General features: G+C 42.3%; 105 protein-coding genes and 2 tRNA genes (2 of these 107 only partly in view). 62 read left to right on the forward strand and 45 right to left on the reverse strand.

Annotation, left to right across the window (positions count from 1 at the left end):
* Positions 1-597 carry the 5' portion of an aldo/keto reductase gene (locus J0X13_RS09385; protein ID WP_207071183.1) on the reverse strand. It extends 276 nt beyond the left edge of the window, so 597 of the gene's 873 nt are visible here — the first part of the coding sequence; the start codon lies at positions 595-597; the stop codon falls past the left edge of the window.
* A 159-nt stretch (positions 598-756) separates the two neighbouring features.
* On the opposite strand from J0X13_RS09385, the gene J0X13_RS09390 reads away from it, so the two are divergent.
* From J0X13_RS09390 to J0X13_RS09495, 22 genes are all read left to right on the forward strand, one after another.
* The gene (locus tag J0X13_RS09390) at positions 757-1,758 is read left to right on the forward strand and encodes an AAA family ATPase (RefSeq protein ID WP_207028380.1); all 1,002 of its coding nucleotides are present in this window, start codon (positions 757-759) and stop codon (positions 1,756-1,758) included.
* 69 nt (positions 1,759-1,827) lie between these two features.
* Complete coding sequence (locus J0X13_RS09395; RefSeq protein WP_207071184.1) at positions 1,828-2,694, forward strand: DUF58 domain-containing protein; 867 nt, start codon at positions 1,828-1,830, stop codon at positions 2,692-2,694.
* 5 nt (positions 2,695-2,699) lie between these two features.
* A complete protein-coding gene (locus J0X13_RS09400) occupies positions 2,700-4,355 on the forward strand; it encodes a hypothetical protein (RefSeq protein WP_390822160.1) in 1,656 nt (551 codons plus the stop codon).
* Complete coding sequence (locus J0X13_RS09405) at positions 4,356-5,354, forward strand: vWA domain-containing protein (protein WP_207071186.1); 999 nt, start codon at positions 4,356-4,358, stop codon at positions 5,352-5,354.
* A gap of 3 nt (positions 5,355-5,357) precedes the next feature.
* On the forward strand, positions 5,358-6,404 hold the full coding sequence (locus J0X13_RS09410; protein ID WP_207071187.1) for a VWA domain-containing protein: 1,047 nt from the start codon (positions 5,358-5,360) through the stop codon (positions 6,402-6,404).
* Positions 6,397-7,290 carry a tetratricopeptide repeat protein gene (locus J0X13_RS09415; RefSeq protein ID WP_207071450.1) on the forward strand — a complete coding sequence of 298 codons (894 nt, stop codon included), beginning with the start codon at positions 6,397-6,399 and terminating at the stop codon, positions 7,288-7,290. The genes J0X13_RS09410 and J0X13_RS09415 overlap by 8 nt, the downstream gene beginning before the upstream one ends.
* The gene (locus J0X13_RS09420) at positions 7,290-9,074 is read left to right on the forward strand and encodes a BatD family protein (protein ID WP_207071188.1); all 1,785 of its coding nucleotides are present in this window, start codon (positions 7,290-7,292) and stop codon (positions 9,072-9,074) included. The genes J0X13_RS09415 and J0X13_RS09420 overlap by 1 nt, the downstream gene beginning before the upstream one ends.
* Positions 9,071-9,835 carry a tetratricopeptide repeat protein gene (locus J0X13_RS09425; RefSeq protein WP_207071189.1) on the forward strand — a complete coding sequence of 255 codons (765 nt, stop codon included), beginning with the start codon at positions 9,071-9,073 and terminating at the stop codon, positions 9,833-9,835. The genes J0X13_RS09420 and J0X13_RS09425 overlap by 4 nt, the downstream gene beginning before the upstream one ends.
* Positions 9,836-9,893: 58 nt before the next feature.
* On the forward strand, positions 9,894-10,202 hold the full coding sequence (locus J0X13_RS09430) for a hypothetical protein (RefSeq protein WP_207071190.1): 309 nt from the start codon (positions 9,894-9,896) through the stop codon (positions 10,200-10,202).
* A gap of 82 nt (positions 10,203-10,284) precedes the next feature.
* Entirely contained in the window at positions 10,285-11,868 is a 1,584-nt protein-coding gene (locus tag J0X13_RS09435) for a SulP family inorganic anion transporter (RefSeq protein WP_207071191.1), read from the forward strand.
* A gap of 9 nt (positions 11,869-11,877) precedes the next feature.
* Positions 11,878-12,504 (forward strand): carbonic anhydrase family protein, encoded by a 627-nt coding sequence (locus J0X13_RS09440; RefSeq protein WP_207071192.1) that lies wholly within the window; start codon positions 11,878-11,880, stop codon positions 12,502-12,504.
* A 122-nt stretch (positions 12,505-12,626) separates the two neighbouring features.
* A complete protein-coding gene (locus J0X13_RS09445; protein ID WP_207071193.1) occupies positions 12,627-13,319 on the forward strand; it encodes a hypothetical protein in 693 nt (230 codons plus the stop codon).
* A complete protein-coding gene (pheS, locus tag J0X13_RS09450) occupies positions 13,312-14,331 on the forward strand; it encodes a phenylalanine--tRNA ligase subunit alpha (RefSeq protein WP_207071194.1) in 1,020 nt (339 codons plus the stop codon). Before J0X13_RS09445 ends, pheS begins: the two co-directional genes overlap by 8 nt.
* Before the next feature lie 8 nt (positions 14,332-14,339).
* Positions 14,340-14,738, forward strand: coding sequence for a hypothetical protein (locus J0X13_RS09455; RefSeq protein ID WP_207071195.1), 399 nt, complete (start codon positions 14,340-14,342; stop codon positions 14,736-14,738).
* Positions 14,739-14,842: 104 nt separating this feature from the next.
* A complete protein-coding gene (locus J0X13_RS09460; RefSeq protein WP_207071196.1) occupies positions 14,843-15,322 on the forward strand; it encodes a GbsR/MarR family transcriptional regulator in 480 nt (159 codons plus the stop codon).
* Positions 15,323-15,362: 40 nt separating this feature from the next.
* The gene (locus J0X13_RS09465) at positions 15,363-16,442 is read left to right on the forward strand and encodes an efflux RND transporter periplasmic adaptor subunit (protein WP_207071197.1); all 1,080 of its coding nucleotides are present in this window, start codon (positions 15,363-15,365) and stop codon (positions 16,440-16,442) included.
* A 32-nt stretch (positions 16,443-16,474) separates the two neighbouring features.
* Positions 16,475-19,621: an efflux RND transporter permease subunit gene (locus J0X13_RS09470; protein WP_207071198.1), complete on the forward strand. Its 3,147-nt coding sequence runs from the start codon at positions 16,475-16,477 to the stop codon at positions 19,619-19,621.
* Between the two features lie 31 nt (positions 19,622-19,652).
* Positions 19,653-21,053, forward strand: coding sequence for an efflux transporter outer membrane subunit (locus tag J0X13_RS09475; RefSeq protein ID WP_207071451.1), 1,401 nt, complete (start codon positions 19,653-19,655; stop codon positions 21,051-21,053).
* 3 nt (positions 21,054-21,056) lie between these two features.
* On the forward strand, positions 21,057-21,662 hold the full coding sequence (locus tag J0X13_RS09480; protein WP_207071199.1) for a TetR/AcrR family transcriptional regulator: 606 nt from the start codon (positions 21,057-21,059) through the stop codon (positions 21,660-21,662).
* A gap of 140 nt (positions 21,663-21,802) precedes the next feature.
* A complete protein-coding gene (locus J0X13_RS09485; protein ID WP_207028414.1) occupies positions 21,803-23,002 on the forward strand; it encodes a pyridoxal phosphate-dependent aminotransferase in 1,200 nt (399 codons plus the stop codon).
* The gene (locus tag J0X13_RS09490) at positions 23,002-24,141 is read left to right on the forward strand and encodes an AEC family transporter (protein ID WP_207071200.1); all 1,140 of its coding nucleotides are present in this window, start codon (positions 23,002-23,004) and stop codon (positions 24,139-24,141) included. The genes J0X13_RS09485 and J0X13_RS09490 overlap by 1 nt, the downstream gene beginning before the upstream one ends.
* Positions 24,142-24,195: 54 nt before the next feature.
* Complete coding sequence (locus tag J0X13_RS09495; protein ID WP_207071201.1) at positions 24,196-25,491, forward strand: Zn-dependent hydrolase; 1,296 nt, start codon at positions 24,196-24,198, stop codon at positions 25,489-25,491.
* A gap of 5 nt (positions 25,492-25,496) precedes the next feature.
* Here J0X13_RS09495 and J0X13_RS09500 read toward each other — a convergent pair whose 3' ends face one another.
* Positions 25,497-26,171 carry a lysoplasmalogenase gene (locus tag J0X13_RS09500; RefSeq protein ID WP_207071202.1) on the reverse strand — a complete coding sequence of 225 codons (675 nt, stop codon included), beginning with the start codon at positions 26,169-26,171 and terminating at the stop codon, positions 25,497-25,499.
* A complete protein-coding gene (locus J0X13_RS09505) occupies positions 26,165-26,638 on the reverse strand; it encodes a CYTH domain-containing protein (protein WP_207071203.1) in 474 nt (157 codons plus the stop codon). The genes J0X13_RS09500 and J0X13_RS09505 overlap by 7 nt, the downstream gene beginning before the upstream one ends.
* A gap of 27 nt (positions 26,639-26,665) precedes the next feature.
* Here J0X13_RS09505 and dinB point away from each other — a divergent pair, with 27 nt between their 5' ends.
* Positions 26,666-27,766 (forward strand): DNA polymerase IV, encoded by a 1,101-nt coding sequence (gene dinB / locus J0X13_RS09510; protein ID WP_207071204.1) that lies wholly within the window; start codon positions 26,666-26,668, stop codon positions 27,764-27,766.
* A 36-nt stretch (positions 27,767-27,802) separates the two neighbouring features.
* Here the strand turns inward: dinB and J0X13_RS09515 are convergent, their stop codons facing one another.
* Positions 27,803-30,583, reverse strand: a complete 2,781-nt coding sequence (locus tag J0X13_RS09515; RefSeq protein WP_207071205.1) for a M16 family metallopeptidase — start codon at positions 30,581-30,583, stop codon at positions 27,803-27,805.
* A gap of 243 nt (positions 30,584-30,826) precedes the next feature.
* On the opposite strand from J0X13_RS09515, the gene J0X13_RS09520 reads away from it, so the two are divergent.
* A complete protein-coding gene (locus J0X13_RS09520; RefSeq protein ID WP_207071206.1) occupies positions 30,827-31,405 on the forward strand; it encodes a TetR/AcrR family transcriptional regulator in 579 nt (192 codons plus the stop codon).
* A 57-nt stretch (positions 31,406-31,462) separates the two neighbouring features.
* Here J0X13_RS09520 and pyk read toward each other — a convergent pair whose 3' ends face one another.
* From pyk to J0X13_RS09545, 5 genes are all read right to left on the reverse strand, one after another.
* On the reverse strand, positions 31,463-32,905 hold the full coding sequence (pyk, locus tag J0X13_RS09525; protein ID WP_207071207.1) for a pyruvate kinase: 1,443 nt from the start codon (positions 32,903-32,905) through the stop codon (positions 31,463-31,465).
* Positions 32,906-32,907: 2 nt separating this feature from the next.
* Positions 32,908-33,378, reverse strand: a complete 471-nt coding sequence (locus tag J0X13_RS09530) for an IPExxxVDY family protein (protein WP_207071208.1) — start codon at positions 33,376-33,378, stop codon at positions 32,908-32,910.
* A 105-nt stretch (positions 33,379-33,483) separates the two neighbouring features.
* On the reverse strand, positions 33,484-34,221 hold the full coding sequence (gene rnc, locus J0X13_RS09535) for a ribonuclease III (protein ID WP_207071209.1): 738 nt from the start codon (positions 34,219-34,221) through the stop codon (positions 33,484-33,486).
* Between the two features lie 9 nt (positions 34,222-34,230).
* Positions 34,231-35,481 (reverse strand): beta-ketoacyl-ACP synthase II, encoded by a 1,251-nt coding sequence (fabF, locus tag J0X13_RS09540; RefSeq protein ID WP_207071210.1) that lies wholly within the window; start codon positions 35,479-35,481, stop codon positions 34,231-34,233.
* Between the two features lie 102 nt (positions 35,482-35,583).
* On the reverse strand, positions 35,584-35,817 hold the full coding sequence (locus J0X13_RS09545; RefSeq protein ID WP_009778413.1) for an acyl carrier protein: 234 nt from the start codon (positions 35,815-35,817) through the stop codon (positions 35,584-35,586).
* A 162-nt stretch (positions 35,818-35,979) separates the two neighbouring features.
* Between J0X13_RS09545 and purN the strand changes: the two genes are divergently transcribed.
* The 4 genes from purN to J0X13_RS09565 all read left to right on the forward strand — a co-directional run bounded on the left by purN (position 35,980) and on the right by J0X13_RS09565 (position 40,225).
* Positions 35,980-36,543 carry a phosphoribosylglycinamide formyltransferase gene (purN, locus tag J0X13_RS09550; protein WP_207071211.1) on the forward strand — a complete coding sequence of 188 codons (564 nt, stop codon included), beginning with the start codon at positions 35,980-35,982 and terminating at the stop codon, positions 36,541-36,543.
* Positions 36,543-37,178 carry a ribonuclease H1 domain-containing protein gene (locus J0X13_RS09555; RefSeq protein ID WP_207071212.1) on the forward strand — a complete coding sequence of 212 codons (636 nt, stop codon included), beginning with the start codon at positions 36,543-36,545 and terminating at the stop codon, positions 37,176-37,178. The genes purN and J0X13_RS09555 overlap by 1 nt, the downstream gene beginning before the upstream one ends.
* A 178-nt stretch (positions 37,179-37,356) precedes the next feature.
* On the forward strand, positions 37,357-38,283 hold the full coding sequence (locus J0X13_RS09560) for a PfkB family carbohydrate kinase (RefSeq protein ID WP_207071213.1): 927 nt from the start codon (positions 37,357-37,359) through the stop codon (positions 38,281-38,283).
* A gap of 43 nt (positions 38,284-38,326) precedes the next feature.
* Positions 38,327-40,225 (forward strand): amidophosphoribosyltransferase, encoded by a 1,899-nt coding sequence (locus tag J0X13_RS09565; protein WP_207071214.1) that lies wholly within the window; start codon positions 38,327-38,329, stop codon positions 40,223-40,225.
* Positions 40,226-40,886: 661 nt separating this feature from the next.
* Here J0X13_RS09565 and J0X13_RS09570 read toward each other — a convergent pair.
* Entirely contained in the window at positions 40,887-41,495 is a 609-nt protein-coding gene (locus J0X13_RS09570; RefSeq protein ID WP_242535692.1) for a superoxide dismutase, read from the reverse strand.
* 119 nt (positions 41,496-41,614) lie between these two features.
* Here J0X13_RS09570 and J0X13_RS09575 point away from each other — a divergent pair, with 119 nt between their 5' ends.
* From J0X13_RS09575 to J0X13_RS09590, 4 genes are all read left to right on the forward strand, one after another.
* Positions 41,615-44,737, forward strand: coding sequence for a UvrD-helicase domain-containing protein (locus tag J0X13_RS09575; RefSeq protein ID WP_207071215.1), 3,123 nt, complete (start codon positions 41,615-41,617; stop codon positions 44,735-44,737).
* Between the two features lie 14 nt (positions 44,738-44,751).
* Entirely contained in the window at positions 44,752-45,945 is a 1,194-nt protein-coding gene (gene kbl, locus J0X13_RS09580; RefSeq protein ID WP_207071216.1) for a glycine C-acetyltransferase, read from the forward strand.
* Between the two features lie 123 nt (positions 45,946-46,068).
* Positions 46,069-47,427: an OmpA family protein gene (locus tag J0X13_RS09585; protein WP_207071217.1), complete on the forward strand. Its 1,359-nt coding sequence runs from the start codon at positions 46,069-46,071 to the stop codon at positions 47,425-47,427.
* A gap of 64 nt (positions 47,428-47,491) precedes the next feature.
* On the forward strand, positions 47,492-50,224 hold the full coding sequence (locus tag J0X13_RS09590) for a PD-(D/E)XK nuclease family protein (RefSeq protein WP_207071218.1): 2,733 nt from the start codon (positions 47,492-47,494) through the stop codon (positions 50,222-50,224).
* Here J0X13_RS09590 and J0X13_RS09595 read toward each other — a convergent pair whose 3' ends face one another.
* A complete protein-coding gene (locus J0X13_RS09595) occupies positions 50,225-50,935 on the reverse strand; it encodes an SDR family oxidoreductase (protein WP_207071219.1) in 711 nt (236 codons plus the stop codon).
* 214 nt (positions 50,936-51,149) lie between these two features.
* On the opposite strand from J0X13_RS09595, the gene J0X13_RS09600 reads away from it, so the two are divergent.
* From J0X13_RS09600 to J0X13_RS09615, 4 genes are all read left to right on the forward strand, one after another.
* Positions 51,150-51,569, forward strand: coding sequence for a hypothetical protein (locus J0X13_RS09600; RefSeq protein ID WP_207071220.1), 420 nt, complete (start codon positions 51,150-51,152; stop codon positions 51,567-51,569).
* A gap of 137 nt (positions 51,570-51,706) precedes the next feature.
* Positions 51,707-52,504, forward strand: a complete 798-nt coding sequence (locus J0X13_RS09605) for an RluA family pseudouridine synthase (protein WP_313786692.1) — start codon at positions 51,707-51,709, stop codon at positions 52,502-52,504.
* 39 nt (positions 52,505-52,543) lie between these two features.
* Complete coding sequence (locus J0X13_RS09610) at positions 52,544-53,413, forward strand: HEPN domain-containing protein (protein ID WP_207071221.1); 870 nt, start codon at positions 52,544-52,546, stop codon at positions 53,411-53,413.
* Positions 53,414-53,509: 96 nt separating this feature from the next.
* Positions 53,510-54,130 (forward strand): hypothetical protein, encoded by a 621-nt coding sequence (locus J0X13_RS09615; protein WP_207071222.1) that lies wholly within the window; start codon positions 53,510-53,512, stop codon positions 54,128-54,130.
* Between the two features lie 113 nt (positions 54,131-54,243).
* Here the strand turns inward: J0X13_RS09615 and J0X13_RS09620 are convergent, their stop codons facing one another.
* From J0X13_RS09620 to J0X13_RS09630, 3 genes are all read right to left on the reverse strand, one after another.
* Positions 54,244-54,600, reverse strand: coding sequence for a GIY-YIG nuclease family protein (locus J0X13_RS09620; protein WP_242535693.1), 357 nt, complete (start codon positions 54,598-54,600; stop codon positions 54,244-54,246).
* A gap of 93 nt (positions 54,601-54,693) precedes the next feature.
* Positions 54,694-54,767: transfer RNA gene (locus J0X13_RS09625), tRNA-Ala, on the reverse strand.
* Positions 54,768-54,824: 57 nt separating this feature from the next.
* Positions 54,825-55,622: a universal stress protein gene (locus J0X13_RS09630; protein ID WP_207071223.1), complete on the reverse strand. Its 798-nt coding sequence runs from the start codon at positions 55,620-55,622 to the stop codon at positions 54,825-54,827.
* A gap of 53 nt (positions 55,623-55,675) precedes the next feature.
* On the opposite strand from J0X13_RS09630, the gene J0X13_RS09635 reads away from it, so the two are divergent.
* The 6 genes from J0X13_RS09635 (at position 55,676) to J0X13_RS09660 (ending at position 59,780) form a co-directional block, all read left to right on the forward strand.
* Complete coding sequence (locus J0X13_RS09635; RefSeq protein ID WP_207071224.1) at positions 55,676-56,176, forward strand: GNAT family N-acetyltransferase; 501 nt, start codon at positions 55,676-55,678, stop codon at positions 56,174-56,176.
* A gap of 12 nt (positions 56,177-56,188) precedes the next feature.
* Positions 56,189-57,523, forward strand: a complete 1,335-nt coding sequence (locus J0X13_RS09640) for an MATE family efflux transporter (RefSeq protein WP_207071225.1) — start codon at positions 56,189-56,191, stop codon at positions 57,521-57,523.
* 34 nt (positions 57,524-57,557) lie between these two features.
* Positions 57,558-58,325 (forward strand): enoyl-CoA hydratase/isomerase family protein, encoded by a 768-nt coding sequence (locus J0X13_RS09645; protein WP_207071226.1) that lies wholly within the window; start codon positions 57,558-57,560, stop codon positions 58,323-58,325.
* 158 nt (positions 58,326-58,483) lie between these two features.
* Complete coding sequence (locus J0X13_RS09650) at positions 58,484-58,744, forward strand: hypothetical protein (protein ID WP_207071227.1); 261 nt, start codon at positions 58,484-58,486, stop codon at positions 58,742-58,744.
* Positions 58,741-59,007 (forward strand): type II toxin-antitoxin system RelE family toxin, encoded by a 267-nt coding sequence (locus J0X13_RS09655; RefSeq protein ID WP_207028500.1) that lies wholly within the window; start codon positions 58,741-58,743, stop codon positions 59,005-59,007. Before J0X13_RS09650 ends, J0X13_RS09655 begins: the two co-directional genes overlap by 4 nt.
* A gap of 14 nt (positions 59,008-59,021) precedes the next feature.
* Entirely contained in the window at positions 59,022-59,780 is a 759-nt protein-coding gene (locus J0X13_RS09660) for a UDP-2,3-diacylglucosamine diphosphatase (RefSeq protein WP_207071455.1), read from the forward strand.
* Here the strand turns inward: J0X13_RS09660 and J0X13_RS09665 are convergent.
* From J0X13_RS09665 to J0X13_RS09680, 4 genes are all read right to left on the reverse strand, one after another.
* A complete protein-coding gene (locus J0X13_RS09665; protein WP_207071228.1) occupies positions 59,777-61,036 on the reverse strand; it encodes an MFS transporter in 1,260 nt (419 codons plus the stop codon). The genes J0X13_RS09660 and J0X13_RS09665 overlap by 4 nt on opposite strands.
* A 6-nt stretch (positions 61,037-61,042) precedes the next feature.
* Positions 61,043-62,731, reverse strand: coding sequence for a single-stranded-DNA-specific exonuclease RecJ (gene recJ, locus J0X13_RS09670; protein WP_207071229.1), 1,689 nt, complete (start codon positions 62,729-62,731; stop codon positions 61,043-61,045).
* A gap of 8 nt (positions 62,732-62,739) precedes the next feature.
* Positions 62,740-63,411, reverse strand: a complete 672-nt coding sequence (locus J0X13_RS09675) for a lysoplasmalogenase (RefSeq protein ID WP_207071230.1) — start codon at positions 63,409-63,411, stop codon at positions 62,740-62,742.
* A 98-nt stretch (positions 63,412-63,509) separates the two neighbouring features.
* A complete protein-coding gene (locus J0X13_RS09680) occupies positions 63,510-63,932 on the reverse strand; it encodes an OsmC family protein (protein WP_207071231.1) in 423 nt (140 codons plus the stop codon).
* Between the two features lie 57 nt (positions 63,933-63,989).
* Between J0X13_RS09680 and J0X13_RS09685 the strand changes: the two genes are divergently transcribed.
* Entirely contained in the window at positions 63,990-64,592 is a 603-nt protein-coding gene (locus tag J0X13_RS09685; RefSeq protein ID WP_207071232.1) for a carboxymuconolactone decarboxylase family protein, read from the forward strand.
* A gap of 8 nt (positions 64,593-64,600) precedes the next feature.
* Here J0X13_RS09685 and rsmI read toward each other — a convergent pair whose 3' ends face one another.
* Together rsmI and J0X13_RS09695 are read right to left on the reverse strand one after the other, a co-directional pair.
* Positions 64,601-65,272, reverse strand: coding sequence for a 16S rRNA (cytidine(1402)-2'-O)-methyltransferase (gene rsmI / locus J0X13_RS09690; protein ID WP_207071233.1), 672 nt, complete (start codon positions 65,270-65,272; stop codon positions 64,601-64,603).
* A gap of 48 nt (positions 65,273-65,320) precedes the next feature.
* A complete protein-coding gene (locus J0X13_RS09695; RefSeq protein ID WP_207071234.1) occupies positions 65,321-66,010 on the reverse strand; it encodes a DUF8457 domain-containing protein in 690 nt (229 codons plus the stop codon).
* A gap of 156 nt (positions 66,011-66,166) precedes the next feature.
* Here J0X13_RS09695 and J0X13_RS09700 point away from each other — a divergent pair, with 156 nt between their 5' ends.
* The 4 genes from J0X13_RS09700 (at position 66,167) to J0X13_RS09715 (ending at position 69,600) form a co-directional block, all read left to right on the forward strand.
* Positions 66,167-66,811, forward strand: a complete 645-nt coding sequence (locus J0X13_RS09700) for a thymidine kinase (RefSeq protein WP_207028516.1) — start codon at positions 66,167-66,169, stop codon at positions 66,809-66,811.
* Positions 66,804-67,913 carry an alanine racemase gene (gene alr, locus J0X13_RS09705; RefSeq protein ID WP_207071235.1) on the forward strand — a complete coding sequence of 370 codons (1,110 nt, stop codon included), beginning with the start codon at positions 66,804-66,806 and terminating at the stop codon, positions 67,911-67,913. The genes J0X13_RS09700 and alr overlap by 8 nt, the downstream gene beginning before the upstream one ends.
* A 77-nt stretch (positions 67,914-67,990) precedes the next feature.
* Positions 67,991-68,398 (forward strand): large-conductance mechanosensitive channel protein MscL, encoded by a 408-nt coding sequence (gene mscL / locus J0X13_RS09710; protein WP_207071236.1) that lies wholly within the window; start codon positions 67,991-67,993, stop codon positions 68,396-68,398.
* 188 nt (positions 68,399-68,586) lie between these two features.
* A complete protein-coding gene (locus J0X13_RS09715; RefSeq protein WP_207071237.1) occupies positions 68,587-69,600 on the forward strand; it encodes an aspartate-semialdehyde dehydrogenase in 1,014 nt (337 codons plus the stop codon).
* A 26-nt stretch (positions 69,601-69,626) separates the two neighbouring features.
* Here the strand turns inward: J0X13_RS09715 and J0X13_RS09720 are convergent, their stop codons facing one another.
* The 6 genes from J0X13_RS09720 to J0X13_RS09745 all read right to left on the reverse strand — a co-directional run bounded on the left by J0X13_RS09720 (position 69,627) and on the right by J0X13_RS09745 (position 73,363).
* Complete coding sequence (locus tag J0X13_RS09720) at positions 69,627-70,346, reverse strand: GLPGLI family protein (protein WP_207071238.1); 720 nt, start codon at positions 70,344-70,346, stop codon at positions 69,627-69,629.
* A 23-nt stretch (positions 70,347-70,369) separates the two neighbouring features.
* A complete protein-coding gene (locus J0X13_RS09725; RefSeq protein ID WP_207071239.1) occupies positions 70,370-70,561 on the reverse strand; it encodes a hypothetical protein in 192 nt (63 codons plus the stop codon).
* A gap of 206 nt (positions 70,562-70,767) precedes the next feature.
* Complete coding sequence (locus J0X13_RS09730; RefSeq protein WP_207071240.1) at positions 70,768-72,018, reverse strand: S8 family serine peptidase; 1,251 nt, start codon at positions 72,016-72,018, stop codon at positions 70,768-70,770.
* A 179-nt stretch (positions 72,019-72,197) separates the two neighbouring features.
* A complete protein-coding gene (locus J0X13_RS09735; RefSeq protein ID WP_242535695.1) occupies positions 72,198-72,599 on the reverse strand; it encodes a hypothetical protein in 402 nt (133 codons plus the stop codon).
* A gap of 22 nt (positions 72,600-72,621) precedes the next feature.
* Positions 72,622-73,050, reverse strand: coding sequence for a hypothetical protein (locus J0X13_RS09740; protein ID WP_242535696.1), 429 nt, complete (start codon positions 73,048-73,050; stop codon positions 72,622-72,624).
* 10 nt (positions 73,051-73,060) lie between these two features.
* Positions 73,061-73,363, reverse strand: coding sequence for a hypothetical protein (locus J0X13_RS09745; protein ID WP_207071474.1), 303 nt, complete (start codon positions 73,361-73,363; stop codon positions 73,061-73,063).
* A 388-nt stretch (positions 73,364-73,751) separates the two neighbouring features.
* Between J0X13_RS09745 and J0X13_RS09750 the strand changes: the two genes are divergently transcribed.
* From J0X13_RS09750 to J0X13_RS09765, 4 genes are all read left to right on the forward strand, one after another.
* On the forward strand, positions 73,752-75,908 hold the full coding sequence (locus J0X13_RS09750) for a prolyl oligopeptidase family serine peptidase (RefSeq protein WP_207071241.1): 2,157 nt from the start codon (positions 73,752-73,754) through the stop codon (positions 75,906-75,908).
* Positions 75,909-75,949: 41 nt separating this feature from the next.
* Positions 75,950-76,945, forward strand: coding sequence for a sulfate/molybdate ABC transporter ATP-binding protein (locus tag J0X13_RS09755; RefSeq protein WP_207071242.1), 996 nt, complete (start codon positions 75,950-75,952; stop codon positions 76,943-76,945).
* Positions 76,923-77,330 carry an alternative ribosome rescue aminoacyl-tRNA hydrolase ArfB gene (gene arfB / locus J0X13_RS09760; protein WP_207071243.1) on the forward strand — a complete coding sequence of 136 codons (408 nt, stop codon included), beginning with the start codon at positions 76,923-76,925 and terminating at the stop codon, positions 77,328-77,330. Before J0X13_RS09755 ends, arfB begins: the two co-directional genes overlap by 23 nt.
* 135 nt (positions 77,331-77,465) lie before the next feature.
* The gene (locus J0X13_RS09765; RefSeq protein ID WP_207071244.1) at positions 77,466-80,081 is read left to right on the forward strand and encodes a M14 family metallopeptidase; all 2,616 of its coding nucleotides are present in this window, start codon (positions 77,466-77,468) and stop codon (positions 80,079-80,081) included.
* 77 nt (positions 80,082-80,158) lie between these two features.
* Here the strand turns inward: J0X13_RS09765 and J0X13_RS09770 are convergent, their stop codons facing one another.
* Positions 80,159-80,914, reverse strand: coding sequence for a sulfite exporter TauE/SafE family protein (locus J0X13_RS09770; protein ID WP_207071245.1), 756 nt, complete (start codon positions 80,912-80,914; stop codon positions 80,159-80,161).
* 69 nt (positions 80,915-80,983) lie between these two features.
* On the opposite strand from J0X13_RS09770, the gene J0X13_RS09775 reads away from it, so the two are divergent.
* Positions 80,984-82,786 carry a sodium:solute symporter family protein gene (locus J0X13_RS09775; protein ID WP_207071246.1) on the forward strand — a complete coding sequence of 601 codons (1,803 nt, stop codon included), beginning with the start codon at positions 80,984-80,986 and terminating at the stop codon, positions 82,784-82,786.
* On the opposite strand, the gene J0X13_RS09780 is transcribed toward J0X13_RS09775, so the two are convergent.
* Positions 82,783-83,373 (reverse strand): riboflavin synthase, encoded by a 591-nt coding sequence (locus J0X13_RS09780; RefSeq protein ID WP_207071247.1) that lies wholly within the window; start codon positions 83,371-83,373, stop codon positions 82,783-82,785. The two genes, J0X13_RS09775 and J0X13_RS09780, sit on opposite strands and share 4 nt — an antisense overlap.
* Before the next feature lie 58 nt (positions 83,374-83,431).
* On the opposite strand from J0X13_RS09780, the gene pdxA reads away from it, so the two are divergent.
* From pdxA to J0X13_RS09815, 7 genes are all read left to right on the forward strand, one after another.
* Positions 83,432-84,484, forward strand: coding sequence for a 4-hydroxythreonine-4-phosphate dehydrogenase PdxA (pdxA, locus tag J0X13_RS09785; RefSeq protein ID WP_207071248.1), 1,053 nt, complete (start codon positions 83,432-83,434; stop codon positions 84,482-84,484).
* A gap of 110 nt (positions 84,485-84,594) precedes the next feature.
* Entirely contained in the window at positions 84,595-85,128 is a 534-nt protein-coding gene (locus tag J0X13_RS09790) for a YceD family protein (protein WP_207071249.1), read from the forward strand.
* Positions 85,129-85,135: 7 nt separating this feature from the next.
* Complete coding sequence (gene rpmF, locus J0X13_RS09795; RefSeq protein ID WP_207028556.1) at positions 85,136-85,336, forward strand: 50S ribosomal protein L32; 201 nt, start codon at positions 85,136-85,138, stop codon at positions 85,334-85,336.
* Between the two features lie 175 nt (positions 85,337-85,511).
* The gene (locus J0X13_RS09800) at positions 85,512-86,507 is read left to right on the forward strand and encodes a beta-ketoacyl-ACP synthase III (protein ID WP_207071250.1); all 996 of its coding nucleotides are present in this window, start codon (positions 85,512-85,514) and stop codon (positions 86,505-86,507) included.
* Between the two features lie 27 nt (positions 86,508-86,534).
* Positions 86,535-87,038, forward strand: a complete 504-nt coding sequence (gene accB / locus J0X13_RS09805) for an acetyl-CoA carboxylase biotin carboxyl carrier protein (RefSeq protein WP_207071251.1) — start codon at positions 86,535-86,537, stop codon at positions 87,036-87,038.
* 85 nt (positions 87,039-87,123) lie between these two features.
* On the forward strand, positions 87,124-88,482 hold the full coding sequence (gene accC, locus J0X13_RS09810) for an acetyl-CoA carboxylase biotin carboxylase subunit (RefSeq protein WP_207028561.1): 1,359 nt from the start codon (positions 87,124-87,126) through the stop codon (positions 88,480-88,482).
* Positions 88,483-88,515: 33 nt separating this feature from the next.
* On the forward strand, positions 88,516-89,634 hold the full coding sequence (locus tag J0X13_RS09815) for an NAD(P)/FAD-dependent oxidoreductase (protein ID WP_207071252.1): 1,119 nt from the start codon (positions 88,516-88,518) through the stop codon (positions 89,632-89,634).
* Here J0X13_RS09815 and J0X13_RS09820 read toward each other — a convergent pair.
* From J0X13_RS09820 to J0X13_RS09865, 10 genes are all read right to left on the reverse strand, one after another.
* Positions 89,631-90,293, reverse strand: coding sequence for an ABC transporter ATP-binding protein (locus tag J0X13_RS09820; RefSeq protein ID WP_207071253.1), 663 nt, complete (start codon positions 90,291-90,293; stop codon positions 89,631-89,633). The genes J0X13_RS09815 and J0X13_RS09820 overlap by 4 nt on opposite strands.
* A gap of 1 nt (position 90,294) precedes the next feature.
* On the reverse strand, positions 90,295-91,791 hold the full coding sequence (locus tag J0X13_RS09825; RefSeq protein WP_207071254.1) for a serine hydrolase domain-containing protein: 1,497 nt from the start codon (positions 91,789-91,791) through the stop codon (positions 90,295-90,297).
* 16 nt (positions 91,792-91,807) lie between these two features.
* The gene (locus J0X13_RS09830) at positions 91,808-94,222 is read right to left on the reverse strand and encodes an ABC transporter permease (RefSeq protein ID WP_207071255.1); all 2,415 of its coding nucleotides are present in this window, start codon (positions 94,220-94,222) and stop codon (positions 91,808-91,810) included.
* A gap of 47 nt (positions 94,223-94,269) precedes the next feature.
* A complete protein-coding gene (locus J0X13_RS09835; protein WP_207071256.1) occupies positions 94,270-96,702 on the reverse strand; it encodes an ABC transporter permease in 2,433 nt (810 codons plus the stop codon).
* Positions 96,703-96,729: 27 nt separating this feature from the next.
* A complete protein-coding gene (locus tag J0X13_RS09840; protein ID WP_207071257.1) occupies positions 96,730-99,108 on the reverse strand; it encodes an ABC transporter permease in 2,379 nt (792 codons plus the stop codon).
* Between the two features lie 10 nt (positions 99,109-99,118).
* Positions 99,119-101,518, reverse strand: a complete 2,400-nt coding sequence (locus J0X13_RS09845) for an ABC transporter permease (RefSeq protein ID WP_207071258.1) — start codon at positions 101,516-101,518, stop codon at positions 99,119-99,121.
* A gap of 22 nt (positions 101,519-101,540) precedes the next feature.
* The gene (locus J0X13_RS09850; RefSeq protein WP_207071259.1) at positions 101,541-103,958 is read right to left on the reverse strand and encodes an ABC transporter permease; all 2,418 of its coding nucleotides are present in this window, start codon (positions 103,956-103,958) and stop codon (positions 101,541-101,543) included.
* Positions 103,959-103,998: 40 nt separating this feature from the next.
* Positions 103,999-104,694 carry an ABC transporter ATP-binding protein gene (locus tag J0X13_RS09855; protein WP_127136420.1) on the reverse strand — a complete coding sequence of 232 codons (696 nt, stop codon included), beginning with the start codon at positions 104,692-104,694 and terminating at the stop codon, positions 103,999-104,001.
* Between the two features lie 63 nt (positions 104,695-104,757).
* Positions 104,758-106,008 (reverse strand): efflux RND transporter periplasmic adaptor subunit, encoded by a 1,251-nt coding sequence (locus J0X13_RS09860; RefSeq protein ID WP_207071260.1) that lies wholly within the window; start codon positions 106,006-106,008, stop codon positions 104,758-104,760.
* Positions 106,009-106,016: 8 nt separating this feature from the next.
* Positions 106,017-107,351, reverse strand: coding sequence for a TolC family protein (locus J0X13_RS09865; RefSeq protein WP_207071261.1), 1,335 nt, complete (start codon positions 107,349-107,351; stop codon positions 106,017-106,019).
* Between the two features lie 204 nt (positions 107,352-107,555).
* Between J0X13_RS09865 and J0X13_RS09870 the strand changes: the two genes are divergently transcribed.
* Genes J0X13_RS09870 through J0X13_RS09880 form a run of 3 tightly spaced genes read left to right on the forward strand, consistent with a single transcriptional unit; the run spans position 107,556 to position 110,724 of the window.
* Entirely contained in the window at positions 107,556-108,920 is a 1,365-nt protein-coding gene (locus J0X13_RS09870; RefSeq protein WP_207071262.1) for a sigma-54-dependent transcriptional regulator, read from the forward strand.
* On the forward strand, positions 108,920-110,272 hold the full coding sequence (locus J0X13_RS09875) for a sensor histidine kinase (RefSeq protein WP_207071263.1): 1,353 nt from the start codon (positions 108,920-108,922) through the stop codon (positions 110,270-110,272). Before J0X13_RS09870 ends, J0X13_RS09875 begins: the two co-directional genes overlap by 1 nt.
* Positions 110,273-110,280: 8 nt before the next feature.
* The gene (locus tag J0X13_RS09880) at positions 110,281-110,724 is read left to right on the forward strand and encodes a 3-oxoacyl-ACP synthase (protein WP_207071264.1); all 444 of its coding nucleotides are present in this window, start codon (positions 110,281-110,283) and stop codon (positions 110,722-110,724) included.
* On the opposite strand, the gene J0X13_RS09885 is transcribed toward J0X13_RS09880, so the two are convergent.
* The 7 genes from J0X13_RS09885 to mce form a co-directional block, all read right to left on the reverse strand.
* Entirely contained in the window at positions 110,721-111,341 is a 621-nt protein-coding gene (locus tag J0X13_RS09885) for a hypothetical protein (RefSeq protein ID WP_207071265.1), read from the reverse strand. The genes J0X13_RS09880 and J0X13_RS09885 overlap by 4 nt on opposite strands.
* Before the next feature lie 149 nt (positions 111,342-111,490).
* On the reverse strand, positions 111,491-111,850 hold the full coding sequence (locus J0X13_RS09890) for a hypothetical protein (protein ID WP_207028587.1): 360 nt from the start codon (positions 111,848-111,850) through the stop codon (positions 111,491-111,493).
* 44 nt (positions 111,851-111,894) lie between these two features.
* On the reverse strand, positions 111,895-112,311 hold the full coding sequence (locus tag J0X13_RS09895; RefSeq protein ID WP_207071266.1) for a GreA/GreB family elongation factor: 417 nt from the start codon (positions 112,309-112,311) through the stop codon (positions 111,895-111,897).
* A gap of 207 nt (positions 112,312-112,518) precedes the next feature.
* On the reverse strand, positions 112,519-113,844 hold the full coding sequence (locus J0X13_RS09900) for a sigma-54-dependent transcriptional regulator (protein WP_207071267.1): 1,326 nt from the start codon (positions 113,842-113,844) through the stop codon (positions 112,519-112,521).
* Positions 113,845-113,849: 5 nt separating this feature from the next.
* Positions 113,850-114,941: a sensor histidine kinase gene (locus J0X13_RS09905; protein ID WP_207071268.1), complete on the reverse strand. Its 1,092-nt coding sequence runs from the start codon at positions 114,939-114,941 to the stop codon at positions 113,850-113,852.
* A gap of 129 nt (positions 114,942-115,070) precedes the next feature.
* Positions 115,071-115,144, reverse strand: a tRNA-Ile gene (locus tag J0X13_RS09910).
* 59 nt (positions 115,145-115,203) lie between these two features.
* Positions 115,204-115,343 carry the final stretch of a methylmalonyl-CoA epimerase gene (mce, locus tag J0X13_RS09915; RefSeq protein WP_207071269.1) on the reverse strand. Its footprint extends 268 nt past the window's final position, so 140 of the gene's 408 nt are visible here — the last part of the coding sequence; its start codon lies beyond the right edge, outside the window — the gene reads right to left on this strand; the stop codon is at positions 115,204-115,206.

Consider the following 115,343-nt stretch of genomic DNA (forward strand, 5'->3'; position numbering starts at 1 on the left):
TGCCATTCTTTTGTTGGCTATGCAATCATCAAAAGTCCCATCGTACATAGGGTTGCGGTGCGTTAAGGAAAACTCGACTTGGTTTCCCTCAACAGGTATCGCTTTTTCCAACATAGCAATTTGAGATGGCGTAAAATTGGACACCCCGAATTGGTTGATCTTTCCGCTTTGCAATAAATGTTGGGCAGCTTCCGCCATCTCTTCGGGTTGCATTAATGGACTTGGCCTGTGCATCAAAAAAAAGTCCAGGTAATCCGTATTCAATTTTTTAAGCGACTCTTCCGCCGACCAAATAATATAATCTTTATCGTATTGGTAATGGTTGATTTTGTTGTCCCTACCACGGGTCAATTGAATACCACATTTGGTGATCAACTGGATGTCCTCTCTTTTGATTCCGCTATCCACGAAGGCAGCACCAAAATCACCTTCTGTGGAATAGCTGCCATAAATGTCGGCGTGGTCAAAAGTAGTAAGTCCACAACCAATACTATGGTGCATCAATCCGATCATTTCTTTTTTGGAAAGTTTTTTACCCCAACTTCCCCATGTCATTGCTCCCGATATAATGCGGGAAAATTTGGTTGTCTGTTCCATATGCGCTTAAAGTATAAAATTAAACCCTTAAATCCTTCATAAAACTAGGGGTTTAGCGTTTTTTTTAACCATTAATTAACAGGCAGGTTTTAAATAAATTTTCATTTTGCACACCTTAGTAAAAACCCCGACATTAATACCAAACAATAAAAGTTTAAAATGGAAGAAAACACTACTATTGATATTAGTGCTGTGAATGAGAAAATTGCCCAGGAAAGCGCTTTTATTGACCTTTTAACGGTGGAAATGAACAAAGCAATTGTAGGACAGACCCATATGGTTGAACGTTTGCTTATCGGTCTGCTCGGAAAAGGTCACATTCTACTTGAAGGTGTTCCGGGACTTGCAAAGACCTTGGCCATCAACACATTGGCAAAAGCGGTTAAAGGAAGTTTTAGCAGAATACAGTTTACACCCGATCTATTGCCCGCTGACGTTATCGGTACACTGATCTACAATATCAAAGAGAATGATTTCTCCATTAAAAAGGGACCTATCTTCGCCAACTTTGTCTTGGCGGATGAGATAAACAGGGCTCCCGCAAAAGTGCAATCGGCACTTCTGGAGGCCATGCAGGAAAAGCAGGTAACCATTGGTGATGAAACCTTTATTTTGGACAAACCTTTTTTGGTAATGGCCACACAAAACCCAGTGGAGCAAGAAGGTACTTACCCGCTTCCAGAAGCTCAGGTGGACCGATTTATGCTTAAAACGGTAATCGATTATCCAAAACTCAACGAGGAGCAGCTGATAATCCGTCAGAACTTAAAAGGTGACACGGAACCCATTAAGCCCGTGGTTTCCCTGGAGCAAATTCTGAGAGCCCAAGAAACGGTTCGTGAGGTTTACATGGACGAAAAAATCGAAAAATACATACTCGACCTCATCTTCGCTACGCGATACCCAGAAAAATACAACTTGGAAAGCTTGAAGCCACTCATCAGTTTTGGTGCTTCTCCAAGGGGTAGTATCAACTTGGCCAATGCATCCAAGTGCTATGCGTTCATCAAACGAAGAGGTTATGTGGTTCCCGAAGACGTAAGGGCCGTGGTGCACGATGTGCTGCGTCACAGAATTGGGATCACTTACGAGGCCGAGGCAGAAAATATTACTTCCGAAGAAATCATCAACAAGATTGTAAACGAGGTAGAAGTGCCTTAGCGGTTCAATGTTTATCGGAATAAGTAGCAATACTTTAACCAACCCGAAAACCAATTTTTTTTGAACCAAATGGATACAAAGGAACTACTAAAAAAAGTACGTAAAATTGAAATCAAGACCCGACGGCTCTCCGACCATATTTTTGGTGGGGAATACCACTCTACGTTCAAGGGTCGAGGAATGACGTTCAGTGAGGTACGTCAATATCAGTTTGGTGATGACGTACGAAGTATTGACTGGAACGTGACCGCACGCTACAACGAACCCTATGTAAAGGTCTTTGAAGAAGAGCGCGAACTAACGATGATGTTGATGGTGGATGTGAGTGGGTCTGAACTTTTTGGTACTTCCAACCAATTCAAAAAAGAAATTATCACTGAAATTTCCGCAACACTTGCTTTTTCTGCGCTTCAAAACAACGATAAGGTCGGGGTGATTTTGTTTTCCGATGAGGTGGAGCTTTTTATCCCACCTAAAAAAGGAAAAAGCCACGTACTCAGGATTATTAGGGAATTGTTGGAGTTTCACCCAAAAAGTAGCGAAACCAACCTTGCAGAAGCCTTAAAGTTCCTGACCAACGTGATGAAGAAAAAAGCCATTGTTTTTGTGCTTTCCGATTTTATCGCGGATGACTACGACAATACCCTTCGCATTGTGGGCAATAAACATGATGTGACTGGGATACGGGTTTATGATGAGCGTGAGGAAACCATACCGAACTTGGGAATGGTGCAAATGCAGGATGCCGAAACAGGCGAGATCCAATTGGTGAACACCCAATCCAAACAGGTGCGGTTGGCCTATGGCGAATACTACCAAGAGAAGGTGGCATATTTCACCAATTCATTTAATAAGTCAGGATGCGGTGTAATCAATTGCAGGGCAGACGAAAGTTATGTTAAAAAGCTACTGGGGTATTTTAAACGAAGAGGATAATGCGAATGTACGGTCGATATAAAACAATAAACACAAAAAAGGTCCGAAACATTTTGGGCGTTTTATTGTTGTTGATGCTTTTGCCTATGGTCGGTTATTCTCAGACCGAACCCAAGGTCGATGCTAAAGTGGATACCCTGGCCATTAAAATAGGGGAACAGATCAAGTACAAGATCACGGTTGAGGCAGATTCGACCGATGTTGTTTTCTTTCCCGAAGGACAAACCTTTTCCCCACTGGAAACCGTAGAGGCCATTATGGCCGATACCCTGAAAAATGATGATAAGGTCATTCTTCAAAAGATATATTCACTAACACAGTTTGATAGTGGCTCATATACCATTCCACCACAGCGAATAGCCATTAACGAGCAACCCTTTTTCACAGATTCATTCCAAGTAAAGGTTGCCGATGTGGTCGTTGATACCACCAAACAGAAAATGTACGACATCAAACCTCTTATCGAGGTAGAGCGGGGCACTGCCGATATGTGGCTTACTGCACTTTGGATTCTTTTAGGGCTGATTGTTGTGGGCGGATTGGTCTATTGGTTCTTTTTGCGCAAAAAACCATTGACCGAGGAAGAAAAGGTGGCATTGCTCCCACCCTACGACCGAGCTTTGATGGAACTGAAAAAACTGGAAAATTCCAAATACCTCATCCAGGACGAGTATAAACAGTATTATTCAGAGCTAACGAACATTGTCCGCTCATATTTAGAAGAAGATGTACATGTTTCGGCAATGGAGAGCACTACTTCCGAACTCATCACCAAACTTGAAATGTTACGGGATGCTGGGGAACTTAAATTGGAGGAAGACACCATTCAGCAATTTCAAAAAATATTACAAACGGCCGATTTAGTGAAGTTTGCCAAAAATAAACCCGCTACCACCATCGCAGAACAAGATAGAAAGCTGGTCGAGGAAATCGTGACCAAAACCCACGAGGGACTCCCAGAACCCACTGAGGAGGATTTGTTGTTGGATGAGGAATATCTGGAAGAACTGGCGAGAAAAAAACAACGTAAAAGAATCTACTGGGCCGCGGCCATTTTCGCAGGAATCATTGTTTTGGGCGGTATTGGCTCCACCGTTTATTTTGGAACCAAAAAAGTTCGCGATACGATTTTTGGTTATCCCACCAAGGACTTGCTGGAAAGTGAGTGGGTGGCCAGTTCTTACGGTTTTCCACCTATACAAATAGAAACACCGGAAGTTTTGGTGCGCCAAGAACTGGAACTGCCCAAAGAAACCGAAGAGCTGATCAAAGAACTTCAGGCATTTTCCTATGGCAGTTATGTCGGCATTTTTTCCGTCAGCACCAGTTCCATCACCTTTAAAGAACAGAAAGAGGACCCCCAATTTGATGCTGTAATCGGTTCTACATTAGCCAATTTTGAACAATTGGGGCTCACCAATATAATTACCAAACAAGAGGAGTTTGTTACCCAATCCGGTGTTAAGGGGTTAAAGACCTATGGCACGGGTACTTTGGAAAGACCCAATGGAGACTCCAAAAGGGCCAAGTACAACATTCTCACTTTTGGCGGTAAAGGTTTTATCCAACAGGTGGTAATCACTTGGGAAGAGGACGATGAATATGCAGAACGGATCGTGGACCGAATTTTGAACAGTTTAGACGTAAAAACACAAGCATAAATGTTTGAGAATATAGAATTTGCAAATCCTGAATTTTTCTGGCTGCTCTTGTTGCTTCCATTGGCTTTGCTATGGTATTTTTTCAAACGAAAAAATGAAATGGCCTCCCTGCGCATCTCGAGCATCAAGGGATTTACCGTTAAAAGTTGGGCATCAAAATTAAAACCTGTCCTATTCGGAATACGGTTATTGGCCTTGGCTGCGATCATTACTGCATTGGCCAGACCTCAAACGGAAGACATTTCCACCAGGACCAAAACTACGAAGGGTATCGACATCGTAATGGCCATCGATGTATCATCCAGTATGTTGGCCCGCGACCTAAAGCCAAATCGATTATCGGCTTTAAAAGAAGTGGCCGCTAATTTTATAGAAGGTCGCCCAAACGACCGTATTGGCTTAGTCGGATATGCCGGTGAAAGTTACACCAAGACCCCGATTACCAGTGATAAGGCTATTGTTTTAAATGCGTTGGAAGAAATCACTTATGGCGAATTGGAAGATGGTACGGCCATTGGAATGGGATTGGCCACATCGGTAAACCGCCTTAAAGAAAGCAAGGCGATCAGTAAAGTTATCATTCTTTTAACGGACGGTGTCAATAATTCTGGCTTTATTGAACCTAGAACCGCTGCGGACCTAGCAGTGGAATTTGGAATAAAGACATACACAATCGGTCTGGGCACCAACGGAAACGCCTTGTCTCCCATCGCTTACAATAGAGATGGTTCCTTTAGATACGGAATGCGGCAAGTGGAGATTGATGAAGAATTGCTGGAAGAGATTGCTGAAGTAACAGGAGGAAAATATTTCCGTGCCACAGATAATGAATCTTTGGAAGAGATTTATGACGAGATCAACAAGTTGGAAAAAACAGAAATAGAAGAATTCAAATATTACAAGTACGAGGAAAAATTCAGGCCGTTGATTTTCTTGGCGGGAATTTTATTGCTGTTGGAATGGGGATTGCGAAATTCCATCTTTAAAAGTTTTATTTAGAAGATGATTCAGTTTGACGAAAAAATATATTTCTACCTCTTGGCCATAATTCCAATTATGGTCCTAGTGTTCTTTTTTCTTCAAATCTGGAAGAAAAAAGCACAAAAACGTTTTGCCGATTCCAGTCTCTTAAAGCGTTTGGCACCCAATAGATCGAGCTTTAAATCCACCGTAAAATTGGTCTTTTTATTGGGAGGGCTTGTGTTTTTGGTATTGGGATTGGTAAATCCAAAAATCGGGACAAAGCTGGAAACCGTGAAACGCGAAGGTGTGGATATCGTATTCGCTATCGACGTTTCCAAGAGTATGTTGGCCGAGGACATAGCGCCCAACCGCCTGGAAAAATCCAAACGTATTGTTTCGGAAATCATCAACCAACTGGCCAGTGACCGAATCGGGATAATCGCCTATGCGGGACAGGCTTATCCACAATTGCCCATCACCACGGACTACGGGGCGGCAAAAATGTTCTTGCAGAGCATGAACACCGATATGCTCTCGTCACAAGGAACGGCAATTAACGCAGCCATAGATCTGGCAAGCACCTATTATGATGATTCCCAGCAGACAAACAGGGTGCTTTTTATTGTTTCCGATGGGGAAGACCACTCCGAGAGCTCAACCGTCAACGCGGTTGAAAAAGCCACGCAAAACGGTATCCGTATTTACACCATAGGGGTTGGTAAAGCCAAAGGAGCACCCATTCCCCTCAAACGAAATGGGGTTGTGGAAAGCTTAAAAAAGGACAATCAAGGAGAAGTGGTCATTACCAAACTCAACGAAAACGTATTAACGGAGATTGCCGACAGGGGCAATGGGGATTATATTGATGGCTCCAACACGGAAAATGCAGTGGAATACATCAAAGAGGAGCTGAACCGAATGGACAAAACGGAATTTGAGGCCAAGCAATTTGCCGAGTACAAGGACCAGTTTCAATGGTTCCTCGCCGCTGGCTTTTTATTTCTATTTTTGGACATCTTCGTTTTGGATAGAAAAACACAATGGTTGAAAAAACTGAATCTTTTTAATGAGCACGATGATGGATAAGATAAAGTTGATGTTTGGACTATTGCTATGTTTTGGAGCAGTCCAAGCGCAGGATGACATTGCCGAAAAGGCGAACAAAGAAGCAGAAAAAGCCTTGCAGGCCTCAACAGACCTCACGTATGAGGCCAATGAACAACTGACCTCCAACGATTTTATTACGGCAGAGGCCGATTACAGAAAAGCCATATCCAAAAGCAATAAAAATGCAGTTGCAAGATTTAATCTAGGCAACGCCTATTACAATAGGGAAAGTTTCGGTGAAGCTTTTGGTCGATATAAAGAAGCTGGCGATACCGCAGAAAACAAAGGAGAAAAACACAAAGCCTTTCATAATATGGGCAATGTGTTCATGAAAAACAAAGAGTACAAAAAAGCTGTGGAAGCATACAAACAAGCGTTGCGCAGCAATCCCAACGACGACGAGACACGTTACAATCTTGCCTTGGCCAAAAAAATGCTCGAAAAACAGCAGGACGAGCAAAAGAATGACCAAAACAAAGACAACGAAGACAAAAAGGACCAAGAAAACGAGGATAAGGATAAAAACCAAGACCAGAACAACGAAGGCGGGGATAACGAAAAGAAAGACGAAGGCGAACAAAAGGAAGACGAAAACAAAGATAAGGGCGACCAGGGTGATAATGGTGAGAACAAGCCAAAGGAAAACCAAAAAGGAGATGGCGACAAGAAGAACGAACAGGAAAAAAAGCCCAATGAAGGTGACCAACCTGAAGATAAAAAACAGCAACCAAGACCCAACCAACTTTCCGAACAGCAGATTCAGAATTTGCTAGAGGCCATGCAGAACGAGGAGAAAAAAGTGCAAGAAAAAATGGAGGCCCGAAAAGTTCGCGGAAAGAAAGTTAAAAACGAGAAGGACTGGTAATGAAACTGTTGAAAGGCAACATACTGCTTTTTTTGGGAATGTTCCTTCTATCGGGGCTGTATTCCCATGCCCAAGACGAAACCGAGGGGGTCGAGTTTGTAATGAACTTGAGCAAAGAGGAGTTGGGGATCAACGAACGTCTTCGGGTAGATTTTACCATGAACAAGGATGGCGACAATTTTAAACCACCACAATTCGAAGGGTTCAATGTGGTCATGGGGCCGTCACAATCCATTAGTTCATCTTGGGTAAACGGCAAACGCAGTTTTTCCAAAACCTATTCCTATGTTCTAAAGCCTACTGCAAGGGGTAGTTTCACCATTAATCAAGCTACGATCGAAATTGATGGACAGACCTACAAGACAACACCTCAAAAAGTAGAGGTCACAGCTGCGGTTGACAAACCCAATGCACAGAAAACAGTAGATGATGTAGCAGATGAAAGCCTTCATTTGGTAGCAGAGGTTTCCAAAGGAAATCCATACCTCAATGAAGCCGTAACGGTTATTTATAAACTTTACGTTAGTCCAAACATAAGTGTGACGAATTATCGTCCGTTGGACAATCCTACCTACAATAATTTTTGGAGCCAGGATATTCCTGTGACAAAGCATACGGCGCAAAATGGTACATTCGAAGGAAAACCATATCGCTATGTAGTGTTGAAACGGGTGGTACTCTATCCTCAAAAACCTGGTCAGTTGGATATTGAGCCGCTTTCCTTGGAAATATTTGTGGATGTTCCCACCAATCGTCGGGACTTTTTCGGTGGTCGAATCTATACCCAGACCAGTAAAACTGTTTCTGCTGGCAAAAGAACCATCAACGTAAAACCATTGCCCGAAGCAGGAAAACCTGCAAATTTTAGTGGCGCCGTGGGGGATTTTGATTTTGCCGTGACCACTAGTAAAACTCAGTTGAATGCTTCTGAATCACTTCAGGCAAAAGTGGAGGTTTCGGGAAAGGGAAATCTAAAGCTTTTCCAACTCCCAGAACCAGAGCTGCCCAGTTCTTTAGAGGTATACGATCCAGAATATGAGGAAGACATTAATACCTATAGCTCGGGCATGGAAGGAAAAGTGGCCAACAATTACACTATAGTACCTTCTTTTAGAGGAAAATATCCGATTCCGAGCATCTCCTTTAGCTATTTCAACCCTAGTAAGGGCAGTTATGAGACCATCAACTCCGAAGAAATCAATATTGAGGTGATTGAAGGGCCTTCGGGCAATGATACCAATATGGCTCCTTCTGCAAACAAACAGACCGTGGTGCCTACTGGGGAACAATTCCTTTTCATCAACATAAACCCAAACTTGAGCCCTATAAAAGTAGAATCTTTCTTTGGTTCAAGACTGTTTTTCATTCTGTTGTTCGCTCCACTATTATTGATTCCAATCGCCATTTTCACCTTCAAGAAAAGAGAAGCTATTGCAAGTGACGTGGTCGCCAACAAAATTAAAAAAGCGAACAAACTGGCCAGAAAGTATCTGTCCACCTCCAAAAAAGAATTGGGCAATAAGGAAGCATTCTATGTTGCCCTGGAAAAAGGATTGCACAATTATCTGAAGGCAAAATTGCACATAGAAACCGCAGAGTTTAGCAAGGATAAAATTACCAGCATCCTATCCGAAAAAAATGTTGAAAAAGAGGATATCGTAGGTTTTATCGGACTTTTGACAAGCTGTGAAATGGCCCGTTATAGTCCATTTTCCAATGTACAGATGCAACAGGATTATGAAAAGGCCAGTGAAGTAATTTCTAATTTGGACAAACAGTTATGAGCATAAAAAAGATAACCTTTTTGGTTTGTTTTCTTGGCTTTACTTTTGGGTTTGCCCAAAACGAGACGCTGTTCAATGAGGCTACGGAGCTTTATAACAATGGTGAATACTCCGCTGCGATTGAAAATTATAAGGAAATCCTTGAAAACGGGGAACATTCGGCCTCACTATACTTTAACTTGGGCAATTGCTATTACAAGCTCAATGCTATCGGACCCAGTATATATTATTACGAAAAAGCTTTGCTTTTAAGTCCGAACAACGAGGAAATCAAAAACAATCTAAGGTTTGCCCAGAACATGAGGTTAGACGCCATTGAGGAAATGCCCAAAACTGAATTGTCCCGCATTTATAGTTCGATTGTTGGTATGTTCGGTTATAATAAATGGGCTTACTTTGCCGTAGTTTTTGTCTTTTTGTTTGTGCTGGCGTATATGGCCTATTACTTTCTCAGACCCGCCAACCAAAAAAGGGCTGCATTTATTTCCAGTATGTTTTCGCTTGCCCTTTGCGTGGCTTGCGTTTTGTTGGCCTATCTCAATCATCAACAGAATAAGAACAATGACCCCGCTATCGTATTTTCCAAAGAAGTGAATGTTAACTCCGAACCGAACAGCAACAGTAATACCATATTTACCATTCATGAAGGCACCAAAGTGAACATTTTGGACGAGCTCGATGACTGGAGGAGAATTCGTATTGCTGATGGTCAAACAGGATGGCTACAGGCGGAAAATGTCAAGAAAATCAAGGACTTTTAGGCAAAAAACCGCTTTCCTTACCCAGAATTCATTATTTTAGTTCAAATTGACGTTGTTTGTGAAGACATTCCTATTTCCATTTATGTCGTTATTGCTGATACTTGCCATATCGGCCTCTCCCATTATTCCACTATTGGATAAGGAGTTGGGCGAAACCATGGTGGTTGGAGCAGCGGAAGAGGAAAAAAGCAGCAAGGTATTTACCGTCAAAAAGTTTGATGAGGCCGACGTCTACAACAAATATCTTTTAGAATGGGGCAATCATCCATTTCTACAAGAACATTCGTTGGTTTCTCTTAGGTACATTTTCCCAATCTCGGATTATACCGTCGAAATTTTGGACCCTCCCCCCAGAAAATTGGTTTAACACTCAAATTTTATTCAAATCAATTTTTAACCTTCTTCTATGAATCACCTAACCAAATAGAAGAACAAACTTACATATCATTATGTTCAAGCATATCAAAAAAGATTTACCTGCCAGTATTGTGGTCTTTTTCGTGGCTCTCCCCCTATGTTTGGGAATTGCTCTAGCTAGTGGCGCACCTTTATTTTCAGGACTTATAGCAGGTATCATAGGCGGTATTGTTGTTGGAGCGCTAAGTGGCTCCCAAATTGGTGTTAGCGGACCGGCCGCTGGACTTGCCGCCATAGTTCTCACTGCTATTGGTACTTTGGGCGGCTATCAAAACTTTCTGGTGGCCGTAGTACTGGGAGGAATCATACAGCTCGTTTTCGGATTTCTTAAAGCCGGTATCATAGCTTATTATTTTCCTTCCTCCGTAATCAAGGGAATGCTTACGGGTATTGGTATCATTATCATTTTAAAACAAATTCCCCACTTTTTTGGGTACGATGCCGATCCCGAAGGAGACTGGGCATTCTTTCAGGTGGATGGAGAAAACACCTTTAGTGAGATCATCAACTCTATTAATTATATCAGTCCAGGAGCAACCTTAATCGCGGTAATCGGATTGGCCATCCTTATTTTATGGAGCACGGTATTGACCAAAAAATCAAAAATATTCGAACTTGTTCAAGGACCTCTGGTGGCCGTGGTCATTGGCATAGTATACTACTCCATTACACAAGGGAATCAAACCTGGGGTATTGCGGCCGAGCATTTGGTCAAGGTACCTGTACCGGATAGTCTTGAGTCCTTCTTAGGCTTTTTTAGTTTTCCAAACTTTGGTGCCATAACCAATACCGAAGTATGGATTACTGCCTTTACCATAGCATTGGTTGCCAGTTTGGAAACGTTGCTCTGTGTTGAGGCCACGGATAAATTAGACCCTGAAAAGCGAACCACGCCCACAAATCGAGAGCTTATCGCACAAGGTATCGGAAACACCATGTCCGGTCTTATCGGAGGACTTCCGGTCACACAGGTAATTGTCCGTAGTTCCGCCAACATACAATCTGGGGGTAAAACCAAAGCTTCGGCGATCATTCACGGTTTTTTCCTTTTGGGATCGGTAATTTTAATACCCACCCTACTTAATATGATTCCGTTGTCCGTTTTGGCAGCTATCCTATTTATTGTAGGCTATAAACTTGCCAAACCAAGCTTGTTCAAAAGCATGTACCACGCAGGTTGGAAACAATTTGTCCCTTTTGTGGTAACAGTGGTGGGAATTGTGTTCACTGACCTTTTGGTTGGAATCAGTTTAGGTCTTTTAGTAGGAATTGTGGTAGTATTGATCAAAAGCTATCAAAACTCCCACTTTCTTCACATTGAAGAAAAGGATGGAGAATTACATAAGATAAAAATGACCTTGGCCGAAGAGGTCACATTCTTTAACAAAGGGGCCATATTAAAGGAATTGGACAACATTCCAGAAAATTCATACCTCACATTGGATGTGAGAAAAACTCGCTATCTTGACAATGACATCGTCGAAATTCTCGACGATTTTAGAAGTAAGGCGAAGAACAGGAACATCGACATTAAAATTATTTCGGAAAGAGGAGAAGTCGAGAACCCTGAAAGTTATATCGAATTTTTTAATCTAAGACCCAAAAAAACAGCATAACCGATAAATATGAAGGCACATACAAAAGAAACACAATCAACTATGACTCCCGCAAAAGCTATTGAGTTTTTAAAGGAGGGCAATGAGCGTTTCCAACAAAATTTAAAGGCAAACCGAAACCTACTGGAACAAGTCAACGATACCAAAGATGGCCAGTTCCCATTTGCGACCATTTTAAGTTGTATCGATTCCAGAGTGTCCGCAGAGTTGGTTTTTGATCAAGGTCTAGGAGATATTTTTAGCATTAGGATTGCCGGTAATTTTATCAATCAGGATATTCTGGGAAGTATGGAGTTTGCTTGCAAGCTTGCGGGCACAAAAGCTATTGTGGTTCTCGGCCATACCAGTTGTGGTGCCGTAAAAGGAGCCTGCGACCATGCACGCCTAGGAAATTTGACCAGCTTGATAAATAAAATCGAACCAGCGGTATATGCAGTCAAGGAGCCAAAAGACGACTCCAAAAGAAATTCTCGGAACCTGGATTTTGTGGACGCCGTTGCAGTTAAAAATGTTGAAATGGCCCTTGAAAATATTAGAAACCAAAGTGTAATCCTGAAAGAAATGGAGGAACATGGTGAAATTGCAATTGTGGGTGCCATGTATGATATTTCCGATGGTCACGTTACTTTTTTATGATTTTTAATGATCGAACACGATCGAAAGGGGCCGATTTTAAGATCGGCCCCTTTTTGATTTATAAATTTACACTCAAGATATTGTCAATAACACTTATTTTGGCATTGATATTTTAAAAGCCCATGTTAGTCACAAAATTCCCTAATGATTCGGGTCCCATTTATTTGGAAACCATGGAGGGTAGGTTTCCTGTAGAGCCCTTTAACACATTCAGCAACCTTATATTTCTGGCATTGATCATTCACTGGAGCATCAAGGTGTATCGAAATCCAGGACAACACCGTTTTCTAGCTTGGGTTCTTCCCATTATTGGGATTAGCTATGTAGGGGGTACTGTTTTCCATGCCACGCGCAGCCACGAGTTTTGGCTTCGTTTGGATTGGATGCCAATTATGTTGCTTTGTGCAGCATTGGTCATCTATTTTATTTTTAAACTCGTCAACTCTTGGTGGCAACGGATTACTTGCATCATAGTTCTGCTCGGAACTTCCTTTTTACTACGTATACTTCCTATTCCCGCTGGAATGAGAATCTCTCTCGGCTATGTGATTACCGCAGCCACCATACTTATACCTATTACGTGGTACTTATTAAAGACCAAGGGCAAAAATATGGGCTTGGTCGTTACAGCCTTCTTAATTTTTTCGATTGCCGTTTTCTTTAGAAGCATCGATCTCCATCAAAATTTCTTCCCAATGGGCACCCATTGGTTATGGCATTTATTGGGCGGAATCGCAGTACATTTTTTAATTGCCTATATATTCAAGGACAATTTGCTAAATTTGTCCGCCAATAGCGTAAGCAGTCATGATTGATACCATAAAGGAACACATCGCCGAAGTAGAAAGGTTCACTTCGAACTCAATGGAAGAAATTGAAGCTTTCCGAATCAAGTATTTGGGGAAAAAAGGGCTTTTGAACAGTTTCTTTGCCGAATTCAAAAATGTGCCCAACGAGCAAAAGAAAGATTTTGGCAAGGTTGTCAATCAGCTAAAAAGTGCCGCTACCGATAAAGTCAACGAACTTAAGGAAGCCTTGGAAAACCAAACAGAGGCTGCTGGCAAGTATGGCGATCTTACCCGCCCGGGTGAACCGGTCGAAATCGGTGCCCGGCACCCCATTTCCATTGTAAAGAATCAAATTATAGATATTTTCTCTAGAATTGGTTTCAATGTATCCGAAGGTCCGGAAGTGGAAGACGACTGGCACAACTTTACAGCGTTGAATCTTCCAGAGTACCACCCTGCAAGGGATATGCAGGATACGTTTTTCATTCAAACAGACCCGGATATCCTATTGCGCACACATACCTCATCGGTACAGGTACGGTATATGGAAGCCAATAAACCACCCATCAGGACCATTTCTCCCGGAAGGGTATATCGAAACGAGGCCATTTCTGCACGCTCGCATTGCTTTTTCCATCAAGTGGAAGGTTTGTATGTGGACAAGAACGTTTCCTTCGCGGATTTGAAGCAGACCTTGCAATATTTCACTTCCGAAATGTTCGGCAAGTCAAAAATTAGATTGCGCCCGTCCTACTTTCCTTTTACGGAGCCAAGCGCTGAAGTTGATGTATACTGGGGCCTTGAAACCGAAACCGATTACCGTATGACCAAAGGTACTGGTTGGTTGGAGATAATGGGATGTGGTATGGTAGACCCCAACGTTCTGAAGAATTGCGGTATAGACCCCGAAGTATATTCCGGATTTGCGTTTGGTATGGGAATAGATCGTATTGCACTTCTTCTTCATCAAATTTCTGATATTCGCCTGCTTAGCGAAAACGATGTTCGTTTCTTGGAGCAGTTCAAAAGCGCATTGTAAACCATCTCATGAAAAAGGATATTGAAATTCCCGTTGCCAAGGATGTACACATTGCGATAATTCGCGAATGGAACGATGAATTTCTATCCAAAGATTGGAATGCCTATCTCATCAACAACCGAGCGGATGCCATTGAAATGACCATTGTAGTTTCCAAAGGTTTTGATGATGACAAAAAAACCTCGACCATGCGACATGGCATTGGCGTTGTCGAACCAAAGTCCTTTAAAAAAATTGAATTTATTCAAGAGGAGGTATTGGCGCTCAACAATGAATTCTTTGTTACCTTTTTTGCCGAAAACAAGCTCTTTGAAAAAAGGTTTCTATTTCCTAAACACTCCATTACGGAAAATCGCCTTACCACCATCCCCATTATAGAAAAAGAAGGGGTTCTTTCCGAGGGTTGATGGATATTTATCCGAACGAAACATTCTTTTAACAAAATTTTAGTCCTTGTTGGTTCGGTTTGTTCCGAACCAATTATAAATTTGTTGCTTCAAAAATCCATTGCATGGAATATACGAAGGAAGAAATTGTTGAAACATTAGGGGTACATTTGGAACAGGAGCACAACCTGCCACCATTGGCGGCCCGTATTTATGCCATTTTAATCTTAACGGACCAGGACGGACTCACCTTTGAGGATTGCTTGGAAAAAAGAGGGGCAAGCAAAAGCTCTACCTCTACCTCTTTGAATCTATTGTTGAATATGGGTGTAATTACCTATTTCACCAAGCCCGGCGATAGGAGAAGATATTTTAAAACGGCAAAGAAGAAAACCTTCTTCCTTTCCAAGCTCCAAGAGAACCTGAACCGTCTTGAAAGCGAAAAGCACATTATCACCTTGGTCATGGGGTATCATAAAAATTACAGTCCAAAAAAGTATGAGGAAGGACAGGAAAGAACCCAAGTTTACTTGGACTACGTCAACGAGAACGAGAAGATGTTAAAAAAATCAATCAAAAAACTAGAGTCAATTTTAAAAGAGTAATCACTCCAACAACCATAAACGTAACAAAGTAAGTTCGTACATGAAAACAATCAAATCAATATTAATATCAACAAGCGCACTTTTGGTCATGTCCTGTGGGGGCAAAAATCAGCAGCAAGCGGCAACAGGTTCCCAAACCCCTTCGCTCAAAGTAACTACTTTGGAAAAGCAGGACATCACTATATACAACTCCTATTCCACTAATATTCAAGGCAAACAGAATGTGGAAATATGGCCCAAAGTTTCGGGCTTTGTTCAAAACATTTATGTGGAAGAAGGACAACAAGTAACGAAAGGACAGTTATTGTTCAAACTGGAAACACAGACGCTTTCTCAAGATGCGGAAGCAGCCAAGGCCGCAGTTAATGTTGCCCAAGTAGAAGTGAACAAACTGGTTCCGCTTGTCGAAAAAAACATTATCAGCGAAGTACAATTGGAAACTGCCAAAGCGCAATTGGAACAGGCCAAAAGCAACTATAGCAGTATTACGGCGAACATTGGGTACTCCAACATTGTTAGCCCGGTAAATGGATATATCGGTGAGATTCCATATAAAGTTGGGGCTTTGGTCAGCAGTACCATGGGTGAACCATTGACCATGGTTTCAGATATAAGTGGTATCCGCGCCTATTTTTCAATGACCGAAAAGGAACTCTTGGAAATGAAAAGTGAGATGACCGAAGATGGCTCAACAGTTTCGGCAAAGAATACACCCGAAGTGGAATTGGTGATGATCAATGGCGAAACCTATCCGCAAAAAGGAAAAATCGCGATGGTGAACAACATCATCAACCCAACAACGGGAAGCGTAACCCTCAGGGCGGATTTTGACAATCCTAATTTATTATTGAGTTCGGGAAGTACGGGAACCATTAAGGTTCCATCCACCTATAAAGATGTTTTTGTCATCCCGCAATTTGTAACCGTGGATCTGCAAGGTACCAAAATGGTGTATCTGCTGAATAATGACAATACGGTAAAAACACTTCCCTTGAGCATCGTGGCCCAAACTGATAAGGAATTCATCGTAGAGGAAGGTTTGCAGGAAGGGCGCACCATTGTTACCGAAGGTGTATCCAAACTGAAAGATGGACAGACCATCAATCCAGTAAAACAATAATTGCCATCAATCATTTATAGAACAAATTATATATGTTCCAAAAATTTATAGATCGTCCTGTGCTCTCCACAGTAGTATCCGTGATCATTGTGATCTTGGGTATTCTTGGGCTTAGTACATTACCCGTAGAACAATATCCAGAAATTGCACCACCAACGGTACAGGTAAACGCCAATTATACCGGCGCCAATGCAGAAACAGTACTAAAAAGTGTGGTTATTCCGCTGGAAGAACAAATTAATGGTGTGGAGGGCATGACCTACATGACCTCATCGGCCAGTAACGATGGTACGGCCAACATCAGTGTGTTTTTTGAACTTGGTGTTGATCCCGATATTGCAGCGGTAAACGTTCAGAACCGGGTGGCAAGGGCCAATAGCTTGTTGCCACAAGAAGTTATAAACACCGGGGTTACCACCCAGAAAGCACAGAACAGTGCTCTTTTGTACTTCTCCATTTTCTCCGAAAATGAGGATTATGATGCCACCTTTGTGGAAAACTATGCTAAAATCAACCTGGTTCCCCAATTACAACGAATCAAAGGGGTTGGTAACGTAAATGTATTCGGCTCCAAGGATTATTCCATGCGTATCTGGATCTCTCCCGATAAAATGGCGGCCTATGACTTAGTCCCTGCGGATATTCAGGCAGCTCTACGGGAACAGAACAGGGAAGCTGCCACAGGCAAAATAGGGGAGAACGCTGATGGCATTTTTGAATATGTCATGAAATACAAAGGACGTTTGTCCGAAGTAAAGGAATACGAGAACATTATTCTTAAAACTACGGATGATGGTGGTTTTCTTCGCCTAAAAGATGTAGCTGAAATCGAACTCGGCGCACTGAGCTACGTTAGGAAGAACTCTGGTATGGGAAACCCCGGTGTTGCTGTGGGGGTTTTCCAAACCTCTGGTTCCAATGCAAGGGATATCATCGACGAGATTGAAACCATTTTAGAGGAATCAAAAGCAGATTTCCCAACGGGATTGGATTATGTAATTCCGTTCAACTCCAAAGATTTCTTGGATGCTTCCATAGATCATGTGGTGCAAACCTTGATTGAGGCATTTATCCTGGTATTTATTGTGGTATTCCTGTTCCTTCAGGATTTCAGGTCCACTCTAATTCCAGCTATTGCGGTACCCGTGGCCATTGTAGGTACTTTTTTCTTCCTGCAATTGTTCGGCTACTCCATCAACATGTTAACACTTTTCGCCATGATCTTGGCCATTGGTATTGTGGTAGATGATGCCATCGTGGTGGTCGAAGCTGTCCATGCCAAACTGGAAGATGGAGCCGATTCGGCAAAAACCGCCACTAAGAATGCGATGAGCGAAATTTCGGGAGCCATTATCTCCATTACCTTGGTTATGTCAGCAGTATTTATTCCTGTTTCCTTTATTCAAGGTTCCTCTGGAGTGTTCTACCAACAGTTTGGTATTACCTTGGCGGTGGCCATTTTGATTTCTGCCGTGAACGCTTTAACGTTAAGTCCCGCTTTGGCGGCATTGTTCTTAAAACCTCATGACCATGAAAAAGGCAAAAAGTCAAATGTATTAGCGCGTTTCTTCAGGGCATTTAATACTGGTTTTACGGCAATCACCAATAAATACACGAATTCCATTGGCACTTTGGTGAAGCGTAAATGGATTACGCTTGCCCTGCTATTGGGCTTTAGTGCATTGGCCATTTTCTTGTTCCGTTCCACGCCTTCCGGTTTTGTGCCAGATGAGGATCGCGGGATGATCTTTGTAAACGTGAGCATGCCCCCGGGCACTACCATTGAAAAAACCGAGGAAACCATTATGAAATTGGATTCCATCTATGAGTCCATGGATATTATCGATGCAAGAATGAGCGTAGCCGGGTTTAGTTTATTGAGCCGTGTAAGTGCAGGGTCCTACGCATTCTCAATTATGAAATTGAAGGACTGGAGTGAGAGGGATGCGGATTCCTTATCGGTGGACGCCACCATGCAACGATTGTACGGAATAACATCGGGTTTCAATGATGCGGAGATCATCTACTTTACCCCTCCGAGTATACAAGGGTTTGGTACCAGTTCCGGTTTTGAAGTACAGCTTCAGAGCAAGACTGGTGAAGACTGGAACTCCATCAATGATGTGAAGAATCAGTTTTTGGGAGCTTTGAATGCTAGGCCCGAAGTCCAATACGCCATTTCCCAGTTCGATCCAGGTTTCCCTCAGTACAACTTGGACATCGATATGGAAAAAGTGAAAATGGCCGGGCTGACAGCGACCGATATTTTTAATGCGCTCCAAGGTTATTATGGAGGTATTTATGCGACCGACTTCAATAAGTTTGGTAAGCAATACCGTGTAATGATTCAGGCTAAACCTGAAGACCGTGCCAATGAAAACTCTTTGAACCACATTTTTGTTAGAAACACCAATGGGGAATCTGTTGCGGTGAGTCAGTTTGTGGACCTTAAGAAAATCTACGGACCAGAACTGGTACAACGATTCAACCTGTTGAGTTCCGTAAAAATAACAGGGGTGCCAAATCCAGGCTATAGTACTGGAGATGCGATTATGGCCATTGAGGAAGTGGCAGCACAAGTACTGCCAAACTCCTATACCTACGATTATTCTGGATTGACAAGGGAAGAAAGCAATGCAGGTTCGCAGACCATACTCATTTTTATTTTGAGCTTGGTATTCGTTTACTTTCTCTTGAGCGCACAATATGAAAGCTATATTTTACCTCTTTCCATATTGTTCTCTTTACCTTTTGGTATCGCAGGAGCCATTCTTTTTATCAATGTAGCTGGCTTGCAGAACAATATTTACTTCCAGATTGCCTTGATCATGTTGATTGGTCTGTTGGCCAAAAATGCCATTTTGATCGTGGAGTTTGCATTACAACGTAGACGGGCAGGCTTATCGTTGTTTGATGCAGCTGCAGATGGTGCGCGCGCAAGGCTCCGTCCCATTTTAATGACATCCTTCGCATTCATATTCGGTCTGTTGCCATTGGCGCTTTCTTCTGGGATAGGCGCCATCGGAAACCGTTCCATCGGCGTGAGTGCGGTGGGCGGAATGCTAGTGGGAACCATCTTGGGTGTATTTATTATTCCCGTGCTATTTGTAGTGTTCCAGGCATTGCAGGAACGTATTTCCGGCAAGCCCGAAAAACTTCAACATATTGACAATGCCTAATTATCCTTTGATCGAACAACGTACATCATCCATGAAAATAAAATCCACATATAAACTGCTCTTGGTACTTACAGCGCCACTGTTGTTGCAATCTTGTTTTGTGGCCAAAAACTACTCAAGACCAGAAGTAGAGACAGAAAATCTATACCGGACCGACAATTTGCCACAAGACAGCGTTTCAATCGCCGATATCTCTTGGCGGGACCTGTTCAACGACGAGCAACTAAAGTCCTACATTGAGCAAGGCCTGGAGAACAACATAGACATCCGGATTGCGCTACAAAATGTTGTGGCAGCCGAAGCTTATGTAAAACAAGGTAAGGCTGGTTACTTCCCAACTCTTTCAGGCACGGCCAGTTTTACAAGGACCAAAAACTCCCGAAACAGTCAGTTTGGTAGCTTTTTTACCAGTGCCCTGGAACAATATGAATTGTCCGGAAGCCTATCGTGGGAAGCAGATGTTTGGGGCAAGATCAGAAGTAATAAGCGCGCCTTTAGTGCTTCATATTTGCAGAGTGTTTCGGCACATCAAGCGGTAAAAACCAACTTGATCGCCAACATTGCCTCTACCTACTATCAATTGTTGGCTTTGGACAAACAGTTAGAAGTATCCAAACAAACCTTGGAAGCCAGAAAAAACAGTTTGGAGACCACCATAGCACTAAAAGATGCTGGCCAGGTTACCGAAGTCGCCGTAAAACAAACGGAAGCCCAAGTACATAGCACGGAAATTATAGTGATCGACCTTGAGAACAACATCAAGCTGTTGGAAAATGCCTTTAGTATTCTATTGGGTGAAGCACCACAGAAAATTCAACGTGGTAGTTTGGACAATCAGGCCATTGACACTGAATTGCGCACGGGTGTTCCTTATTTGTTGTTGGCGAACCGTCCAGATGTGATGCAAGCAGAATATGGTCTTATCAATGCTTTTGAATTAACCAACGTCGCCAAAAGCAGTTTGTACCCTTCATTGAGGTTGTCGGCAGCAGGAGGCTTTCAAAGTTTGGAACTGGACAATTGGTTGGATGCCAGTTCACTATTTTCCAGTTTAGTGGGATCCTTGACCCAACCCATTTTTAACGGTAGACAACTTCGTACGCAAATGGAAGTCGCCAAAGCCCAGCAGCAGCAAGCCTTACTGAACTATAAACAAGCCTTGCTCACCGCCGGCAGGGAAGTAAGTGATGCGCTTTACACCTATGACGCCGAAACCCAGAAGTTGGAGGCCCGTTCCAAAGAACTACAAGCATATGCCACAGCGGAAGAATATTCAGAAGAATTACTGAACAATGGCTTGGCGAACTATTTGGAAGTGCTGACCGCTCGACAGAATGCATTGAATTCCGAACTGAACCATGTAGATTCCCAATACAGGCAACTGAGAGCCATCATAGAATTGTATAGAGCATTGGGCGGAGGCTGGAAGTAAAAAATGGCAGAGAGTAAAAACGATATATTGGCCTATGCTCTAGAGAACTTCACTAAATTTGGAAGCAAACGGTTCTCCATGGACGAATTGGCCAAGAACCTCGGTATCTCCAAAAAAACACTCTACAAGCATTTTAGCAGCAAAGAAGAATTGGTCAAGGAAAGTTTGACCCATTATTTTGGTAAGATCAAAGGCAATATTGACGATTACATGCTCATCAATCCCAATGAGGAGCAGCCTCTTACCACAATAATATACATTTACAAACAGGGGTTGATCACTTTTCAGGAGATCAACCCCTCCTTTCTTCATGGACTCAACAAGTATTACCCCACCGCTTATAAAATTTATTCCCAGCTAAAGAATGACATTGTTTGGGATGTTGTATGTCCACTATTAAAAAAAGCACAAGGCTTGGGACAAGTAAGAAAAAATGTAAAAGTGGAACTGGTTTGTTCACTTTTTTTGGCCAGAATGGAAGAAACCGTGTATTCAAAGGCCGATTTATTCCTTGAATACAGTATCCACGAATTGCTAGACCATATCATTATCAACAACCTAAGGGGCATTCTCACATTGGAATATCTTAAAAAAAGCCCCCTTCAATAGTAGTCCCAACTAACAATTTTTTAAAGAAACCCCTTCAATTTTAATAAATTCGTTTATAAAAGCCTGATTTTTACGTTTTTAGTGTTGTTTTTAGCAAAATGATCGCGTAGTTTTAATTTCTTCTAAAAACTAATAAACCAATGGGAACTAAAACTAACATCAACAGACGTGATTGGATCAGAAAAAGTATGCTCACCGCAGGTGGTGCAATGGCATTGCCTTATATCGGATTAGCCGAAAAACCAAAGGCTCCATTAACCTTGGATTCCCAAGGAAATGCAGTTTACAGTCCGTTCTTTAAGGAATACTTGCCAAAACCTGAAGACGCACTTCCAGAATTGGCGGCAAAATTGAATGCCAACGAAAACCCATACGGTCCTTCACCTATGGCCTTAGAGGCTTTCAAAAATTCAGCTGCTGGAGGAAACAGATATGCATGGAAAGAGTTGTTTCAACTGGTAGATAAAATTGCAGATTTTGAAGGCGTTGAGAGTAAAAACGTAATGATGGGACCCGGTTCTTCCGATTTATTGGAAAAAACGGCCATGGTTTTCTTTATGAACGGAGGTAATGTGGTTTCTGCAGACCCAGCTTATATGTCACTTATACAAGTGGCTGAATCTGTTGGTGCAACTTGGAAGCCTGTTCCATTGAAAGATGATTGGTCGCACGACCTTAAAGCTATGGAAGAGGCCATTGATGATGAAACCAAATTGGTTTATATATGTAACCCCAACAACCCAACGGGCTCTATGACCGATCATGAAGAATTGGTCGACTTCTGCTCTAGAGTGTCAGAAAAAGTTCCCGTATTTGTGGACGAAGCCTATTTATGGTTCTTGGACGAAGGAGCCAAAAAAAGTATGGTTTCTTTGGTAAATGAAGGCAAAGATGTAATCATCGCGAGAACCTTCTCCAAAATTCACGGTATGGCCGGACTTCGTGTCGGATATATTGTTGCCCTTGAAGAGACTTTGGGAAGGCTACAAAAAATTACACGTGGCGGTATGGGAATTACCTTGCCATCGGTTTACGCTGCTATAGCTGCCATGGATGATGATGCGTTCATTGAAAAATCCCGTAACCTAAATGCCGAGTGCCGAGAATACGTGTACAACAGCCTAGAGAAAATGGGTATAACTTCTTATGTGCCCTCTTCAACAAGTTTTATCATATTCCCTATCGAAATGGAGGGTAGAGCATTTTTAGAGCAAATGACTGAGTTAAAGGTGGGGGTTCGTGCTTTCCAATTTATGGACCAAAACTGGTGCCGTGTCAGTATGGGAACCATGGACGAAATGAAAACATTTACCGCCGCACTCAATAAAGTGTTGGTATAGTGGATGTAGGTATTCAAAAAACCATTGTATTTCTTTTTTTCATCTTCATTGGAATTTTACTCAAAGTAAAGTTTAAGTCCAAGGAGGAGATCACTGGAATAAAAAAGGTGATTCTTAACCTAGCATTGCCAGCAACCATATTTATTGCGCTGCTCGGCATAAAGGTGGAATTACATCTGTTGATATTGCCCTTTTTGGCCCTTGGGCTTAACCTATTATTGTTTTTTGCCATGCCCTTTATATTGCCCCTCATGGGTGTTGGCAAAGGAACCTCGGAGTATAGAACGGCCAAATTACTAGTACCTTCATTAGCTCCCGGACTGTCTTCCTTTCCATTTATATTGGAATTTTTAGGGGAAGACTTTCTGGCCAAAGCTGCCATGTCGGATTTAGGAAACAAGGTTTTTGTGCTCTTCTTTTTATACTTAGTGGCCATGAACTGGCATTATAGCCTACAATCCAGCGAAAAGAAAAATGGTGGAACCAAATTAAAGCCCTTGATCAAGGCCATGATTTCTGAGCCTGTAAATGTATTTATTGGAGCAGCTTTGGTGTTGTTGGCCTTTGGTCTCAGCATGGATTCGCTTCCATTTTTTATGAGCGAGACCCTGGAGAAACTTAGCTTGATCATGACACCTTTAGTACTGTTGTTCATAGGATTGGCCGTAAAAATCAAAAGGAAACAGTTCTTCCAGATTTTTTCTTTGCTGTGTACCCGTGCTGCCTTGGTTTTACTGATTTCGGGCATTTTTGTAACCGTTGCAGGTGTTGAGGCCCGAAATGAAATATTGCTCACAATGGCCTTTGGTTTAAGTGCATGTAGTTTTTGGCCGTACGCTCATATAGCAGCTGTCGATAGTATGGAAATGGACAAAAAATCCAAGAAGAGAACATTCAGCAGTGATTTTGGCGTGGCTATACTGGCTCTTTCGTTCCCATTGTCCACTATGTTGATCTTAGCAACACTCAATAGCGGTTCTTTCTTTGTAAATCCCTTACATATTTTCTTGGTAGCAATTGTGCTCTTGGCAGTTGGGTTTGCTATTCCTTTGATCAGCGGGGTCAGCAAAAAAAAGTGGTCGGAGCAAAAATTGACCCCTCATGAAATAAATTCTGCTGCTGCGGAAAAAGCTGCCTAGCATTCGTAAGAAAAGTTAGTTCAAAATCCCTATTTTTAAAGAAACTAGGTAATCATGAAACAATCCCTCAACATCGTTCTTTTCCTATTTTTTATTGGAAGTCTATCGGCCCAACAAGCTGACATTCAAGTAAATCAAGCCCGCCTTGAAGACAGGATATTTGACCTTGCCGAATTCGGCCTTCAGGAGAACGGTGAAACAGAGCGGGTCGCTTTTAGCGATGCAGATATCGAAGCCCGAAACTGGGTCATTAAAACCTTAAAGGATTTTGGCATGGAAGTAAAGGTCGATGCCGCAGGAAACATTATCGGAACCAGAAAGGGAACCGATGTATCCAAAAACCCTATTGCTTTTGGCTCCCATATTGACCGCGTTCCCAATGGCGGAAATTATGATGGCTGCGTAGGTTCCATGGCTGCTTTGGAAGTTATTGAAACACTGAACGAGAACAACATCAAAACAAATCACCCCTTGGAAGTTATTATTTTCCCGAACGAAGAAGGCGGTGTTATGGGAAGCAGGGCCATGGCAGGAAATCTGGGCAGATCGGCACTTGGTGTGATCAATTCCACTGGTTACTCCATGGGTGAAGGAATCATGAGGATTGGTGGAGATACCACAAAGCTCAAAGAAGCCAAACGAGAAAAAGGCAGCTTAGCCGCGTTCTTGGAGCTTCATATTGAACAGGGCGGTAAACTTGAAAAAGAAAACCTGGACATCGGCATTGTGGAAGGCATTGTTGGCCTTAATTGGTGGGACGTTGTATTCACTGGATTTGCTAACCATGCAGGAACCACTCCCATGGACGCCAGACAAGATGCCCTATTGGCTGCTGCCAAATATATCGTAGCGGTAAACGAGATTACCAATAGTTTCGAAGGAACCCAGGTCGGCACCGTAGGTCGAATCAAGGCAGAGCCGGGAGCACCCAACGTAATACCAGGAAAGGTAACCGCCAGTCTGGAAATTCGCGACCTCTCTTCAGAAGTAATTCAAAATGTATATCAAGCTATTAAGCAAAAAACAGAGGAGATAGCCAAAGCTTCCAACGTTTCGGTAGAATTCTTGCCCTTGGACACCACTGCGGAACCAGCCTTAACGGATAACAGTATCCAAAAAGAAATAGAATCTTCCGCTAAATCCTTAGGGCTAAGCTATCAGTATATGCCAAGTGGTGCAGGCCATGACACACAGGATATATCAAGATTTGCCCCGGTGGGGATGATTTTTGTCCCGAGCAAAGGAGGAATCAGTCACTCGCCCAAAGAATTTACATCCGCAGAAGACATGGCCAATGGTGCCAATGTGCTTTTACATTCCATTTTGGCTTTAGATAAGAAGTTGGATTGATATTTTTATTGGTCGCCAGACAAGATTATACCCTTCGTTGCATTGGCAATAAACGAGATACTCATCCAATACGTGGCCAAAATCAATGCACCCGATAGGTAAAACGGAGTTTTAAATTTAGCAATCGCCAACAAAGTATCTGAAAACATAAAGAACAATACACCCATTGCCATCCAAGCATGCGCATTGTTCATTTCTCTAAAGTAAAGACCCACTCCTTGCCATGCCATAAACGTGATGACCAACACATAAATGAAAACGGGTAGCAGCAAATCTCCCAACCCTGGGCTTAGCCAAAAAAACAATGCTCCGGCTATACCAAAGAGAAGCAGAAAGGAAACCCAGTTCTTGTAAAATCCTTTATAAAGGACAAATGATACGGCAAATAGGACATGAGCCACTAAAAACGCCACAAGACCCAGTAAAAAGTATTCCTTAAAAAGCAATAGTATATCGCCGAGTAAACAGAAGACCAAGGCAATGGTGACCATTCGACCTAATTGAACATGGCTCTTTTTTGGAGTAAAAAACAGTAAAGCGATTACCAAAATCGTTGTCAATGGCTTGAATATCTTAAAAAGGTTCCCTTCATTATACATCCCAAAGTAAATGGCCAAACATGCGGACACCAATATCAATATATTGATCGTCCATTTTGTTTTAACTATTTTATCTACCATTTATTAAACGGTTTTAAGCTTAACTGCGAATTATAATATTGTACTTGTCCTGTAACTTCCTCACCCAGCCATTCCGGTTTCTCAAAGCGTTCTTCTTCGTGTTTGAGTTCTACTTCTGCCAAAACAAGTCCTTTGTTTTCGCCCAAAAACTCGTCCACTTCGAATAAATGATTACCAAAAGGCACTTCAAATCGCATTTTCTCCAAAATTCCTGCCTCACATAGATCGATCAAATTCGTTGCTTCGGAGGAACTGATTTCGGTCTCCCATTCAAATCGTGTGGTCCCTGATTCGTTACTAGCTCCTTTAACCGTCAAAAAGCCCTGGTCACCTTTTATTCTAACCCTCACGGTTCTGTCCGGGTCCGTATTCAAGAATCCCTGTACGATCCGAATCTTGGATGTAGCTTTTTGTTTATACCCATCCGACTTGACCAAAAACTTTCGTTCTATTTCCAAATGTTCCATCAAACTAAATATACCCTAAATTTGAAAATGGACTTTGATTTTCCCTTAAGAAAAATTATTCATGTAGATATGGATGCCTTTTACGCATCCGTGGAACAGCATGATAATCCAGAACTCATGGGAAAACCAATTGCAGTCGGGGGAGGTTCTAAACGTGGTGTGGTCTCCGCTGCAAGCTACGAGGCACGAAAATTTGGGGTGCGAAGTGCCATGGCCGGTGCCATTGCGCGTAGAAATTGTCCCGATCTCATATTTGTGAAGCCCCGCTTTGACCGTTACAAGGAAGTATCTATGCAGATTCGGAGTATTTTTTTTGAATACACTGACCTAGTGGAACCCCTTTCCTTGGACGAGGCCTATTTGGATGTGACGGAAAACAAAAAGGGAAATCCTTCAGCAACTTTGATTGCAAAAGAAATCCGTCAAAAAATTTTTGATAAAACAGGTTTGACCGCATCTGCTGGAATATCCATAAACAAATTTATAGCCAAGGTCGCCAGTGATTACAACAAACCCAACGGACAGAAAACCGTAAACCCAGAGGAAGTCCTAGAATTTTTGGAAAACTTGGACATTCGAAAGTTTTATGGGGTAGGCAAGGTCACCGCCGAAAAGATGTACCGTTTGGGAATTTTTACGGGTAAAAATCTAAAAGAAAAGTCATTGGAGTTCCTCAACCAGCATTTTGGAAAGAGTGGGAGCCATTATTACCATGTGGTACGAGGAATACATTTGAGCAGCGTAAAACCTGATCGAATTCCCAAATCCGTTGGTGCAGAGCGTACATTTTCCGAGAACCTCAGCAGTGAGATCTTTATGCTGGAAAAATTGGAAAATATTGCCAACGAACTGGAAAGAAGACTTCAAAAATCCAAAATTGCGGGAAAAACAGTGACTTTGAAGATAAAGTACAGTGACTTTACATTACAGACCCGAAGCAAGACCATTCCCTATTTTATAGCCAGTAAAGATTTGATTTTGGAAACAGCTAAAGAACTTTTATACCAATCCTCTTTGGAAAATTCGGTAAGGTTATTGGGTATTTCATTGGCCAACCTCAACACGGAAAAGGAAAAAGAACAGCCTAAAAAGGAGTCCGTGCTGGTTCAGCTCAAGTTTGACTTTTAAAATAAAAAGCCTCCCTTTCGGGAGGCGCATTATTATTTAATTCTTGATATCCGTTTCCATCGGTTTTACTGCTGGCTTCTTGGGATTGCCATCGGCATCGATTTCTATGATGTTGTCAAAACCAAGTTCATCCAACTTGTTGATGATCTCGGCTCGATCTCCTACCATAAACCAGTTTACCTTTTCTGGCTGTACCACTTCGTTGCTCACTTTTCTGATATCATCCACAGAAAGGTTCCGTACGTTCTGGTCGTATTTTTGATAGTAATCGTCTGGCAGGTCGTACCGTATCAAATTCCTTACCGAACTGTTTACCGAACTATTTGTTTCCCATTGACCAGGAAGTTTCAGAACCTGATTGGTCTTTACTTTCTCCAGCTCTTCACTGGTGGCAGGCCTTGTGGAAGTGAACTCCGATATTTCCTTTCTGATCTCTGTAACGGATTCCGCTGTTTTATCAGTTTGCACCGGTGCATAAACAATAAATGGGCGTTCTTCCTTGGAACCCAGTACAAACCCTCCTGCTCCGTAGGACCAGTGTTTATCTTCCCTCAAGTTCATATTGATTCGGGAAGTAAAATCACCCCCAAGAATATTGACCATTTGCTCCAAAGCTATTTCATTAACATCCCCATACTTCTCTGTCAAATGTCCCGCCAAAATAACTGATTGTTGGGATTCTGGTCGGTTCATTAAATACAGCGTATTCTGGGAATTGGTCTGGGGTTCGTTAAATGCTATGGTAGGCACATCTCCTCTTTTCCATTTGCCCAATGTTTTTTCCAACTTGGATTTCAACTCGCTCATCTCCACATCTCCCGTAACAATTAAGGTGGAATTGTTGGGCTTGAACCAAGTGTTGTAAAATTCGACCACGTCTTCCCTTGTCAACTTTGAGACCGTATCCTCATAACCAGTGCCGGTGTAAGGACTGCTGTAAGGGTGGTCTTCCCCGTATAGGTATTTGTTCATGACTCTCAAGGCCATGGTGATGGGTTGGGACTTTTCTTGTTTTATATTATTGATCTGTTCCTTTTGTAAGCGATCAAACTCTTTTTCAGGGAATACCGGGTTGAGCACCACGTCCATGAACAGGTCCAGACTGGCATCCAGACTTGGTTTTAAGGTACTCATGTACACATTGGATTCATCCTGACTGGAAAAAGTATTCAAGGACGCGCCCAACAACTGAAGTTGCTCGTTTATTTCCAATGATGTTTTGTCCTTTGTTCCCTCATCCATCAGATTCATCGCCAAATTTGCTGTTCCAGGACTGGACAGATAATCGGTTTTGTACCCCGCATCGGCAACCAAATTGATGATTACCGTAGGCACTCCTTTACGCTGTGCCAACACAACGTTAAGACCATTGGATAGTTGCATGCGTTGCAATTCTGGGAATTTTGAGCTTTTCGGCGCACCCAATTCCGGCAATTTGCTTCTGTCCACGGAAGATTCAACAATATCATACTCTGGGAATGGGCGACATATCAAAATATGTTTTCCTTTGGTGAGCCATTTTTCAGCGGTCTTCCGAAGATCTTCGGTTGTTGCTTCTTCCACGTACTCCAATTTAGTTTTGTAGTACGATGCATCTCCGTGATACGTTTGGTTGGAGGCAAGAATATCCGACACTCCGCCAAAACCACCGATACGTTCCAAACCTTTAATAAAATTAGCGAAGTAATTGGCCTTTACCCTTTTTAATTCATCCTCTGTGGGCCCCTCTTTAATGAATCTCTCTATCTCCGCCTCAAGTTCCCTTTCCAGTTTTGCCGGGTCTTCTCCCCCTTTAACATTCAAGTATGTAATAAATCGACTTGCAATTTCGCTAGATGCTTGAAAAGAGACCGCAGCACTGGCCGATTGGTCTTGATAAATAAATTTTTGGTACAATCTTGAGTTTTTCCCACTTGTCAATATGGCTGAGATCAAGTCAAAATGAAGGTCTTCCTTAAACCCAAATGGCGGTGTGTTCCATGCAAATAAAACCCGTGTCTCGGGAACACGGTCCTGGTATTCTTGACGGGAATCATAGATTTTGTTGGGAATATTGACCTCTTGGCGTTCCACTGTTGGGCCGGAAGGTATGTCCCCAAAATATTTGATCACTTTTTGATGCACTTCTTCGGCATCAATATCACCTGCCACGGCAACGACGGCATTGGCAGCACCGTAGTAAGATTTGAACCACTCTTGCACATCTTCCAAGGAGGCGGCGTTCAAATCTTCCATTTCCCCGATAACCGTCCAGGAATACGGGTGCCCTTTGGGATACATAGCCTTGGTCAAATAATCCCATTGCATACCATATGGTTGGTTTTCCCCTTGTCTTTTCTCATTTTGAACAACCCCTCGTTGCTCATCCAACTTTTCTTGGTCAATGGCGCCTAATAAGTGCCCCATACGGTCGGACTCCAAAAACAGTACTTGGTCCAAGGCAGAAACGGGTACGTTCTGGAAATAGTTGGTCCGATCGGTGTTCGTGGTTCCATTAAGATCAGTTCCTCCAATGCTTTCCAACGCCTGAAAATAATCCGTGTTGTAATTTTCACTTCCGTTGAACATCAGGTGCTCAAAAAGGTGGGCAAATCCACTTTTTCCCGGTTTTTCATTTTTAGATCCCACGTGGTACCAAACGTTCACAGCGGCTATGGGCGCTTTATGATCTTCGTGGACCAGAAGTGTAAGTCCATTTTTAAGCGTGTATTTTTTGTAATCGATGTCAATGTCATCCCCTTTAAACTGAAATCCTTGTCCAAAACCCATGGAACAGGACAAAAGGCCCACAATGGAGGCCAGAAGTAACTTTTTCATTTTGGTAGTGTTTATAATTTGATTGATAAAATTGAATATTACAAGATAGCAAATTGTTTGCAACAAACGCTACTTTAAACAGTTAGCTTAAGAATAGGGGTTCTTTGCTGATGGAGAACACCTTGTTTTGCACAAAAACCTTCATTTTCTATCGCATGGTTATCGGTTTAATTGCTCGACCCGATATTTCTTTATTACTTTGTAATACCATCGACCACCATTAACTATATTCTTACTCATTTTATGCAACGAAATGAATTGCACGAGCACATTATATCCTCAGCGGGAAATCTTTTCTATTCCCAAGGATATAATTCAACAGGGGTCAACGAGATCATAAAAAAATGTGATATCGCGAAAGCTACGCTGTACAGCCATTTTAAATCCAAAGAGGACATTTGTGTAGCCTATTTAAATCAGCGGCACAATGTCTTTATGAACAGGCTTAAAACCTACGTTGGCCAAAGACAGAGTGGAAAGAACCAACTGATGGCTATTTTTGATCTTTTGAGGGATATGTACCTCGAGGAAAATTTTCAAGGTTGTTGGGGACTTAAAACCTTGGGGGAATTATCTCCTGAACAAACAACCATTCTTAGCGTAATCCAGCAACAGAAAAAAGAACTGCTCTTATATTTAGGCGAATTAGTCGGGGACAATATTTCCAATTTATCCAAAGCGGAAACGGAAAAAATTTCGGGAGGAATATACCTTTTGTACGAAAGTGCGGTTACCGAAAGTCATCTGTTTAAAAACGACTGGCCCATTTTTATGGCAAGGGGCATTGTTCCTTCTTTATTGTCCGATATGGAACTGAAATAAAAAAGGCACCCATGTTTCAATGGGCACCTTTTGCTGAGTCATTGATTTGAGAGGGCATTAAAAATTACAGCTCTCGATCTCGGTTACCCGTAGGGTGTTCACCATACCTTTTTCTTTGATCGGCATAGCTGCCAAACTCACTAGCATATCCCCTGCTTCCAAAAAGCCTTTTTTGCAGGCGATTTGGTTCACATCTTCAATGGTTTGGTCCGTGGACACATATTTGTCGTAATAGAATGCTTTTACGCCCCAAAGCAAGTTCAACTGGGTCAAGATTCTTTTGTTCGATGTGAACACCAAAATATGTGCTGCCGGTCTCCAAGCTGAAATCTGAAAAGCCGTGTATCCACTATTGGTTAAAGTGGAAATGGCCCTTGCAGAAATTTCATTGGCCATTAATGCAGCATGGTAACAAACCGATTTGGTAATGTATCTTTTGGTCCTGATATGTGGCGGTGTCTGTGGCACTTGAATAAGGCTGGAGCCCTCAACACTTGAAACAATGCTTGACATTTTTTCAATAACCTGTACAGGATAATTACCTACTGATGTTTCGCCGGAAAGCATAACGGCATCAGCGCCGTCCATTACGGAGTTGGCCACATCGTTCACTTCGGCACGAGTAGGTGTTAAACTGGTGATCATGGTCTCCATCATTTGTGTGGCAATGATCACTGGTATTCTTCCTTTTTTGGCGCTTAGCACCAATTTTTTCTGAACCAATGGAACTTCTTGTGCCGGAATCTCAACACCCAAATCACCACGCGCCACCATTAATCCATCGGAAGCCTTTACAATCTCCTCTATATTTTCAAGGGCTTCTGGTTTTTCAATTTTTGAGATCACCGGAATTTTATGCTCGGTATGTTCTTTTATCAGATTGTGAAGATCATACAGGTCTTGTGCATGGCGCACAAAGGACAATGCTATCCAATCCACGTCTTGACCAATGGCGAAAATGGCATCCTTAACGTCTTTCTTCGTAAGGGCAGGCAAAGAAATCTTGGTGTTGGGAAGGTTTACTCCCTTTTTTGATTTAAGCGGACCACCTTGTATTACAGTGGCGACTACCTCATTTTCTCCATTCGTGGACTTTACTTCAAAAATAAGTTTACCATCATCCAATAGAATACGTTCTCCGGCCTTTACATCTTTGGGGAAGCTTTGGTAGTTCATATAAACTCTCTCGGCAGTTCCTTCAAAAGGCTCGCCAGTAACAAAAGTAACTTGATCGCCCGGAGATACTATGGCTTCTCCGCCCATTACCCCGACTCTTAGTTTGGGACCTTGCAAATCGGCAAGTATGGCGGTGTTTATTTCCAACTCTTCGTTAAGTTCCCTTATCATTTTTATCCGCTCGGCAACATCTTCGTAAGACGCATGAGAAAAGTTGATTCTAAAAACATCCACTCCTGCCAGGATCATTTCCTTTAAGGTTTCCTTCTTACTGGTGGCCGGACCCAAGGTTGCTACAATTTTAGTCTTCTTTCTAGTTGGCATTGTTAAAAGATTAAATTTCTTTTTGATTTTAAATTTTGTGTGTCCAATGGATATGCTGTTATCACTTTGGCGATTTGGTTAATGGACTTTATTTTTTGAGCAAACATGGTTTCATCTGCTGCATCCACTTTCAAAAAATAATCCACTTCCTTACGTTCTTTCACCAAATGATCGGTTCTTGTGGAAGTATTGTTCCCAAACAATCCTACTGATGGTACCTCTTCTTCCACTTCGCATTTGTTTGAAATCAGTGTCCAATACACATCGTTTATCTCATCGTCCCAATCGAAAACGGAAAAAGACATATTTTCATCAAGATGAAGGTCTTTTTCCATCCGTTTCAGATACAGTCCACAGCTGGAATTTATGGCATAAGTGATGGCATAATCCTCCAAATTACTGTGAATGGCTATGAGAGAAAAACTATCATCATATAAGTCAGCTGATATCTTGTGCGTTGTTAACATGCCCATAACACGAACGGTAAATATAGGCTTAATCCTAATGAATGCCTAGTTAATACAAAACAATACACTTCTAAAAAAAGCGAAAACGTTTGAGTTTACCATTATTTAAAGTTACTTATTGTCAATCTTGTTCTGCAATGCAAAATAGGCACGTTTGGATGCTTTCTCTTCTGCTTTTTTCTTGGAAGTGGCCCTGGCCTTTGCCAGCATTCTGTCCCCAATAGTCAGTTTTACGGCAAAATGTTTGAGTTCATCATTCCCTGTATCTTCATAGACATTGTAATTGAACGGCTTCTTTTCCTTTTGGCACCATTCAATAACTAAACTCTTGTAACTGATTACTTTACCCTCCAGCTGTTCAATATCTACATAGGGTTCTATTACTCTTTCATCAATAAATTTTTCGCAATAATTGTACCCTCTATCCAAGTAAATCGCCCCTACCAATGCTTCAAAGACATTTCCATAGATGTTTTCTCCAAAATGCTCTTTAGGGATTCTACTTTCAACATATTTCAACAATCCCAGATCTTTTCCTAATTCATTGAGGTGTTTTCTGCTAACGACTTTAGACCTCATTTTGGTCAAATAGCCCTCGTCCCCTTCTGGAACTTCGTTGTACAAATACTTTGATATGATAGTGCCCAACATGGAATCGCCCAAAAACTCCAATCGCTCATAGTTCACCGGGTTTCCTTTTTCGTCCTTTTTGTTCATGGACCGATGAAGGAAAGCGGTTTTATAAATTTCTATGTTCTTGGGTTTAAATCCAAGGATTTTTTTGATACCCAAAAAAAAATCCCCATCCGTGCTCGGATGGGAATTGAATATTTTGGAAGTAAGTTTCATATTATAAAACTACTCTATTTTTTTGAAAAGTACACATGCATTGTGTCCTCCAAAACCAAATGTATTACTCATGGCAACCTTTACCTCACGCTCTTGAGCCTTGTTCAGTGTCAAGTTTAGTGATGGGTCAATTTGCTCGTCGACTACACTATGGTTTATGGTAGGAGGTACCAAACTGTGCTCCATGGCCAAAATAGATGCTATGGCCTCGATGGCTCCTGCGGCACCGAGCAAGTGTCCTGTCATGGACTTGGTGGAGTTAATGTTGATGTCCTTGGCATGGTCCCCAAATACTTTGGAAATAGCTTTGAGCTCAGCTACATCACCAAGTGGTGTAGAGGTTCCGTGCGTATTGATGGCATCAACATCCTCTGGTTTCAATCCTGCATTTTCCAAGCAGTTTTTCATTACTTGAACTACTCCAATACCTTCTGGATGTGGTGCGGTCATGTGGTAAGCATCACTGGATAATCCCCCGCCCACAACTTCGGCATAAATCTTGGCGCCTCTGGCTTTGGCATGTTCATATTCCTCAAGAATCAATGCTCCACCACCTTCACCCAACACAAATCCATCACGTGTTGCATCGAATGGTCTGGAAGCGGTTTCAGGACTTTCATTTCTGGTAGAAAGAGCGTGCATAGCGTTAAATCCTCCCATTCCTGCAATGGTTACGGCCGCCTCACTACCTCCTGTAACGATTACGTCGCAATGTCCCAGCCTAATGTAGTTCAGCGCATCGATCATGGCATTTGCCGAAGATGCACAAGCAGAAACCGTGGTGTAGTTAGGCCCCATAAATCCATGTTTTATGGAAATGTTGCCCGGAGCGATATCGGCAATCATTTTAGGAATAAAGAAAGGATTGAAACGTGGTGTACCATCTCCTTGGGCGTACCCTATCACTTCATTCTGAAAAGTTTCCAATCCGCCTATTCCTGCTCCCCATACAACACCTACCCTAAACTTGTCCACAACGTTCAAGTCTATTCCAGAGTCCGCTATGGCCTCGTCGGAAGACACCAAAGCATATTGGGCAAACTTGTCCAGTTTCCTAGCTTCCTTACGATCAAAAAAATCGGAAGGGTCGTACCCTTTAAGCTCGCAAGCAAACTTCGTTTTAAATTTTTCGGTGTCGAAATAAGTAATGGGGGCAGAACCGCTCTTACCGGTCCGTAGTCCTTCCCAATAAGCTTCCAAATTGTTACCTATAGGCGTTAACGCACCCATCCCGGTAACTACAACTCGCTTTAACTGCATTGAACTATTTTTTTTACCCTTTAGACGTAATTTATAAAAAAAATTATCCATGTGGTAACAACCACATGGATAATTTGTAATCTTTAGCGATATATCATTTAATTACTTAGCTTCTTCGATGTAGCTAATAGCTTGACCTACAGTGGCAATGTTCTCTGCTTGGTCGTCTGGTATTTGGATATCAAATTCTTTCTCAAACTCCATGATAAGTTCAACAGTGTCCAAGGAATCCGCTCCTAAGTCGTTGGTAAAGCTAGCTTCTGCAACTACTTCATTTTCATCTACACCCAGTTTATCAACGATGATAGCCTTTACTCTTGATGCAATGTCTGACATAATTATTGTGGTTTTAAAAATTTAAATCGTTGGCAAAAATATAAAACTTTGGATTAAATACATCATTTGTCGATAAAATGTGATCCAAATTAAACATCTTAAAATACTGTGCCTTACTTTAGCCGACGTAATTTAGTCCAAAATCATATCAATTCCTAACGAATGAAACGAATTGTAATCTTCGCATCGGGCAGTGGGTCCAATGCAGAAAATATTATTTCCTTTTTTCGTGAAAAACAGCAAGCGGAAGTCGTCGCCGTGCTCACCAACAAGAGCTCGGCCAAAGTACTTGAGCGTTGCGACCGTCTTAAAGTACCTGCATTCTATTTCAACAGAACCGCATTCAAAGATTCCAATGCAGTGGTACAGTTTCTTCAGGGGCTACAGACAGATTTAGTAGTGCTAGCGGGCTTTCTATGGAAGATTCCATCCAACCTCATCGAAGCATTTCCTGATAAAATCATCAATATTCATCCTGCCTTGTTGCCCAAATACGGAGGAAAGGGAATGTATGGGGAAAGGGTACATCAAGCCGTAAAAGAAAACGATGAAACCGAAACGGGCATTACCATACATTACGTGAACGAAAATTACGATGAGGGAGCCATAATTTTTCAGGCCAAGGTCCCCTTAGAGCCATCGGACGATGCCGAGGCCATTGCCAAAAAAGTGCATCAATTGGAGTATGAACACTTCCCGATAGTGATAGAAAAACTACTGTCCTAATGTCCAAGAAAAAAAAGTTTTATGTAGTCTGGCAAGGTAAGCATCCCGGTATTTTTGAATCCTGGGCAGATTGCAAGGCCCAAATTGATGGGGTAAAAGGGGCACAATACAAATCGTTCGCCACCTTTGAAGAAGCCAAAAAAGCTTTCAACGGAAATTATTTGGAATATAAAGGAAAATCCAAGGGTAAAAGCGAACTTACTCCAGAAGAACTGTTGAAAATTGGTGAGCCCAACTACAATTCCATTGCCGTGGACGCGGCGTCCAGTGGCAACCCGGGAAAAATGGAATATCGAGGGGTGGATACCAAAAGTAAAAGGATCCTTTTTCATCAAGGCCCGTTCGAACAGGGAACGAGCAATGTCGGTGAGTTTTTGGCACTGGTACACGGCCTTGCTTTCTTAAAACAACAAAAAAGTGACCGGATCATTTATTCCGATTCCAGAATCGCCATTGGGTGGGTGCGAAAGAAAAAATGTGGCACCAAATTGAACAGAACAGCCAAAAACACTCAGCTTTTTGAACTCATCGAACGTGCCGAAGAGTGGCTCAAAAAGAACCGTTTCAGCACTCCCATCGTAAAGTGGGAGACCAAAGCTTGGGGCGAAATTCCTGCCGATTTCGGAAGAAAATAGTTTTAAGAAACTAGATTTGACTATAAGATGCAAGACCCTAAAAAGTGCTCGAAACCGACGTTCAATTCCAGCTTATTCTTGTACTTGAAATAATATTTGCCCTCTCTTTTTCTTAAAACCTATACCAATGATTCCAATATGGCATATCAAACCGTATATTTGCAGCAAAAATTAGGGAATGGGCAAATTACTGATCGTGGGAACCATGGCTTTTGATGCCATTGAAACACCGTTCGGGAAAACAGGAAAAATATTGGGGGGCGCTGGTACCTTTATCGGTTTGGCAGCTTCACAATTCAAAATAGACGCTGCGATTGTTTCCGTAGTGGGAGACGACTTTCCACAATCCTATATGGATATTCTAAAAAACAAGGACATAGACCTTTCGGGAGTTGAAGTAGTGAAAGGCGGAAAGACCTTTTTTTGGGAAGGAAAGTATCATAACGACCTTAATTCAAGGGACACCTTGGCCACGGAACTTAACACCTTGGCCGATTTTAACCCTGTTGTTCCCAACGATTATTCCGATGCGGATATCGTAATGCTCGGCAACCTTCACCCTAACATCCAACTGAGTGTAATTAAGCAGATGGAAAAACGACCAAAACTTATAGTTTTGGATACCATGAACTTTTGGATGGACAATACATGGGATGAATTGATGGCGGTCATTTCCAAAATCGATGTCATTACCATTAACGATGAAGAGGCGCGACAGATGACCGATGAATATTCCTTGGTAAAAGCTGCCGCTAAGATTCAGGAAATGGGCCCGGAATATGTAGTGATCAAAAAAGGGGAGCATGGAGCCCTCTTGTTCCACGACGACAATATTTTCTTTGCCCCTGCCCTGCCCTTGGAAGAGGTTTTTGACCCGACGGGCGCAGGAGATACTTTTGCAGGAGGTTTTGCGGGATATTTGACCGAGGCCGGAAACATTTCTTTTGAAAGCATGAAAAACGCCATTATCCATGGGTCCAATTTGGCATCGTTCTGTGTGGAACGTTTTGGAACCGAACGAATGGTGGATTTAAAAAAGAGCGAGGTCGAGACCCGCTTGGTACAGTTTAAAGAATTGACGCAGTTCAATATTGAATTAACATAAATGTTTGCCCTGGGATTTTCGGGGCTTTTTTATTTGGTTTGTTATGAGTGATCCCATTAAGCACGAATGCGGAATATCGTTGATCCGTTTGCTTAAACCCTTGGAGTACTACAAAGAAAAGTACGGTACCGCTTTTTACGGTGTAAATAAGATGTACCTAATGATGGAGAAACAGCATAACCGCGGACAGGATGGTGCCGGTTTTGCCAGTATAAAAATGGACATGCAGCCCGGTGAACGTTACATGAGCCGTGTACGGTCTGCCCAGCAGCAGCCCATTCAGGATATTTTTGCCCAGATCAACAACCGTATAAACACTGCTTTGGCCGAACATCCAGAGCACGAGAACGATGTGGCCTGGCAAAAAAAGAACATTCCCTACATCGGTGAGCTTTTGATGGGGCACGTTCGCTATGGCACCTTCGGAAAAAACAGTATTGAGAACGTACATCCGTTTTTAAGGCAAAACAATTGGATGCACCGGAACCTTATAGTAGCCGGTAACTTTAACATGACCAATGTTGACGAGCTTTTTGGCAACCTGGTGGAACTGGGGCAGCATCCCAAAGAAAAGGCCGATACCGTTACCGTAATGGAAAAAATCGGTCACTTTCTGGATGATGCCGTGGCCAAGCTTTACAAACAGATCAAAAAAGAAGGGTATACAAAAAGGGAAGCCTCTGCCTTGATCGCGGAACGCCTGAATGTAGCCAAGATTTTGAGAAAGGCCTCTAAAAACTGGGATGGCGGCTATGCCATGAGCGGCCTCATTGGCCATGGTGATGCCTTTGTGATGCGAGATCCTGCAGGGATAAGACCTGCTTATTACTACCAAGATGATGAAGTGGTGGTTGTAGCATCGGAGCGCCCCGTGATCCAAACGGTGTTCAATGTTAATTTTGATGATGTACATGAACTAGACCCTGGACGTGCCATAATCATTAAGAAAAATGGTTCCATGGCCCTAAAAAAAATATTGGAGCCCACGGAACGTAAGGCTTGTTCTTTTGAGCGCATTTATTTCTCCCGTGGTAGTGATAAAGAAATCTATCAGGAAAGAAAAAAATTGGGGAAACTCGTATTTCCTGAAATTTTGAAGTCCATCGACAATGATTTGGAAAACACTGTTTTCTCATATATTCCCAATACCGCGGAAACATCATTCTTTGGAATGGTGAAAGAGGCCCAAAATTACCTCAACAAGAAAAAAGAGGAACAAATTTTGGCTTTGGGCCCTAAAATGACAGCGGAGCAGGTCCATAAAATCTTGAATATTCGTCCACGTATTGAAAAGGTGGCCATTAAGGATGCGAAATTGAGAACCTTTATCACCCAAGATAGCAGTAGGGATGATTTGGTGACCCACGTTTATGATATTTCGTACGGTTCTGTAAAAAGCACGGACAACCTTGTTATTATAGATGACAGTATTGTACGTGGAACAACCTTAAAGCGCAGTATCCTTAAAATATTGGATAGACTGTCTCCCAAGAAAATAGTTGTGGTTTCCTCTGCTCCGCAGATTCGTTACCCCGATTGCTACGGGATAGATATGGCCAAATTGGAAGACTTTGTTGCCTTTAAAGCCGCCAAAGCTTTGCACGAAGACCATGGGACTACGCACTTGATCAAAGAGATCTATGAGAAATGCTTAACCCAGACCGACCCTTCCAACAAAGATGCAGTGAACTATGTAAAGGAGTTTTATGCTCCGTTTTCGGCTAAACAGATTTCGAAAAAAATCGGTGAAATTCTTTGCCCGGAAGGCATGAATGCAGAGGTAGAAATTATCTATCAAAGCATTGAAGGATTGCACAGTGCCTGTCCTAAAAATTTAGGGGATTGGTACTTTACGGGGAATTACCCAACACCGGGCGGGAACAGAATAGTCAACAAAGCATTCGTCAACTTTTTTGAAGGCAAAAACGAAAGGGCTTATTAATCAATAAGATAGAGAAATAGCACAATCTGTGCACTTTATCGATGAAACTAGCAGAACAGCGGGTTTTTATACAATCAGCTACCTGCAATCCTACTTTAGTAACTGCCATAGCATAAGTAGGTTAAGTTCATGGTAAGATTTGGGGCAAAAAAGGTGGAAGCTATTCCACCTTTTTTATTTTCTACACTTTTCCCTAAAACTTAAAAAGTACAGTTTTCTTGATATTTATCAATCTAACGTCCTTGTTGTACACTTTAACCAATTAAAGGGGGTTTCATCTAAAAGCTTATTGACAAAAACAATGCTTGGCTTACATTTGGAGGACCATAGCATAAGTAGGTTAAGTTCATGGTAAGATTTGGGGAAAGAAGGCGGAGCGTGCTCCGCCTTCTTTATATTTGACTACCAAGGTTTTATCCATTTTATCGATGAACTGCACGTTTTCTTTTTCTTCCAAAACGCAAAATATTTTTTAAAACCCTTTGTTATTTCTCACAATACCAGTATTTTAGTCTCGCCATAGCATAAGTAGGTTAAGTTTATGGTAAGATTTGGGACGAAAAGGGTGAGGGCTTCCTCGCCCTTTTCTATTTAAAAAAATTGAAACAAAAAAGCCGTGCACTGAGTGCACGGCTTTTTATATGATGAACAGCCCTAGTTATTATTTGCTAGCTGCATAGTTTTCGGAAACTTTATCCCAGTTGATCACACTAAAAAATTCTGATATATATTCTGGTCTCCTATTTTGATAATGCAAATAGTAAGCGTGCTCCCAAACATCCAATCCTAAAATTGGATATCCACCGCAACCTACTCCTGGCATAATGGGATTATCTTGGTTTGGAGTTGAGCAAATTTCAACCTTTCCTCCTTTGTGAACGCACAACCAGGCCCAACCCGATCCAAATCTAGAACCTGCAGCTGCACTGAATTTTTCTTTAAAAGCGTCGAAAGAACCAAAAGCATCATCGATTGCGGAAGCCAACTCACCAGATGGAGTTCCTCCACCGTTCGGTGACATAACTTCCCAAAAAAGGCTGTGGTTAAAAAATCCTCCACCGTTGTTTCTAACTGCAGTATTGGACATATCCAAATTAGATAGGATATCCACAATTTCTTTACCTGCCAAGTCAGTTCCTTCGATTGCGGCATTCAACTTAGTAGTATAGCCATTGTGGTGCTTGGTATGGTGAATTTCCATAGTCCTTGCATCTATATGAGGTTCCAATGCATCGTATGCATACGGTAATTTAGGTAATTCAAAAGCCATAATATTATTTTTTTAGGTTATTAATCAATTTACGTAAAAATACGAGTTTTAACATTTATATTCCGCTAAAACCATGTTAACATCAGGTAAGGAATCCTTATTTTGCAGGAAAAAGGTTTTTGGAGGGCTCCAATTTTAAAATATACAGTGCATCTGCAGGTTCGGGCAAGACCTATGCCCTTGCCAAAACCTATCTTACCTTATTGCTTTCCCGTGATTCTACGATAAAATTCCGTCAGATTTTGGCCATTACGTTCACCAATAAGGCAGTGGACGAAATGAAGACCCGAATATTGGAAAACCTGTTCGCCTTTGGTCAGGATCAAGTTCCCGAAAAGCAGAAAAGTCTGTTTCAATCCCTTTGCGATGAACTCTCCCTTACCGAAGAGCAATTGCGACAACGGTCACAACTTATTCTAAAGCGAATTCTGCACAACTATTCCTTTTTTGAGATTTCGACCATTGATAAGTTCAACCACAAAATCATTAAAACCTTTGCCCGAGATCTTCACCTATCCCAAAATTTTGAGGTGGAGCTCAATCTCGACCTATTATTGGAAGAAGCCGTGGGAAGATTACTGGAGCGAGCTGGCAACGAGGAAAAGCTCACCGAAGTACTGATTGCCTTTTCGCTCGAAAAAATTGATGATGACAAAAGTTGGAACATTACTTATGATCTTACGGAAATAGGAAAACTCCTGTTCCAAGAAAATCATGCAGAGCACATAAACCCATTGCGAGCAAAATCTATCGGAGATTTTCAGGACATCCAAAAACGGATAGCATCAGAAAGCAAGGCCATTGAGGAAAAAGTTGTACAAATAGCTCAAAATGTGCTTCGGGAAATACAGCAACAAGGGTTTGAGTTTGCCGATTTTCCGAGAAAAACCTTGCCCAATCATTTTAAAAAAATGGTTGATGGGGAGTTCAGCCCGAAAAACCTATATACAAGTAAAACCCTGGAACCCAACCTGGTCGAAGGAAAATTGCTCAAAGCAAGCGACAAAAGAGATGTCTCCCAACTGGCCGTGACCATTTTGGAAAACTATCTATCCATAAAACGACTTGTTTATCGACATAGCTACCTCCAAAATATTTACGGCAACATTGTGCCAATGACGGTCTTGAACGAAATCGCCAAGGAGATCAAGAACATTGAATTGGACAGGGACATTATTCCCATTTCTTCCTTGAATGCGATTCTCTCCAAGGAAATCAAAAATCAACCAGTACCGTTCATTTATGAACGGATGGGCGAAAAATACCGTCACTATTTTATTGATGAGTTCCAGGACACCTCCAAAATGCAATGGCAGAACCTGGTGCCTCTTATTGGAAACGCCCTGGAAAGCGAGGACGAAAAGCATGAGCGTGGTTCCCTTTTTTTGGTAGGTGATGTAAAGCAGGCCATTTATCGCTGGCGAGGTGGACGTGCCGAACAGTTCTTGGACTTGATCAATGGAAAATCGCACCCATTTGTGGTAGAACCGAGCACGTATTCATTGGACACCAACTGGAGGAGCTGTGATGAAATCGTGAACTTCAACAATAGTTTTTTCACGGAAATGGCCCCTGTGCTAGGCAATGAGGATTATCGCAACCTTTTTTTAAAAGATTCCCATCAAAAAACAAACAACAAGCCTGGGGGTTATATTCAAATGTCCTTTTTGGATGCGGATGCAGAAGATAAGGATGACGTCTACTGCGATGAAACCTTGAAAGCAGTTCAGCATATTGTTTCGGAAAACTATGCTTATTCAGATATCTGTGTATTGGTACGGGACAATAAAAAAGGAATGCTGCTGGCGGATTATTTGGCACAGCAGAACATTCCCATCATTTCTTCGGATGCTCTTTTATTGGCAAAGAACGAGAAAGTCATCTTTTTGGTGTCCATCCTCCGGATTTTTGAAAATGTAAAAGACAGGGAAGCAGCATACCATATATTAATGTATCTGTCCCCCGATGAAAATGGCAAGCACAGCTTCATCAACAAACATTTGGATGACATTGAAACTTTCTTGGCCTCGGAATACAACTTCAATATAAATGAACTGAAAGGATCGCCTGTATTGACCATCTTGGAAACCGCCATTGTGCAATTTGAGCTTTATCATGGCTCCGTGGCACACATCTCATTTTTGATGGACGAAGTACTTGATCTCGAAAAAAGGGAAGGACCCAGCGTATATGCCTTTCTTACGTATTGGGAGGTAAAAAAGGAATCCCTTTCCATTGCCGCTCCCGATGGGGTGGATGCCGTAAAAATCATGACCATTCACAAAGCCAAGGGCCTTGAGTTTCCTTTTGTGATTTTCCCTTTTGCCAATGCCGTTCTGGATGACAAACGGAAGAAAAAGAAAGCTTGGGTTCCGGCCACCACCAATGATGAGGCTTTGGGGTTGGATGAGTTTCTGATCAACAACAATAAGGATATGTTGGAATACAACGAAGTGGCCCAACAAAAATATAAAGCCGAAGAGCAAAAAACCTTGTTGGATTCCATGAACGTGCTCTATGTGGCGCTGACCCGCCCCATAAAAGGACTCTTTATAATTACCGAAAAACCCAAGAAAGATATTGCTTCGGTTGAGGCAGCCGCATCCTATTCGGACCTTTTCCAATGGTACGTGCAGCAAAAGAAGGTTTCCGAAAACGAAAGTGGGACTTACACCGTTGGAACTTTTCCATCCAACACGGTATCCCCTTATTCGGAATCATCCCAGAACTACATCCGCTATGTTGCCCGACCCAAAGATGATGAAGGATTTAAGATTTCCACTAAATCCGGCCGCTTGTGGGACGATGAACGGATAGAAGCCATTAAAATGGGAAATGTAATCCACTTTGCTTTGAGCCAAATTGAAACCATAAACGACGTTAATGCCGTTTTGGAACGTTTGGAAATTGAGGGGCATTTTCCACAAGAAGCGGCTAGCGACATCAAACAAAAAATATTGGCCGTTGTGAACCATCCAAAATTGAAGGATTTGTTCTTGGAAGACCTTCAAGTATTGAATGAAAGGGAAATCTTGACCACGGATGGGCATTCCCTTCGTCCCGATAGAATTGTTATCTCGGGGAACGAAGCCACCATCATTGATTACAAAACAGGAAAACCATCGCCCAAGCACAAGGAACAGATTACCAACTATGCCGATATTTTAAGAGATATGGATTTTCAAATCAAACAATCGGTTATTGTTTATATTGACCAGAAAATAGACCCTATTTTTGTATAAAGTTATTTAAAGATATGTACGGAAAAATAAAAGAACATTTGGCCCAAGAACTGGAAGCGATCAAAGAAGCTGGTCTCTTTAAAAAAGAACGAATTATCACCTCCCCACAAGGAGCGGTCATAAAAATCTCCACGGGAGAGGAAGTGATCAATTTTTGTGCCAACAACTATCTGGGATTGTCTTCCCATCCAGATGTGATCCAAGCCGCCAAAGACACTATGGACACGCATGGTTTTGGAATGTCTTCAGTACGCTTTATTTGTGGAACCCAGGACATTCATAAAGAGTTGGAACAGAAAATCGCCGACTTTTATGGAACAGAGGATACCATATTATATGCAGCCGCTTTTGATGCCAACGGAGGAGTATTCGAACCTTTGCTCACCGCAGAAGATGCCATTATCTCCGATTCCTTGAACCATGCCTCTATTATCGACGGCGTTCGTTTGTGCAAGGCAAAGCGCTACAGATATGCCAACAACGATATGGCCGATCTTGAGGAAAAACTAAAACAAAGTAATGCCGATGGCGCACGATTCAAAATAATCGTGACCGATGGTGTGTTCTCCATGGACGGATTGTTGGCTCCTTTGGACAACATATGTGACCTAGCGGATAAATATGATGCCATGGTCATGATCGACGAATGCCACGCCGCCGGTTTTATTGGCGAAACAGGTCGCGGAACATTGGAAGAAAAAGGTGTTATGGACCGAATTGATATTATCACCGGCACATTGGGTAAGGCACTGGGCGGTGCCATGGGCGGTTATACTACAGGTAAAAAGGAAATTATCGAGATGTTGCGCCAACGCTCCAGACCTTATTTGTTCTCCAATTCGTTGGCACCTGCCATCGTTGGAGCATCCATCAAGGTTTTTGACATGCTTGATACGGACACGACTTTAAGGGATAAGTTGGAAAGCAACACGGAATACTTCAAAAAAGGAATGAAAGAAGCTGGCTTTGACATTATTGACGGCGATTCCGCCATAGTGCCAGTAATGCTCTACGATGCGAAGCTTTCACAAAGCATGGCGGATATGCTTTTGGAGGAAGGGATTTATGTGATCGGATTCTTCTATCCGGTAGTTCCAAAGGACAAAGCAAGAATCAGGGTACAGCTTTCAGCAGCCCACGAAAAAGAACATTTAGACCGAGCAATAAAAGCCTTCATTAAAGTAGGAAGATCGTTAAATGTCATCTAAATTCGATGAAATGCAGTAATTCTTCTGGCAAATGAGTCAAAAAAAAAGAAATTTAGATTTTGTTAATAAGTCTTAACAACTTACATTTGCTGCTGATAAACACTTAAACTTAAAATTTTGAGCATGAAACATCTTAGCAAATTATTGGTTGTTGCTCTTGTATTTGTAGGGTTCAACAGCATACAAGCGCAAGACGAAAATAATCCCTGGCAAGTTAGCATTGGGGTGAATGCGATAGACACTTATCCTACTAACGATAGTAACAACCCTCTTTCAAGTACTACATTGTTCGATGAGTACTTTAACGTATCAGATCACTGGAACATTTTGCCTTCTGTATCCTATGTTGGCGTTTCCAAGTACATCGGAGATGGTTTTTCTGTTGGAGCGAGAGGTTCCTTGAACAGAATCGAAAAAATAGGAGATGCATCTGTTGATGATTTGTCTCACTACGCCATTGATGGTACAATTAAGTACAACTTCCTTAAAAACACTACAATCGATCCTTTCGTAGAAGTAGGTGGTGGTTATACTTGGGTAGATGAAATTGGTGCCGGTACCGTAAATGGTGGTGTTGGTGTTAACGTTTGGTTTTCTGACAACCTAGGTTTCACACTTCAAACACAATACAAGCACGCTTTCGAAGATTACTTGGTTAAGCATTTCCAACACATGGCTGGTATCAGCATTAAGTTTGGTGGTACTGACACTGATGGTGACGGTATCTACGACAAAGACGATGCTTGTCCAGAAGTTGCTGGTCTAGAGGCATTCAACGGATGTCCTGATTCTGACGGTGACGGTATCGAAGATGCTAAAGATGCTTGTCCTAACGAAGCTGGTTCTAAAGAAATGAACGGTTGTCCTGATGCTGACGGTGACGGTGTTGCCGATAAAGATGACGCTTGTCCAAGCACTCCAGGTCTTCCTGCTCTAGCTGGTTGTCCTGATGCTGACGGTGACGGTGTTGCTGATAAAGATGATGAGTGTCCTAACGAAGCTGGTCCTGCTGAAAACGACGGATGCCCTTGGCCTGATGGTGATGGCGACGGAGTTCTTGACAAAGACGATCAGTGTCCAGAAATCGCTGGTACTGTTGCTAACAACGGTTGTCCAGAAGTAACTGAAGAAGTTCAAAAACAATTGAACGACTACGCTAGAACTATCTTGTTCGATACTGGTAAGTCTTCTATCAAAGCAGAATCTACTTCTGTAATGGTTGACATCATCCAAATCTTGAACGAGTATCCTAACGCTAAGTTTACTGTTGAAGGTCACACTGACAGCGTAGGTAGCGAAAGCTTGAACCAGAGACTTTCTGAAGAAAGAGCTAACTCTGTTAGAGATTTCTTGATCGACAAAGGAATCGATGCTGATAGACTTTCCGCTATCGGTTACGGCGAGGCTAAGCCAATCGCCACTAACAACACAAGAGCTGGTAGAGCACAAAACAGACGAGTTGAAATCAACTTGATCAAATAATAAAAGAAACAAAGTTTTCTTTAAAAAGGCTCCGCAAATGCGGGGCCTTTTTTATTTTTAATCCATGCATGATACTTTCCTTGAATATGTACTGGATGACCTCCTTAAAAAGAAGCTGGATATTACCCAATGCACCTTTGTACTTCCCAGTAAACGGTCGGGAACCTTTTTAAAAAAACATATCGCCAATAGGCTCGAGAAAAACATATTTAGTCCAGAAGTTGTATCCATTCAGGAATTCATCGGAAAATTATCAGATTTAAATCAGGCCTCCAATATTGATTTGTTGCTCCTTCTCTTTAAGGTTTACAAACAATCCGAGATAAAGGAATCAGATGATTTTGCTTCCTTTATCACTTGGGGACAAACTTTGTTGCAAGACTTCAATGAAATTGATGGCTATCTGATACCGGCCACCGATATTTTGAATTATTTATCCGCTATCAAGGAAATCAACCATTGGTCCACTAGCAAGGAAAAATCAGAGCTAGTAGAGAACTATCTACAACTTTGGAAAAATCTAGAAACCATATACAATGATTTTTATAATGCCCTTCTCGAACAAAAAAGAGGCTATCAAGGATTGATTCAACGCGAAGCGGTCAAGGCTATTCAAAGTGGTAATTACAAAGAAACAAATGTCAACCCAATTGTTTTTGTGGGTTTTAACGCCCTGAACGCTGCGGAATCCACTATTATTCAATATTATCTGGAACAGGGAAACTCCCACATCTATTGGGACATCGATTCCTATTTTTTAAACGATCCATTGCACGATGCGGGTTTATTTATAAGGGATTACCAATACAATTGGCCTTATTACAAACACGGGCACAACATAGAGCCACAGGACAATTTTCTTCAAAATAAGAATATCACAATCACTGGGGTCCCTAAAAGTATCTCACAGACCAAATATGTGGGTCAACTGTTGCAAGAAATAGGGGAGAAAGAAGAAATCGATCTTAGCAAAACCGCTTTGGTCCTGGCCGATGAAACCTTCCTGAACCCTATGCTCAATGGAATTCCAAGCAGCATACCTGAAGTTAACATCACTATGGGAATGCCGTTGAACAAAACGGTGCTGTATTCCTTTTTTATGAACTTTTTGGAACTGCACCTCAACGTTTCTGAGCGAGGCTGGTTTTTTAAACGGGTATTGGAATTTATCTCGAACCCCTACACACTAACCCTGTCCAACGAAGCTCAAGAAAGTTTTGCACAACGCATGTCCAAGGATATTAAAGAAGCCAACCTGCTTTACATCAATTCAGAAACGCTCGAAAAATATCCAAAGGCACAAGCATTGTTGTCGATTATTTTTCCAGAAGGAACCATCAGCCCAATGGATTGGATAAACAACTGTCTGTTGCTCATAGAACGATTGAAAACTATCTATCAAGAAGAAAAAAATACCCTGGAACTGGAATATCTCTATCGATTCTATGCGCTCTTCAACCAGTTGGGCCAATATTTGGACAAGGTCGATTTTATGGGCGAGCTTAAATCCATCAAAAATCTATTCAAACAATTGGCCCATATGGAAACATTGGATTTTATTGGCCAGCCGTTGACGGGCTTTCAAATTATGGGAATGTTGGAGAGTAGAAACCTGGATTTTGAAACGGTGATCATTACTTCCGTGAACGAGGGTATTCTCCCTTCCGGGAAATCCAACAATTCCTTTATTCCGTTTGATGTGAAACGCGATTATGGCCTGCCCACTTACAAAGAAAAGGATGCCATCTATGTGTATCACTTTTATAGACTGATCCAACGTTCGAAGAACATTTACATTACCTACAACACCGAACCCGATGTGCTGGAAGGTGGGGAAAAGAGCCGATTGATCACACAGTTGCTGACGGATAAAAATCTAAAAAACAACATTACCCATACCATAGCCACACCCAAGATTTCCATTGATCCCAAACCACTTATCCAAATTGAAAAGGACGGGCAGTTTATGGAAGATTTAAAAGCATTTGCGCAAAAAGGTTTTTCACCGACCTCATTGACCAATTACATTAAAAACCCGATTGATTTCTACACCAGGAATATGCTCAAGATCAACGATTTGGAGGAAGTGGAGGAAAATATTGCGGCCAATACCTTCGGGACCATTATTCACGATAGTTTGGAGCAATTGTACAGCCCCTTCATTGACCATGTGTTGACGGAAGAAAACATCAAATCCCTAAAAAAACAAGTCCCCGAAGTGGTGCAACATCATTTTACCGAGAAACTTTCCGGGGTGGATGTTTCCAAGGGAAAATTCTTGTTGGTGTACAATGTTATCCTGAAATACCTTACTAACTTTTTGGACGATGAGCTCCAACAGCTGAAGCACCACGAAATCAAAATATTGGCGCTCGAGGAACGCTACGAAGAATTTATTACAGTGCCCGGGATTGACTTTCCCATCAAACTAAAGGGCACTTTGGACCGCGTGGACGAATTTGACGGCACCGTACGCATTATTGACTATAAAACGGGCAAGGTAGAGGCCAAAAACGTAAAAATAACGGATTGGGAAGCCCTCATCACGGAATATGACAAGAGCAAAGCCTTCCAATTGCTCTGTTACGCCTACCTCTATTCCAAAAAATATGGTACAAGCGACGTACAGGCTGGAATCATCTCATTTAAACATTTGGGCAAAGGATTGTTTCCCTTTTCAGAGGACAAGGATACCCGAATACATACGGATACCCTTGCAACCTTTGAAAATTATCTGTTCCAACTCATTGGGGAAATCTGTAATGCTTCGGTTCCCCTAACTGAAAAAATAGATTGATTATTTCAAATCCGGACGTGTGGGACGCACCTCTATCTTACTTGGCAAGGTACGTGGGTGCATCGTGAGCAGATCAATGACCAATTTACCAATATCCTCCGGCTGGATTTTCCATGCATCCTTATCGGATGGTTCGTTGTTGTTGAAATGACTTGCAACCGAACCGGGCATAATGGTGGTTACCTTAATGTTGTACTGTCTCAAATCCAGCATAGCGGCCTGTGTAAAACCTACCACACCGAACTTGGTAGCGTTGTAACCCGCTGCGGTCGGGAAAAAGTTGGTTCCCGCCAAGCTGGCCAAGGTCATGTAGTACCCTTCGGATTTTTTCAAGGCATCCACGGAGGCTTTTAGCGTATGGTATACCCCGTTCAAGTTGGTATCGATCATTTGGTGCCATTTCTCGTCTTCCAGTTCATCGATTGGGGCAAAATGTCCTACGCCCGCATTGGCCATTACCACATCCAAGTGTCCCCATTTATCGAGAATGGCTGCTACGGCCTTTTTCTCGTCTTCCAATTTGGACACGTCGGACACCAATCCCAATACATTGTCCGGATTGTCCAAGCCTTTTACGGCGGCATCGGCACTTTCTTGACTACGTCCACTAACGGCCACCTTCATGCCCTGTGCCAACAAGCTTTCGGCAATTCCGTATCCTATGCCCTTTGTTCCTCCTGTGATGTATGCTACTTTTCCTTCTAATTTCATGTTGATTTTGTTTTGAAGTAAAGTTCAAAAAAGCAGTGGCCAAATACAAAAAATCCATCCTAAAGGATGGTTAATGTTTAAGGGTTGAGCAAACTATAATTGCCTTTCTTGAAAAATGGTACATTTATGATAAATGAAGCTAGAAAAAGAGAGGGCTCCTTAAGTCCAGCAGTGATCTAAAATTGAAATTGAGGAATATCTTATAACAAATAACATGGGCGTCAGCGATAAGCAAAACCAAAGAACCCGAACATGTATTGGAGTTATGATTCTATTGACGATTGCCGCAATCCATGCATTTAGGCTTGGAAGTTATTTGTCGGGGAACGCATATAAGTATTATTACAGTTTTGCCTCGGACATCATGATACCTTTCGCAGCTTATTTTTCGCTGTGGATGAACGAAATTCAATTCCGGTTTCTTAGAAAATGGTATATAAAGGTAATTATCTGTTTTTCTGTGATGACCTTTAGTGAAACCATGCAATATTTTGGAATTTACTTTTTTGGCTCCACGTTTGATTGGATTGATATTCTTATGTATGCATTGGGCTCGTTAACTGCTGCTTTATTTGACAAACAGATTTTGGAGAGATTAATCCCCTTTTTAAAATATGATACTTTAGATAACTAAATTTAGCCTTCAGATGTTTTAACCCGCTTTGATATTCTTGTATCCTAGGCCAACAAAAAATCAAACAATACATCAACACCACCGAAACCCATATCGTCCCGAACATTGCTGCTCCCCAGCGGTTACAGGAATATGGCGTGGGTATTTTTGAGGCCATACCTACCAAATCGGCACTTAAAAAGGCCATTAAAAAAAAGTACGTTTCCGTTGATGGGGTTAGTGCCAGCACGGCAACCTTGATTAGCGGTGGAGAACACATCACGCTCCGTATTCCAACAGAAACAAAGCCAAAAAAGCAGCTCTATTTTCCGTTAAAAGTCTTGTTTGAGGACGAACATCTCGCGGCCGTGCACAAACCTGCCGGCATCGAAGTAAGTGGCAACAAGTTCAAGACCTTGGCCAATGCCCTGCCACAAAACCTTCGGCCCAGTCAGCTTTCGGACACCACTACTCCGCAACCTGTTCACCGATTGGATTATGCCACAACGGGCATTGTGTTGGTCGGCAAAACCAACAGCAGCATCCGCGCTTTGAACAAAATGTTCGAGGATAAGTTTATTTCCAAAACCTACTACGCGGTTACTATTGGCAATATGAAGCAAAGCGGAACCATCACTGCCGAAATAGACGGGAAACCATCCCATTCGGAATATAAAGTACTCGAATCCGTACCCTCGGAGCGTTTCGGGACACTGAATTTGGTGGAATTACACCCAAAAACAGGCAGAAGACACCAATTGCGAAAGCATCTGCACGGTTTGGGAAATCCCATTCTCGGAGATAAGGATTATGCCTTGGAGGGCTTACTTTTAAAAGGCAAAGGACTGTATTTACATGCCTATGCACTGGAATTTGAGCATCCTTTTACCAACGAGCACATCCATATAACGGATGAATTGCCAAGGAAGTTCAAGAAGATATTCCCAACATGGTAGCACATCCCCCCTCAGCAAATTATTTCTTACTTTGCATGGGTGAACAAATCTTTAGACCATCTTCCCCAATCCAAACAAAAGGAACTGAGCCTCCTGACCACCCTACTATCCTCCTTCAAGGAAGTGGAAATGGTACTGCTCTTTGGCAGCTACGCACGGGGCAATTGGGTGGAGGACACCTATGTGGAAAAGGGCATTACCTACGAGTACCGGAGCGACTACGATATCTTGGTAGTGCTCACCCATGAGGACCTGAAACAAAAGTTTCGGATAGAGGACAAGGTAAAGGCGGAACTGATCACCACTGGAAAGGTAAACACGCCCGTAAACATCATATTCCACGGCATAAAACACCTGAACCAAGCCCTGCGCCTTGGCAATTACTTTTTTAAGGACATTAAAAAAGAAGGTGTTGTGCTGTACAACTCGGAAAAGTTTGAGCTGGCCCCGCCCAAAGTGTTGACCCCGCAAGAGAGCCAACAAAAGGCACAGGAACACTTTGACCAGTGGTTCAAAAGTGCTAATAGTTTCTTGATTGATTTTCAACATGGTGTTGACAGGAAAGATTATCATAAAGCCGCTTTTGAACTCCATCAAGCTGTGGAGCGCTACTACACCACCATATTATTGGTGTTCACGGACTACCGCCCCAAAGACCATAACCTGGAGACCCTGGGCATAAAAGTGGACATGTGCGACCAAAGGTTTGCTGTTTTTCCAAAAGAGAACGAAGAAGAACAAAGGCTGTTTGAGCTGTTGAAGCGCGCCTATATAGATGCCCGCTATAAAATGGAGGAATACCACGTTACCCAAGCCGATCTGGAGTATTTATCGGCCAAAGTTGCGGAGCTACAACAATTGACCAAGGACATCTGTCTTCAAAAAATCAAGGAGATTGGGGAGGGGTGAAAGTACAGCGAAAAAAATTACCATACTTGGGCCTAGCCTACCCTTGTGATGGTATATGCCGAGGAAAGTTGATTAAATAAACAGGTTGGCACACAATTGAAAAATGGGATTTTACCTAATCATATTATTGGTTCTTATTGGACTACTTATCGGGCTCATAGTTTGGATAGTTCGACTATTTCGACTTTACAAAAAAGGAAAGAAGAAATCCTTTGCGATTCAAGTTTTCATTTTGAGCACCATTCTGATTCTTCTGACTTGGGAACTTCAGATATTTCCACTTTCAAAAACTTCCACATACAAGACAGAACAAGTGAATTGACTGGGAAGAAATTTTGGAGTTGGAAAGAGTTTGATTACGAAGAAATTAGTGTCCGTGGAGAAGGCTATACCTTGGACATTTATAAGTTCAGTGAAGAAACTGCCGAATATTTTAAAAATCCTGATAAGGAGTTTTTCGACAGCCTTCCTACAAAAGAATTCGCTGATATTAGATGGACAAAAACCCCAGTTAAAGAGATTGAATATGAGATTTTAGAATTCGTAACGCCGTCTTATGGTGGTTGGAAAGGTGAAATTGTAGATAGGCAAGATTTTATAAGAGATATAGCAAATCAGCCAGGAGCATATTATTCATTTGATATCGGTGGAAGTACAAACTTCTATTTAATTGCACCTGACAAAAGATTGGTGATTTTGATAAACCATAATATGTGACGGAAAAATAAATAATGTGCCTAACAATGCCTATAATTCATTGTTACCTCCTAGCTTAAACTAAATTCCCTCCCTTTGTGAAAACAAACCAACAGGGATGCCTTCGGAGCGCTCTAGCCTTTATCTTCAGAAATGAGAAATTCAATGTACTTTCTACTTTTTTTTCTTTTGATCTCCCTTTCCCTCTCCATAGCTTTACCCCTGGTAGAAAAACTCTCGGTATATTTTACTTCCCAATCCATAGCGATTTTTGTGTATTTGGACCTGTCACCATTGTGTCGGCTTATTCTATCTTCCAAATTCTGACAATGTCCAACATAAAATTTATCGATGGATTGGCTATATAATATGTAAACAAAATATTCCATAAAAAAAGCACCCCGTTTATGAGGTGCTTTTAAGAGTTTAGTGGAGCATGTCGGATTAACACGTTGTTCCGTGTACTCCAGTTCTGCAAATGCAAGGTCCATGACTTAGGTCATGGGCATTTAAAAACACAAAAGCCGCTCAAATGCATTTGGCGGCTTTTATTCGTTTTAAACGCAACACCTTGCGCTTGATCGTGGAGAATACCGGATTCGAACCGGTGGCCTCTTGCCTGCCAGGCAAGCGCTCTAGCCAACTGAGCTAATCCCCCAAAGTGAGCGCAAAATAACTACTTTTTTCCGAAAGTATCAAAAATTGCGCCGCTTCCTTAATCTTTTTTAACGCTGAGGACCAGTACGGGTATCTTTACAAAGAATTCCGACTTTGGAATCGTGTTCTTTTCCCATAGTTTTTTAAAGAACCCTCGCTTTCTTCGGAATACGCACAACATATCCGGGTGCTCTTTTTGGAAATATTCCGTTACGCCCAAATACGTGGTTCCGTTTTCGGTAATGGACAAATGTGAGCTTAAATCCATTAAAGCCGTGTTCACCTTAAGATCGTCCTCCGTATATCCGGGTCTCTTTACCAATAACAGGCTTACCTCTGACCTAAATTTGTTTTTGATCATAACCAATGGGGTCAGAATACTGCTTCGCTTTAATATTCCAGACCCAAACGCGGTCAATATCTTTTTTACAGGTGTAAAGGTTGTTCCTTTGGGAACGATCAATGTAGGTATCTCGGTTTGTTTTATGATCCTGCCCGAAGTGTTGCCCAAGTAAAGTTCTTCTTGAATATCGTTACTTCTGGGCGCAATAATGATCAGGTCTATTCCAAGTTCCTTGTTGATGCTCTTTAAACCATCGATAATATCACCATTGTACGTGGCCATTTTTATCTGCACCCCTTTGGTGTCCACTTGGTCTATCACTTCTTTTAAGTGTTCCTTGCTGCTCTTGGCCACCTTTTCTTCAACATTGGCCAAGCTTCCTACTGCCGTAGTTACATTAAACACATCCATTACATAGACCTGCGCTCCAAAATTTGAGGCAAAGTCAACAGCGTATTGCAATGTTTGGGAAGAATCTGGAGAAGTTCCAATGGGTACAAGTATATTGTTCATGGTTTGGTGATTACGATTAAACCTTAAATTTACAATTTAATTGAAACGAATCAATGATAAGACGTGCAAAGATATCTGAAATACCCGATATCTTGACCATAACCCAGGCTTGTGCCAAAAAAATGCAGGAGAACGGTATTTTTCAATGGAACGAGCACTATCCATCCAAAGAAGCGTTCATCAAAGACATTGAACGGGATGAACTTTTTGTGATAGCCAAAAACGACGGTATTCAGGGTACCATCGTCATTTCCACTCTAATGGATGAAGAATACAAGCCCATACAATGGCTGACCCAAAACGGGAACAGCACCTATATCCACCGCCTTTCGGTCCACCCAGACCTTCAAGGCAAGGGACTGGCCCAACGAATGATGGATTTTGCTGAAAATTTTTCCAAAGAAAAAGGTTTTATCTCTGTGCGCTTGGACACTTTTTCGCAGAACAAAAGAAACCAACGTTTTTATGAACAAAGAGGATATCAAAAACTCGGCGATATCTTCTTTCCCAAACAAAGCGAGCATCCTTTTCATTGTTATGAATTAGTGCTGTAACTTGCGCCCGATTTGAGCACACAGGTAAATTTTAGGAGCATTAACCAATTGGCAATTCCCGCAACCATTTCGGGCATTGCAGAACCCATCCTTTCCATTACGGATACGGCCATAGTGGGCAACATACCGGTAGATGGTCTGGAATCGCTTGCGGCAGCCGGAATCGTGGGTTCCTTTTTGTCCATGCTTATTTGGGTACTGGGCCAGACCCGTAGCTCCATTTCCGCCATCATATCCCAATATTTGGGTGCAGGACGACTGGACGAGGTTAAAAATATGCCCGCGCAGGCCATTTTCCTCAACATTCTTTTGAGCATTGTGGTACTGCTCACCACCATTTTCGTGATCGAGGAGATTTTTACGCTCTTCAATGCATCGGGAAAAATCTTGGAATACTGCGTTTCCTATTATTCCATTCGGGTTTGGGGGTTCCCACTCACCCTTTTCACCTTTGCCGTGTTCGGTATATTCCGCGGGTTGCAGAACACCTTTTACCCCATGGTCATCGCTATGCTGGGTGCGGGTCTCAACATCCTGTTGGACTTTGTCTTGGTATATGGAATAGAAGGGGTTGTCCCCGCACTGTATTTGGAAGGTGCTGCATGGGCCAGTTTGATTGCCCAGGCCATAATGGCCATATTGGCGCTTATTTTATTGGTGAAGAAGACGGACATCAGCATGAAACTGACCTTTCCGCTGAACAAAGAGATCAAGCGACTTATTTTTATGAGTCTTAACCTTTTTGTGAGGACCCTGGCACTCAATGCCGCCTTAATGCTGGCCGTGCGTGAAGCCACCACATTGGGCGACCGCTTTATAGGGGCCCACACCATTGCCGTTAACCTTTGGTTGTTCGCCGCGTTTTTCATTGATGGCTACGCCGCAGCGGGCAATAGTATGGGAGGCAAACTGTTGGGTGCCGAGGATTACGATGGGCTATGGAAACTCGCCAAGACCATATTTAAATACGGTATGGTTGTAAGTCTTGCCCTCATGTGCATCGGTTTTATTTTGTATCGCCCCATTGGTCACCTTTTTTCGAATGAGGAAATCGTGCTCAACACCTTCTACAGTATTTTTTACATCGTGATCTTAGGATTGCCGATGAACACTTTGGCCTTTATTTTTGATGGGATTTTCAAAGGTATGGGCGAAATGAAATATCTGCGTAATGTGCTCCTGGCAGCTACCTTTTTAGGGTTTATTCCTTGTCTTTACCTAGGCATGTACCTAGGTCTTGGTTTTTATGCCATTTGGATCGCCTTTGTGGTCTGGATGATGATTCGCGGATTCTCCCTGGTCTGGAAATTTAGAAGAAAGTTCAGACCCTTGGTGCAAAACCCTTAATTTAGTGCCCACAGACATCTGATAATCAATTTTAATGACAACAGATAGAACCAACGGAAGTTTATATACCCATATAGAAAATAGGATTGCCACGGTCGAATTTGGCCATCCGGCCAGTAACTCCTTTGTGTCCGAATTATTGGCCAGACTCGCCAAGGAATTTGACAAGCTCGGGAAAAACGATGAAGTTTCGGTTATTGTATTAAAATCCGAAGGGGAAAGAGCTTTTTGTGCAGGTGCCTCTTTTGATGAATTGGTGGCCGTTTCCAATTTGGAAGAAGGCAAGCAGTTTTTTAGCGGCTTCGCCAATGTGATCAATGCCATGCGCAAGTGTCCCAAGCCGATCATAGGTCGGGTTCAAGGGAAAACCGTTGGTGGCGGGGTCGGATTGGCCTCGGCCTGCGATTATGTGCATGCCACCGAAGCAGCAGCCATCAAACTATCCGAGATTTCCATAGGAATAGGTCCATTTGTCATCGCTCCCGCTGTGGAACGTAAAATGGGAAAAGCCGCTTTGGCAGAACTTACTTTGTATCCCACGGAGTGGAAAAACGCCTATTGGGCCAAAGAACAAGGCCTCTACGCCAAGGTATACGACTCCATTTCCGAAATGGACAAAGAGCTGGACATTCACCTGCAAAAACTGGCAACCTATAACCCCGAAGCTCTCGCTGAAATGAAAAAAGTATTGTGGGAAGGAACCGAGCACTGGGACGACCTATTGTTGGAGCGTGCCGAAGCATCAGGAAGATTGGCACTCTCCCCAAACACTAAAAAAGCATTGGAAAAATTTAAAAAGTAAAAGAAATTATGACTGATTTATTGTTCCCCATATTGGCCCTATTCGTGATCGTTGTGTATGTGGTCAACAGAATACGAAGCAACCGACGTTACAAAAAATAATATATAAAATATATATTTTATATATTTGTTGGTATAGAATTTGAGAGACCAAGTTTTATGGGACATGTTAAAAAACTGATTGAAGTCGATAAGTCACTGGTAGTAAAACTCAAAGTGCTTTCCGCTTTTGAAAACTTGAGCGTTAAGGCCTTGATGGAAAAGGCTGTGGTTGAATATGTGAAAAACAAAGAACTGGAACGTTTCGAAAAGCTATCAGAAGAAGAGAAGGAAGACCTTGGGCTTCTACTTTTGATGCAACAGACAGACAAAGAAGACTTTGTCAGTGAGGAAGATGTCTTTAAAGTTCTTGATGAATGAAAATCAAATATCATAAATCACTTGAAAAAGATTTAAGAAAGATTAATGATAAAAAGATAAAGCAAAAGTTGAAGCTTATCATTCTCGAAATGAAAGAGGCCAAGGTTTTGGACGAGCTTAAATCCATTAAGAAACTAGCAGGACACCCGAATGCCTTCAGAATGCGAATAGGTTCATACCGACTTGGTTTTTATTACGAAAACAATACCCTAATATTGTCTCGTTTTGTAAAACGAAATGACATCTATAAACTTTTTCCGTAGACCCATTGGACAACATCTCACTTCCTAAAGGCAAAAAAGTCTATTTCGCGAGCGATAACCACCTCGGGGCACCCACCCGAAAGGACAGTTTGCCCCGTGAGAAAAAATTTGTGGCCTGGCTCGACTCCATTAAGGATGATGCCGCGGCCATTTTTTTAATGGGCGACCTTTTTGACTTTTGGTTCGAGTACAAAACCGTAGTTCCCAAAGGCTTTACACGTACCTTGGGAAAACTCGCCGAACTATCTGATATGGGCATTCCCATTTCCTATTTTGTGGGCAATCACGATCTTTGGATGAACGGGTATTTTGAAGAAGAGCTCAACATTCCCGTATACCACAAACCGCAGCAGTTCCTTATCAACGACACCTCTTTTTTTATTGGCCATGGCGATGGTTTGGGTCCACACGACAAAGGTTTTAAACGCATGAAAAAGGTGTTTACCAATCCAATCGCAAAATGGTTTTTTAAGTGGCTGCACCCGGACTTGGGCGTTCGTTTAGGTCAACATCTATCCGTGAACAATAAGATAATTTCTGGAGAAGCGGATGCCAAATTCTTGGGCGAGGACAAGGAATGGCTGATCTTATATGCCAAGCGCAAGTTGGAGCAACAACACTATGATCATTTTATTTTTGGTCATCGCCACCTGCCCATGGAAATCAAACTCAATGAAAAGTCCACCTACACCAATCTTGGGGATTGGATTTCCTATTTTACCTACGCTGTGTTTGATGGAGAAAAGTTGACTTTGGAAAAACTGGAAGATTAATCTTCTTTTTCGTGCAAATCAATATCATCCTGAAGGTCCAATCGCCTAAAGGTCGGAGATACAATTGCGGTTGTACCGGCCGTAAGCAAGGTCATGCATCCGCCAAAAACCACCGCAGTTACAGTTCCCAATAATTTGGCCGCCAATCCACTTTCAAAAGCACCTAACTCATTGGACGACCCCACGAACATGGAGTTTACGGAAGCCACCCTGCCGCGCATATTGTCAGGAGTCTTTAATTGTAAAATGGTCTGGCGAATGATCATGGAAACACCATCCACGGCACCACTGAGGAACAGGGCGATCACCGATAACCAAAACAGTTCCGACAATCCAAAAACGATAATACATATTCCAAAAGCAAACACAGCCATCAGCAATTTTTTACCAGCGTTTCTGTGCAGCGGAAACCTCGTGGAGCCCAACATGGTAATGGAGGCTCCAACAGCTGGGGCCGCCCTTAAAATTCCAAATCCTTCGGAGCCCACATGCAAAATATCTTGGGCATAAACAGGTAATAGCGCCACGGCACCACCAAAAAGTACGGCGATCATATCCAAAGTCAGCGCACCAAAAATGGCCTTATTGCCAAAAACAAATTTGAGTCCGTCCCGTAAACTTTGGAATACGGGCTCACCAATTTTTGGATTCATAATGGGTTTTTTGGGTATCTTGAAGAGAAAGATCAAAGCGAACAAAGAAAAGCCGAAAATAACGCACATGCTCCAATGCACTCCGATCCAACTAATGGAAAATCCTGCAAGCGCAGGTCCCAAAACCGATGCCAACTGCCAAGTGGAACTGCTCCAGGTAGCTGCATTCGGATATATCTTTTTGGGAACGATCAAAGCAATCAACGAAAATATGGTCGGTCCCAAAAAAGAGCGTACAAATCCACCTAAAAACACCAAGGCATAAATGGAATACAGTATGGTTTTAGAGGCCCATGCTTCTTCAAGCCCTGGCCAGCTCAACAAGAACAGCCCAAGACTGATCACCGAGAATCCAGCAATGCAGGTCACCAAAAGGTTTCTTTTTTCCCGCTGATCAACAATATGACCTGCAAAAAGGGCCATGCTCACCGCTGGAATCACTTCCATCAATCCGATAATACCCAATGAAAGTGGATCTTTGGTCAAGGAATAGACTTGCCATTCAATAACAATAAACTGCATGGACCATGCAAATACCATGGCAAAGCGAACAATTAAAAATATGTTGAATTCCTTATAGCGAAGTGCTGCGTAGGGGTCCATAAATAGCTAGCGAATATCTCTTAGTTTTAGTTGAAGGCTCACCGTCCCGTTCCATTCATTTTCGTCCAACGAAAATACGGCATCAAACGGTTTTATCCCCTTAACTCTGGTCAATTTATCACCTAAATTAAAACCAATGCCCCCAATCGGATTGGAACCTATTTGATAGAGACTGCATTTTAAATGTTTTTCACCTTCCCCAACTCCGCGGGCATAGCCTGTATCCTTTAATCCTTCGGCCATGAATACAGGGGTCATATTTCCAGGGCCAAACGGGGCAAATTGCTTCAAGATTCGCATCAATTTTGGCGTAATTTGATGCATTGAGATTTTGGCATCCACAGAAATTTCGGGCTGTAACAGTTTTGGATCGATGGTTTCCGACACCACTTTTTCGAATTGTTCCTTAAAGGCTTCGTACTGCCCTTCCAACAAGGTGAGTCCTGCAGCGTACATGTGTCCCCCGAACTGCTCCAAACAATCGGAACAGCCCTCTAGCGCATTGTAAATGTCAAACCCCTTTACCGAACGGGCGGAAGCTGCCAATTTATCCCCACTTTTAGTAAAAACCAAGGTAGGTCTGTAATACGTTTCCGTTAATCGTGATGCTACAATGCCTATTACACCTTTGTGCCAATTTTCGTTATAAACTACCGATGTGTACTTGTCCTCTTCCTTGTTTTCTTGGATTTGCAGCAAGGCTTCTTGTGTGATTTCCTGATCTAAGCTTCTCCGTTCGGTATTGAACAGTTCAATTTCTGAGGCAAACTGCTGTGCTTGGGTAAAGTTGGTCTCGGTAAGCAAAGCAACGGCATGTTGACCGTGTTTTATCCGGCCTGCGGCATTGATTCGCGGGGCAATGATGAACACCACATCCGTAATGGTAAGTTCCCGTTTCTTAGTTTGATCGATCAGTGCTTTGATCCCTGTTCGTGGGTTTTCGTTGATGACCATCAGTCCATAATAGGCCAGCACACGGTTTTCTCCTGTAATCGGAACTATGTCCGCGGCAATGGCAGTGGCCACTAGATCCAGATAAAGCAAAATGTCATCAATGCTCTTTCCCTGCTTGACGGCCAGCGCCTGAATCAGTTTAAAGCCAACACCACATCCACAAAGTTCTTTGTAAGGATATGCACAATCATCCTGTTTGGGGTCCAGAACCGCAACGGCATTGGGCAATTTTTGGCCCGGTCGGTGGTGATCACAAACGATGACATCAATACCCTTTTCCTTGGCGTATTTTATCTGGTCAATGGCCTTGATGCCACAATCCAGGGCTATCATGAGACTAACATCGTTGTCCGCAGCAAAATCGATTCCCTGGAACGAAACACCATATCCCTCCAAATAACGGTCGGGTATATAGGTCGCCACATTAGGATAAGACTCCAATAGGTAGGAGCTCATCAAAGCTACCGAAGTGGTTCCATCCACATCATAATCTCCATAAACCAAAATGTTTTCTCCATTGGACATGGCTTGCTCTATCCGCTCAACGGCTTTTTGCATGTCCTTCATTAAAAAAGGATCGTGCAGATGGCTCAACTCTGGGCGAAAGAATGCCTTGGCCTCTTCGTAATTGGTTATTCCCCGCTGAATCAGTAATTGGGCCACCAAATCATCTACTCCCAAAGCTTCGGAAAGATGGTCAATGGATTCTTGTTCAGGTTTTGGTTTTATGGTCCAGCGCATATCAGGTATTAATTTGGATTTGGGACGTTGCTTTCAAATCTTTTGATAAGTGAAAATGTAATAAAAATATGGGCGAGGTAGTAGGTTGGTGTAATCAGAAAATCGAAGGTATGATAATCCACAAATTCTTTAAAAGCGATTATGGTATCGGAAAAAATAATCAGGACAATCCCCAAAACAAAACTTTGCTTTGCGGCTAGGCCACCCCTCATCCCAACGGCCACTCCCAAAGAAAAACAGGAGATGAGCAAATACACCAAAGATGCGACCATCAATGGGACATCGGTAAAATTGGGATAGAGCACTAAAAAGAAAAATGCCAAATAGGCCACGAGCAAAATTCCCGTAAAGACTACTTTTATACGCCCGTTGAATACAGCGTAGAGCAAATACCCTACATGTGCCAAAAAAAAGAGGGCAATTCCCTTTATGAACATGAGGCTGTTCCCGCTCATGTTGGATAAAAACCAATCCCCTACGATGGAAAACAAAAATGCCGCAAAAATCCACCAGGTATCCTTAGCGCTGTTTTTTAACCGCAGATTAAGCCAAAGGATAATAATAATCCCCATGCCCGCGGTACCGGATTTAAAGATAAAGTTTGAGGTCGCCACCCCTAGTATTGCCAAGATGACGGAAATCGCCAACAGCAGATATAACCCATTCTTTTTTAGCCACATTTGACCTTGATTTTAATGTTGACAGCTTAATACAAAGGCTTGATAAAAAGCCCGTGTCACCAAAAAGGAACTAGAGGTTATTGCCCTTGGTGCTTTGCTTATTTCTTGTGATAGAAAATCTTAATGTCCAATTTGGCAAATTTTCTGAACATTTCCATAACACCACAATACTTTTCTACGGAAAGGTCTACGGCTTTTTTAAGCTTGTCCTCCTTGAGGTTGGCTCCTGTAAAATGATACTCGATTACTGCGGAGTCGTAGTATTTAGGGTGCTCATCGGTAAGATTGGCGATGGTCTCTATCTTGAACTCTTCCACTTCAAGCTTCATTTTTTTCATAAGTGATGCTACGTCCAGTCCAGAACATCCTGCCAACGAAGTTAACATTAATGCCTTGGGGCGTAGTCCCCCACCTCCTCCTCCATGTTCTGGAGATGTATCAATTTTAATGGTGTGACCAGAAGGATTTGTGCTCTCAAAAGTGGTTCCACCCAACCATGTAGTAGTAACGTGATTTGTCATGAAATTAAATTTTTGTTTCTTGTAAGGGTATCAAAAATACAATATAAAATCTCATACATGGCCTTAGTAAACCCCCTTTCCCCCGATCACGATCCAGAAACCAAAGAACTGGCGGAGTTCTTTGACGAAACCCTTGGGTTCTGTCCCAATTCCGTGCTAACAATGCAGCACAGACCGGCGATATCCAAGGCGTTCATTAACCTTAACAAAGCCGTAATGACCAATGAGGGTCGTGTAACTTCTGCATTGAAACGAATGATTGCTTGGGTAAGCAGCAACGCTACGGGCTGTCGGTATTGTCAGGCCCATGCCATTAGAGCAGCAGAACGTTATGGCGCAAAACAAGAGCAATTGGACAACATTTGGGAATATCGGACCCATAGTGCTTTTTCCCATGCGGAAAGGGCGGCGCTAGATTTTGCCTTGGCGGCCTCACAGGTTCCAAATACCGTTAATGCAAACATTAAAAAGCGGTTGCACCAACATTGGAACGATGGGGAAATCGTGGAAATGATGGGGGTAATCTCACTTTTTGGGTACCTCAATCGCTGGAACGATTCTATGGGAACCAACATTGAAGACGGTGCCGTGGAAAGTGCAGAAAAATATTTGGGCGAAGTAGGTTGGGAAAAAGGGAAGCACGATGGTTCCCGATATTAACGAGACCGTTATTTTTTTCCGCCGACCACAATCACAAATTCACCTTTAGGTGGCTTGTTTTTGAAATGCTCCAATACTTCCGTAACGGTTCCTCGAACCGTTTCCTCGTATAATTTGGTCAATTCCCTGGATACGGAGACTGGTCTGTCTTCCCCAAAATACTCAGCAAAATGGGTCAAGGTTTTAATGAGTTTATGAGGGGATTCGTAAAAAACCATGGTCCGGGTTTCTTCCGCGAGTTCCAAAAGTCGGGTCTGGCGTCCCTTTTTTACAGGTAAAAAACCTTCAAAAACAAATCGATCATTGGGCAATCCGCTGTTCACCAAGGCGGGAACAAAAGCTGTTGCTCCAGGTAAACATTCCACTTCAACATTGTTTTCAACACAAGCGCGGGTCAATAAAAATCCAGGGTCGGAAATGGCAGGGGTACCCGCATCGGAAATAAGTGCGTAAGTTGTACCCTCTTTCATTTTTTCCACCAATCCATCAACCTGTCTATGTTCGTTGTGCATGTGGTGGCTCTGCAGAGGAGTATTTATTTCGTAATGCTTGAGCAACTTTCCGCTGGTTCGGGTGTCTTCGGCCAAAACCACATCCACTTCCTTGAGCACCTTAATGGCACGAAGGGTTATGTCCTCCAAATTTCCGATTGGCGTTGGAACTAGATATAACTTTCCCATGGACCAAAGTTAGGGTCTTACTTTTAAATTAATCTTGGAAAAATGAATTTAAGCGAATCTTCTCTCGATAAGCGCCAAAAAACGGGCTTCGTACTCTTCCTTGCCTTCCCAATTATTGTACTCGGGCTTTACCATATTATTGATGAATGCAATGGAGCGTTCCTCCGAATCTATGGTAGTGAGTTGGGAAAGCACTCGAGTATAATCCTCCATACTGTTGTTGAACAAATGTTTAACAAAGGCCAATTTATCGTTGAGCCCAACTTGAAAATCTTTGGCCAGCGTATCATTCAAGGATTTTGGCTTCTTCTGTTGCGATGATACAACACTTTCTTCTTTGGGGGCCAAGTTTTCCTTATCGTTTTTCATAAAATCGGGTTTGGCCACAAACTCGGCAAACACCTTTTCCAAGTCGGCATTAGAGGGCATCTCGGAGACCATGTCCTTTATGGTGTCCATCCCCGGGGTCATAATATCTTCTTGGTGTGGGTTACTTTCTGGTACAGAGGTATTTCCGCTCAACACGGCATTGGCCATTTTCTCGAACCTTGAGGCTATCACATTTTGGGAGACATCCACCTCAACATCGCTCAGTTTTTCATCTATGAATTTCAGAACGGCCAACTTCTCATAAATCTCTTTGGACTTCTCATAAAGTGCCGCAAGATCGGTATCCTCTCTTGCCGTGATTATCTCTGTGGACAACTTGATCAACTCTTCCCTCAATTTCCGTATCATAGCTTTTCTTCTTTACCTATAAAAATATAACGATTTTGCCAATACCCTATCAACAAAAGGTTAAAATCTTATTGAAAACAGGGGTGCAATTTTTTAGTAGCTTTGTGCTTGTTCCCATATAACGGAAAAACAAACAATTTCTTTCAAAAATACGGTATGTTTCTCGAAAACACGGTCAATCATAAAGAACAGTTTGGATGGATTGAGGTGATTTGCGGTTCCATGTTTTCCGGAAAGACCGAAGAACTGATCCGAAGGCTAAAGCGCGCTCAATTTGCCAAGCAAAAAGTGGAAATCTTTAAGCCCATTGTGGATACACGCTACCATGAAGAAATGGTGGTCTCCCACGATTCCAACGAAATTAGGTCCACCCCTGTTCCCGCAGCCGCCAATATTAGGCTTTTGGCGGACGACTGTGATGTAATCGGTATAGATGAGGCCCAATTTTTTGATGACGAAATCGTAACCGTATGCAACGATTTGGCCAACCGAGGGGTGCGCGTGGTGGTTGCGGGCCTGGATATGGACTTTAAGGGCAATCCTTTTGGCCCCATGCCGGCATTGATGGCCACGGCGGAATATGTGACCAAAGTACACGCGGTATGCACCAGAACGGGCAACTTGGCCAACTACAGTTTTAGAAAGTCCCTTAACGACAATTTGGTATTACTTGGTGAAACAGAGGAATATGAGCCTTTGAGCCGAGCTGCTTTTTACAAGGCCATGTTGCGTGAAAAAATCAAGGGAATGGATGTGGATTCCGAAGAAGTAACGTCCAAAAAAGAAAAGCCCAATGAGTAAGGTCGGGGAAACAACTTTGGTCTTGGACCTTGAGGCCTTGGAACACAATTACAACTACTTGCGATCCAAAATAAAGCCTGAAACCAAATTTTTAGGCGTGGTAAAGGCTTTTGCCTACGGAAGCGACATGGTGACCATAGCCAAAAAACTAGAGCAATTGGGCGCCGATTATCTGGCGGTTGCCTATGTAAGCGAAGGGGTTTTGTTGCGCGAAGCAGGTATTCAGCTTCCTATTTTGGTATTACATCCCTTGGCTTCCAATTTTGATGATTTGATCGCGAACCATTTGGAGCCGAGTATCTATTCCAAGAATATCCTTGAACAATTTCTGGAAGCGGCCAAAGCTCAAAAACAGACCGATTACCCGGTCCATATAAAATTCAATACAGGTTTGAACCGTTTGGGCTTTTCCGAGGCGGATGTAAATTTTATTGCCGAAGAGACCATGCATAGCAAATGCATCAAAATAGTTTCTGCATTTTCACATTTGGCTGCCTCTGAAGATAAAAATGAGCGTGATTTCAGCCTGAATCAAATTGGTTCCTTCAAAAAGATGAGCAATACGCTCATGGACAAGTTGGGCTATGCTCCCATGCGACACATGTTGAACACTTCTGGCATCATTAATTATCCAGAGGCCCAGTTCGAGATGGTCCGTAGTGGAATAGGGCTGTACGGGTATGGCAACCAAGCCCACGTGGATAAAGAGCTACAACCTATTGCCACCCTAAAAACCATTATTTCACAAATCCATCAAATTGATGCCAACGAATCCGTAGGATACAATCGTGCTTTTAAGTCCGACCAGGCCATTAAGAGCGCCACGCTACCCATCGGGCACGCCGATGGCATAGGCCGACAGTATGGCAAAGGCAAAGGGTTTGTGACCATCAACAATAAAAAAGCACCTATTTTGGGCAACGTTTGTATGGACATGATCATGGTGGATGTTACCAAAATTGATTGCAAAGAAGGTGATGAAGCAATTGTGTTCGGGCCCCAAAAATCGGCCGAAAATTTTGCGGCCGCCGCAAACACCATTTCTTACGAAATCCTAACCGCCATTTCGCAAAGGGTAAAAAGAGAGGTTATTAAAAAATAGTTTTTGTTGCGAGAAAGCGCTGACAAACCACTTTTTTGCTTAATTTGTCTTTGATTAACCAATACTCAACTATAAAAATGGGATTTTTAAAAGAGTTTAAAGATTTTGCCATGAAAGGAAACCTGGTGGATATAACCGTAGGTTTCGTCATGGGTGCCGCTTTTAAGGAAGTGGTATCATCGTTCACGGGAGGTATAGTTTCTCCCTTGATCGGATTATTGTTCAATGCAGATTTCAATGATTTGAAATATGTGATCACCGAAGGGGCCCCTAATGATGCGGGCGAGATTGTTGGTGAAATAGCCGTACTTTACGGTGCTTTCCTCACCAATGTCATCGACTTCATCATTGTAGCTTTCGTTATGTTCCTCATTGTAAAAGGAGTGAACAAGATGAAGAAAAAAGAGGAGCCTGCACCAGAACCTCCAAAGGGTCCGACCCAAGAGGAACTGTTGGCGGAAATCCGAGATCTGTTGAAGAAATAAAAATCGTTGGTACTGTATTTCGGTACCGCCGCTACATCACAATAACCCTTAAAAACCATCAACGTGTTTCGCTAACACGTTGATGGTTGTTTTATTTATAACATTTTGTTATTTTTTATTGATTGATGCTAAAAAAGCTTGTTTAACTCGCTGACTGAACTACCTTTGCGTCAAGAAATATTTTTACAATGAAAGTAGCAGTTGTTGGTGCCACCGGAATGGTAGGCGAAGTCATGTTGAAAGTGTTGGAGGAGCGAAACTTCCCTATTTCAGAATTGTTGTTGGTTGCCTCGGAACGATCCGTGGGTAAAAAGCTTACTTATAAAGGTGAGGAACATATGGTAATAGGTTTGGCGGATGCCGTAGCGGCTCAACCTGATATTGCCATTTTCTCCGCAGGAGGTGACACCTCTTTGGAATGGGCCCCCAAGTTTGCAGAAGTTGGTACTACCGTAATCGATAACTCCTCCGCTTGGCGTATGGACCCGACCAAAAAATTGGTAGTGCCCGAAATCAACGCAAACGAACTGACGGTCGAGGATAAAATTATAGCCAACCCCAACTGCTCCACCATCCAAATGGTACTTGCTTTGGATCCTTTGCACAAAAAATATCAAATGAAGCGAGTGGTTGTTTCTACTTACCAATCCGTTTCCGGTACGGGAGTAAAGGCCGTTGAACAAATGGAGAACGAAGCTGCAGGAATCGATGGGGAAATGGCATATCCCCACCCCATCAACCGTAATGCATTGCCCCATTGCGATGTATTCTTGGATAATGGTTACACCAAGGAAGAAATGAAATTGGCCCGAGAGCCCCAAAAAATATTGGATGACCGCACGTTTTCAGTAACTGCCACAGCTGTGCGTATCCCGACCGCTGGCGGACACTCGGAGTCCGTAAACGTGGAGTTCCACAACGACTTTGATTTGTCGGAAGTTAGACAGCTTTTAAGTGAAACCCCTGGAATTGTAGTACAGGACAATCCCGAAACCAATACCTACCCCATGCCTGTTTTTGCCAATGGCAAGGACGATGTTTTCGTTGGTAGAATCCGTAGGGACGAAACCCAGCCCAATACATTGAACATGTGGATCGTGGCGGACAATCTAAGAAAAGGTGCAGCAACCAATGCTGTTCAGATTGCGGAGTATTTGGTGGAAAACAATTTGGTTTCGAAAACTTCTCAAACCGTATCGTAAATAAGGGTTGTGGTAATTTTTGCTTATTAACGTGGTAACTTTACCTTGATTCTTTTTTCATAAATGCTGTCAAACTCTTTTTGAGTAATAGTTTGGCCATTCATTGGATTTTCGATTAGTCCCTGATCTTTAAATACTAAATCCGTCATGACAACACTACGCCCTTTTAAATCCAATTGAAGGACCATACCGGGAAGTCCAACAGCCTCAAATGGCCCAGTCCTAAATGCCAATTCAGGGCAATACCAGGCAATTAGCTCTGTTTCAACAGTTTCAAAGCTTTTGGTCAATCTTGTTCGTTTTCCAATCGCTTTGAAACATTCATACCCGAAAATTGTCTTTTTTTCATTTGCTAACTTCCAATCGCGATGATCAAAATCCAACTTAACTTGAAATTGTTCTCCTAAAACTTGTTTTCTCTCAATAAGGTAGTTTTCATTCAAATTTGTAAAATAAGTTTTATCTCCATCAAAGATTGTTATGGCCATTTTTGTGCTAAAGCTATTCTTATCAAAAGGCAAATTCCTAATCAAAGAAAAAAGTGAGGCATGTTTATCGAAAACAAGTTCAAATCGAAAGTTTAGTGCTTGTTTTGCGATTTCATCAATATCATTCTGATATGCCCCTTTCATTTCAGTGTTTTTGGATTTTTTAAGCATCAACTTGTATTCCGCAGATCCAGAAGTTTTTTGAGCTAATAGGGACAGTGGTGCAAATATTGCCCAAAGTAAAAGTAACCTGTTCATTTTATGGTTTTGTATACCCTTAATCAATAAGCTGCTTCAATACAATGACCATAGATTGAAAAATAAATGGAATAGTAATCAGTTCCATATGCCAATTCATAATAGGATGCTAACTTATGGGCATAATCACTACAAACCGTAAAATAATCCTCATTACCAGCACTTGTTATATTGACGCAAAAAATAACAGCAAAAAGTGAAATAATTTTTTTCATGTCGTAAGATTTCATCGGCTAACTCAATATTAATCCAAACAGACCTAAAAAAATCGTTGAATTGACTGATGCAGGGTTTCAATTCATAGATAACAGGTTCCAATTGATTACAATTTTTTTATATGAGATTTACCTGTAATATGAATAGCAGCAATAAAAAAAGGGGGCCAATTGGCCCCCTTTTCTTTTTATAATGATAGTGAGTATTAGTTAACACCGATTGTATCGGCATTTCCGTCTGGATCACCACTTACTGTCCCACCATTGCCAATGTTGCCCAAAAGCAACAGACCACATGCATGTGGAGAAGCCATGGAAGTTCCACTGATGGTGTTGTATCCTCCTGGCCATGTAGATTTAATGGCTACACCGGGCTCACAATAATCAACAGGAGGGTTTCCGTAATTGGAGAACGAAGCCCAAATATCTCCTTCTGACATGGCGGAAATGGTGTAAATGTTATTTCCGTTGGCAGAGGCAGGCGAAGAACCATTGGCGTCTGCACTCTCATTACCTGCTGCAATGGCAAATTTCACCACTGAAGAAGCATTGATAACAGCATCATTTACGGCTTGGGAAAATCCTCCACCCAAACTCATATTGGCCACATCACCGTTGGAAGCGTTTGCGGCAACAAAATCGATTCCCGCAATTACCCCTGAATATGAACCACTACCACGACGATCCAAAACCTTAACAGGAATAACGGTTGCTCCCGCAGCAACACCAACTACACCGATTTCATTGTTGATGGCTGCTACTGTTCCTGCGACGTGGGTCCCGTGGCCATTGTTATCCACGGTCAAATCAGAATCAGGACCATTGGTAAAGGCATTATAACCTCGGCTGGCGTCAACGTTCAAGTCCTCGTGACCAGACTCAATACCTGAATCTATGATCCACGCCACATTACTACCTGTGTAGGAAGTTCCACCGTTCACCCTAGCAATTCCCCAAGGGGTTTCCTGGGCTGCGGAGCCTCCTCCACCGCCTCCGCCACCTGGGCCTTTTCCTGGAGGTGGTGCCAAGGTGAACATTTGGTCTTTTTCTATGTAGGCAATACGATTATCTCCTGACAGCTTAGCGGCATCTGCGGAGCTCATTCTTGCAGATACACCCATTAAGGTTTTGCTATACACATGATCAATTACATCACCTTTCATTTGAAGCGTTCCCAAAACTTCCGTTGCCAATTGTTTTACAGCTCCTTTGGCCGATTTATAGTCACTTCCGAACTTAGCGCCCACATCTCCGGTCACCTTCTGGTCAAAGACAATGATATACGAACCATCAATGGTGTAACTACCCTGATTGAACAGTACCGATTCCTCGGTTTCAGGAACTGCAATTGAATTTTCAAGGTTTTCGATTTCAGTTTGACTCTCATCCGAACAGGAGAATAAAATCAACCCAGTACTGGCCACAAGTGCCATACTTTTTAAAAGAGGTTTTTTCATAATTCTATTAGTTTTTAGTTTTAATCCGGATGAATGTAATACTTTTCCTCACAATTTTATGTTATAATGTTAAAATAGTTGTTAACAATGCCTTAACGTTTCTTGTAGAAAAAGTAAGTGCCTGCTTAAAGGGTTGCCTGAAAAATATGCCTTAAAAGAATTTTATGTGCTCACTCATTTTAATAACATGGACCATTGCAAGGAATCGCATTGTTATAGTTTTTTTCATCAATAATGTATGTATAGGTATCCCCTTTTCTTTGGTAAGAACTTAAATCAAATAAGTTATTCCCTAGAGGCTCGTTGTAGAATAGTTTATGAGTTTCAATACGTTCATTATCAAAAACTATTACAATGGAATCCGCCTGCAATATTTCATGGACTTGTACTATAGTAGCTGTGTCACCATCCCTGAAAATCTCCCCTTTACCTCTAATAAAGATTGCTTTTTTACCACTTGGAAGACCATTGCTAAAAAATCGCATGTCCACCCGGTTTTCCAAGCCATTGTTTATGACCAGATTGATTGTTTCCTCCATTTCTCTTGGCCAGCAAGAGTTTAACAACAGTAGCGGAATCAAGATTAATATTGTTTTGTTCCATTTAGTAACATGGACCATTGCAAGGGGTGGCATTAATATAATTTTTAGCGTCTATTGTATATGTGCTTTTGTTGCCTTCATGTATGTATGAATCATTACTAAATAAACTGTGGCCCTCAGGCGCCACAGTATGCAAAAAATGCGTTTCAATTCGCTCATTGTCAAAAATCAATGCAATGGAATCCGCTTGAAGAATTTGATTAATAACAACTAAAGTGGATGTGTCTTCTCCTCTAAAAATTTCTCCTTTACCTGTTTTGGAAACTATTTCTGGACCACTGGGAATACTATTTCTAAAGAAGCGCATTTGAACATTTTTGTCCAGTCCGTTGTTTATCACAATCATTCCTGTTTCTTCAAGTTCCTTTGGCCAACAAGAAATTATAAGAAATGGGACAATTAGATATGTCAATATATTTTTAAAGTTCATTATTATGTATTTACCAATTATTAAACAACTCTCGAATTTTATAGGACTGTCCCGAGATTGCAACGTTTTTTTCCCTACATTCCGCCCATCTAGTTGTTCCTATTAAGGATTTTTCCATATTTGGCCATGTCACTCCCGTAACCCTATCAATAGGAACATTAATGCCGTGTTCATCCCTCTGATTAAACGAATCATACATATCATAAAATGTTGTGGTATAAAACTTAGACTTATATCCATCTTCAATTTTCTGGTCTTGTAATTTTTTGCCTTGATATTTATAACTATTTGGTCCCAATCTTCTATACCTCATATTGGTGAGATAAATTTCGACTCCTGTTGCCCAACTTTCCATAAGTCTTCGGGCACTCGTCCCAGCCGGACCAGGGTTATTACTTCCACCATTATAAATGTATCCTTGTTCCACTAAGTCATCCCAAGATACAGGGTCAATACGCCAATGGGCGGCATGAGCCAGTTCATTTCGGTAAGATTTTACGGGTTAAGTCAATATTAACACGATTCGATGAGAAAAAATCCCTGAATTGACGGGTGATAGGATTCGTTTGACCTGTGCATCTTTTCGATTGACAAAATGGATTTGTCTACTAATTGAAGGTTAAAAAAAGTTAACTAGAGGACGCTCTATTCCCAAAACCCAATATTCATTGTATTTTTATCCAAAATCAATCTGAGAAAACATGAAAAACATAAGTCTGTTGGCTGCTTTGGTTTTATTTGCAGCCTGCCAGGAAAACACTAAAAAAAGAGAACCCATTACCGTGAACTACCCCACTACCAAAAAAGTTGACACCGTAGATAATTATTTTGGAACAGAGGTCCCGGACCCCTATCGTTGGTTGGAGGACGACCGTAGCGAGGAGACCGAAGCATGGGTAAAAGAGCAAAATGCGGTCACTTTTGGTTATTTGGACAAGATTCCTTTTCGTGAGGACCTAAAAAACCGATTGGAAAAACTCTGGAACTACGAAAAAGTGGGGTCCCCTTTTAAAGAAGGAGACTACACTTATTATTATAAAAACAACGGCCTGCAAAACCAGTATGTGGTATACCGTGAAAAAGAGGGTGGCGAAGAAGAGGTCTTTTTGGACCCCAACACCTTCTCTGAAGATGGCACCACATCCCTAATGGGGCTCAGCTTTACCAAAGACGGCTCCAAAGCTGCCTATCTTATTTCCGAAGGTGGAAGCGATTGGCGCAAGGGCATTGTTATCGATGCAGCATCCAAAGAGATTGTAGAGGACACCTTGGTGGACATCAAGTTCAGCGGCATCTCTTGGAAGGGGAACGATGGTTTCTTTTACTCCAGCTACGACAAGCCCGAAGGAAGCGAGCTTTCCGCAAAAACAGATCAGCACAAACTGTACTATCATAAATTGGGAACGCCCCAGTCGGAGGATAAAATCATTTTTGGGGGCACCCCCGAGGAAAAGCACCGCTACGTAGGAGGCTCTGTTTCCGAAGACCAGAAGTATCTTTTTATTTCGGCATCGGTTTCCACATCGGGCAACAAATTGTTTATGATGGACCTTTCCCAAGATAATCCTGAGCTGGTAACCATTTTGGACGACACTGATTCTGACACCTATGTTATCGACAACGAAGGTTCCACACTGTACTTGGTCACCAACCGTGAGGCGCCCAACAAGAAAGTTGTGGTCGTGGATGCGGCCAACCCAACCCCCGACAATTGGAAAGACCTTATCCCAGAGACCGAGAATGTATTGACCGCAGGAACAGGTGGAGGTTATTTCTTTACCGAATACATGGTGGATGCCATTTCCAAAGTGCTTCAATATGATTACGAAGGGAACTTGGTCCGTGAAGTGAAACTGCCCGGTGTAGGAAGCGCGGGAGGTTTTGGCGGTAAAAAAGAGGACAAGGAATTCTATTTTTCCTTTACCAATTACAACACGCCCAGTTCATTGTACAAATACAATGTGGAGACTGGCGAGTACGAGCAATACTGGAAGCCTCAAATTGATTTCAATCCCGATGATTACGAATCAAAACAGGTGTTCTACAATTCAAAAGACGGCACAAAGGTGCCAATGATCATCACCTACAAAAAAGGAACTGAACTCAACGGGAAAAACCCGACCATTCTTTATGGGTATGGAGGGTTCAATGTTAGTCTAACGCCCTCTTTCAGCATCGTTAATGCCGTTTGGATGGAGCAAGGCGGTGTGTACGCCGTTCCCAACCTTAGAGGAGGCGGAGAATACGGTAAAAAATGGCATATTGCCGGTACCAAGCTTCAAAAACAAAATGTATTTGATGACTTTATTGCTGCTGCCGAATACCTGATCGACAATAAATACACCTCAAAAGAATATCTCGCCATCCGAGGTGGTTCAAATGGAGGTTTGTTGGTGGGTGCCACCATGACCCAGCGTCCGGACTTGATGCAAGTAGCCTTGCCCGCCGTGGGTGTAATGGACATGCTCCGCTACCACACGTTTACTGCGGGAGCAGGTTGGGCCTACGATTATGGAACTTCCGAAGACAGTGAGGAAATGTTCGAATACATCAAAGGGTACTCCCCAGTGCACAACGTTATGGAAGGCACGGCATATCCGGCCACATTGGTTACCACAGGAGACCATGACGATCGTGTGGTGCCCGCACACAGTTTTAAGTTTGCCGCGGAACTGCAGGAAAAACAGGCTGGGGAACAGCCTACCTTGATTCGAATCGAGACCAACGCAGGCCACGGAGCAGGCACCCCAGTGAGCAAAACCATTGAGCAATACGCCGATATTTTTGGGTTTACTTTTTATAATATGGGTTATGATGAGTTGCCCAACCAAGCAGTGATCAAGGAATTTAAAGATTAAACATAAAAAGGGCTACTCAAATCAGTAGCCCTTCTTTTTCCATGCTAAAAGTTCAAGTAGATTCTTTCGGTTACCAAGACCAGACCATTTTAAAGGATATTTCTTTTGAAGTTTCCCCAGGGGAGCATGTGGCCTTGATGGGGGAAAGCGGCTCGGGAAAAAGCACCCTGCTCAAAATCATCTACGGATTGCTCCATGTGGAAGAAGGTGCTGTTTTTTGGGGTGACAAAGAAGCGCTTGGGCCCAATTATAATCTGGTTCCAGGTGAGCCCTACATGAAATATTTGGCACAGGATTTTGATTTGATGCCGTTCATTACTGTGGAAGAGAACATCGGGCAGTTCCTTTCCGTGTTCGAACGCGAAACACACGAAGACCGAATCAACGAACTACTGGAACTGATTGAAATGAGATCGTACGCAAAGACCAAAGTAAAATACCTCAGCGGCGGACAACAGCAAAGAGTGGCATTGGCCAGGGTTTTGGCACAGGAGCCAGAAATTTTACTCCTGGACGAGCCCTTTGGCCATATTGACAATTTTAAGCGCAACTCTCTTCGCAGGAATCTGTTTTTATATCTAAAGAAACAGGGTATTACAGTGCTCACTGCAAGTCACGATCCCAGTGATGTGCTGCCTTTTGCAGAACGCACCTTGATTTTGGAACAAGGGCAGATCATCGCCGACAAGAACACCCAAGAACTTTACAGCAATCCCCCAGATTACTATACCGCTTCGTTGTTCGGGCAGGTGAACAATGTTCCCATGAAGCTTTTAAAATCCTATTCCGAGATCGATAGGTCCGTTTTGGTATATCCGCATGAGTTCAAATTTTCTGATTCTTCGGGGCTCAAGGTTGAAGTAAACCGTTCGTTTTTTAAAGGAAGCCATTACTTAAATGAAGGGGTGGCAGACGATGGAACCATCATTTTTTTCAATTCCGACAAAAAACAGGAAAAAGAAACAACCATTTTTCTTAATGTATCTTTGAGTACCATCAACAAGAGACTCCAGGTTGGACAAAAAACAGATACATAGGGAACTTCAGTTCAAGGCCATGCGAAGCAGTGGGGCCGGAGGTCAGCATGTAAACAAGGTTTCCTCCAAAGTGGAGCTCACATTTAACATTCCTGCCTCGGAAGGGCTTTCGGAGAGGGAAAAACAACGGATTCTGCTTAAACTACAATCCCGGTTGACCAATGATGGCGCTTTGGTTCTTCAATGTGATGAGGCACGGAGCCAACACCGAAACAAGGACTTGGTGGTGAAGCGGTTTTTTGAGATGCTCAAAAAGGCCGTCACCATTCCCAAAAAGCGAAAACCCACCAAACCCACCAAATCATCCAAGGAAAAACGGTTGAAATCCAAAAAGATCACGGCCGAAAAGAAAGCCTCCAGAAAAAAACCGGATTTGGGCAAATAAGAATTTGATGATTTTCCATCCACTGGATTATAAACCCATCAAAAAAAACGGACACAGGCCAATTCTAATACAATGGATTTAATATCCTCGGTACAAATGCTTAATTTTCAGTCAAATTATAACTAATTCAAAAAAATGATTTCTACAACAGCAAAAATCAAAACTTTGCTGCTCACCGCAGTAATGTCTTTGTCTTGCGCTACGTTTACCGTAGCACAAAATGTCCCCTCCCCCGAGGACGTATACGGATTTAAAGTGGGAGCCGATTATAAATTGGCCGATTATTCCCAGATTGAAGACTATTTGTCCCAATTGGATGCTGCATCCGATAGGGTACGAAAAATTGAGATAGGAGAAACAGTGTTGGGCCGTAAAATGTACCTAATGTTCATCTCCACAGAAGAAAACTTGGCCCAACTTGACAAGTGGAAAGATATTAGTACAAAACTTGCCCGCGTTCAAGTAGATGACGAAGAAGCCGTAAAACTATCCCAAGAAGGAAAAGCCATTGTTTGGGTAGATGGTGGTATGCACTCCACAGAGTTGGCGCATGGACAAATGACTTCGGAATTGGCCTATACCCTGGCCACATCCGAAACTGCGGAAATGCAGAAAATAAGGGAAAACGTGATTACCCTTTTAATGCCGGTAATGAACCCCGATGGATTGGACATCGTAGTGGATTGGTACAGAAAAAACCTGGGCACTCCTTACGAGACTTCGCGTCCTCCGATTCTATACCATTACTACATGGGTCACGACAATAATAGGGACTGGTTTATGAACAACATGCCCGAAACCTACAATGTTACCAACATATTGTACAACGAATGGTACCCGCAGATTGTTTACAATCACCACCAGTCTTCTCCATCATGGACCAAAATTTCACTTCCACCCTATGCCGACCCGGTGAACCCAAAAATTCACCCAGCCATCACTGCCGGAGTTAGTGAAGTTGGTTCCGCCATGACGAAGCGTTTTTCTTTGGAAAACATGCCGGGCGCCATTGCCGATAACTTTTACACCATGTTCTGGAACGGTGGGGGACGTACCGTACCTTACTACCACAACATGATCGGTATTTTAACAGAAACAGGGCACACCACACCTACTCCAAGGTACTATGACCCGGAAAAACTCCCAAAAACAGTAGCGGGAGGTACCCCAACCGACGGTACGGACATTATGTACCCATATCCATGGAAAGGTGGAGAGTCTCACTTTAGGGATGCCGTGGACTACATGTTAACAGCTACCTGGGCCACTTTGGACCTGGCTGCCGACCGTAAGAGCAATTACCTCTACAATATTTATAAAATGGGTAAGTCTGCTGTAGAAAAAGGAAAAACCGAAGGTTTGTTCGCTTACATCATCAGCAAGGAGCAATGGGACTCTTTTGAGGCCGTAAACCTGGTCAACGTTTTGCTTCAAGGTGGAATCGAAGTTGAAAAAGCTACCAGGGATTTCACCGTAAACGGAAAAGAATATGAAGAAGGTTCTTATGTGATCTACACGGCTCAAGCGTTTAGACCTTACCTGTTGGACCTCATGGAAAAACAAAACTATCCAACACGTTTCCAATACCCTGGCGGACCTCCGGACACGCCATACGATTTGGCCGGATGGACATTGCCTATGCAAATGGGGATTGATGTAGATAGAATTGCCGAATCGTTCAGCGCCCGGACCGAAAAAGTTACCGGTCCCGTAAAATATTACGAAGGCGATGTAAACAGGAACGGTTCTTTTGGATATGCCCTTAGCGTAAATACCAATGCTTCGGTAGTCGCTACCAATAAAGTATTGAAAGCCGGAGGAACAGCTCACAAAAGTATGGGCGAATTCAAAGCGGGTAAAACAACCTTCCCTGCTGGGTCCTATATTGTGTCCGGCGACAAGGAAATGATGGAGTCCTTAGCAGACGAGTACGGACTTGAATTTACAGGATTGTCCGCCAAACCAGAGGTTCAATTGAAAAAAATCCATTTGCCCAAAGTGGGATTGTACAAATCTTGGGTGGCCAATATGGATGAAGGATGGACCCGTTTTGTTATGGATGAGTACGAATTTGATATGGATACGTTGCACGATGCCGACATCAAGACCAAGGATTTGTCGCAGTATGATGCGATTATTATTCCATCCCAGAGACCAAGTTCCATTTTGCACGGACATAGCAATTTGAGCATGCCCGAAAAATTCACTGGCGGAATTGGACTGAAAGGCTCCATGGCTCTTAGTGACTATGTTGAAGGAGGGGGAACCCTAATTGCCTTTGATGCGGCCAGTGATTTTGTGATTGAGCAATTTGGTTTGCCATTGCGTGATGCCGTAGAAGGTGCCGACAGCAAAGATTTCTTTATCCCTGGATCTTTGATCAAAGCTGGTGTGGATACTTCCCACCCATTGGCTTTTGGTATGAAGGATACCGTTGCAGTTTCTTTTAACCGAAGTAGGGCTTTCCAGATTGACAAACAAAGAAAGTCCGGTGAAGGTGGTGAAGAGAAAATTGCTGATGCACCTGCACCTGAAGTTGAAGTAATTGCCACCTATGCTGCAAAAGACCTCTTGATGAGTGGTTGGGCCATGGGTGAGGATAGATACATTGCCAATAAACCGGCCATGGTAAAAGCCAAATACGGAAAAGGCTCCGCAATCTTGTTTGCGTTCCGTCCACAATTTAGGGCGCAACCCCGTGGCACCTACAAATTGATCTTTAATGCGATTTACGACGGTGCTTCGGAATAGCAGGAAGTATAGTAGTATATAAAATAGGGCCGCATCAAATTGATGCGGCTTTTTTATGGAATTCTTTCTTACTTAATCTACCTGAACAAAATCGCCACCGCACCAATGGCGGTTACAATCAAAATAAAGCGTTTGTAATTTTTTTCGTTGATCTTCTTCACCAAAAAGACACCCAGAATGAGTCCTGCCCCAATGGCCGGCAACAATCGCAAATTAACCAGAAGACTATCTACCGAAATTGTTTTCCAAACAAAAACATGGAAGGGCAACTTAAATAAATTCGTTATAAAAAATAACCAGGCCGCAGTTCCCACAAATTCATTCTTGGGCAAACGCATCGCCAAAAAGAAAATATTGGTGAACGCCCCCGCCAAATTTCCGATCATGGTACATATACCTGCAAATATTCCCATGGAACCGGAAAAAAGCCAATGGGTCGGTACTTTTTTGGACTTTCTACGGTCCCACCAAATCAGCATTCCCAGACTGATAAATATAACGACCACCATTCCCCATTTAAATTCCCGTTCAGGAAGATCCTTTCCTATTAAGACCCCTACAAGAATTCCCAGAATCATCCAAGGAAGAAACTTAATGATGTATTTCCATTGGGTATGCCTATTATAATAGACCACTGCGAAAATATCACCAACTATTAGTAACGGAATAAAAAGTCCCGTAGATGCTCTTGACCCAAAAGCCAAAGCCATCAAGGTCACATTAAAAATGGACATCCCTTTTAGCCCTGCTTTGGAAACTCCCATTAAAAAAGCCGCAGTAGCAGCCATGGTCCATGCGGCAACGGAAATATCGGAGAAAGTGGAAAGAAACATGTGACTTTTTTGGTGGGTTCACAAAAGTAACCCAAAAAAACTATCTTTAACTCCAGCCAAACTAAACAAATGAAACTAGAACTTTTAGATTACATCATCATTTTTGGATTTTTCGCCATAGTCCTTTTCATCGGGATCTATGTTTCCAAAAAATCAGGAAAAAACACAGCAGAATACTTTTTATCGGGTCGTAGCATGCCTTGGTGGCTTTTAGGTTTCTCCATGGTGGCGACTACTTTCTCTACCGACACCCCCAATTTGGTAACGGATTTTGTCCGTACCGATGGCGTCTCGGGAAACTGGGGCTGGTGGGCCTTTTTACTAACAGGCTTGCTTACCGTATTTGTGTATGCCAAGCTTTGGAGAAAATCCAACGTGGCCACGGATATGGAGTTTTACGATCTTAGGTACGGCGGAAAACCCGCCCATTTTCTGCGCGGATTTAGATCCCTGTACTTGGGTGTGGTCTTTAATGTAATGGCCATGTCGGCGGTAACTTTGGCGGCCATAAAAATTGGACAGGTAATGCTCGGGTTGGAACCTTTTGAAACTGTGCTGCTGGGTGGAACCATTACAGTTGTTTTTAGTGCCGTTGGTGGTTTCAGAGGCGTTGTATATACCGATTTTCTATTGTTTTTTGTTGCGATGGGTGGAGCTATCGGGGCAGCAATTTATCTTGTGAATATGCCCGAAGTTGGCGGATTGGACAATATTTTGGCCAATACACAAGTGCAGGAAAAAATGTCCATCCTACCCGATTTTTCGGATACCGAAGCGTTGATCGGCCTCTTGATCATACCCTTGGCAGTCCAATGGTGGAGTGCATGGTACCCTGGAGGTGAGCCTGGGGGCGGTGGATATATTGCTCAGCGAATGTTGGCCGCAAAAAATGAAAACCATGCCATTGGAGCAACGTTTTTCTTCAACATATTACATTATGCACTAAGACCTTGGCCATGGATTTTGGTGGCCTTGGCTTCCATTGTGGTTTTCCCTGATTTGGAAAGTATTCGGCAGGCATTCCCAAATGTGCCCGAGAATATCCTTAAAAACGATTTGGCCTATTCCGCCATGTTGACCAAATTGCCCACAGGCTTATTAGGTTTAGTGATGGCTTCTTTGGGCGCTGCATATATGTCTACCATTTCGACCCACCTTAACTGGGGCTCCTCTTATATCGTAAATGATTTTTACCGACAGCAGGTCAAAAAAGATGCTTCCGAAAAAGAATTGGTGAATGTAGGAAGGATTTCGACCGTTGTTCTAATGGTCCTAAGTAGTTTATTCGCTTTGGAACTCAACAATGCCACACAGCTTTTCGACATCATCATTATGTTCGGGGCGGGAACGGGTCTTATCTTTTTGTTGAGATGGTTCTGGTGGCGAATCAATGCATGGAGTGAAATTGTGGCCATGTTCTCATCCGGAATAATCTCCATTTTGTTCTGGCAATATGAAGATGTTCTGTTTTTAGCAGACGGGGCACCATTTCCAGCATGGAGCAAGTTCCCTTTAGTTGTACTGATTACCACCATACTCTGGTTGGCAACCACATTCTTGACCAAGCCTGAAGAAAACAAGGTCCTTTACCGATTCTACAAAATCACAAAACCAGGAGGGCCTGGATGGAAAAAAATCCATGAAGAGGCCAAGGCTGAAGGCATTTCTTTGGAAGATGAAAATGTGAAGTGGAGCGTTCCATCCGGTGTTCTGGCAATGATCGTGGGCTGTATTTTGGTGTACGGGTGCCTTTTTGCCACAGGAAACTGGATCTATGGCAATTATCCATTGGCCATTGGGCTCTCTGCTTTGGTGTTGGTAGCCACATTTGTACTCTTAAGAATTTGGCGCGGAATGAGAAATGTATTCTAACCCCTTAATTCCAATAATCTGGAGACATATTTGCCTACGACATCAAATTCTAAGTTTACTTTAGTACCTGTTTTGTACGTATGGAAACGAGTGTGCTCGTATGTGTAGGGAATAATCGCTACGCTAAAACTATCTTTTTGGGAATCCACAACGGTTAAGCTCACACCATCCACGGTAATAGAACCCTTTTCAATAGTAACGTTATTGAGTTCGGGGTCGTATCCAAACGTATAGGACCAACTGCCATCTTTCTCTTCAACGGATTTGCAAACCGCTGTTTGGTCTACATGTCCTTGAACAATGTGACCATCCAAACGGGCACCCAAAACCATGGCGCGTTCTAAATTGACCTCGTCACCCAATTCCAAATCACCTAGATTGGTTTTGTTCAAAGTCTCTTCAATAGCTGTAACAGTATAGTTGTCACCATTAATGGAAACCACGGTAAGGCATACCCCATTATGCGAAACACTTTGGTCAATTTTCAATTCCGAAGTAATATCCGAAGCAACCGTAATGTGCAGATTTCCCCCCTCTTTTTCCAGCTTTTCAACTTTACCCAAAGTCTCTATGATACCTGTGAACATGTGTCTTATTAATTGACTAGTTTTGTAATGCAAAAGTAGCCATAACGGCATTCATTTTATGAAGGAAAATCAAAAAATAAAACTAGGAATCTCCATAGGGGACATTAACGGCATTGGGTGCGAGGTTGCACTCAAGACATTTGAAGACCCAAGAATGTTGGAGTTTTGCACTCCTGTTATATTTGCATCCAACAAAACCATTTCCCAACAAATCAAAGATTTGGGAATCGATCTAAAGTTCAACGGTGTCCGGGATGCTGGTCAAGCCCTGGAAGGCAAAGTCAATATTGTCAATGTTTGGAAAGAAGTTCCGAAAATTGAATACGGACAAGCTACCAAAGAAGGAGGCGATTTTGCCATTCGTTCCTTAAGAGCTGCCGTTGCTGCATTAAAAGAAAATAAGATTGATGTGCTGGTCACTGCACCCATCAACAAAAACAATATACAATCGGAGGATTTTAAGTTTCCCGGCCATACGGACTTTCTTGCTCAAGAACTGGAAGGTGAAAGTCTTATGTTTATGGTGACCCATGAACTACGTGTTGGTTTGCTCACCGACCACATAGCAGTAAAGGATGTAGCAAAGGCCATTACTCCCAAACTGATCAAAAACAAAGTGGCCACCATGGAAAAATCCCTGAAAATGGACTTTGGTATACGCCGACCCAAAATTGCCATGCTGGGTATTAATCCGCATAGTGGTGACAGTGGAACTATTGGGGAAGAGGACGATAAAATCCTAAAACCAACCATAAAAGAATTGTTCAATAAAGGAACTTTGGTGTACGGACCGTATTCGGCGGATAGTTTTTTTGGGTCCAATAGCCATCAAAATTTCGATGCCGTACTAGCTGCGTATCACGACCAGGGCCTAATCCCGTTCAAAACCCTTTCGTTTGGAAAAGGTGTCAACTATACGGCAGGATTGGACAAAGTAAGAACTTCACCGGACCATGGTACCGCCTATGAAATTGCGGGAAAAGGCAAGGCGGACGAGAGTTCTTTTAAAGAAGCCGTATTTACTGCAATCCAAGTGTTCAGAAATAGAGCTGAGTATCTGGAACTGACCAAAAACCCTTTACAAAAGCAGAAAATTAAGCGCGGGGGATAAAAAGTTAACAGCATTTTGGATATTTGTTGTGACAAGAATTGCAGTTTTGTAAATTAGTAGTATCTTTGCACCCGCCTTTAAAGGCTGGTACACAAACCTTAAGTGTAGAAATGATGAAGCTGAAAGAGTTTAATATCCCTTTTTCAGGTCTGAAGTTGGGAAAACATAACTTTGTGTACGAGATTGATGATGCGTTCTTTGAATCTTTTGACTACCAAGAATTTAACGGAGCTTCCGTTCATGTAGATGCGATTTTGGAAAAAATGAGCACCATGATGGAACTTCAGATTGAAGCGAAGGGTACCATAAATGTGGATTGTGATTTGACAGGCGAACCTTATGATCAGCCAGTGGATTCCAATTTAAAGCTGGTCGTCAAGTTTGGCGAGGAGTATAACGATGAGGATGACGAAATCCTTATTATTCCACATGGAGAGCACCAATTCAACATAGCACAGTACATTTACGAAATGTTAGTGCTGGCCGTTCCACAAAAAAGGGTACATCCCGGAGTTGTGGACGGAACTTTGCAATCGGATATCTTGGACAAGCTTGAAGAGCTGCAGCCAAAAGAGAATACAAAACCATCGGAAGATACAGACCCCAGGTGGGACGATTTAAAAAAGTTACTAACGGATAAATAGGTTTATAATGGCACATCCTAAAAGAAAAATATCAAAAACCAGAAGGGACAAAAGAAGAACCCACTACAAAGCAGTTGCGCCAACAATTGCCAAAGACGCTACTACAGGTGAAATGCACTTGTTCCACAGAGCTCACTGGCACGAAGGCAAATTGTATTACAGAGGTCAGGTTTTGATCGACAAAACAGAAGAGGAAACTGCGGCTTAACCGCAAATCCCATATAATAAAGTAACTCCCGTTCAATTATTAACGGGAGTTTTTTTATGGGCCCATGTTAATCCCCAAAATCAGGTGATTTTAGCTATAAAGTCATATAAAATGACTAATTTTCACCGCTTTTGGGTCAAATTTGAAGGTTTTTGACAATAAAGAGAGGCTAAAAATGAAGAAAACAACAGCAGCAATAACAGCTGTAGGAGGATACGTTCCAGATTTTGTGCTTTCCAACAAAGTACTGGAAACCATGGTAGATACCAACGATGAGTGGATTACTACCCGAACAGGGATCAAGGAACGAAGAATCTTAAAAGAGGAGAATGCGGGGACATCTTACATGGCAATCAGGGCTGCGGAAGATTTACTTAAAAAAAGAGGAATTGACGCTTCTGAAATAGACTTTGTACTTGTTGCCACCGCCACTCCCGATATGCCTGTCGCTTCAACAGCGGCTTATGTAGCCTCTGAGATTGGCGCTGTAAATGCTTTTGCATACGACTTGCAGGCTGCGTGTTCCAGCTTTTTATACGGAATGTCCACAGCGGCCAGTTATATAGAATCGGGCAGATACAAAAAGGTATTGGTCATTGGAGCTGATAAAATGTCTTCCATTATAGACTACACCGATAGAACCACATGTATTATTTTTGGAGATGGGGCCGGAGCGGTTCTTTTTGAGCCCAATGAAGAAGGTTTGGGATTACAGGATGAGTATTTGCGCTCCGATGGTATCGGACGACAGTTCTTAAAGATCGATGCAGGAGGTTCCATTTTGCCCGCATCCGAAGAAACTGTAAAAAACAAGCAGCACTACGTTTTTCAAGATGGCAAGTCCGTATTTAAATTTGCCGTATCCAACATGGCCGATGTATCCGCATTGATCATGGAGCGAAACAACTTGACAAAAGACGATGTGCAATGGTTGGCGCCACACCAGGCCAACAAACGTATTATAGATGCTACGGCCAATAGAATGGGGCTTGAGGCAGAAAAAGTTTTAATTAATATCGACCGTTACGGAAACACCACCTCCGCAACGTTGCCTTTATTGCTTTACGATTTTGAAAAGCAATTGAAAAAAGGAGATAATATCATATTCGCCGCCTTTGGAGGAGGTTTTACATGGGGTGCCATTTATTTAAAATGGGCCTATAATTCTTAAATCACACAACTAACTAAATTATATTCCATGGACATTAAGGAAATTCAAAGTTTAATCAAGTTTGTAGCCAAATCGGGTGCCAGCGAGGTGAAGTTGGAAATGGAGGACATTAAAATCACCATTCGTACCGGAAGCAGCGACTCCAGCACACCGGAAACCACAATTGTTCAACAAATACCTGTTGCTCAAGCACCGACTGCCGCTGCACCAGTAGCTCAAGCACCAGCTGCAGCTCCGGAATCTGCTGCCCCTGCATCATCAGACTCCAAAAAAGCAGATGATGACTCAAAATATATCACAGTAAAATCCCCTATCATAGGTACGTTCTACAGAAAACCATCTCCAGATAAGCCACCTTTTGTGGAAGTGGGCAGCACCATAAAACAAGGTGATGTTCTCTGTGTGATCGAAGCCATGAAACTATTCAACGATATCGAATCTGAAGTTTCAGGAAAAATAGTTAAGATATTGGTTGATGATTCCTCTCCTGTTGAGTTTGACCAACCTTTGTTCTTGGTAGACCCATCGTAGTGAATTTTAAATGATGATCTTTGGGAGGCACACCGTTTCCCAAAACCATTTAAGATTTAGAATTCCGAATTTAAGATTGTGTTCTATGTTTAAAAAAGTATTGATTGCAAATAGGGGTGAAATTGCCTTGCGGATCATAAGAACCTGCAAGGAAATGGGAATTAAAACCGTGGCCGTTTACTCCAAGGCCGATGAAGAAAGTCTTCATGTACGCTTTGCGGATGAAGCGGTTTGTATAGGCCCGGCACCCAGTAGCGAATCTTATTTAAAGATTCCAAATATTATAGCGGCAGCGGAAATTACCAACGCCGATGCCATCCACCCAGGATATGGTTTCCTTTCCGAAAACTCAAAGTTCTCAAAAATCTGTGCCGAGCACGATATCAAATTTATCGGAGCTTCTGGCGAACAGATTGATAAAATGGGAGACAAGGCAACCGCAAAAGAGACCATGAGAAAAGCAGGTGTTCCTACTGTTCCAGGTTCCGAAGGTCTGCTAAAGGATGTTGACCATGCTTTAAAGGAAGCTAAAAAAATGGGGTATCCCGTAATGATCAAAGCTACTGCCGGTGGTGGTGGTAAAGGTATGCGTGCCATTTGGTCCGAGGATCAAATGGAGAAAAACTTCAACAGTGCCGTAACAGAAGCGACTGCAGCTTTTGGTAATGGTGGAATGTACATGGAAAAACTGATTGAAGAGCCTCGCCATATCGAAATTCAGATTGTGGGCGACCAATACGGAAAAGCCTGTCATTTGTCCGAAAGAGATTGCTCGGTACAACGTAGGCATCAAAAACTTACCGAAGAAACACCTTCTCCATTTATGACGGACAAACTCCGTGAAGATATGGGGAAAGCCGCTGTAAAGGCTGCCGAATATATTAAATATGAGGGTGCAGGAACCATTGAGTTCTTGGTGGACAAACACCGAAATTTCTACTTTATGGAAATGAACACCCGTATCCAGGTAGAGCACCCAATTACAGAGCAAGTTGTGGACTACGATTTGATTCGTGAGCAGATTTTGGTTGCAGGGGGTGTTCCGATTTCAGGGAAAAACTATTATCCAAAGTTGCATTCCATTGAGTGCCGAATAAATGCAGAAGACCCTTACAATGATTTTAGACCGTCTCCTGGAAAAATTACAACCTTGCACATACCTGGTGGACATGGTGTTCGTTTGGACACGCATGTGTATAGTGGTTACATGATTCCTCCGAATTATGATTCCATGATCGCCAAGTTGATCACTACGGCACAAACAAGGGAAGAGGCCATCAATAAAATGAGAAGAGCCCTGGACGAATTTGTGATCGAAGGTGTTAAAACTACCATTCCTTTTCACCGTCAATTAATGGATCATCCTGATTATTTGGCAGGTAACTACACCACCAAATTCATGGAGGATTTTAAGATGGATCCAAAATATAAAGATGAGCATTAAAAAAAGCCCCGATAATTTCGGGGTTTTTCTTTTATGGAATTAAGTTACTGGGAGTATAAGAGCTGGTTTTCCAATGTCGATTTTACCATTGTCGGCAGTGGTATCGTTGGTATAAATTGCGCCATAGGCCTAAAGAAAAAGTACCCAAAAAGTAACATCTTAATTTTGGAAAAAGGCAGCTTGCCGCAAGGGGCCAGTACCAAAAACGCAGGTTTTGCCTGTTTTGGGAGCGTTTCTGAGATTTTAGCCGACCTAGAACATCACAGCGAAGAAGAAGTCGTACAGCTTGTTCAAAAGCGTTGGGGTGGGATTCAAAGATTACGCAACCTATTGGGAGATGAGGCCATCGGTTTTCAATTGCACGGTAGCCACGAACTTTTTCCTTTGGAAAAACCTGAGTTCTATGAAAAATGTTTGCAGTCCGTACCATACCTCAACAATTTGATGGAACCTATTTTTGGCCAAAAGCCCTTTGTGACCAATTCCAATTTCTTTGGATTCTCCAATATTCAAGAAAAATACATCACACACCAGCAGGAGGGGCAATTGGACACCGGCAAGATGATGCGTTCCTTGATTCAAAAATGTGTGTCCATGAAAATACCCATTTTAAATGGGGTGATGGTCGAGGAGGTAATTGAATCCAATGGTTGCGCGACCCTCAAAACCACTGATTTTGAATTTTCGTCCAAAAAGGTTTTTGTGGCCACCAATGGATTTGCTTCTAAGCTACTGGAATCAGAAATCGTAAAACCCGCTCGTGCACAGGTTTTGATAACGGAGCCCATCAAAAATCTACATGTAAAAGGCACCTTCCATTTTGATGAAGGCTATTATTATTTCCGGAATATTGATGATAGAATTCTATTTGGGGGAGGAAGAAACCTTGACTTTAAAACGGAGGAAACCACTGAATTTGGAGAAACAGAAATCATTCAAAATAAGCTTGAGGCATTGCTCCGCAATATGATCTTACCCAATCATCCAGTAAAAATTGAACGACGATGGAGCGGTATTATGGGAGTTGGAACCCAAAAATCACCCATTGTAAAACAAATCTCAACATCGATTTACTGCGGGGTTCGCTTGGGTGGAATGGGTGTTGCCCTCGGTAGCCTTGTAGGTAAGGAATTGGCTGATTTTGCCGATTAAACCATTCTACCGTCCAATAAATTGATAATTCTAGATCCGTATTCGGCATTTTTCTCGGAATGTGTCACCTGGATTATGGTTACCCCCTCTTCATTTAATTGCTTAAAGAGTTCCATAATCTTTTCTCCCTGTTTAGAGTTTAGGTTTCCTGTGGGCTCATCTGCCAAAATCAATTTTGGGTTGGCAATCAAAGCTCTTGCGACACCTACCAATTGTTGCTGTCCACCGCTGAGTTGAGCGGGGAAAAGATCTTTCTTGCCCACAATATTGAACCTGTCGAGCATATCGGCTACCATCGCCTTACGTTCCGAGCCCTTGATTTTTTTATAGATCAATGGCATTTCCAAATTTTCCTTTACCGTAAGTTCATCCAATAAGTGGTAGGATTGAAACACAAAGCCGATGTATTGTTTATAAAGGTTAGCGCGGTGTTTTTCTTTAAGGGAATGAACGGATTCGTCCAAAAAGTTATATTCCCCTTCATCAAAAGTATCCAACATACCGATTACATTGAGCAAAGTGGATTTACCTGAACCCGATGGCCCCATTACCGAAATAAATTCTCCTTCTTCTACTTCAAGATTAATATCCTTCAATAAAAAAATACGTTGGCCACCAGAGTTGACCCATTTGAATATGTTATTGAGTTGTAATAGCATCTTATTTATTCTTTAGTTCCTCTAATCGTTTCTTTCCATTTTCACACCAATAACAGTTGGTGTCAGACCCAAGTTCAATTGCCTTTGTAAAACTTTCAATGGCATTGGCCCTGTCTTTGAGCACGTAATATCCCTCTCCAAGTGAATCCCAAAGGTTCCCGTCATCAGGAAAAAGGTGTGTGTTGAGCTTTAAGAGTGAGATGCCCCAATCTGTATTCCTGTTTTCGGATACTTGTTTAAACCCGATTCGATTTAAGAGCGCCTTATCATTTATGGGAGCTCCTGTTTTGTCCTCAATAAATTGAGATAATTCGTCTGCTTTTTCCGGAGGGTTGTTCCTAAGAAAATCAAAAACCAGTTCATAGGTGTTCTTTGGAATTGTTTTGGGACGGTATTCTTTATCCATGACCATTGAGGCAATTTCCCAAGCCACATTTTCGGATTGTTGGTTTAAAATTATGTTCGATAACGCAATTACTACTAAGTCGTCTTCCACAAACCTGAGGAAATCGGCAAAGTAAATCCCGTTGCTTCCGTTGTGCGCCACAATTTTTGAATTGCTCCGTGAATTGAATATGGCCCATCCGTATCCATAAAAAGATGTTTCTGTTTCATTCTCTGGAACATGGGCTTCTTCCATTACCTTTTTTGATTCGGCAGACAGTACTTTGTTATTTTCCAAAGCAAGGTGCCAAGTATACAGATCTTCAACAGTCGAATATATGTCGCCCTTACCTATACTGTACCAATGTTCATTGTTGTAGGGAAGGTGTTCTTGGGTTGTTCCCCAATCCCTCCACTCACCATCTGTGTAATGGAAATAATATCCATGGGCAAGTTGCTCGCTATCAAAGGTAATTCCTTTGTATCCGGTATGGATCATTTGCAGGGGTGCCCAAAAGGTTTGTCTTAAAAAGGTCTCGTAATCTTGTTGGGCGACTTGTTCTATAATGGCGGTAAGCAAGATATAGTTGGCATTGGCATAAGTGTGCTTTGTTCCGGGGCCGTACATTAATTCTGCCCCAAAAAAGTCGTTCAGAAAAATTTCTTTGCTGGCTTTATCATATCTGAAGCCGCCTGTACTTGGTGACACACCAGAGGTATGGGTGAGCAATTGATGTATGGTGATGTCCTTTTTATCGGAAGGGGCCTGTGGAAAATATTTTTCAATTTTATCTGAAACTTCCAGTTTTTGCTCTTCCCTAAGCTTTAAAATAGCAGCGGCTGTAAATTGCTTGGTAACAGAGCCTATGTTGAACACCGTAGAGGGTGTATTCGGCACTTTTTTTAACCTATCGGCCCAGCCATAGCCTTTGGACAAAATAACTTCTCCTTTTTTCACGACCAATACACTTCCCGAGTAACCGTTTACAACACTTTGGCTCAAGTAATTATCAATTTTATCTTCGAGCGTATTATATTTTAGGTTCTCTTGTGCGAGTACAGTATAACCGACAGTCAATAACAGGAATAAGACCTTCAAAAATTTAGTTTTCATCTATTATGGAATGAATTTATTCGTCTCTTAAACTTTTAACAGGATTGGCCGATGCTGCTTTTAGGGTCCTCGAACCAACGGTAGCAAAGGCAATTAGGCAAGCGGTTAACCCTGCGGCTACAAAAAACAAGGGGCTGAGCACAACATGGGATGCATAGTTCTGTAACCATTCATTTAAAAAATACCATGCAATGGGTGTGGATATGATAAAGGCCAGAGCAACCAACTTTAAAAAATCCTTGGTGAGCAAAATAGCCACAGAAGATATGCTTGCGCCCAGCACTTTTCGCACACCTATTTCCTTGGTTCGTTGGCCCACCACCAACATGGAAATTGCAAATAATCCGATACAGCTTAAAAGAATTCCTAGGATGCTACCACTAGTAACTATGGTGGCCATCGTTTTTTCCCTTCTGAAAGTACGGTCGAGGTTTTCATCCAAAAAGGAACCCAAAAACTCGGCCTGGGGTTCAATTTTGCTCCAAGCCCGTTCAACAGCCTCAAAAGAACCAGCAATGTTCTCGGGGGCAATTTTTACATAGGCATAATAAAGGTCCCATTCGTTGTTCATGAAAAGGGTAAGGGGATTCACCTGTTTGCTGATATCCTGAAAATTGAAATCTTTGACCACGCCAATAACTGAATAAGTGGTTGCGTCGTCCATTGGAATACGAATAGAAAGCGGGTCTTCTTCGCCCAATTGTTTTGCCATGGTTTCGTTGATCACCAGGCTTAAACTATCCGCAGCAAAATCCCTGCTAAAGGTTCTGCCCGCCACAACCTCAAGATCTAAGGTTTTTGCGTAGTCGTAATCTACCGTTATGGCGTTGGTGACCACTCCACGTCCTTGGTAATCGAAACCCATCATGCTGTTCATTGAGCTTCCGTCTCTGCCCAATCCCAAGTTATTATCGGCTCCTGAAATATTTAGGATGTCAATATTGCCCTTTAGTTCATCCCGAAGCAGTTCTACCACACGATAGCTGTCCTTTTTGCCGTTTAATGGTATAGAAATAACTTGCTCCTTATTGTACCCCAAATCTTTATTGCGCATAAATTCTATCTGTCCATGGAGTACCAAAGTACCGCTGATGAGCAAAATGGCTATGGTAAATTGAAGTACAATCAGGCTATTTCGCAATCGGTTTTTCCCAAAATCCAATTTTCCCTTTAATGCACGGAGCGTGCCCAATCTGCTCATTAAAAGGGCGGGGTATCCACCAGCTATCAATGTGACACAAAAAATAGAGAGGCCAAAGATGAGTAAAATTTTAGGTTGGGTCACATGATCCAAGGTGGCCCTTGTATTGAAAAGGGTTTTAAACGGCTCCAACAAAAGATTGCCCAAAACCAATCCCAATATGGTTGAAACCATAAAAACCAAAAGGCTTTCCAACCAAAACTGGAAGAACAGTTGCTTTTTAACCGCTCCAAGTGTTTTGCGCATTCCTATTTCTTTTAAGCGCCTTTCGCTCAACGCAATGTTCATATTGATGAAATTGGCACATACAATAAATATGATGACAAAGGCGATCCCCAAAATCATGTAGGGAAAAGTTCTCTTGACTTCGGCCATTCCACTGGCAAAAGAGGTGAAATGCATATCAGCAATTGAAAGCAAATGGAATTGTTTGTACAATCCATCAGCGTTGGCCACTGCACCATCCCTTATGGCGTTCTCGATACTTCCTTTGTAATGGAGACTCGTGAAATCCCGTGTGTTTTTTTCAAATTGCTCGGGAGTTATACCTTCTTCCAGCTCAACGTAAACCAAATGAAACTGTGAATCCCATCGATCCATATTGGATATGTATTCTGGATGGTTTTCAAACGGAATAACAATATCAAAATCCATACTATTATTGGGTGGTGGATCCTCAAGAATTGTGGATATAGTGAATAGTTGTTCCTGCTTGCCCAGTTGTAAAGAGATGGTTTTCCCGATGACATTGTCGGTGCTTCCAAATAGTTTTTGGGCTCCTTCTTCTGAAATAGCAACATTGTTCTTGTCCGATAATGGGTTTTCGTCATTACCTTTTACTGCAGGAAATGTAAAGATGTTAAAAAATGCAGGGTCTGAGAATTCAGCATCCAAATTGATTTCTTTCTCCTTGTAGGTCGCAAGAACATCATCACTCAAGGTTCGAACAGCATGCTTTATTCCGGGTACATCTGCCTTTAAAGCAGGAGCAAGTGGTACAGGTTGTGAAGTGCCAGACTCTAATCCTCTTGGGGTTTGACTGGACAGGTATACCTGATAAACAGAATCTTTTTTCGTGTGGAATTGATCATAGGAAAGTTCGAACAGAGCGGTCATCACCAGCAAAAGTGAAACGGCCAATGCCGAGGTGAGCCCTACAATATTTGTCAATGTAAAAACCTTATTCTTAATCAGGTTTCTCAAAGCGATTTTCAGATAGTTTTTGAGCATAGCTTATGGTTTTTTGATAGTGCTGAACAAGTTCAGTGGTCGTGGATTTATTCAGTTCTTAGGCTCTTAACTGGATTTACAATGGCGGCCTTAATACTTTGATAGCTCACCGTTAAAAGGGCTACCCCAACAGCCATTAATGCGGATAGGGCAAAAATCCACCATGGAATGTCAATCCTATATGAAAAGTCCTGTAGCCACCTGTCCATGGCATACCAACCCAAGGGCAGCGCTATTATTACGGAAAGCCCTACTAGTTTCAAGAAATCCATGGAGAGCCTGAGCACAATCTGCCCAACACCGGCGCCCAATACTTTTCTTACCCCAATTTCTTTTACGCGTTTTTGGGCATTAAAAGCAGCAAGACCAAATAATCCCAAGCAGGCGATGATGATGGAAAGAAACGTGAAAATCATAAAAATTTGCCCCAATCGTTGCTCTGCTTCATAACTTGTATTGAAAGAGTCGTCCATAAAATAATATTCAAATGGCTGTGTTGGAGCAATATCCATCCAAATGTTCTCAATGTCCCCAATAGTTCGGGTCACATCTCCTTGGTTAAGTTTTATGGCCAAATTACTGGCTCGCTCCCCCCCATAGAATAGTGCAAGTGCCTCTACCTCGTCCCGGAGTGATTCAAAATTAAAGTCCTTTACAACCCCTATTACAGTAATCAGTGTTTCTTCATTAAAATTATCCAAGAACTGTTGTCCCAATACGGTTTCGGGAGTTTTTCCCAATATGGATACTGCTTTTTCATTTATGATAATCGCAGTGGAATCGCTGGAATAACGGGAAGTGTCAAAATTTCGACCAGAGACCAGGTTTAGTCCTATGGTGGCTATATAATCTTCATCCACGCGCCACTGTTGCATATTAATGGCTTTTTCCTGGCTTCGATCTTCCTTTCTCATAAAAGAACTGTCGCTTCTAGAAGAAGGTGTGGGCAAATAACTGCTCAATGTGGCCGTATTGACCTGGCTTAGTTGCTCCACTTCATTTTTGAAGGCATTTTTGTTTCCTTCCAAAGAATTAACACCTCTTATGATCAGAACTTGATCCTTTGCATAACCAAGGTCCTTTCCTTGTATAAAACTTAATTGTTGGAAAACCGTCAGCGTTCCCATAATAAGAAATACAGAAATGGAAAACTGAAGTACCACAAGAATATTCCTTACCCTTCCACCACCAATGGAATTGTCGCCTTGTCCTTTGAGTACTTTGGCAGCAACAAATCGGGACATAAAAAAGGCAGGATAACTTCCTGATAGTATGCCCAAGGCCAAAGTTGCCATCAACAGAAGCAACCAGAATGATGGGCTGGAAAAGGGAATGGATAGTTCCTTGCCACTTAAGTCGTTATAAAAAGGCATAGCCACCATAGCGATGATTATGGCAAACACCAATGATCCCAATGCAATCAATCCGGATTCCGTTAAGAATTGTCCGATCAAACTTTTTCTTTGTGAGCCCAATGTTTTTCTTATACCCACTTCTTTTGATCTTTTGAGTGAGTGGGCAGTGGTGAGGTTCATAAAGTTTACACTGGCCAATATCAGAAGAATCAATGCTATAGCTCCTAGGATATATACATTTTTAATATCGCTAACTGGGCTAAACTCCGGTCCTCTTCCAGAATACAAGTGTATATCGGTAAGGGCGATGGTGGAATATTTCATATAATTCCCCGAGTCCAAGAACTGTTGCTCGGTAATTCCCGGGAAAAATCGTTGGGCATACGGAATAAGGTATTTGCCGACCATGGATTTCATTTCTTCTTGTAGATCTGCTGCGGAAGCTCCTGGAATCAATTTTATGAGGGTATAATAATTATGGCTTCCCCATTCTGCCATCCGAGAGTCTTCGTTTCCGGACATGGCCAAGAATAAATCCCTGTCCCTTAAAAAAGAGTTGTCGGGCATATCATCAACAATTCCCGAAACAGTGTAGACATCCCTATCATTCAACACAACGGTCTTTCCAACGGCATGATCAACGGGAAAGTGTTTTTCGGCCGCCGATTTGGTCATAACCAAAGTATTGGGTTCTTTCAAGGCCGTGTTCTCATCACCATAAAGCAACTTTATCCCAAACATCTTAAAAAAGGTGGAGTCGGCATAGGTAACCCCTGGCTCCCGAACATTACTGCGAACACCTTCTTCCTTAATGAAAACACTCCCGAGGCTTCTGAAACGAGTGGTTAGTTCAACCTCTGGAAAATCATTCAACATGGCTCCTGCCATTGGTGCCGAGACCTCGGCCATTTGTTCTTCTTTCCCTCCAAATTTCATATCGGCATTTAACCGATAAATACGGTCTGCATCTGCAAACATGGTATCGTGGGTCAGCTCATCATGGATGTAAAGGCTGAGCAAAAGCCCACCAGCCATTCCAATGGCTAATCCAAATATGTTGAGGAAAGTGAAGAATGGCTGTTTTTTAAGGCTCCTCCATGCTATTTTAATATTGTTCTTGAACATGATTCTCGTTTTTTGATAATGATACTGTTATTCTGTACGTAAGCTTTTTGTCGGGTTTGTTGTAGCGGTTCTTATCGCTTGAAAGCTTATCGTTAATAGTGCAATAAGTAAAGTTCCTGTGCCGGCCAAGGCGAACATCCACCAACTTATGGATATCCTATAGGCAAAATTCTGTAGCCATTGGCCCATGAGCCAATATGCCACTGGTGATGCAATGAGAATGGCAAAGACGACCAAGTTTAAAAAGTCTATCGATAATAGAGCTGTGACATCTTTAATGGAGGCCCCCAAAACCTTTCGGATGCCGATTTCTTTTCTTCGCTGCACGGCAATAAATGTTGCTAGACCGAACAAGCCCATCATGGCAATTAAAATGGCAAAACCGGTAAACGCACTGAAAATCTTGGCCAAACGATCCTCTGCTTTATACTGTGCATCAAACGCATCATTTAGAAAGTGATATTCAAAAGGGTTCTCTCTTTCATATTTTTCGTAGACTGTTTTTAATTGCTGTATGGTGGAGGGGATGTTCGATTTGGGGGCAATTTTGGCATAAATGACCCCGCCACGTTTTCCCCATGGAGAAATTGCATCGTTGCTCTTTTTAATGAACAGACACAATGCTTCCACTTTATTATGTAAGGAGGAATAATTAAAATCTTTTAATACCCCGTCAATCTCATATTGACCATTTATTTTTTGACCAATCGGATTTCCTTCAAGGTTCAGTTTTTCAATGGCCGTTTTATTGATTATTGCAGCTGTTTTTTGATCCTTGAAGAAAAGGGAATCTACAGGAGGTATTTCCCATTTCAGGCCCAACAACGAAATAAAATTTTCATCAACGGTCAATGTTGGCAAAAAGATCATCTCATCACTATTGGTGCTTTTAACACTCATCATATTGAATCCCTTGTACAATGGAAGAATACCCATGCTGGATTGTACAACTTCAGGAATGGATTGTATTTCATCTTCAAAAGGGATGGCATGTTTGCCTGCATCAGATGAAAAAGGTAGCATTACAATGTTTTCTCTGTCCACACCGGTATCGGCATGTCTGAAAAAATACATTTGTCTATCTATTACAATTGCGCAAATAATGAGCACTACAGAAATACCAAATTGAAAAACGGTAAAAAACTTTCTCACACCTGCACCCCCATTTTGCTTGCTCAATTTACCTTGCAAAACAACTATGGGCCTGTAAGCCGATAATAGAATTGCGGGATATATTGCTGCGAGCACTATGGTGATAATAAGCAATATTCCAAGAGATAGGAGCATTTGTGGGGCATACAGAAATGAATTGTCCATTTGAATGTCCAATAGGCCGAAGAAAAAAGGCTGTAGAGATATACATAGAAAATACCCCACAACAAAGGAAATGACCGTATACAGAGACGATTCCAAAAAGAACTGTATTGCAATGGCTTTTCTGCGGGCGCCCAAAACTTTTCTTACCCCAACTTCTTTGGATCTGGTGGTGGAACGTGCCGTAGAGAGACTGGCGTAGTTTACCAGGGCAAGAAGTAAAATCAAGATAGCAACCAGAGGAAATATTTTTATATATCGGCTGTTGTCGAAGTTTTTCCCAAAATGTAGGCTGGTCAAAGGCTTTAAAAGATATCTTTTGTTTACATCGTTGCCCTTATCTTGTTGATCACCATTATTACTGAGTAAACTTGTTTCAACAAGTGTAGGGTCTGCAGAACTTTTCAGAGAGAAATAAGTGGTAAAATCGTCGTAATCATTAGTAATGGATTCATTGTATTCCTCCATAGATTCCATACTCGAAATGGACGCCACAAAATCAAAATCAACACTGGAGTTGGAAGGAGTGTTCTTCGATATACCTGTTACCGTAAACCGATATTTGTCGTTGTACAGAAAAACCTCTCCCACAGGGTCTTTGGATCCAAAATATTTTTCTGCTGCTCTTTGGGAAACAACTACGGAAAATGGATTATCTAGCACATGATCCTTGTTGCCCTGAAGTAAGGTGAAAGAGAAAAAATCAAAAAAGTTGGGGTCGGCAAACGCGAATTTGTCCTCAGAAAATTTTAGTGAAGGAGCTGCGGCGTTTTTAATGGTTACGCTCTCAAAGCTTTCCTTATAACGAAGGCAATCTTCTATGGACGGAATGCTTTGCTTGCTTTCCGGTCCTTTGGAATAACCCATATACGGTATATAAATAGGGTCTTTGCCAAATGTTAATTCTGTTTCGGCCATGTAAATGTTGTCTGCATTTTCATGAAACTTGTCAAAACTATATTCATGGCCTACATATAAAACTATCAGCATGCATGCAGCTAGCCCCAAGGAAAGGCCAACAATATTTATTGAAGAATAAACCTTGCTTCTTATCAAAGCTCTCCACGCTATTTTCAGATAGTTTTTTATCATGATCTATGAATTATTCGGTTCGTAGACTTTTTGTGGGGTTGGAACGGGCCGCTCTAATGGCCTGAAAACTTACGGTTATAATGGTGACGGCCAAGGCTCCGATCATGGCCAGGGCAAAAATCCACCACTTTAAGATCACCCGGTATGGATACTCTTGCAACCAACCGTTCATAACATAATAGGCAATGGGCACCGCGATAAAACAAGAGATGATGACCAACTTTAAAAAGTCTTTGGACAACATGTTCCAAACATTGAACACAGAGGCCCCTAGTACTTTACGAACACCTATTTCCTTGGTGCGTTGTTCTGCCACAAAAGATGTCAGCCCAAAAAGACCAAGGCAACTGATCAAGATGGCCAAAGCGGTAAAAATTCCCGATAATTGACCAATACGTTCTTCTGCAGCAAACTTTTCCCCATATTCTTCATCTACAAAATCGTATTGAAACGGAATATTGGGGAAGTGTTCCTTAAATACCCTTTCGATTATTGCTATGTTCTGGCTAGCACTCTGGTTTGGGTTCAACCTCATATTGTAATATGAGCCATTTCCATATTTGTCGAACACATACATGCCTTGCTTTACGGGTTCGTAAGGGGATTGGGCGATCATATCTTCGACCACTCCTATAATTTTCATAGGTTCAAAAGGGTCTTCGGTATCAGTATCCGTTATAAATTTACCCACAGGGTCTTGAAGACCCATGTACTTTACCGCTGTCTCGTTAAGGAGCACTGCACTGGAATCCGATGCGAACTCACGAGAAAAATCCCTTCCGGCGACAATTTTTAAATTAAGGCTCTTTGCATATTCTGGTGACACCTCGGTCCATGCCAGATCTTCTTGAAAACCTTCTGGTTTGCCTTCCCAATCAAAACCGCTTCTGTTGGACCAAATTCGGGTAGTGGGAGCACTGGAAGTAGACATTTCGGTAACTGCACCGGAACTAATAAACTCCTCGCGCATCAATTCAAATTTGCCGGTAAAATCCTCGCTCATGGTCGGTATCTGAACCAATCCCTCTTTATCATAACCAATTGGTCTGTTTTTGGCATAGTTGATTTGTTGCATCACGATTACTGTACCTATAATAAAGGCAACGGAAACCGTAAACTGCACAACAACCAAAATTTTCCGAGGAAGCCCCGAGTGCTTACCTGTCTTAAAAGTTCCTTTTAACACATCAACTGGCCGAAAAGAGGAAAGGTATAGTGCTGGATAACTGCCGGCCAATAATGCAGTAATCAATATAAATACTAAAGAAACCGCCCAAAAGAAAGGGGATCCCCATGGGAATTCCATTTGTTTTCTGGCCAAATCATTAAACCCGTTGAGCGATAGCACCACAATAAAAACAGCGATCACAAAAGCAAACAGAACCACTAAAAAAGATTCCCCTAAAAATTGGTTGATCAATTGACTTCGTTGTGAACCTATAGATTTTCTAATGCCCACTTCCTTTGCTCTTTTCTCGGAACGAGCCGTACTTAAGTTCATAAAATTGATACAGGCCAAAAGCAGGACAAAAACACCTATAATCCCGAACAACCAAACATATTTGATCCTGCCCCCTGCTTGTTTTCCGTTCTCGAATCGGGACCTCAAATACCAATCTTCCATGGGAAGCAAAAACAGTTGGGGGTTAAACTCTACAGTTTCCTCATTGAGTTCTTTCTTTACATTCCTTATTTTTTCGGTAACACTCTTCATTGATGTGTTGTCGGCAATTTGAACGAACATTTGAAACGAGTTGTTACCCCATTGGTCCTCCGCATTTTTTACCCACTCATTAATGGAAACATATTTGTCCCAAGGCATCAAAAAATCGGTGTCGTTAAAAGAGGTGTTGAACGGAATGTCTTCGAACACTGCAGTAACCATCATATCATATTGGCTATTGACCTCTATGGTTTTTCCAATAGGATCTTCGTTCCCGAACAAAGCATCGGCGGTCGACTCCGAAAGCATGATGGAGTTGATTTCCCGAATTCCATCTTTTTCCCCCTTTAAAATATTTAGGTCGAACATTTCAGGAGCCTCACGTTGCATAAAGTTTCCATCCCTGGAAATACTGGTTTCCTTGTACTTCAGGTACTGAGAGGTAGTCCAAGAAGACATGACCAAGTGCTTAAAATTGTCCATATAGCTTTCCCTAAAAGCTTTTTCCAGTGGGCGTGGCATGGCGGGCCCTGTTCCGGTTTCCCCATTAAAGGTCTGGGATTGATACATTTGGGCAATTTTGTCCTTATGGGAAAAATAGTTGTTATGGCTAAGCTCATCATTGATCCAAAGACCAATGATCAAGGTAACGGCCATTCCCAGCGCCAGTCCACCAACATTAATGATGGTGTAACCCTTGTTCTTTGTTAGGTTCCTCCAAGCTATTTTTAGATAATTCTTTAACATGATCGATGTTTTTTTGATTGATTTATTCCGTGCGCAACCCTTTGGTCGGTTTCAGCAAAGCTGCTCCGACGGATTGGTAACTTATGGTGAGCACAGCAATGCCCAGTGCAATGAACCCAGCCATTAAAAATGTTTCCCAACCTATGGTAATGCGGTATGCAAAATCTTCCAGCCATCGATTCATTAAATACCAACCTACAGGAATTGCAATGCAGATTGAAATTAAAATCAACTTTAAAAAATCGATGGTAAGCAATTGATAGATGTTCTTGAAAGGAGCACCCAAAACCCTTCGAATGCTTATTTCCTTCCTTCGTTGCTCCACCATAAAAGCAGAGAGTGCAAATAGTCCCAAGCATGCCACAAGAATGGCAAAAAGCGCAAAACTGTTGAATATTTTGCCCATACGCCTTACATCATTGTGCATTTGAGCAAATTCTTGTTCCAAAAAGGTATAGTTGAGCGCCTGATTGGGTATGTTTTTGTTCCAAACTTTTTCGATGGATGCCAAGGCTTCTGTTGGGTTTCCCTTTTCCAATTTTACGGAAACGGCCCCGAAGTCTTTGCCTATTACCAAAGACAGTGCGGAGATATCTTCTTTCAAGGATTTAAAGTGGAAGTCTTCAATTACTCCGATAATTGTGAAAACTTGACTGTTGTTACTCAATTCTTTGCCAATTGGGTCCTGTAGGCCCAAATCCGAGGCCATTTTGGTGTTGATAACAATGGAGTTGACAGAGTCAGATGCAAAATCTTTGGAAAAACTTCTGCCCTTCTTAAGCTGAATGCCCAAGGTTTCGATATAATCGTAATCCACCTTCCAAATCTGGGCCGGGATTCCCCTTCCTCCATCATCTTTACCTTCTACCATAAAGGTGTTTCCGTTTCTACTGCCGCCGTCAACTGGCAAATAGTTAGTGGATGTCACATTTTTTACTTGTGACAGGGATGATAATTGCTCTTTAAAAGATTCCATCTTTTCACCAAGAATGTTGGTGCCTTCAAGTACAACGACCCGTTCTTTATCGTAACCTAATTCTTTGCTGACGATAAAATCCATCTGTCGGTAAATAATAAGTGTACCTATGATCAAGACGACCGATGTAGTAAACTGAAAAACCACCAACCCACTCCTTAGCTTTCCGCTCTTGCTACCAACGCTCAATTTTCCCTTTAAAACACTCGCTGGCCTAAATGCGGATAAATAGAATGCTGGGTACAGCCCTGCCAAAACGCCTACAATAAGGGCAGAAATCAACAATAAAGGAGCGAACCACCAGTCGGACCAAGGCAACACCATGTTTTTGGCTGCAATCTCATTAAAGGTAGGAAGCAAAACCCAGGCGAACACCACTCCCAAAACAAAGGAAATGATGCTGAAGATCACAGATTCGGTTAAAAATTGATTGACCAGGTTGTTCCTGAAGGCTCCAATGGTTTTTCTGAGTCCTACCTCTTTGGCCCTATTGGCGGATTTGGCCGTGGAAAGATTAATAAAGTTGATAATGGCCAACAGCAATACAAAAATCGCAATGGCAGCAAATAGCCAAACAAACTTTACATCGCCGTGTTTAAGCCCGTCCTGCATTTTAAGGTCGGATTTTAAATAAATGTCCGTAATGGGTTGCAGCTTATATTCTGCGGTTCTCAAGACGTCAAGAAAAGCTTCGGAGCGACCCCGTTTTATCTGTGCCGGAATGATGTATTTTTCAACAATCGAGGACATTTTTTGCTCTAACTCCTGAATGTCGGTGTTAGGGTTTACCAATACATAGGTAAAGTAATTTTGATTGGTCCAACCCCCATAATTATCCTCTACAGGAAGCATAAAATCAAAATCCAGATGTGAGTTTTTCGGCACATCTTTCATCACACCCGTTACTGTATAAGGATTGGAGGTGTCGTTGTCCAAAAATATGGTCTGCTGCAAAGCATTTCCGTTGGGAAAATACTTATCGGCCTTGGATTTGGAAATCACAATGCTTTTGGGATTGGTCAAGGCAGTTGATGCATCTCCAAGCTCCAGGTCAATTTCCAAAATATCAAAAGCCTCCTGGTCCGCAATAATAAAATTCTCCTCAAATGTACTCTCCTGTTCCCCGTTGATTCGAAATCCACGTTTCCCTGCACCAAAAATTTCGATGGTATTGACTTTTCCGGCCTTGTTTATTTCTGGAAAATCAGATTGAAGCGCATCGGCAAATGGCAACTGAAAATGGGTGCTTTTCATGACCTCTCCTTGGAGCACTCCCTGAAAAACCACTCTATAAATTTGATCCTTCTTGGCATAATGCCGATCGTAGCTGACCTCATTACGAATAAATAGGGCAATTAAAAGACAGGCGGCTATCCCAACGGCAAAACCTCCTATTTTAATAAATGTGAAGAGTTTATCCTTTTTGATGGTCCTCCATGCGATATTTAGGTGGTTTTTGAACATGTGATTGATTTGATTGTTTTTTGATTGATGAATTAAACTCCTATACCATGCTTTTCATAGGCTTATTTTGGCTTTCAGTCACAATTTGACCGTCGAACAGATTGATGACCCTGTGGGCATAGTGCGAATCGCGATCGGAGTGCGTAACCATAACAATTGTGGTCCCTTCTTGGTTGAGTTCGGTCAACAGGTTCATCACCTCGATACCGTTTTTGGAGTCCAGGTTACCCGTTGGCTCATCCGCCAAGATCAATTTTGGATTGGTGACCACGGCCCTTGCAATGGCCACCCTTTGCTGCTGACCTCCGGATAGTTGCTGTGGAAAGTGCTTTTCCCTGTGTGCGATCTTCATGCGCTCCAAGACTTTTTGCACTTTTTCCCTACGCTCGGCCTTGTTCATTTTAAGGTAGATCAAAGGAAGCTCAACGTTTTCAAAAACCGTGAGTTCATCGATCAGGTTAAAACTTTGGAACACAAACCCAAGGTTGCCTTTTCGTAGTTGGGTTCGCTGGCTTTCCTTTAGTCCGCCCACTTCATGCCCTGCAAAATTGTAGCTGCCCTCGGTTGGGTTGTCCAGCATTCCGATGATGTTCAGCAAAGTGGATTTCCCGCATCCAGATGGCCCCATAATGGCCACAAATTCGCCTTCTTCCACTTTTAAGTTTACCCCGTTCAAGGCCAAGGTCTCTACCTCTTCAGTTCGGAAACTTTTTTTAAGATCTGTTATCTGTATCATTTTTTGATGGTTGTTTTTTATGTAAAGACTATTCTTTTTTGATTGATGTTACATTCCCACGGATTATTTTAATACAATCCGTTCCGCATCACCGAAACTATCGTAGTTACTGGTAATGACCTGTTCTCCTGGTTGAAGGCCCTCGAGGACCTCATAATATCTTGAATTTTGTTTTCCCAATCGTACATTGCGTTTGATGGCTTCATTACCATCGGGGCCCACCACGAACACCCATTGTCCGCCGGTGCTTTGGAAGAACCCGCCTTTGGGCAACAAAAGGGCATCGTTGGATTCACCCAGTTGCAATCGTATGTTGTAGCTTTGTCCCGCTCGGATGGTCTCGGGTTTTTCGTCCACAAAAACCAAGTCTACGCGGAACCTACCGTTCCTTACTTCGGGGTACACCTTGCGCAAACGTAAACCGTACTCGTTTCCGTTACGTTCCAAAGTGGCGGAAAGGTCACGTTTCACACGATCGATATAATGCTCATCGATATCGGCTTCAATTTTAAAATCTGTAAGTACGTTGATCTGCCCTATACGTTGCCCTTGCGAAATATTCTGACCAATTTCTGCATCCAAAAATCCCAATTGGCCATCTGCGGGAGCTCGAACATTTAAATGGTCGAGTCGTTCATAGACCATGGACAATGTTTTTTGCATCCGCTCCAAGTCTGTGTCCAAACCTTTCAAAGAAGTTTCACGCAATTCATCATCCTGTTCTGTTTGTAGTTTTACGATTTCGTATTGCTTTTGTGCCAATTCGTAATCTTCCTTGGACTTTAAATAGGTTTCCTTGGAAATCAACTCTTCTTCAAAAAGCTCTTGGTTCTGCTCGTAAGCTCGTTTCAAACGTTGCACATCGTACTGTGCAGTGGCCAAGGATTTTCTTCCTTCCACCTGTCTCGAATCAAAGGTGAGTTTGGTGGAACGCAGGTCGTTCTGCTTTAGTGCCAAGTTACTTTCACTGGCCAAAATCTGCTCATAAAGCGCCATGTTTTCCAGCTTTAGGATAATGTCTCCTTTTTTTACCATCGAACCTTCTTCTATCAACTTTTCGGAAACACGACCACCTTCGTAGGCATCCATGTAAATGGTGGCTATTGGCGCCACATTGCCGTTGATGGTTATGTAGTCATCAAACTTGCCATCTGTTACCGAGGAGATGGACAAACGTTCCTTTTCCGTTCTAAAGGTTGACATGGAACTGGCAAAAATCAATTTATAGCCCACAAACAAGAGCAATATGCCCAAGGCGATATAGCCGTAATGTTTGAGTTTAAGTCCTTTCTTTTTTTCTAATTGTATATCCATGGTATGTTTTAGTTGATATTAAAAATGGGCAGTCCGCTGTAAAAATCTATGGTGCTCTGGTTGACTTTTAACCTAAGCCCCACCTGTAAATTTTGATTCTGCGCTACCCCGTACAGGTTTTTGGCCTGAAAGAGTTCCAACGCATTGATCAATCCTTTTTCGTAACGCTTTTGTGCAATGGTAAAGGCCAATTGCTGCGATTCTACCTGTTTTATGCTCTGTTCATATTCTGCTATAAGGGCCTGGTTGTCCTGGACCAATTGCTGCAACAACTGAAAAAGTTCCTGCTCCTGGATCTCCAGGTTGTTCTTTGCCTGCATATAGGCGATTTTCTGTTGCTTCACCCTCGAATGATTGGTCCACCCGTTACTAATGGGAATGTTCAATTGCGCACCCACAAACTTGGATTGGTTATCATTGAACTGTGTCCTAAAAGGTATTACATTGCCATTTTCATCCACATTGGTCTCAAAATAGCTTGTTCCGTAACCAGCAAATAGGGCCAAAGATGGAAATAGCCCTCCCCTAGTGGCCTGTAATTGTTTTTTTGCCGCGGTTACCCGATACTCTTGTGATTTGACCAATGGCACAAATCCCCTTGCCTTTTGGTATAGAGAATCCAATGTAACGTCTTCGTTTACGGAAGCCTCTTCCAAAGTTTCCTGAATAGCAATATCCGAAGCTTCGGTCAAATTCATTTCTTGCAAAAGAGCCAACTTGGCATTGGCCAGTTGGTTTCGGTTTTGCGTCAACAGGAACTTGTCGCCCAAAAGGTTGGATTCCGCTTCGTACAGGTCTGCACCCGCCATTAACCCAAGCTCCACTTGTTTTTCGACCAAATCATAGTTGGCTTGTGAAATTTCCAACTGTTCCAAGGTGTTGGCCACCAATCCTTCGTAAAATTTGATGTCGTAAAAAGCCGTCATTACCCTGAAGGCCAACAAAAACTTTTCCTGTAAAATATCTTCTTGCGTCGCTTTGAAGATGAATTTGGAGGCTCTTATCGAATTCAGTTTTTGAAAACCGCGGAACAGATCCAAACTGGCATTGAGCGAATAATTGTTACTGAAGAATTCCGTATTCACATAATCGTTGGTTTGAGGGTCGGCAGACCTACCATACCTAATTGTATAGTCGGTGGACCCATTTACAGATGGCAATAAATTGCGAATGGATTGCCTGTAAGATTCTCTGCTGGACTCGTTATTATATGAGGTATTCTTTACTTGAAGATTGTGTTCAATGGCATAATCCACACATTCCTCCAGCGTCCAAACTTCTTGGGAGACCCCGATGAACGAAGCCAATAATAATAAGGTTGTTATGTATATTTTTAAATTCATAGTTTCATACTGTGCCAAACTACTTTCTATTCTTATGCCAAAATAGTTTTTTGCTGATTATCAGTTTGTTACATTTATAAAATTACACAAACCCTTTGGTTGGTGTAAAAATTTTGTACAAAAAATGTCCAAATATTTTACAGTTATGTAAAACATATAAGAGCAATTACTAGTTTTAGCCATCAATTTGAACCTGAAAGCCCTATGGTGGATGCCAAGATTTTAGTGGTAGACGATAACAAGAGCGTGTTGAGTGCTCTGGAGATTCTTTTGCAGTTTGAGTACAAAAGCGTTCAAACCATATTTAATCCCAACCAGATTTCTTCTTTCCCTAATCTGCAAGACATCGATATTGTGCTCTTGGACATGAACTTTTCTGCGGGTGTAAACACGGGAAATGAGGGATTGTATTGGCTCAACGAAATCAAAAAAAGGTCGCCCCATACCTCGGTGATTATGATGACGGCCTACGGGGCAGTGGACTTGGCGGTTAGAGCACTCAAGCAGGGAGCTTCTGATTTTGTGCTCAAGCCGTGGAACAATGAGCGTTTAATGACTACGGTAAAATCGGCTTACGAACTGAGAAAATCCAAACAGGAAATCCATGATCTCAAGAAAAAGGAGAATAATTTAAAGCAGGTCATTAATGAGGGGCGAAATTATATCATCGGCCAATCCAAAGCGCTGACCTCCGTTTTGAACCTGGTGGCCAAAGTGGCCAAAACGGACGTCAACGTACTCATTACTGGTGAAAATGGTACGGGAAAAGAATTGATCGCCCGTGAGCTACATCGGCTCTCCAATAGAAAAAATGAGGTCTTTATAAGTGTGGATATGGGCTCCATCGCCGAAAATTTGTTTGAAAGTGAACTTTTTGGGCATACCAAAGGCTCGTTTACCGATGCCAAAGAGGACCGGGCGGGCAAATTCGAGGCTGCTCATCAAGGCAGTTTATTTTTGGATGAAATCGGGAATCTTTCTTTGCAGATGCAGGCCAAACTGCTTTCCTCCATTCAGAATAAGTCTGTGGTTCGGGTAGGTTCCAACAAACCGGTGGATGTGGACATTCGGTTGATTTGTGCCACCAATTGCAATCTGGAGCAAATGGTCGCGGATGGCCTGTTCCGTGAAGATCTGTTGTACCGCATAAACACCATTCATATTGAAGTACCCCCGCTACGGGATCGTAATGAGGATATTTTGGTACTCGCTGATTTTTTCTTGAAAAAGTTCGCCCACAAATACGATAAATCGGGACTGCGCATCAATCAAACTGCACAGGAAAAGCTCATTGAATATCCTTGGCCAGGAAATGTTCGGGAATTACAGCATACCATGGAACGGGCCGTTATCCTATCCGATGGCAGTGTATTAAAACCTTCAGATTTCCTCCTGCATGCCAAACCTATGCAGTCGATGGATGGGGAGCTCATGACCCTAAACGAAATGGAGCAACAGATGATCAATAGGGCCCTGGAGCAAAATGATGGCAATTACAGTGCCGCTGCTGAGCAACTGGGTATATCGCGCCAAACCCTTTACAACAAGTTGAAGAAAAAGAATAACTAATGGCCAGTAGAAACTTTTATATTCAGCTTATCCTTAGGGTTATTTTTATAACCCTTACCGCTATTGTATTGGCCTTTTCCTTGTCTTATAAATCGTATTTTGCTTTCGGATTTTGTGCCATTATTTTGGTGGTGCAGGTGTTTTCATTAATAACCTTTATCAACCGAACGAACCGAAAAATCGCCTATTTCTTTGATGCCATTAAGAACGAGGATTTTACCCTTCGTTTTCCCGAAGGGGTTACCATTGAATCTTTCAAGGAACTTAACCGAAGCCTCAATCGGGTCAATGGTTTAATTCAAGAGGTTCATTTACAGCTTCAAATAAGGGAGCAATATTATCAGGAAATTCTGAAACAGGCCAGCATTGGTATCATGACATACAACGAGAAAGGGCATATCCTTTTTGCAAATCCTACATTAGAGAAATTACTGGATTACACGCCTCTGAACCATATCAAACAACTGAAACAGGTGGATGAAAACCTGTATCAAATCTTCAAAAATTTTAAGCCTTTTCAACGGAAGTTGTTCCAATTATCCAATGAGCGGGAACAAACACAATTGGCCATAAAGTCAACACCATTGACATTGGATCGCCAGTCGTTACAATTAGTCGTGGTACAGGATATTCATAAAGAGTTGGATGAGAAAGAAACGGAGTCGTGGGTGCGACTCATCCGAGTGCTGACCCATGAGATCATGAACACTATTACCCCAATTACCTCCATTTCGGATTCCATCATCAAATATTACCGTAAAGGGGATAAGATCACTCCGATGGAAGAATTGGAAGAGGGTCAAATCAAAAATACCTTAAAAGGTCTGGAGGTCATCAAAGAGCAGGGAGGGGACCTTATGGATTTTGTGCAATCGTACCGAAGTTTATTGCACGTGCCGGAACCTAATAAATCCTTGGTAAAAGGGAAGGAGCTTTTGGAAAAAATCGACGTGCTCATGTCCGCCCGATTGATTGACGGGGAGAGTGAGTTCTCCACTATTTGCCAACCAGAGGACTTGGAGTTCTATATTGACGAAAAACAGATTTCCCAAGTGCTGATCAACTTGGCCAAAAATGGTTTGCAATCCGTGGATTCCACCAAAGGCGGAAAGGTACAGGTGACCGCGGGAATTGATGAAAATGGCTCAAAATTTATCGACATCAGAGACAACGGACCGGGCATTCCACCCGAGGTTATAGACGAAATTTTTGTGCCTTTTTTCACTACAAAAAACGAGGGAACAGGTATTGGGCTCAGTCTTTCCAAACGGGTGATGCAACTTCATGGCGGAAGTATTCAAGTGCGTTCGGTCCCACATACAGAAACCGTCTTCCGACTTACTTTTGCCTAATCAAAATCATGAAAAAAGAGCTTTTAGAATTTTGCTGGAAACAGGTGAACGAACGAACAGAGCGTCTCAAAAAACAGAGCCATGAACTCCAAGAGTCCTTGGGCTCCGAAACCAAAAGCTCCGCAGGTGACAAGCATGAAACGGGAAGGGCCATGGTACAGTTGGAACAGGAAAAGCTTGGCCAGCAATTACAGGAACTCAATGCAACACGAAGCATTCTGAACAAGATCAACGTTGAAAAACCTTCAGACAAAATACGTTTGGGTTCTTTGGTAAAAACAAGTATGGCAGATTATTTTATTGCCATTTCCGCAGGTTCTTTTAAGAAAGAAGGGAATGTAGTTTACTGCATTTCGGCCAATGCACCCATTGCAAGATTGTTACTCGGAAAGGAAAAAGGGGAACACTTTGTTTTTAATGGGAAAGAGCAATCCATTTTAGAAGTGGATTAAGTTTTGTCTTCCACAAGTTCCATGTCCGGTTTATCTTTATGAAAAACGATAATAAGAAAAAGTATTCCTATAATAACCAAAAACACGATTTCCAAACTGGATAACATCTGATTCATTCCGAGTGACCTTTTGGATTGCTGCGTGAGCTGTCTTCCTTCAGATAGTTGTACCTCTGCAAGATTGTCAAGGTTTTTACTTATGCTATGTAATATGGAGACAATTTCTTCTTTGGATCCGTCATTATTGTGCTGATTGGCTTCCAAAGTTTTGAGCGCCGCATAATTTTCATTCAGATTTGATAGATATTGCGCTTCCTCAACTGTTAAATCGGTCTTTTCAAAATCCGTAAGGATATTTTTGATCTCCGGGTATTGTGGAATTGATTTATTGGTCAACGCATTGTTGGCCAAGAATAATTCTTTTTCATGAAAAAGGTTGTTGAGCCTATAAATATATTCCTGAACAACCAGGCGATCTTCAAAAACAGAGTTTACTCCATGCTCAACCGTACTAAAGTTCCTGTTGTTTAACCGGTTAGATGCTAAAACCAATAAAAATGCGGCTGCAAGTACAAAACCTGCATTAATTCGTTGCTTTATTGTTCTTCTTTTTGGCATCTTTTTAGGGTTTTTACATGAATAGAATTAAAAATATAAGTGGATGATATTAAAAATTTTATGTGGATGCAAATCCGCCCAGCTTTTAGCTAACCATTCTAATCGAGCAAATCCAAATGTGTGAGGCCGGGCGGAAAGTCATCAATCAACTACAGTACACTTAACTCGCCAGACTCAAGTGCATTCTTCAAATCTGCTTTGACTACCGGATGGCTGTTAAAAAATCTTTTTCCATCGGTTTTTTTGATTTTTACCATTACGGTACCATCTTTTTTCTCTTTGATTTCGGTAACCACAACTTTGTTGCCCACCACTCTTTTGTAGTTGGCTATCCCTCCTTTTTTAATAATAAAATTGGCCCTGGGAAAATCAATATGTTTGAACTGGGGCGTATCGGGACGCCCAATTTCCAAAACATCGCCAACTTTAACCTCTTGCGGGTTTACGCTTTGTGCGTTGATATTTGTGGTAGCCACCACAAAAAGAAGTGCAAAAATTATCATTCTCATAACTATATATATTTAGGGTTTACAATTAATTTTCATACTTTTTTCTATACATCAAAACTGGATGATAATTGGTGCGAGTGTTCCACACCGACTATCTTGAAGGATTGAACATCCGAGGGAAATCCAAGTTGGATGTAATCGCCGACCGCCAGTCCTACTAAGCTTGCTCCCAGGGTACTTACAATGGAAACCATATTCTTTTTAAGATCTCCTCTGGTCGATGGAACCAGTTGAAACGTTTGTTGTGCTCCCTGCACAAATTCCACCGTTACCTTGGAGTTTAACCGAACCACATCGTCCGGCATATCCATCTCGTCCTCCACCAAGGCCCGATCTACTCTTTCGCTCAACTGTTCCAAGGCGTCCTTATGTGCGTAGTCTTCATAAAACCTATGGAAGTTCAGTATTCGTTTGAGCGTTAGGTAATCCTTTTTTTCCATGATCAAGCTTCCGTATTTCATTTTCATTTCTTAACGGACGGGAGACTGAAAAATCAGCATCCCAGCATTTTTATCATAAAAAGGCAAAGCCTGTGCCATTTGAAAGGACTTTCTTTTCATTTCATATTTAAAACATTGTAAAACAATGATTTACATTTTGTTTTGCTTAAAGTAAAGAAAAGTGTGGGTGGGTGATTTTTACCCGGGTGGGGCGAAATACCCCAGGGTTTATTTAAGTTTTTCGCGCAGTGTTTTACGGTTGATTCCCAAAATTTCGGCTGCTTTGGTCTTGTTGCCCTGAGTGGATAGGAGTACTTCCCGTATGTATTCTTTTTCTTTTTCCTGAAGTGTTTTAAATCCCTTTTCAGGAAAGTCGATTTTGTACTTCAACTCATCGGGAAGGTGTTCTAAAGTGATTTTTCCATCACACATGATTACGGCACGTTGCACCACGTTTTCCAGCTCTCGGATATTGCCTGGCCAAGAATATCGTTTCAACACTTCAAGGGCTTCATCAGCAATACGGACAAAACGGTCCTTGTACTCAATGCCATATTTCTGCATGAATTTGTCCACCAATAAAGGGATGTCCGAAGTGCGTTCCCTAAGTGGTGGCACATCTACGGTAACCACGGAAAGACGATAGAAAAGGTCCTCACGAAAAGTTTTCTTTTGAATGAGTTCGTCCAAATCACTATTGGTGGCAGCTATGACCCTGACATCTAATTTTTCAGGTTTTTGGGAGCCGATTTTGGTAACTTCTTTCTCTTGAAGCACCCTGAGCAATCTATTTTGAACTGGTAGGGTGGCATTTCCGATTTCATCCAAAAAAATCGTTCCCTTGTGTGCCGCCTGGAAAAATCCGTCACGGTTTTCATTGGCACCTGTAAAAGCACCTTTGGTATAACCGAAAAGTTCGGCTTCCAACAAATTTTCGGGAATGGCACCACAGTTCACCGCAATGAAAGGGGCTCTTGCAAATTTACCGGAATAATGGATGGCCCGTGCCACCAGTTCCTTTCCTGTTCCACTTTCCCCGCGCACCAAAACCGTGGCTCGGTTGTCCTTAACCCGATCAATGATCTCCGTAACTTTTTGGAAAGCTTCGGAATCCCCGATCATATCGGCATAACCATTGGTGGCAACAGGTCTTACTTGCGGTCTTTTAAAAGCTTGCTTGGCTTCCTTGCTGGCCAGCGCCTTTTTTACAGCGGCTTCCAGTTCCGCTTTGGTAAAGGGCTTGGTCAAATAATCTGTTGCCCCATGTTTGATCACATTTGACGCATCTTCCACGGACGGAAATCCGGTTACTACCAACTTGGGCATATCCGGATAATGTTCGGCGACATATTTTACCAACTGCAGTCCATCAATCTCTGGCATATTAATGTCCGTTACCAACAGATCTATCTCGGTATCTTTTAAGATGTATAGCGCCTCCTTTACCGAAACGGCCTTGTATGTATGGTAATCCAGCGATTTTAAATGCCGCTGCAGCAGCTCAAGAATATCGATGTCGTCATCAACGAGCAATATGTTCTCCTTTTTCAACAAAGCGCTTACTTTTTAGGGAATTGCAATGTAAAGATAGTGCCTGTTGGGGTATTTGCGGTAACCTCAATACTTCCATGGTGACTCTGCACAATGCCGTGCACTACGCTAAGGCCCAGTCCCGATCCCTCGCCAACGGGTTTTGTGGTGAAAAACGGGTCAAAAATATGGGGGATGGATTCCTCTGGAATTCCAGGACCCTGATCGGCAATTTTTAAAATGACGTTGTCTTTTTCGGTTGTAAGGGAAACCGAAATAGTACTTTTTGGCGGTGCAAAATAGATTGCGTTCACGATCAAGTTGAAGACCACTTGGGTGAGTTGGATTTTATCGATGCGCAGTTGGATGTTGTCTTCGGAGTGTTCAAATTCGCATGAGACCTCGTTTTGGCGCAAGGTGGTTCGAAGCATATTGATGGCGTCCTCGATTACCTCAACCACATTGATGACTTCCCGTGTTTCCGGCATTTCGCAGGCGAAGAACATCAGTTTTTTCACCACTTCCCGCGAAAATATGGTGTTGGTGATGATCTTGTCCAGATCTTTGAGTGCTTGGGGGTCATCGCTGATGTGCTCCTTTAACAGTTCGGTAAAACCCAGAATGTTGGCGAGCGGCGTATTCAGCTCGTGGGCAATGCCCGCAGTGATCTCCCCCAAGATGCGAAGCCTATCCGATTGCTCCACTTGTCGGCGGATGTGCTCTTCCTTTTCTTTGATTTCCTTCCGCTCCAACAAATTGCCCACCTTAAGGCAAACATTGTCCAATAGTTGCTGCTCCTCTTCCAAAAAATCCTTGAGCTGGTATTTTGGGGACGGGTACCCGACCTTTATAATGCCCTGCGGTTTGTTGAATACGGTAATTGCCGACTCCAAAAAAACATAGGCGTCGCCCTTCTCCTCTGTGTTTATAAAGTAATCCGGGGTGGACAGCTCCACATAAGTTTCCTGATCGAACTGCCAAGCTCGCTCCAAACATTGCACAATACCGAGCAGTGCCGTTTCCATATCGTCATAATCACAATTGACGATAAGTGAGGTTACCTCATACAAACAAGTAAGTTCCTTAATGCGTTCCTTGAGTTTTTGTTCGGCCGTGAGCATGGTATTCTCCTTTATAGCAAATTAGTGAATTCTTGGAATTCGGTTGATATATGTTTTAAGGAGTTGTTTGGGAACGAACCATTTTAATTAAAAAACCCTTCCAAATCAGAGACTTGAAAGGGTTTTATGTGGTCCCACCTGGGCTCGAACCAGGGACCCCCTGATTATGAGTCAGGTGCTCTAACCAGCTGAGCTATAGGACCCGCATTTTGCGGATGCAATATTAGTGTTTATTTTTCTTCAGCGCAAGGTTTTAACGGCTCTACCCTTCTTTTATTTCTTGGCAAAGCTCTACCAGTACACCATTGGTGCCCTTTGGATGTAAAAATGCGACCAATTTGTTGTCTGCTCCTTTTTTGGGTGTTTCATTCAAAACAACAAAGCCTTCGCCTTTCAACCGTT

The sequence above is a fragment of the [Muricauda] lutisoli (nom. illeg.) genome, assembly GCF_017313105.1.
In the GTDB taxonomy this organism is placed as follows: domain Bacteria; phylum Bacteroidota; class Bacteroidia; order Flavobacteriales; family Flavobacteriaceae; genus Flagellimonas; species Flagellimonas lutisoli.

Excerpts from the sequence above, each read along its gene's own strand:
- J0X13_RS09390 (WP_207028380.1), top strand. The coding sequence starts at position 757 with ATGGAAGAAAACACTACTATTGATATTAGTGCTGTGAATGAGAAAATT.
- J0X13_RS09395 (WP_207071184.1), top strand. The coding sequence starts at position 1,828 with ATGGATACAAAGGAACTACTAAAAAAAGTACGTAAAATTGAAATCAAG.
- J0X13_RS09400 (WP_390822160.1), top strand. The coding sequence starts at position 2,700 with ATGTACGGTCGATATAAAACAATAAACACAAAAAAGGTCCGAAACATT.
- J0X13_RS09405 (WP_207071186.1), top strand. The coding sequence starts at position 4,356 with ATGTTTGAGAATATAGAATTTGCAAATCCTGAATTTTTCTGGCTGCTC.
- J0X13_RS09410 (WP_207071187.1), top strand. The coding sequence starts at position 5,358 with ATGATTCAGTTTGACGAAAAAATATATTTCTACCTCTTGGCCATAATT.
- J0X13_RS09415 (WP_207071450.1), top strand. The coding sequence starts at position 6,397 with ATGGATAAGATAAAGTTGATGTTTGGACTATTGCTATGTTTTGGAGCA.
- J0X13_RS09420 (WP_207071188.1), top strand. The coding sequence starts at position 7,290 with ATGAAACTGTTGAAAGGCAACATACTGCTTTTTTTGGGAATGTTCCTT.
- J0X13_RS09425 (WP_207071189.1), top strand. The coding sequence starts at position 9,071 with ATGAGCATAAAAAAGATAACCTTTTTGGTTTGTTTTCTTGGCTTTACT.
- J0X13_RS09435 (WP_207071191.1), top strand. The coding sequence starts at position 10,285 with ATGTTCAAGCATATCAAAAAAGATTTACCTGCCAGTATTGTGGTCTTT.
- J0X13_RS09440 (WP_207071192.1), top strand. The coding sequence starts at position 11,878 with ATGAAGGCACATACAAAAGAAACACAATCAACTATGACTCCCGCAAAA.
- J0X13_RS09445 (WP_207071193.1), top strand. The coding sequence starts at position 12,627 with ATGTTAGTCACAAAATTCCCTAATGATTCGGGTCCCATTTATTTGGAA.
- pheS (WP_207071194.1), top strand. The coding sequence starts at position 13,312 with ATGATTGATACCATAAAGGAACACATCGCCGAAGTAGAAAGGTTCACT.
- J0X13_RS09455 (WP_207071195.1), top strand. The coding sequence starts at position 14,340 with ATGAAAAAGGATATTGAAATTCCCGTTGCCAAGGATGTACACATTGCG.
- J0X13_RS09460 (WP_207071196.1), top strand. The coding sequence starts at position 14,843 with ATGGAATATACGAAGGAAGAAATTGTTGAAACATTAGGGGTACATTTG.
- J0X13_RS09465 (WP_207071197.1), top strand. The coding sequence starts at position 15,363 with ATGAAAACAATCAAATCAATATTAATATCAACAAGCGCACTTTTGGTC.
- J0X13_RS09470 (WP_207071198.1), top strand. The coding sequence starts at position 16,475 with ATGTTCCAAAAATTTATAGATCGTCCTGTGCTCTCCACAGTAGTATCC.
- J0X13_RS09475 (WP_207071451.1), top strand. The coding sequence starts at position 19,653 with ATGAAAATAAAATCCACATATAAACTGCTCTTGGTACTTACAGCGCCA.
- J0X13_RS09480 (WP_207071199.1), top strand. The coding sequence starts at position 21,057 with ATGGCAGAGAGTAAAAACGATATATTGGCCTATGCTCTAGAGAACTTC.
- J0X13_RS09485 (WP_207028414.1), top strand. The coding sequence starts at position 21,803 with ATGGGAACTAAAACTAACATCAACAGACGTGATTGGATCAGAAAAAGT.
- J0X13_RS09495 (WP_207071201.1), top strand. The coding sequence starts at position 24,196 with ATGAAACAATCCCTCAACATCGTTCTTTTCCTATTTTTTATTGGAAGT.
- J0X13_RS09500 (WP_207071202.1), bottom strand. The coding sequence starts at position 26,171 with ATGGTAGATAAAATAGTTAAAACAAAATGGACGATCAATATATTGATA.
- J0X13_RS09505 (WP_207071203.1), bottom strand. The coding sequence starts at position 26,638 with ATGGAACATTTGGAAATAGAACGAAAGTTTTTGGTCAAGTCGGATGGG.
- dinB (WP_207071204.1), top strand. The coding sequence starts at position 26,666 with ATGGACTTTGATTTTCCCTTAAGAAAAATTATTCATGTAGATATGGAT.
- J0X13_RS09515 (WP_207071205.1), bottom strand. The coding sequence starts at position 30,583 with ATGAAAAAGTTACTTCTGGCCTCCATTGTGGGCCTTTTGTCCTGTTCC.
- J0X13_RS09520 (WP_207071206.1), top strand. The coding sequence starts at position 30,827 with ATGCAACGAAATGAATTGCACGAGCACATTATATCCTCAGCGGGAAAT.
- pyk (WP_207071207.1), bottom strand. The coding sequence starts at position 32,905 with ATGCCAACTAGAAAGAAGACTAAAATTGTAGCAACCTTGGGTCCGGCC.
- J0X13_RS09530 (WP_207071208.1), bottom strand. The coding sequence starts at position 33,378 with ATGGGCATGTTAACAACGCACAAGATATCAGCTGACTTATATGATGAT.
- rnc (WP_207071209.1), bottom strand. The coding sequence starts at position 34,221 with ATGAAACTTACTTCCAAAATATTCAATTCCCATCCGAGCACGGATGGG.
- fabF (WP_207071210.1), bottom strand. The coding sequence starts at position 35,481 with ATGCAGTTAAAGCGAGTTGTAGTTACCGGGATGGGTGCGTTAACGCCT.
- J0X13_RS09545 (WP_009778413.1), bottom strand. The coding sequence starts at position 35,817 with ATGTCAGACATTGCATCAAGAGTAAAGGCTATCATCGTTGATAAACTG.
- purN (WP_207071211.1), top strand. The coding sequence starts at position 35,980 with ATGAAACGAATTGTAATCTTCGCATCGGGCAGTGGGTCCAATGCAGAA.
- J0X13_RS09555 (WP_207071212.1), top strand. The coding sequence starts at position 36,543 with ATGTCCAAGAAAAAAAAGTTTTATGTAGTCTGGCAAGGTAAGCATCCC.
- J0X13_RS09560 (WP_207071213.1), top strand. The coding sequence starts at position 37,357 with ATGGGCAAATTACTGATCGTGGGAACCATGGCTTTTGATGCCATTGAA.
- J0X13_RS09565 (WP_207071214.1), top strand. The coding sequence starts at position 38,327 with ATGAGTGATCCCATTAAGCACGAATGCGGAATATCGTTGATCCGTTTG.
- J0X13_RS09570 (WP_242535692.1), bottom strand. The coding sequence starts at position 41,495 with ATGGCTTTTGAATTACCTAAATTACCGTATGCATACGATGCATTGGAA.
- kbl (WP_207071216.1), top strand. The coding sequence starts at position 44,752 with ATGTACGGAAAAATAAAAGAACATTTGGCCCAAGAACTGGAAGCGATC.
- J0X13_RS09585 (WP_207071217.1), top strand. The coding sequence starts at position 46,069 with ATGAAACATCTTAGCAAATTATTGGTTGTTGCTCTTGTATTTGTAGGG.
- J0X13_RS09590 (WP_207071218.1), top strand. The coding sequence starts at position 47,492 with ATGCATGATACTTTCCTTGAATATGTACTGGATGACCTCCTTAAAAAG.
- J0X13_RS09595 (WP_207071219.1), bottom strand. The coding sequence starts at position 50,935 with ATGAAATTAGAAGGAAAAGTAGCATACATCACAGGAGGAACAAAGGGC.
- J0X13_RS09600 (WP_207071220.1), top strand. The coding sequence starts at position 51,150 with ATGGGCGTCAGCGATAAGCAAAACCAAAGAACCCGAACATGTATTGGA.
- J0X13_RS09620 (WP_242535693.1), bottom strand. The coding sequence starts at position 54,600 with ATGGACCTTGCATTTGCAGAACTGGAGTACACGGAACAACGTGTTAAT.
- J0X13_RS09630 (WP_207071223.1), bottom strand. The coding sequence starts at position 55,622 with ATGAACAATATACTTGTACCCATTGGAACTTCTCCAGATTCTTCCCAA.
- J0X13_RS09635 (WP_207071224.1), top strand. The coding sequence starts at position 55,676 with ATGATAAGACGTGCAAAGATATCTGAAATACCCGATATCTTGACCATA.
- J0X13_RS09645 (WP_207071226.1), top strand. The coding sequence starts at position 57,558 with ATGACAACAGATAGAACCAACGGAAGTTTATATACCCATATAGAAAAT.
- J0X13_RS09650 (WP_207071227.1), top strand. The coding sequence starts at position 58,484 with ATGGGACATGTTAAAAAACTGATTGAAGTCGATAAGTCACTGGTAGTA.
- J0X13_RS09655 (WP_207028500.1), top strand. The coding sequence starts at position 58,741 with ATGAAAATCAAATATCATAAATCACTTGAAAAAGATTTAAGAAAGATT.
- J0X13_RS09665 (WP_207071228.1), bottom strand. The coding sequence starts at position 61,036 with ATGGACCCCTACGCAGCACTTCGCTATAAGGAATTCAACATATTTTTA.
- recJ (WP_207071229.1), bottom strand. The coding sequence starts at position 62,731 with ATGCGCTGGACCATAAAACCAAAACCTGAACAAGAATCCATTGACCAT.
- J0X13_RS09675 (WP_207071230.1), bottom strand. The coding sequence starts at position 63,411 with ATGTGGCTAAAAAAGAATGGGTTATATCTGCTGTTGGCGATTTCCGTC.
- J0X13_RS09680 (WP_207071231.1), bottom strand. The coding sequence starts at position 63,932 with ATGACAAATCACGTTACTACTACATGGTTGGGTGGAACCACTTTTGAG.
- J0X13_RS09685 (WP_207071232.1), top strand. The coding sequence starts at position 63,990 with ATGGCCTTAGTAAACCCCCTTTCCCCCGATCACGATCCAGAAACCAAA.
- rsmI (WP_207071233.1), bottom strand. The coding sequence starts at position 65,272 with ATGGGAAAGTTATATCTAGTTCCAACGCCAATCGGAAATTTGGAGGAC.
- J0X13_RS09695 (WP_207071234.1), bottom strand. The coding sequence starts at position 66,010 with ATGATACGGAAATTGAGGGAAGAGTTGATCAAGTTGTCCACAGAGATA.
- J0X13_RS09700 (WP_207028516.1), top strand. The coding sequence starts at position 66,167 with ATGTTTCTCGAAAACACGGTCAATCATAAAGAACAGTTTGGATGGATT.
- alr (WP_207071235.1), top strand. The coding sequence starts at position 66,804 with ATGAGTAAGGTCGGGGAAACAACTTTGGTCTTGGACCTTGAGGCCTTG.
- mscL (WP_207071236.1), top strand. The coding sequence starts at position 67,991 with ATGGGATTTTTAAAAGAGTTTAAAGATTTTGCCATGAAAGGAAACCTG.
- J0X13_RS09715 (WP_207071237.1), top strand. The coding sequence starts at position 68,587 with ATGAAAGTAGCAGTTGTTGGTGCCACCGGAATGGTAGGCGAAGTCATG.
- J0X13_RS09720 (WP_207071238.1), bottom strand. The coding sequence starts at position 70,346 with ATGAACAGGTTACTTTTACTTTGGGCAATATTTGCACCACTGTCCCTA.
- J0X13_RS09725 (WP_207071239.1), bottom strand. The coding sequence starts at position 70,561 with ATGAAAAAAATTATTTCACTTTTTGCTGTTATTTTTTGCGTCAATATA.
- J0X13_RS09730 (WP_207071240.1), bottom strand. The coding sequence starts at position 72,018 with ATGAAAAAACCTCTTTTAAAAAGTATGGCACTTGTGGCCAGTACTGGG.
- J0X13_RS09740 (WP_242535696.1), bottom strand. The coding sequence starts at position 73,050 with ATGAACTTTAAAAATATATTGACATATCTAATTGTCCCATTTCTTATA.
- J0X13_RS09745 (WP_207071474.1), bottom strand. The coding sequence starts at position 73,363 with ATGAGGTATAGAAGATTGGGACCAAATAGTTATAAATATCAAGGCAAA.
- J0X13_RS09750 (WP_207071241.1), top strand. The coding sequence starts at position 73,752 with ATGAAAAACATAAGTCTGTTGGCTGCTTTGGTTTTATTTGCAGCCTGC.
- J0X13_RS09755 (WP_207071242.1), top strand. The coding sequence starts at position 75,950 with ATGCTAAAAGTTCAAGTAGATTCTTTCGGTTACCAAGACCAGACCATT.
- J0X13_RS09765 (WP_207071244.1), top strand. The coding sequence starts at position 77,466 with ATGATTTCTACAACAGCAAAAATCAAAACTTTGCTGCTCACCGCAGTA.
- J0X13_RS09770 (WP_207071245.1), bottom strand. The coding sequence starts at position 80,914 with ATGTTTCTTTCCACTTTCTCCGATATTTCCGTTGCCGCATGGACCATG.
- J0X13_RS09775 (WP_207071246.1), top strand. The coding sequence starts at position 80,984 with ATGAAACTAGAACTTTTAGATTACATCATCATTTTTGGATTTTTCGCC.
- J0X13_RS09780 (WP_207071247.1), bottom strand. The coding sequence starts at position 83,373 with ATGTTCACAGGTATCATAGAGACTTTGGGTAAAGTTGAAAAGCTGGAA.
- pdxA (WP_207071248.1), top strand. The coding sequence starts at position 83,432 with ATGAAGGAAAATCAAAAAATAAAACTAGGAATCTCCATAGGGGACATT.
- J0X13_RS09790 (WP_207071249.1), top strand. The coding sequence starts at position 84,595 with ATGATGAAGCTGAAAGAGTTTAATATCCCTTTTTCAGGTCTGAAGTTG.
- rpmF (WP_207028556.1), top strand. The coding sequence starts at position 85,136 with ATGGCACATCCTAAAAGAAAAATATCAAAAACCAGAAGGGACAAAAGA.
- J0X13_RS09800 (WP_207071250.1), top strand. The coding sequence starts at position 85,512 with ATGAAGAAAACAACAGCAGCAATAACAGCTGTAGGAGGATACGTTCCA.
- accB (WP_207071251.1), top strand. The coding sequence starts at position 86,535 with ATGGACATTAAGGAAATTCAAAGTTTAATCAAGTTTGTAGCCAAATCG.
- accC (WP_207028561.1), top strand. The coding sequence starts at position 87,124 with ATGTTTAAAAAAGTATTGATTGCAAATAGGGGTGAAATTGCCTTGCGG.
- J0X13_RS09815 (WP_207071252.1), top strand. The coding sequence starts at position 88,516 with ATGGAATTAAGTTACTGGGAGTATAAGAGCTGGTTTTCCAATGTCGAT.
- J0X13_RS09820 (WP_207071253.1), bottom strand. The coding sequence starts at position 90,293 with ATGCTATTACAACTCAATAACATATTCAAATGGGTCAACTCTGGTGGC.
- J0X13_RS09825 (WP_207071254.1), bottom strand. The coding sequence starts at position 91,791 with ATGAAAACTAAATTTTTGAAGGTCTTATTCCTGTTATTGACTGTCGGT.
- J0X13_RS09830 (WP_207071255.1), bottom strand. The coding sequence starts at position 94,222 with ATGCTCAAAAACTATCTGAAAATCGCTTTGAGAAACCTGATTAAGAAT.
- J0X13_RS09835 (WP_207071256.1), bottom strand. The coding sequence starts at position 96,702 with ATGTTCAAGAACAATATTAAAATAGCATGGAGGAGCCTTAAAAAACAG.
- J0X13_RS09840 (WP_207071257.1), bottom strand. The coding sequence starts at position 99,108 with ATGATAAAAAACTATCTGAAAATAGCGTGGAGAGCTTTGATAAGAAGC.
- J0X13_RS09845 (WP_207071258.1), bottom strand. The coding sequence starts at position 101,518 with ATGTTAAAGAATTATCTAAAAATAGCTTGGAGGAACCTAACAAAGAAC.
- J0X13_RS09850 (WP_207071259.1), bottom strand. The coding sequence starts at position 103,958 with ATGTTCAAAAACCACCTAAATATCGCATGGAGGACCATCAAAAAGGAT.
- J0X13_RS09855 (WP_127136420.1), bottom strand. The coding sequence starts at position 104,694 with ATGATACAGATAACAGATCTTAAAAAAAGTTTCCGAACTGAAGAGGTA.
- J0X13_RS09860 (WP_207071260.1), bottom strand. The coding sequence starts at position 106,008 with ATGGATATACAATTAGAAAAAAAGAAAGGACTTAAACTCAAACATTAC.
- J0X13_RS09865 (WP_207071261.1), bottom strand. The coding sequence starts at position 107,351 with ATGAATTTAAAAATATACATAACAACCTTATTATTATTGGCTTCGTTC.
- J0X13_RS09870 (WP_207071262.1), top strand. The coding sequence starts at position 107,556 with ATGGTGGATGCCAAGATTTTAGTGGTAGACGATAACAAGAGCGTGTTG.
- J0X13_RS09875 (WP_207071263.1), top strand. The coding sequence starts at position 108,920 with ATGGCCAGTAGAAACTTTTATATTCAGCTTATCCTTAGGGTTATTTTT.
- J0X13_RS09880 (WP_207071264.1), top strand. The coding sequence starts at position 110,281 with ATGAAAAAAGAGCTTTTAGAATTTTGCTGGAAACAGGTGAACGAACGA.
- J0X13_RS09885 (WP_207071265.1), bottom strand. The coding sequence starts at position 111,341 with ATGCCAAAAAGAAGAACAATAAAGCAACGAATTAATGCAGGTTTTGTA.
- J0X13_RS09890 (WP_207028587.1), bottom strand. The coding sequence starts at position 111,850 with ATGAGAATGATAATTTTTGCACTTCTTTTTGTGGTGGCTACCACAAAT.
- J0X13_RS09895 (WP_207071266.1), bottom strand. The coding sequence starts at position 112,311 with ATGAAATACGGAAGCTTGATCATGGAAAAAAAGGATTACCTAACGCTC.
- J0X13_RS09905 (WP_207071268.1), bottom strand. The coding sequence starts at position 114,941 with ATGCTCACGGCCGAACAAAAACTCAAGGAACGCATTAAGGAACTTACT.